The organism is Paraburkholderia sp. 22099 (assembly GCF_052045835.1).
GTDB lineage: Bacteria > Pseudomonadota > Gammaproteobacteria > Burkholderiales > Burkholderiaceae > Paraburkholderia > Paraburkholderia terricola.
The window spans coordinates 1-113,136 of the sequence record NZ_JBQEPU010000022.1; the positions used below are offsets into that span (position 1 = coordinate 1).

Below are 113,136 nucleotides of genomic sequence, written 5' to 3' on the forward strand. Positions count from 1 at the left end.
TGTTAGTTTTTAAAGATCGGTTACGCATTCACCACCGTCACGACGCCCACTTCAACCACCCGGCACCGCTTCGTTCTGCGTCGCTGCATCTGCAGCAGAGAAACGAGATTATGGAGAACTTCCGTCACGCCGTCAACAGGTTTTTCCAACTTTCTAACCCGTCCGACCCGCCGCAAACCCCCGCCATTGCTGGCTCTTCCGCTTCCCGCGCCCCGCTGTCCGGGGCACGAAAGAGCGAGATTCTAGCGACCCCGAACGGGCCTTGCAAGCGTTATCTGGAATTTCTTCAAGGCGCCTTTTCTATGCGGCCCGTCTCCTCTGCAACCGGTGCTTTTAAATCTGACGCCAAAGGCCGTGCAACCTGTGCGCCGATGGTCCAATCGTGCAGGACGGTATATGCGACCGCCAGCAAGGTCGGGCCGATGAAAACGCCGAGAAAGCCGAAAGCGAACGCCCCGCCAAGGATGCCGAGCATCACAAGGATCAGCGGCATATCGCTGTTCTTGCCAATCAGGATCGGCTTGATGACATTGTCGGACATGCCGACGACCAGCACGCCCCAAACGACCAGAAAGATCGCCCACCCCGTGGCGCCGCCGTGATACAGCCAGATCGCCGCAGGCAACCACACGACCACCGGGCCGCCCGGTATCACCGACAGGAAAAATGTTGCCAGGCCAAGCAGCGCCGGGGCCGGCACGCCGGCAATCCAGCAACCGAATCCAGCCAGAACCCCTTGCACGAGTGCGGTGCCGAGAATCCCATAGACCACGCCTTTCACTGTGCTGCCAGCGAGCGCCAGCAGATAATCGGCACGCTCGCCGGCGATACGCTGCATGCCGGCATTCAGCCAGGCCGCCGCGCCCTCTCCTCCGGTATAAAAGAAGAAAGCGAGCACGATACTCAGCGCCAACAGCCCCAACCCGTGCGTGACAGCAATCGCGGCCGCCAGGATCCATTTGCCGGCCGGCGCCGCCAGGGTACGCAATTGCGCGATCAGTTCCGAATTGCTACTTGTCAGGCGCTCCCAGAAGGTCTCGAGGCTCGAACCGACCACGGGGATTCGGCCCACCCATGGCGGCAAATCCGGCAAGCCGGCTTCAAAGAGCCGTTGCACCAGCGCGACGATGTCATGAACATGCGCGCCGAATGCAAAGCCCGCATAAACGAACGGCCCCAGCACAACGACCAGAATGATCAGCACGATCAACGTGGCGGCCCACCTGCGCCGCCCGCCGACCGCCACGGTCAGCCGCCGGTATAAGCCCCAGGAGCTATAACTGAGGATGGCGCCCCACAGCAGCGCGGTGGTAAAAGGCGCCAGCACCAGGAGCGAGCCGCCCACCAGAATGATGAGCGCGAAGACAGCGGCGAGACGCTCGATCAGTTGGTCCGATTTCACAATGAACACCTCCGGTTGTGCCAGACCACGGCGACGAATGAACATGCGCCTTGTCAGGCGCCCGCTAAAGCGTGCCAGTATAGAAGCGGGTCGCCCCCCCTCGGGACGGTCTTATATCATCCGGCCAAGCCGCCGCACAACGCATGTGGGAACACTCCCGACGGGCCGACTCTTTCATGTGAAAACGTCCTAATCCACCCGGCATCGCCGGTCAAACAATATGGCGGCATGGAAAAGAATAGAATATAAGGTTCTGTGCCTCCCAACTTCTGGATTTATGCGCTCGCGAATCGCCAAACGTCTCCCCCCCGATGCCGACAAACTCGTCGGTCTCTCGCTCGCGCTTTTCGCGTCGGGCAGCCGCACCGAGGACCGCTTCTGGGAAGCGAAGCTCGATGCGTTGCTGACCAAGATCGTCCGTAACGCCAATCAGACCACGCTGGACGCCGCGCTCGACCATCTGCAGCAAAATCATCCGGATGCGTACGGCGCGCTCGCCGACATGGCGGAAACCCACAGCGAGTCGTTCATCGTCGAACATGAAGGCGTGTCTTACGAAGCGCTGCTGATCGCCGCGCCGGTGCTCGCCTGGACCCGTTACATGATTCCGTCCGGCCCGCTCAAGACCGATGCGGCCGACGCCCTGCGCGCGCACCTGCAAGCACACGTGCTCGCGGCCAATACGCGCGTGGCCATGGCGCCGTTTCTGTACAGCATCGATCAGTTGCCGCGCCATCACGTGGAAACCTGGCGCATGGCGCAGCAACTTGCTCAAGCCGCCATGGCCGGCGGCAGCGTCAAGCTCAATTTCGGCGAACTGCCGGAAACGTCGCCGATTCTGGCCGACCCGCGCTTCCTGCTGGCCGTGGTTGCGGCACCTGTGGGCGAGCCGACGTTTCGCTGGCAGGAGGAAGAGCACGGCAGCCGGATCGAGCGTGGGCAATGTCTCGAGCAATGGGCCACGCAAGGCGGCGCCAATCTGTCGCTGGTGTTGCCGGGCTGCGAATTCGAATGCCTGCTGCCGGATGCCTATTATTCGGCCTGCCGCGACGCCGACGAGCGCGTGCGCCCCCACACGGTGCGCACCGCCGTGCGCTATCTGTTCGACACGATCGGCGCCGCGCCGCAGGACCTGCGCGCGGTTGTCGCGGGCTTCGGCGAACGCCGCATCGACGAATATCGCGTCGGCTTCACGCGCCGCGGCAGCAATGATGTGATCTACGGCGTCGTATGGCCGCTGTACGGCCGCGAAAACGGCGAGCCGGGCATTGACGAAGAGCCGCAAGAAAGCGCCGCATCGGACGATCCCCTCGAGGAAATCGTCGCGCTGCTCAAGGAGACCGGCGTGACGGACGTGCGCCGCCATGCCGGCCGCTTCGAGCCTGAATATTGCGATGATTGCGGTGTGCCGCTCTACGCGGACCCGCTCGGCGAAATCGTCCACGCCGAAATGCCGGAAGACGCGGAACCCGCGCAGCCGCATTTTCATTGAGCATCGGCGTCGGCGCCTGACCGGGCAGCCGTCGAGTCAGAAAGCCCCGCCGCGCGCGGGGCTTTTTTACGTCATTCCTCTTATGCCTTTTGGACAGGCCGTCAAGTTGAAGGGAATTTGTCATCATAGGGACGGCGACGCATCGCATGCGTCCGGCTCCTTGGCCGGGCGCATGCATCGCGCCACTTCGCCCGAATCACCTGGAGACATGGCATGCGATTCTCGATACTCAACTCAGACGCGGAACGCCGCGATGGGCTCAAAGCGCTACTGCGGCAAATCGACCGGCTGGCGCGCTTTCACGAAGCACAAGATTGGCGCCAGGTCGTACGCGCGTTCAAACGTCAGCGACCTGATTTGCTAGTGATCGACTGGCAGGACTGGATGTCGGTCGCGGACACCCGCCATCTACTCAGCCACTATCCGGACCTGCGGGTTGCAGTACTGACCGACCATATCTCACCGGACGTCGTGCGGGAACTCATGGACGAAGGCGTGCTCGGCGTCGTGCCCCGCGAAACCGACCCTTGCCTGATCGTGCGCGCGTTTGAAATGGTTTTGCTTGGCGGCCACTATGTGCCGCCCGGCGCGCTGGCATTGAATCCGCCGCTGCCGCCGGACGCCACGATCCGGCCGTTCGACGAAAAAAACCCGCCACCCCGTCGCACCAAACTTTCCAACGGACTATCGCCCCGTCAGCAACAAATCATGCGCTGTGTCCACATGGGCAGCACCAATAAGATGATCGCGCGCACGCTCGGCATCAGCGAGGGCACGGTCAAGATCCATCTGACGAGCATCTTCCAGCAACTCGGCGCTCCCAACCGCGCCGCCGCGGTCGCGTTGTACAACGGCTGGCTGTCCGCCCAATTGCAAGTACTGCGCAACTGTGGAGAAGCTTCTACTCGTCCGGTCATGGGGCAAACCGGTGTCGTGCCGTTACGGCGCCGTACGCAGCGGCGCTTCCGCTATCCGTTGCCCGCTAACGACACGCCCGGTTCGTTGCCGATGGCGGCCGAACCGGCCCTGCCGTATGGCAACGCGGCGGCTGGAGCGCCGGCACCGGAACTCGAACCGCTGGGCCAGGGCCCGGCATGACGCCGGCCGGCGCTCGCGCCTTCAACCGGCACGCGCATTTCTGGCGGCGTTGCGCCGGCTGGCATGGAATCCGCTCACACCTTTTCTTATCCAACGAGTAATATGAAGACATGGGTTTCCTCTACACACCGCTTCCGTTCTGGGTCGCTGTCGGTGGCTGGATCGCCACTGCGATAGTGGTCGCGCTCGCGCTGTGGAAAAATCCTTTCAAACGACTTCAGGACGGCACATTGCAGCATGTCTGGCTCGCGATCATCGTCGCGGTGTCCGTGCTGTGGGCAAGTAACGCCTGGCTCGATGACGGCACCGTCATGCATCTGCTCGGCGCTACCCTCGTCGTCACGCTGTTCGACTGGGCGCTCGCGCTCATCGCGATGGCCGTGGTCGTTGGTCTCGCCGCCGTTGTCTTCGACGCGCCCTGGCAAGGCATCGCGCTAACCTTCCTCGTGTTCGGCGCGTTGCCTGTCGGCATTTCGACCTTGGTCCAGCGCGCCAGCATCGCCTGGCTGCCGCGCAACCTCTTCATGTTCATCCTCGGTCAGGGTTTTGTTTCGCCAGCCATCGCGGTGTCGCTCACGGCAGCCGCGGCGCTCGGCATTCACATCGTGCTGGCCGATGGTTCAATGCTCGTGGTGCCGGCCGGCTATGCGTTCAGCGTGCTCTTGCTCGCGACCGGCGAAGCCTGGTTCACCGGCATGTCGACGGCACTGATCGCGGTTTACCGTCCCGCATGGGTTACTACTTATGATGTACGCCGATACCGATTGGGTGGGCCACGCATCTGACAAGTCCGGCACAGGCAACCTGCCTGAACGTGCGCGCCGCAATACCTCAGCCGAACACACGAAGCCGGCGAACGCGTGACACGATAGAACAAAATATTTATGTCACGATTGAACTCATCCCCGGCGCGGAGCATCTTACGTGCCTCTGATCTCATAAGCGCCTAACGAACTAGATGGATCGCACCAACGTACCGCGCCGGTTGCTGCGGGTGGTCGGCCGGTTGGCAACATTTGCAGCGGGTCTCTCGCTCTCATGCATTGCTCCCGCATTCGCCGATCAGCTCGAACAGCGCAACGAGCTCGTCAACAGATTTGTCAATGAAATGCATGCCGATCCGCTAGTCGCGGACTGCGCCGCTCATGGCAACTTTGTCGCAAGCACATCCACTGCTTTCGACCATGTCGAATTTTCACCCAGTTCCTTTGACAGCGCGCACGCTTCGGTGACGCCCTGGAACGATTCGTTCGACGAGGGCAAGCAGCGTGTCAAGGTGGATAACATCGTCACCGTCGAAGGGCTCGGCATCCGTTCGGGGGGCGGCGGCGATCCGGCCGATCTGAAGTTTCGCTGCGGCTATGTGGGCGCGCAGATGCTGGCGTTCAGCTGGAACGATCCGGTGCCGCCGGCCCGTGCGCGCAGCGCCGAGCCATCGGGCTCCCAAGTCTCGTCGGGCAAGCAGAAGAACGTGAAAGGCAAGCACACGGCAAGCGGCAAAACCGCGAAGAAAGCGAATTCGAAGTCCTCCAAGGCGACCGCGAGCAAGTCATCGCGAACGACATCGAACAAGTCGCCCAGCAAATCCACAGCGAAGAAAACGCCGGCGAAAAAGTCTCAGTAACGAGGCAAATAAACGCAGCCGAATCAACGGCCCCGCTCCACCGGTCGTTCAGGCACCGCAATAAAAAAGAGGCACACACTCTGCAGTGCGTGCCTCTTTTTCTTGCAACGCGCGGCTTAAACGAACGTCTCCACATGCCGCAGGATCGCCTGCAACATCGCGGCGCCGAGCGAGGCACTGCGCGCGCCGTTCCAGCCCACCCGCTCGTCGGGCAAATTGGCGTTGTCCTTGAACGGCATCTCCAGCGTCAACGACAGGCAACCGAATTCGTTGCCGATATATTTCGAAGCCAGCTTTAGCGCATCCTCGCGATATTTGCTCGCGGCATAGCCATATTTGTCCTGGAAATCAGGACTCGCCTGCTTGAACGCCTCGATGAACGCCTTCTGCTCCTGTCCCTGCCGCTCGGTGAAACCGGGCAGCATTTCGGAGCCTGCCACGAACACATAGGGCAGCGCCTCGTCGCCGTGAATATCGAAGAACAGTTCGCAGCCGGTTGCGTGAATCGCGTCGCGCACCACCAGCACTTCGGGGCTGCGCGCGGCGTCCGGTTCCATCCACTCGCGATTCAGATTCGCGCCGGCCGCATTGGTGCGCAGATTGCCGTGCACACTGCCGTCCGGGTTCATGTTCGGCACGATGTAGAACACGGCATGATCGTAGAGCTTGCGCGCGACCGGGTCGCCCGCCCAATCGCCCCAGCCCACGAGGCGCTTCACGAGACCCTCGATAAACCATTCGGCCATCGTCTCGCCTGGGTGCTGGCGTGCGATCAGCCAGACTTTCTTCTTGGGCACATCACCGGTTTGCGGCGTGCCGAGCGTGAGAAGCGACATTGGCCGACCTTCGACGGTCGCGCCCAGCTCCGTGAGCGTTGCCTGCGGCATCTGCTGCACCGCGCCGAGAAACTCCAGATGACGTTCTTCGCTGTACGGCTCGAAATACGCGTAATAGATGCGGTCGAAATCCGGCGTATGGTCGATCCTCAGCACACGGCCGTCATACGAGGTCGGCACGCGGAACCAGTTCACCCGGTCATAGCTCGCGACCGCCTGATAATCGCGCCAGCCTTCGGCAAAGGCGCACGCGGCGGCATTCTCGAAACTCATCACGCAGCGCTCGCCCGCCGCGCCGGACAAGCGGAAGTAAAACCACTGCGCAAACTCCGCGTGGCTGTCCGGCCGCACGCGCAGCCGTATATTGCCCGCGTCTTCGCAGGACAGCACTTCGATCGCGCCCGCGTCGAAATTGCTCGTAATCGATAACGTCATGATGTTCTTCCCGGCATGTGTGCGAGGCAGTCGCCTAGTCGGCGAGGCGGCGGCGGAATACATAAGTGGAATCGTTCGAGGCTTCGGCGTCGAATGCGTAGCCCTCGGCGTCGAAATCCTTCAGCTGTTCCGGCGTGTTCAGGCGATTCTCGACCGCGTAGCGCGCCATCAGACCGCGCGCGCGCTTCGCGTGAAAGCTGATGATCTTGTAGCGGCCGCCCTTCCAGTCCTCGAACACCGGCGTGATGACAGGTGCTTCCAGCAATTTCGGCTTGACCGACTTGAAGTACTCGCCCGATGCGCAATTCACCAGCACGCGCGACGCCGCGGCCTTCTTTCTTAGCTGCGCATTCAAAGCCTGCGTGATCCGTTCGCCCCAGAACGCGTATAGGTCCTTACCGCGCGGGTTGGCGAAGCGCGTGCCCATTTCGAGCCGGTACGGCTGCAGCAGATCGAGCGGACGCAGCAAGCCATACAGGCCGGACAGCACGCGCACGTGCTTCTGCGCGTAATCCAGATCGGCCGACGACAAGGTCTTCGCATTGAAGCCCTCATACACGTCGCCGTTGAATGCGAGCACCGCCTGCTTGGCGTTGTGCGTGCCGAACGTGGGCGACCATTGCGCGTAGCGCTGGAAATTGAGGTGCGCGAGCTGATCGGAAATGTCCATCAGCGATGCGATCTGCTGCGGCGACAAACGGCGCAATCCGCCGATCAATTCGGCTGCCTCGTCGACGAAATCGGGGATGGTGTGCTTCTTGACGTGCGGCGGGGTGTCGTAGTCGAGAGATTTCGCCGGCGACAGAACGATTATCATAGAGGCTTGCAGGCACGCCGTGCCTGGCGGTCAAAGACGAAAGCCAGATTGTAACGAATGCCCGGTTCCCATGCCTCACGCGGCGCCTTGCGCGTCGTCCTCGATTCCAACGTGTGGATCGATATTCTCGTGTTCGACGACCCGCACACGCGGCCGATTCGCGCCGCGCTCGAAAACGGTGCGCTGGCCGCGCTGATCGATGCGCGCTGCCTCGCCGAACTCACCTACGTGCTCGACTATCCGCAATTCGTGCATCGGAATGTGGACAAGGCCGCCGCGCTCGCGGTGGTGGCGCGGCTCGCGCAACTGGTCGAGCCCGCCGCGCCCGCGGAGAACGCGAAGCCCTTGCCCAAATGCAAGGACCGCGACGACCAGAAGTTCCTCGAACTCGCGCATGCCGCGCAGGCCGACTGGCTGGTTTCGAAAGATCGCGCGGTGTTGAGGCTCGCGAGGCGGATCGCGCGCGACTTCGGCTTTCAGATCGCTCAGCCGGCGCCGTTCGTGGCCTCGGTCTGCGTGTCAGCGGACGCCGTCGGCGAGGCTGCACCCGCATGAGCCTTGGCCGAATGGCCAACATGGATCGCCTGGCGCGCACAGCGCGCCGCGATTCCCTACAATCAGGCTTCGTCCGCTTCATACGACGCCTTTCGCTCGATTCGCCCACCCACTCGCCCACGCTTCGGACAGCGCCATGAATGCACCGCACGACACGCCCACGAGTCCCACGTTTCCGTCTCGCCTGCCCGACGTCGGCACGACGATTTTCACCGTGATGAGCGCGCTCGCCGCCGAAAAGGGCGCGGTGAATCTCGGCCAGGGCTTTCCTGACTTCGGCTGCGATCCGCGCATCGTCGACGCGGTCGCGAACGCAATGCGCGACGGCCACAATCAGTACCCGCCGATGGCCGGTGTCGCGCCGCTGCGTCAGGCAATCGCCGACAAGATCGCGAACCTGTACGGCCGCCGCTATGACGCCACCACGGAAATCACCGTCACCGCGGGCGCCACGCAAGCGTTGCTCACCGCGATTCTCTGCACGGTGCACCCCGGCGACGAAGTCGTCGTGATCGAGCCGACTTACGACAGCTATCTGCCGTCGATCGAACTGGCCGGCGGCAAGCCGGTTTTCGTCACGCTCGAGGCGCCCGATTACACGATTCCGTTCGACAAGCTCGCCGCCGCGATCACGCCGAAAACGCGGCTCCTGCTGATCAACACGCCGCACAATCCGACCGGCACGGTGTGGCGCGCCGAGGACATGCGCAAGCTCGAAGAGATCGTGCGCGGCACCAACGTGCTGATCCTCTCAGACGAAGTGTATGAACACATGGTCTACGACGGCGCGCCGCACGAGAGCGTCGCGCGCTACCCTGAACTGGCGCAGCGCAGCTTCGTGGTGTCGAGTTTCGGCAAGACGTATCACGTGACGGGCTGGAAGGTCGGCTACGTGGCCGCGCCGGCCGCCCTCACCGCGGAGTTCCGCAAGGTGCATCAGTTCAACGTGTTCACGGTCAACACGCCGATGCAGATCGGCCTCGCCGATTACATGAGAGATCCGGCGCCCTATCTGGAGCTACCCGCGTTCTATCAGAAGAAGCGCGACTTCTTCCGCGGCGGTCTCGCGAATTCGCGCTTCAAGCTGCTGCCGTGCACGGGCACGTACTTTCAGTGCGTCGATTATTCGGCGATCAGCGATCAGCCCGAAGCCGAATTCGCCCAATGGCTGACCGGCGAGATCGGCGTCGCGGCGATCCCGGTCTCGGCGTTCTATCACGAGGCGCATGAATCGGGCGTGGTGCGCTTCTGCTTTGCCAAGCAGGAGAGCACCCTCGCCACCGCGCTCGACCGGCTGGCGCGGCTCTAGGATGCCCCGCGCGATGCCGCGAACGAACCTGCGTTCCTCGCCATCGCGCGCAACGGCCAAGGCGTGCGCTGCATGCCGTGGCTCGTTTGATCGGCGCTCATTACATCAGCAGGCTCATGCGTCAGCCGGGACGCGACGCCGCGATGTACGCCTTGCGGTCCTCGGTCACACGCTGCGCGGCCGGCCTCGGGTTGATCGCCTTCACGTAGCTTTTCCAGTCCACGCCGGCGTCGAGCAGGAAATCGCGGCCGTAGACAGTCTGCGTCGCCATACCCACCAGCGGCAAACTCACATAGCCCGCCGCATCGGCGACACTGAACCGCTCGCCGCGCAAATACGGTCCGAACTTCGCAATCCGCTTGAAGCCCGCGAGGTGATGCACGAGCAGTTTTTCCACGCGCCCTTTGGTCGCCTCCGTCACCGTGCCGCCGAAGAACGCTTCCTTGTAGAGATTGCGCGCGGTAAGTTCGAGATGCACGTCGACGAACGTAATCAACTCGCGTTCCTTGGCCGCTTCCCATGGATCCGCGGAGAAAATCGCCTTGTCGGGAAAACGCGCCGCCAGATATTCGACGATGCATTGCGACTCGCACAGATCGCCGTCTTCGGTCTGAAGATAAGGCACCTTGCCGAGCGGCGAATGTTCGAGCATGGTCTCTTCCTGGCTGGGCAGCACGAAGACCTCCTCGAACGGAATGCCGTATTCGAGCAACACGAACTTCACTTTGTTGTAGTAGTTGGAAAGCGCGAAACCGCACAGCTTGATCATCGGGTGTCTCCTGTTCTTCGGGTGGTTTGAAGCCGCTCGTCAAAGTGAAAGCGGCGACCGTCGACCAATCATCCGGTAAATTGCACGAGCGTGCTAATCTAAAATAACCATGGAGTCGAGCATCACAATGACCTCTCGCAATTTCAGCATCGAAACCATCGGCATTGTCGGAACCGGCGCAATGGGCCGCGGCATTGCGCAGATTGCCGCGCTGGCCGGCCTGTCAGTGCGTCTCTACGACGCGAACCCCGTCGCGGCCGGCGCCGCGCGCGATTATCTCGCCGAGACTTTCGCCAGATTGACGGCCAAAGGCAAGCTCGATCAGGCACGCTCGGCCGCCGCGCTGGCGAAGGTCAGCGGCGCGCAGGCCGTCGGCGATCTGGCCGGTTGCGATCTCGTGATCGAGGCGATCGTTGAAAAGCTCGACGTGAAGCAGGCCTTGTTCCGCGAACTCGAAACCGTGGTGAGCGGCCGTTGCGTGCTCGCGTCCAATACCTCGTCGCTGTCGATCACGGCGATTGCGGCGGGCTGCATCGACCCGTCGCGCGTGGTCGGTTATCACTTCTTCAATCCGGTGCCGTTGATGAAGGTCGTCGAAGTGATCGACGGTCTGCGCGGCGACCCGGCGGCAGGCGACGCGCTGATGGATCTCGCGCGCCGCATGGGCCACACGCCGGTGCGCGCGAAAGACATGCCCGGCTTCATCGTGAATCATGCGGGCCGCGGCATGAACACCGAGGGCCTGCGCGTGGCCGGCGAAGGGGTGGCGAGCTTTGCCGACATCGACCGCATCATGCGCGAACAGGCGGGCTTTCGCCTCGGACCGTTCGAACTGCTCGATCTGACCGCGCTCGACGTGTCGCATCCGGTGATGGAGTCGATCTATCACCAGTTCTATGAAGAGCCGCGCTTCACGCCGTCGCCGATCACCGGCACGCGGCTCGCGGGCGGGCTGATCGGCCGCAAGACCGGCGAAGGTTTTTACCGCTACGAAGACGGCAAGCAGCAAGTCCCCGCCGAAGCGCCCGCGCCAACTGAACTGCCCCAAAGCGTGTGGATCAGCAAGCGCTATCCGCAAGCTTATGAAGCCGTCGCGCAACTCGTGAATCATGCCGGCGTGAAGCTCGACGACGGCGCCACGCCGGCGGCGGATTCCCTGATCGTCGTCACGCCGTTCGGTCACGACGCAACCACCGCCGCGGTCGACGAAGCGCTCGACGCCACCCGCGTCGTCGCGATCGACGCCCTCTTCCCGCTCGTCGGCGCGCAACGCCGCACGCTGATGACCACGCCCGCCACCCGCCGCGCCGCGCGTGACACCGCCCATGCGCTGTTCGCCGCCGACGGCATTCCCGTCACCGTGATCCGCGACTCGACCGGCTTCGTCACGCAACGCGTGGTGGCGACGATCGTCAATATCGGCTGCGACATCGCGCAAAAACAGATCGCCACGCCCGAAGATATCGACCTCGCCGTGATGCTCGGCCTCGGCTATCCGCGCGGACCGCTCGCTCTCGGCGACGCACTCGGCGCACCAACCATCCTCACGATCCTGCGCAACATCTTCAGCGTGCTCGGCGAGCCGCGCTACCGGCCGTCGCCCTGGCTCGCACGGCGCGCGCAACTCGGCATGCCGCTGACACAACGCGACGCCGCCGACAGCCCAACGGAGGCGCAACAATGAGCGCCGAACTGCTGACCTCGCGCCCGACCGAAAGCGAATCGACGCTCGTTCTCACGCTGTCGAATCCCGGCGCGCGCAACGCGCTGCATCCCGACATGTACGCGGCGGGCATCGAGGCGCTCGAATCCGTGGAGCGCGATCCGTCGATTCGCGCCGTCGTGATTACCGGCGCCGACAACTTTTTTTGCGCGGGCGGCAGTCTGAACCGCTTGCTGGAAAACCGCGCGAAAGATCCGTCCGTGCAAGCGCAAAGCATCGATCTTCTGGGCGAATGGATTTCGGCGCTGCGCCTGTCGTCCAAGCCGGTGATCGCCGCGGTCGACGGCGCCGCCGCCGGAGCGGGATTCTCGCTTGCGCTCGCGTGCGACCTGATCGTTGCCGCGGACGACGCCAAATTCGTGATGTCGTATGCGCGCGTCGGCCTCACACCCGATGGCGGCGGCTCGTGGTTTCTCGCCCGAGCCTTGCCGCGTCAGTTGGCAACCGAGGTGCTGATCGAAGGCAAGCCGATCGGCGCCGCGCGCCTGCACGAGCTCGGCGTGGTCAACAAGCTGGCGAAGACCGGCGCCGTGCGCGACGCCGCCGTCGCATGGGCCGACGAACTCGGCAAGATTTCGCCGAATTCGATTGCGCGCATCAAAGGGCTGATCGGCGCGGCCGGCGCGCAGCCGCTCGCCGAACATCTGGTCGCGGAGCGCGACAGTTTTGTCGCGTCGCTGCATCACCGGGATGGCCTTGAAGGAATTTCCGCGTTCCTGGAAAAGCGCGCGCCCGTGTACAAGTGAACGAAGTGTGAACCAAGGGTGAACGAAGACAATGCCTGACTATCAACTGCCCAAACGCCGCCGCATCTTTCTGATGCGTCATGGCGACGTCACCTACTTCGACGATTCCGGCCGCACCATCGATCCTGAAACCGTACCGTTGAATGCGAACGGCCGCGAGCAGGCGAGCGCCGCGGGCCGCGTGTTCGCGGAGCAGCAGGTCCGGTTCGATCGGGTGATCGTCAGCGGTTTGCCGCGTACCATCGAAACCGCCCAGCGCGTATTGGCCGAGACGGGCCAGCAGATCGAACTCGAAGTCGAGCCCGCATGGCAGGAGATTCGCGGCGGCAAGCTCGGCAGCGTTCCATTACAGGATATCGAAGCGGCTTTTCTCGGCGTGTTCGACGGCATCGTGCCGGAAAGCACGCGCTTTCTCGAAGGCGAGACGATCGGCGCGCTGTTCGATCGCGTCTTGCCCGCGGTGGCCGCGCTGCGCGAGGACACGTCGTGGGATACCGTGCTGCTCGTGCTGCATGGCGGCGTGAATCGCGCGATCCTGTCGCATGCGATCACTGCGGGCGGCCGGACGTTTTTCGGCCATCTCGCGCAGGCCACCGGCTGCATCAACGCGCTCGACGTCGGCGCCGCGCCGCGCGACTGGGTGCTGCGCACGATCAACTATTCACCGCCGTCGCCGCTGCATCGCGACATCCGCAATACGACGATGGAAATCCTCTACGCACAATTCATTCAATACAAGCGTAGCTGAATCCGAACCGGAGGAGACACATGGTGCAAGCCACACAGAGCGGCGAACCAGAGCGCAAACCGGATTACTCCGCCTTCGAGGGCACGCGCCCGGTCAATGAGCGGCAACGCTTCGACAGCGACGCGCTCGCAGCGTGGCTGTCGAAGCATGTGGACGGCTTTGCCGGGCCGCTCACCGTCGAGCAATTCGCCGGCGGCCAGTCCAATCCCACGTTCAAGCTGGTCACGCCGTCCCGTTCCTACGTGATGCGTGCGAAGCCCGGCCCCGCTGCGAAGCTGTTGCCGTCCGCGCACGCCGTCGAGCGTGAATACCGCGTGATGCATGCGCTCGCCGGCAGCGACGTGCCGGTCGCGGCAATGCTCGCCTTGTGCGAGGACGAAAGCGTGATCGGCCGCGCGTTCTACGTGATGGAGTTCGTCGCAGGCCGCGTGTTGTGGGATCAGTCCTTGCCCGGCATGACGCCGGCGGAGCGCGGGGCCATTTACGACGAAATGAATCGCGTGATCGCCGCGCTGCACAGCGTCGACGTCGCGGCCGTGGGTCTCGCCGATTACGGCAAACCCGGCAACTACTTCGCGCGCCAGATCGGCCGCTGGAGCAAGCAGTACGTCGCGTCGGAAACCGAGCCCATCGACGCGATGCAGCGCCTGATCGAATGGCTGCCGCAGCATATGCCGGCCGAAACCGGCGAGCGCGCGTCGATCGTGCATGGCGACTACCGGCTCGACAATCTGATCTTCCATCCTCATGAACCGCGCGTGCTCGCCGTGCTCGACTGGGAATTGTCGACGCTCGGCGATCCGCTCGCCGACTTCGCCTATCACTGCATGGCGTGGCACGTCGATCCGGCGCAATTCCGCGGCATTGCGGGCCTCGACTGGGCCGCTCTCGGCATTCCCGACGAAGCACGGTATGTCGAGCGCTATTGCCAGCGCACCGGCTTCGAGATTCACGGCGACTGGAATTTCTATCTGGCGTACAACATGTTCCGCATCGCCGCGATCCTGCAGGGGATCATGAAGCGCGTCGTCGACGGCACGGCGGCCAGCGCGCAGGCGCTCGACGCCGGCCGTCGCGCGAAGCCGATGGCCGAACTCGCCTGGCGCTATGCGCAGAAGGTGCGCTAAGCGTATCCGCGTACCGGTTGCACTGCATCTGCTGCCGAACACTGTCATCCGTTATCCGCGAGGTCATACATGAATTTCGATTACACCCCGAAGGTTCAGGCGCTGCGCGAGAAACTGCTCGCTTTCTTCGAGGAGCACATTTATCCGAACGAGCAGGCGTTCTACGCGGAGATCGCGCGTAATCGCGAGAACGGCAACGCATGGCTGCCGACCGAACTGATCGAGCAACTCAAACAGAAGGCGCGCGACGCCGGTTTGTGGAACCTGTTCCTGCCGGAATCGGTGCGCGGCGCCGGTCTCACGAATCTCGAATACGCGCCGCTATGCGAGATCATGGGCCGCGTGCCCTGGGCGCCGGAAGTGTTCAACTGCAACGCGCCCGACACCGGCAACATGGAAACGATCGAGCGCTACGGCAGCGAGGACAACAAGCGCGAATGGCTCGAACCGCTGCTGCAAGGCCAGATCCGTTCGGCGTTCCTGATGACGGAGCCCGAGGTGGCATCGTCGGACGCGACCAATATCCAGACGAGCATCGTGCGCGACGGCGATTACTACGTGATCAACGGCCACAAGTGGTGGTCGTCCGGTGCGGGCGATCCGCGCTGCAAGATCTACATCGTGATGGGAAAAACCGACCCCGAGGCGCCGCGCCATCAGCAGCAGTCAATGATTCTCGTACCCGCCGACGCCACCGGCGTCACCGTGCACCGCCCTCTCAGCGTGTTCGGCTACGACGACGCGCCGCACGGCCACATGGAAATCACGCTCGAAAACGTGCGCGTGCCGGCCACCAACCTGCTGCTCGGCGAGGGCCGCGGCTTCGAGATCGCGCAAGGCCGCCTCGGACCGGGACGCATCCATCACTGCATGCGTTTGATCGGTCTTGCCGAGCGGGCGCTCGAACTGATGTCGAAACGCTCGCTGCAACGCGTCGCATTCGGCAAGCCGGTCGCGGCGCAAGGCGTCACGCAGGAGCGCATCGCCGAGGCACGTTGCATGATCGAACAGGCGCGCCTCCTGACGCTGAAGACCGCGTACATGATGGACACCGTCGGCAACAAGGGCGCGCGCGGCGAGATCGCGATGATCAAGGTGGTCGCGCCGAACATGGCGTGCCAGGTGATCGACTGGGCGATTCAGGCGCACGGCGGCGGCGGCGTCAGCGATGACTTTCCGCTCGCGTATGCGTACGCATCGGCACGAACGCTGCGCTTCGCCGATGGTCCGGACGAAGTTCACCGCAACGCGATCGCCAAGCTCGAACTGGCGCGCTACCTGGATGCCGGCGCAACGGCTGCCGTGGAGACGCCGGTCACGCGCGTTTGAGGTTGAAGTCTCGCATCGGCGGCTAGGCTGTGCTCGCGGCGCGGCCAGCAGCATCGTGTGATCTATGCTCTAATTTTCGTCACCAGCGGCGCCCTTTGCGGCGCCGCTTTCACGATAGAAAGGAGCCACGATGATCGACGTCTATAGCTGGGCGACCCCGAACGGCCACAAGGTTCACATCATGCTCGAGGAGACGGGCCTCGCGTACACCGTGCACGGCGTGAATATCGGCGCGGGCGATCAGTTCAATCCCGAGTTTCTCGCGATCAGCCCCAACAACAAGATCCCGGCGATCACCGACTCCGAAGGGCCCAGAGGCGCCGACGGCAAGCCGTTCGCGCTGTTCGAATCGGGCGCGATTCTGATTTATCTCGCCGAGAAAACCGGCAAGTTTCTGCCGACCGACCCCGCTGCGCGCTATTCGGTGCTGCAATGGCTGATGTTTCAGATGGGCGGGCTCGGCCCGATGCTCGGACAAACGCACCACTTCCGCGTCTACGCGCCGGAGCCGATCGAATACGCGATCAATCGCTACACGAACGAGACGCGGCGCCTGTACGGCGTGATGGATACGCAACTCGGCAAGACGCAGTACCTCGCCGGCAACGACTATACGATCGCGGATATCGCCGCGTTTCCGTGGACACGCTCGTGGCAAAACCAGGGCATCGAACTGGATGCCTTTCCGAATGTGAAGCGCTGGCATGAAGCGATCGCCGCGCGTCCGGCAGTGGTGCGCGGCGTCGAAGTACTGGCGTCCGCCCGCAAGGCGCTGATGGACGACAAGGCCAAAGAGATTCTGTTCGGCGCGACGCAATACGCGAAACATTAGTTTCGTGCGCGGTGCTGGCGGCTCGTCAGTCCGCTGACAGCGTCAGTGAAAAGCGCGAGCCGGCATTCGTGCCGCTCGCGCTTTTTTGCGAATCTGTGCGGCGAGCCGAACGCCGGCTAGAAGTAATGCCGCGTGATGAATTCCGCGACGCAGACCGGCCGCTCGCTGCCCTGCCGTTCCAACGTCACATTCCACACGACTTGCACGCCGTCGCTGTCGATATCCGTGACCGATGCCACGGCGAAGTGAGCGCGCAACTGCGAGCCGACCGGCACCGGCGACGTGAATCGCACGCGGTTCAATCCACAATTGACGCCCATGCGCTGCTCGAGCGCCACCGTCTTTTCGAGCAGGACCGGAATCAGCGAGAGCGTCAGGAATCCATGCGCGACCGGACCGCCGAATGGCGACTCGCGCCGCGCCCGTTCGGAGTCGACGTGAATCCACTGATGATCGCCGGTAGCGTCGGCGAAACGATCGACGCTCGCCTGATCGACCGTCAACCATTCGCTCACGAGCGGCTCGGCGCCTACCAGCGCGCGTAAGGCCGCTGCCGTGCCGAACGTCGCGGCGGACGCCGCGCTGCCCGTCACGACGCGGCGCCCGGATTGCGCAGCCCGAACAACGCCTTCGAGCGCACGGTTATCACCGTTTCGCCATGCTGGTTGATCCCTTCCCACTGCGTCGACACGATGCCGCGATCCGGCTTGCTCGCCGAGACGCGCTTGTCGAGCACGGCGTTCATCATCGTGATGGTGTCGCCGACGCGCACCGGCTTTAACCAGCGGATCTCGTCGATGCCGGGCGAGCCCATCGACGTGGACCCCGCTATCGCGTTGCGCACCAGCATGCCCATCATGACCGAGCAGGTATGCCAGCCGCTTGCCACCAATCCGCCGAATGGCGACTCGGCGGCCGCGGCGTCGTCCAGGTGAAACGGCTGCGGATCGAACTTCTCCGCGAACGCGATGATCTCTTCACGCGTGAACGTGTGCTTGCCGATCTCCGTGGTCGTGCCGACAACCATGTCCTCGAAACTCAAACCCATCGTCGCACCTCTTTCTTATCCGATTCGACCGGCTGATCAGGCTTCGGCGGTGACAAACCCGGGCAGCGCGGCGAACCGCGCGAGATGGTGATCGACATCGCCCAATGTGGTTTCGATGATAGCAAGACGCTTGAACAGATGCGCCGCGGCCACCTCGTTCGTGACGCCCATGCCGCCGTGCAACTGAACCGCCTGCTGGCCGACGAAACGCGCGGCCTGGCCGACCCGCACCTTTGCCGCGGAGACGGCGCGGCGGCGTTCGTCGGCGTGTTCGCTGGTGTAACGCATGGCGGCGAGGTACGTGATCGAGCGCGCCTGCTCGGCGTGAATCAGCATCTCGACCATGCGGTGTTGCAAGGCCTGAAAACGCGCGATCGGCTGGCCGAACTGCTGGCGCGTTTTCGTGTAGTCGACGGTGGCGAGGTTCAGCGCGTCGAGCGCGCCGATAGCCTCCGCGCACAGCAGCACTGTGCCGTAGTCAGCGATATGTTCCAGCGCCGCCGCGCCGGCGTGCTTGCCGGCGAGCCGGCGCGCGGGCGTGCCGTTGAACTCGAGCGTCGCGGCGCGTTGGCCGTCGATCGTGCGGTAGTCGGTCAGCGTGACGCCGGCCGCCTCGCGCGCCACGACGAAGAGCGCGATTTCGCCATTCAGGCGCGCCGGCACGATCCAGTAATCGGCTTGTGCGCCATGCAGCACGACCGACTTCGTGCCGCTCAGCGTGTATTGCTCGCCTTGCCCGCCTTGCCCGCTTGCGGCCGTTGCAACCGTTCCGATCTCGCACAGATCGTAGCGTGCGTGCGGTTCATGAAAGGCGACTGCCAGCTTGATCTCGCCTTGGGCCACGCGCGCGAGCAGCGACGCGTCTTCGCCCCCGCCCGTGCCCGCGAGGCGCAACGCCTCGACGCCGACCGCCGTCGCCCAATACGGCTCGACCACCAACGCGCGGCCCAGCTCCTGCATGACCACCAGCATGTCGATCGGGCCGCCGTTGAAACCGCCCTGGGCTTCAGGTACCGGCAAGGCGGTCAGGCCCAGTTCGGTAAAGGCTGCCCAATGTGCCTCCGACACGCCGCACTCCGATCGCACGATCGCCTGACGCGCCTCGAAGCCGTAGTTTTTGTCCAGATAGCGGCGCAGCGCGTCGGCGAATTGCTGCTGTTCGTCGTTGAAGTTGAAGTCCATGCGCCGCTCCTCAAAGTCCGAGAATCATCTGCGCGATGATGTTCTTTTGAATTTCGTTCGAGCCGCCGTAGATCGACGTCTTGCGGAAGTTGAAGTAGTACGCGGCCAGCGGCGCGGCGTCCTCGTCGCCCGCCACGCTATGTTCGCGTTCGCCTTCGAGGAACGGCACGTCGAACGGTGCGGCGAGCGGCCCGATGGCTTCGAACATCAACTCGGTCAGCGCCTGCTGCACCTCCGTGCCCTTGATCTTCAGCATCGACGCTTCCGGGCCCGGCCCGCGCCCGCCGGTTTCATTGGCGACCACGCGTTGCACGGTGACTTCGAGCGCCATCAGTTCGATCTCGAGGCTCGCGACTTTCGCGGCGAACACCGGATCGTGCAGCAGCGGCTTGCCGTTCTTTTTCTGATTCAGCGCAAGACGCTTGAGGAACACGAGTTCGCGTTTCGATTGACCGACGCGCGCGATGCCGGTGCGCTCGTGGCCGAGCAGATACTTCGCGTAAGTCCAGCCGCGGTTCTCCTCACCGACCAGATTCGCGGCCGGTACTTCGACGTCTTCGAAAAACACTTCGTTGACTTCGTGGTCTTCGTCGAGCGTGATGATCGGACGCACCGTGATGCCGGGCGTTTTCATGTCGATCAGCAGGAATGAGATGCCCTCCTGCTTTTTCGCGCCGCTGTCGGTGCGCACGAGGCAGAACATCATGTCGGCATACTGACCGAGGGTGGTCCACGTTTTCTGACCGTTGACGACGTAATGGTCGCCGACGCGCTCGGCGCGTGTGCGCAGCGAAGCCAGATCTGAGCCTGAACCCGGCTCGGAATAGCCTTGGCACCACCAGTGCGTGCCGTCGAGAATGCGCGGCAAATAGCGACGCTTCTGCGCCTCGTTGCCATACTTCATCAGCACCGGCGCCACCATCGAGACGCCGAAAGGCAGCACGGTCGGCGCGCCGACGCGCGCGCACTCTTCGTCCCAGATGTGCCGCTGCGTTGCGTCCCAGCCAGGGCCGCCGTATTCCTTCGGCCATGCGACCGCCGACCAGCCGCGCGTGCCGAGCAGCTTGTGCCAGCCGGCGAAATCTTCGCGCGAGAGACGTTTATGGTTCAGTACTTTGTCGCTTAGCTCGCGAGGCAGATTCGCTTCGAGCCAGGCGCGGATGTCGGCGCGGAATGCGTCGTCAGCAGGGGAATAGTCCAGATTCATGCGCAGTGTCTCCAGGCCGCAACCGCCCGCCGCCAGTGAGCCACTGCACTATTGCAGCGGTTCCTTCAAGGCAGCCGGGACCGGCAGCGGCATCACTTGGATGCCTTCGTCGACCAAGGCTCGCGCGTCTTCGGGTGTCGTGACACCGCGAATATTGCGCGCAGGCGCTTCGTTGTAGTGAATGCGCCGTGCTTCCTCGGCGAAGCGGTCGCCCACGTTCTCGGTCTTTTCCAGTACCTCGCGCAACGCACGCATCACACGCGCCTGCATTTGCGCTTGCTCCAAGCCCGCAGGGTTTTTCGCCTCCGTCGCGCCCGACAGATTCAATCGCGGCGCCGAAGGCAAACGGCTCACTTCGTTCGCACCACAGATCGGACATTCGATCAGTTTGCGGGCTTGCTGCGATTCGAAGTCATCAGCCGAAGCAAACCAGCCTTCGAACCGATGGCCATGCGGACACTGTAAATCGAGGACCTTCATGTGGAATCAGGGCTTGAGTGCCAGTTTAGCGCAAAATGGTATTTTGTGAACGGTCGTTCGCAAACTATGACGGGGCGATGCGTTTACGCGTGGCGTCGCTATTAATTGGACGCGGTGCGCGATTTTAACGCCTTGCGCAAAGGGCTGCCGAAATCGGCCAAGCCGGCATGAACGGCACACGAATCGGAAGCTCGCGACGGCTCCGCGGATTGCATGAAATTTATGTCTAGTCACTGGCCAATGCCCAGCTTCTAAGCCACCAGGCATTCGAGTTGGCGGTTAAGCCGTGGCTCGAGTTCACGCGCCTCTTTGGCGAGGTTGATCTGCTTGGCCGATTTGGCGACATCAAGCACATCTGCCTTGATGTCGTACCCGCCGCGTGCGGTTAGCCAGTGAAGAATGTCCGACAGATGCCACACCGATGCGCTGCCCTCGTGCACCGGCGGCGGAAAGTCAATCGCGTGACTCAACATCAGCTTGCGCATGTTCTGCCGTGATACGCCGGCGAGCTCGGCTACGTCGGTGAGACCAACGAAATCAGGGCCCGCCTCGACAAGGCGCGCGGATGGCACCGCCTGCTTGACATCTTTCAGTGCGCTGACGAGCGCCTCGAACGCAGACGCGCCTTCGCGAGAAAAAACCAGCGCAATGCGCCCCGGTTGTCCCACGCCGATGGTGGCGTCGTCACATCCTGCTTCCCCGAGACGCTCGACGATCGCGTCGAGATCGCAATCTTCCGTGGTGAGGCGGTACTTCAAGGTGAACACATATTCCATAAATTACCTCCTGCCTTTATTCAGCGTCAAACTTGATCCTTGGAGCGCCTTGCATTGGCGGTGATGCCGTGCAGTTGTCGACGATACGCCGCAGATGCCTTGCGTGATTGCCAGGGTTCTTTGGCGTACTCCACACGCTCGATATGCAGAACTCTCCGCAGCGACACTCCGCGGCGTTGTACGGACAGTACATCTTTCCCCAAGCGTGACCTCTGCCACCGCCCCGAACGCGCCAACCGTTTCTTTCCGCGTAGGCCAATGCGGCCTCGATTTCCTTCTTAGAGTGGGTTCCACGAACCATCCATGCCCTCCAATTTAATGCGCTGACGTATGGTTGTCAAGCGACAACCATACGTCAGCGCAGTCATGACCGAACCGACGAGAGCCCTTCGTCATACCAGGTAAATGGGATAACAACTGGCGCTGTCAGTGTTCGATACTAGAGCGGCAACGGTCGTGAAGCGAGACTGTCGAATGGCATAAGACGAATGCACGTTTCTCAGGCACGAGACCGTGGTCGTAATGAAAAAGCCCCTGCTAGTCATCGACCAACAGGGGCTTCTCGCAATTCTTCAGCCGGCGCGCCTGGCGCGCCTCATGAACCCATAGCGCTATTGCGGCTCCGCCATCGGCCAGGCGCCCGACAAAATTTTCTCCAGCCAGAACGTGCCGATCACCGTCTTCACGTCGGTAATCTTGCCGGTGCGTACCCACTCGGACACATCGGCAACGCTTGCCGTGAACAGTTCGAGGAATTCCCCGTCGTCGAGCTTACGCTCGCCGGCGCTCAGGCCGCGAGCGAGGTAAATGTCGATGAACTCCGTCGAGTAGGAAATGATCGGGTGAATGCGCGTCAGATAAACATATTCGCGCGCCGTGTAGCCGGTTTCTTCCCGCAACTCACGAATCGCACAAGCGAGTGCGCCTTCGTTCGGGTCGAGCTTGCCGGCCGGATACTCGACCATGACCTTGCCCATCGGATAGCGATACTGGCTTTCCAGCAACACGCGGCCGTCGTCGAATAACGGAATGACCATGACGGCGCCCGGATGCTGAACATATTCGCGCGTGGCGTGCTTGCCATCCGGCAAGCGAACCGTGTCGCACTTGAGCGTCAGAAACGGCCCTTGATGCATCGTTTTGCTCTCGAGACACGTCTCGGTGAGCACGGCGTCGTGATCAGGAAGTTCAGCCATGGCGGACCTCGGGACAGCTTGGAGCGCGACGGCGAGGCGCCGTCAGCGGCGTTTGACGAGATACTGAAAGGTAAAGCCGGGGAATGCGAACACGACGAACAAGGCGAACGTGATGGCGTAGAACTGCCAGCCCTGCTCGAAGCGGTTACCCGCGCGTGCCTCAAGCAGGAAACCGAGCGCGCCGACCACGAAGTACAGCACGATCAACTCGGCAATCCTGATCCAGGCGCTCTTCCTCGCCGCTTTCAACGGCACGGCGGCGAAGAGGCGCTGATTCAGGAACGGCAGGTTGGCGCCGACCAGCGCCAACAACACGATGAACCAACCCGCAGCCGACATCAGAGCAGCAGCGTGTGCTGGATCGCCTGCAAGCAGGCCTTCAGCAACGGATCCGGCACGATGCCGAGCACCAGCACGGCAACGCCGTTGAACGCGAGCAACGCGCGCGTGCTGGCATCGGCGACGATCGGCGACTTGTCTTGCGGTTCGTCGAAATACATCAGCTTGACGATACGCAGGTAGTAGAACGCGCCGAACAGCGACGTGATCACGGCCAGCACCGTCAGCCAGGTCAAACCGGCGTTCATCGTTGCCTGCAGCACCGCAAGCTTGGCGTAGAAGCCGACCGCGGGCGGGATGCCGGCGAGCGAGAACATCATCACCATCATCACGAACGCGAACACCGGACTGCGCTGATTCAGACCCTTGAAGTCTTCGAGCGTATCCGCTTCGAAGTCGCGGCGCGCCAGCAGCATGATGACGCCGAAGGTGCCCATCGTCGTGATCAGGTAGACGATGCTGTAGTACATCGCCGAGCCGTACGCGTTGGCCGCGCCCGTGGTCTTTTGATCGACCACGCCGGCCAGCAGACCGAGCAGCACGAAGCCCATGTTCGAGATCGCCGAATACGCGAGCATCCGCTTGACGTTGCGTTGCACGATACCGGTAATGTTGCCGACGATCAGCGACAACGCCGCCAGGATCACCAGCATTTGCTGCCATTCGACAGCCAGCGGCAGCAGACCCATCACGAGGAAGCGCAAGCCCCAGGCGAACGCGGCGACCTTCGGACCGCCGCCTACCAGCAACGTCATCGCCGTCGGCGCGCCCTGATACACGTCGGGCACCCACATATGGAACGGCACCGCACCCATCTTGAACGCCACGCCGGCCACGATGAAGATCACGCCGAACAACAGCACGCTAGGATCGTAGTGGCTCGTGCCGATCGCCTTGAACACTTCGTTCAGGTCGAGCGAGCCGGTCGCGCCGTACAGCATGGAGATGCCGTACAGCAGGAAACCGGACGCCAGTGCGCCGAGCACGTAGTACTTCATCGCGGCTTCGTTCGACTGCGCCGCGTCGCGACGCAATGCGATCACGCCGTACAACGACAGCGACATCAGTTCCAGACCGAGATACAGCGTCAGGAAGTTGTTGCCGGAGATCATCACGAGTTGGCCGAGCAAGGAGAACATGCCCAGCAGGAAAAACTCGCCGCGGAACAGGCCGCGATCCTCGAGGTAGCGGCGCGAATACACGATCGACACCGCATAGCCGAGCGTCACGACGGCTTTCATCACGTTGGCGAACGAGTCCACCACGTACATGTGGCCGAAGAAGTAATGCACTTGCGGGTCGAACGCGTTCACCGCGAACCAGATCCCGCCGACCAGCGTCGAGAAGAACGCGATGAAATACGTGGTGCGGCGACCGGCCTGGCCGACGAACGTGTCGTTGAGCCACGCGACGACAACGGCGAGCATCACCAGCGCGTCGGGCAACAGAGCAGTCATAGGGGCGTTTTGCATGGTCTTTAAATTCCTCCGCTCTGCGTTACTGGGACAACGGCAGCTTTGACTGCGCAACGTGGGAGAGGAGGTTTTCCACGGATACGTGCATCACTTCGGTGAAGGGCTTCGGGTACAGGCCCATGAACAGCGTCAGTGCGGCGAGCACTGCCAGCATGAAAAACTCGCGACGGTTGATGTCGATGAGGCTCTTCACGTGATCGTTGGCGATCGCGCCGAAGTACACGCGCTTGTACATCCACAGCGTGTAGGCCGCGCCGAGAATCAGCGTGACCGCCGCACCACCCGCGATCCAGAAGTTGTACTGGACCGCCGCCAGAATCACCATGAATTCGCCGACGAAACCCGAGGTGCCCGGCAAGCCGCAATTGGCCATCGAGAACAGCATCACGAACGCGGCGAACTTCGGCATGACGTTGACGACACCGCCGTAGTCCGCGATCTGACGCGAGTGCATGCGGTCGTACAGCACGCCGATGCTCAGGAACATCGCGCCGGAGACAAAACCGTGCGAGATCATCTGCACGATCGCGCCTTCCACGCCGAGCTGGTTGAAGATAAAGAAGCCGAGCGTGACGAAGCCCATGTGCGCGATCGACGAATAGGCGACCAGCTTCTTCATGTCCGTCTGCACCATCGCGACCAGACCGATATAGATCACGGCGATCAGCGACAGCGCGATAACGACCGGCGCCAAGGAGTGGCTCGCGTCCGGCGTGATCGGCAGCGAGAAGCGCAGGAAACCGTACGCGCCCAGCTTCAGCATGATCGCGGCCAGCACGACCGAGCCGCCGGTCGGCGCTTCCACGTGCGCGTCGGGCAGCCATGTGTGCACCGGCCACATCGGCACCTTCACGGCGAACGCCAGGAAGAACGCGATGAACAGCAACACTTGCGGCGTCATCGCGATCTGCGCGTGCTGCCACGTGGCGAGATCGAACGTGCCGGTTTGAATGTACAGATACAGCAACGCGACCAGCATCAGCAGCGAGCCCATCAGCGTGTACAGGAAGAACTTGAACGCCGCGTACACGCGGTTCGCCCCACCCCACACGCCGATGATGATGTACATCGGAATCAGCGTGGCTTCGAAGAACACGTAGAACAGCATGCCGTCGGCCGAACTGAACACGCCGACCATGATGCCCGACAGGATCAGGAATGCGGCGAGATACTGCGCGACGTTCTTCGTGATGACTTCCCACGCGGAAATCACCACGATCACCGTAATCAAGGCGGTCAATACGACGAACCACATGGAGATGCCGTCGACACCCAGGTGGTAGGTGATGTTGAAGCGCTCGATCCAGTTCGCCTTTTCGACGAACTGCAGATCGGCGGTGCTCGAATCAAAACCGGTGATCAGCGGGATCGTCACGATGAAGCTGACGATCGAACCGATCAGCGCAATCCAGCGCGCGGGAGCCGGGTTCCGGTCGGAACCGATAGCCAGGACCAGGAGACCGACGAGGATCGGCAACCAGATCGCAATACTGAGAATCGGATAAGCGTGCATTAGTGTCCCTCGCCTTATTTGCCGCCGAGCGTTACAAACAGGGTCAGGAGCCCCAGCATGCCGATAATCATGGCGAACGCGTAGTGATAGATGTAGCCGGATTGGAGGAAGCGGATCACGCCGGCGAACCAGCCGATAAAGCGTGCGCTGCCGTTGACGATGCCGTCGATGACCACGACGTCGCCTTCCTTCCAGAGACCACGGCCAATTGCCACGGCGCCCCGCGCGAACACGACTTCGTTGATCTTGTCCATGTAGTACTTGTTGTCGAGCAACGTGTAGACCGGGCCGAACGCGCGCTTGATCGAAGCCGGCAGTTCGGGGCGGACCAGATACAGGAACCACGCGACCACCACACCCGCGAGCGCCAGCCAGACCGGCAGGCCCGAAACGGAGTGCAAGCCCATCGCCACCCAGCCGTGGAACTCCTCAGCCATCTCATGCAGCGCCGGATGGTTTTCGCCGATGAAGATCACCTTCTCGAACGCCACGCCGTGCTGGAAGAAGTCGCCGAACAGCATCGGGCCGACCGCGATTGCACCGATCACCACCGACGGAATCGCCAGCAGCACCAGCGGCACCCACACCACCCACGGCGTTTCATGCGGCTCGTGAGCGTGGCCGTGTTCGTGTTCGTGATGACCATTGCCATGACCGTGCGCCGCGGCTTCCGCGCCCATCGGCGAATCGGGATGCTTCGGATCGCGGAAGCGCTCCTCGCCGTGGAACACCATGAAGTACATACGGAACGAATAGAGCGCGGTAACGAACACGCTCGCCACTACCGCGAAGTACGCGAAGCCCGACCCCGGCAGATGCGACAGCTTCACCGCGTCGATGATCGAGTCTTTCGAGTAGAAGCCCGAGAAGAACGGCGTACCGATCAGCGCCAGCGAACCGACCAGCGACGTGATCCACGTGATCGGCATGTACTTGCGCAGGCCGCCCATGTTGCGCATGTCCTGATCGTGGTGCATGCCGATGATCACCGAACCCGCGCCGAGGAACAGCAGCGCCTTGAAGAACGCGTGCGTCATCAGGTGGAAGACGGCGACCGGATAGGCCGACACACCGAGCGCGACCGTCATGTAGCCGAGCTGTGACAGCGTGGAATACGCCACCACGCGCTTGATGTCGTTCTGGACGATCCCGAGGAAGCCCATGAACAGCGCGGTAATCGCGCCGATGACCGTCACGAACGACAGCGCGCTATCCGACAGTTCGAACAGCGGCGACATGCGCGTGACCATGAAGATACCGGCCGTCACCATGGTTGCCGCGTGAATCAGTGCGGAAATCGGCGTCGGGCCTTCCATCGAATCCGGCAGCCACACGTGCAGCGGGAATTGCGCCGACTTACCCATTGCGCCGATGAAGAGGCAAATGCAGGCAACCGTCAGCAGACCCCAGTCCGTGCCGGGGAACGACAATGCCGCGAGTTCGGTGCGCTTCGCGAACACGTCGCCGTAGTTCATCGAACCGGCAAACGCGAACAGCAGGCCAATGCCGAGCAGAAAACCGAAGTCGCCCACGCGGTTCACGAGGAACGCCTTCATGTTCGCGTAGATCGCCGACTCACGCGTGAAGTAGAAGCCGATCAGCAGGTACGACACCAGGCCCACCGCTTCCCAGCCGAAGAACAGTTGCAGGAAGTTGTTGCTCATGACGAGCATCAGCATCGAGAACGTGAACAGCGAGATGTACGAGAAGAAGCGCTGGTAGCCGTCGTCGTCGGCCATGTAGCCGATCGTGTAGATGTGCACCATCAGCGACACGAAGGTCACCACGCACATCATCATCGCCGTGAGCGAGTCGACGAGGAAGCCGATTTCGAACTTCGTCTTGCCGATCGTCATCCATTCATAAACGGTCGCGTTGAAGCTCGCGCCCTCCATGACCTGGAAGAAGACGATGGCCGAGAGAACAAACGAGATCGCGACGCCGAGGATCGTGACCGAGTGCGCGCCGGCTCGCCCTACCGCCTTCCCGAACAGCCCGGCAATCAGGCAACCGGCCAGCGGTGCCAGCGGAATCGCCAGCAGCAGGTTTTCATTGAGTATCGTGGACATAACCGCTTTTCCTGAAATTAACCTTTGAGCTGATCGAGATCCTCGACATTGATCGTGTCGAGACTACGGAACAGGGTCACCAGAATCGCGAGGCCGATCGCCGCTTCCGCCGCCGCGACGGTCAGCACGAAGAAGACGAAGATCTGGCCATGCACGTCGCCGAGGTAGTGCGAGAACGCGACGAAATTGGTGTTCACCGCGAGCAGCATCAATTCGATCGCCATCAGGATGATGATGACGTTGCGACGGTTCAGGAAAATGCCGACGACGCTGATCGCAAACAGGATCGCGCCGAGAACGAGGTAATGGGCAAGGGTCAACATGATTTCTATCTCCTGTCCGCTCAGCCGTTTTTCGCCGGGGCCGAGTCGGCCGCTGCCGCGGCTGCGGCGGCTTCTTCCGCCGCGACGGTCGCCGCGGTCTTTTCCGATGGCATTTTCACGACGCGCACGCGATCCTGGGCACGCACCTTGACCTGATCGCTGATCTTCTGGCGCTTGCTGTCCTTCTTATGGCTCGTGGTAAGCGCGACGGCCGCGATGATCGCCACCAGCAGCACGAGGCCGGCGACTTCGAACGCGAAGATGTAGTCGGTGTAGATGACCTTGCCGATGAGGCGCGTGTTCGACCAGTCGGCCATGCCGTTGGCGGCAGCGGTGGTGTCGCGCAACGCCGTGGCGGTAGCGCCATAGCCGTGCCACAGGATCAGCGCGGTTTCGATCACGATGATCGCGCCCACCAGCGTGGCCATCGGCACGAAGCGTTTGAAGTCGCGCCGCAGCACGTCGATATTGATGTCCAGCATCATCACGACGAACAGGAACAGCACCATCACCGCCCCGACGTAGACCAGCACCAGCAGGATCGCGAGGAACTCGGCCTCGAGCAGCATCCAGATCGCGGCTGCGTTGAAGAACGCCAGCACGAGAAACAGTGCGGACGACACCGGGTTGCGCGAGGTGATCACCTTCAGCCCTGAGACAACCAGGAGCAGCGCGAAGATGTAGAACAGTACGGTCGTGAATTCCATGATTACCGGTTCATCGTTAGGCCATCGTCAGGCATTGTTCTTTGGCACGTGGGGCTGGCAAAGCGGACAAGCCGCCAGTACAGCCGCACAGGTGCGCCGTGCCGCGGCGTTCAAGCCGCGACGCTCGGCCCGACAACAGGCCGTGTTACTGCTGCATTTACTGCTTCAAGCGAAGCCGCTTCAACGATACGGTGCGTCGGCCGCCTTGTTCGCGGCGATCTCCGCTTCGTAGCGATCGCCCACGGCCAGCAGCATGTCTTTCGTGAAGTACAGATCGCCGCGCTTTTCGCCGTGATATTCGAGGATGTGCGTTTCGACGATCGAGTCGACCGGGCAGCTCTCTTCACAGAAACCGCAGAAGATGCACTTGGTCAGGTCGATGTCGTAGCGCGTGGTGCGGCGGGTATTGTCCGCGCGGGTTTCCGATTCGATCGTGATGGCGAGCGCCGGGCACACCGCTTCGCACAGCTTGCAGGCGATGCAGCGCTCTTCGCCGTTTTCATAGCGGCGCAGCGCATGCAGGCCGCGAAAACGCGGCGAGATCGGGGTTTTCTCTTCCGGGAACTGCACGGTCACCTTGCGCTGGAACGTATAACGTCCGGTCAGCGCGAGGCCTTTGAGCAATTCCGTGAGGAAAAAGGTCTTGAAAAAGTTTTGGATTGCGGTCATGGGTTCATCCGCCCTTTATTTCCAGATGTTCAACGGCGACATGATCCAGAAGCCGACCACCACCAGCCACACCACGCAGACCGGAATGAAAATCTTCCAGCCCAGACGCATGATCTGGTCATAGCGATAGCGCGGAAACGTGGCGCGCGCCCAGATGAACACCGACAACAGGAAGAAAACCTTGGCGACGAGCCAAACGATGCCCGGGATAAACGACAGGAAACCGAACGGTGCGCTCCAGCCGCCGAGGAACAGTGTTGCAGCCAATGCCGAGATCACGATCATGTTGATGTACTCGGCGAGGAAGAACAGCGCGAACGCCATGCCCGAGTAATCGATCATGTGGCCCGCGACGATTTCCGACTCACCTTCCACCACGTCGAACGGGTGACGGTTCGTTTCGGCGATGCCCGAGATGAAATACACGACGAACATCGGCAGCAGCGGCAGCCAGTTCCACGACAGGAAGTTCAAGCCGTGCGAAGCGAAGAAGCCGTGCTCCTGCGAATTGACGATGCCCGACAGGTTCAGCGTGCCGGCCGTCATCAGCACGACGACGAGCGCGAAGCCCATCGAGATTTCGTACGAGACCATCTGGGCGGCGGCGCGCATGGCGCCGAGGAACGCGTACTTCGAGTTCGACGCCCAGCCGGCCAGGATCACGCCGTACACGCCGATCGACGAAATCGCCATCGCGTACAACAGACCCGCGTTGATGTCGCCGAGCACCGCGCCCGCCTGGAACGGAATCACCGCCCACACCGCGAACGCCGGCACCACCACCATGATCGGCGCGATCAGGTAGATCCAGCGGCTCGCCTGCGCCGGCTGAATGACTTCTTTCAGCAGCAGCTTCAGCACGTCGGCGATCGGCTGCAGCAAACCTGCGGGGCCGACGCGGTTCGGGCCGAGACGCACGTGCATCCAGCCGATCAGTTTACGCTCCCACAGAATCAGGTAAGCCACGCACAGCAGGATCACAACCGCCACCACCAGGATGCGCACCAGTGCCCACACCGTGGGCCATGCCACACCGAGAAGCTGGGTGCCGCCCGAGTTGATCGTATCGAACAAGCTCATTTACGCCTTCTCCACCACCAGTTCACCGAACAGGCTGCCCAGCGCCGCACCGGCAGGCGTAGCCGCCGATACGCGGACGACCGTCTCCGCAAGATTCGCGTCGCGCACGGCCGGCAACTGCACCGATTGCTCACCCTGGCGCACGCGCACTGCGTCGCCTTCCTTCAAACCCAGCTTGTCGAATAGCGCGGCCGGCAGACCGACCGAGTTCGCCGTGCGCGCGGCCGCCGTCAGATGCAGCGATTCGGCGCGACGCACCAGCGCGTCGGCGTGGTAGATCGGCACGTCGGCGATGCGCTCGAACTTGCCTTCCCCTGCCTTCGCCGACTTGCCGCGTGCAACCGCAACACCCGTCTTGTTCGACAGACGCGACTTCAATTCGCCGTCGCCGAGGGCTGCGGCGCGTACTTCTTCCGCGGTATCGAATTCGAAACCCGACGCGCCGAGCAGGCTGCCCAGCACGCGCAGCACCTTCCATGCGGGACGCGTGTCGCCCAGCGGCCGCACGACACCGTTGAACGTCTGCACCGTGCCTTCCGCGTTGACGAACGTACCGGCCGTTTCCGTGAACGGAGCGATCGGCAGCAGCACGTCGGCGTATTCGGCGCCCGTCTGGAACGGCGACATCACGACGACCATTTCCGCCTGCTTCAGCGCGGCCAATGCCTGCGCCGGATTGGCCGTATCGAATTCCGGCTCGACGTTCAGCAGCACGTAACCCTTGCGCGGTTGCTCGAACGCTTCACGAGCGTTCAAACCGCCCTCGCCCGGCAGCGCGTTCACGAGATGCGCGCCGACCGTGTTCGCGGCTTCCGTGAGAAAGCCCAGCGTCGCGCCGGTTGCGTCCGCGATCCATTGGGCCGCCGCGTGAATCGCCGCGAAATCCGGATGACGGACCGCGCCGTTGCCGAGCAGCACCAGACGGCGTTCGCCAGAGGCGAGCGACTTCGCGACCTGCTTGTCGGCGTCCGTCGGCTGCGTGCCGGCGAGGGCTTCCGGCAGGGTCGCGCCGTTGGCCTCGGAGACCGCGCCGGCGATACCGGCCAGTGCGTCGAGCCATGCCGACGGCGCTGCGACCACGCGTTGCGCTTGCGGAATCAGTGCGTCGTCGCGAGTAGCTTGCACGAGCGTGAGCTTCGCGCCGCCCTTCGCGGCCTGACGCAGACGCGCTGCAAACAGCGGGTGATCGCGACGCAGATCGGAGCCGATTACCAGCGCCGCGTCGACGTTGGACAGATCGGCGATTGCGGTGCCAAGCCACGGCGTACCGTTGAGCGGCGCGGAGAAATCAGACTGACGCAGACGGAAGTCGACGTTGGGCGTGCCGACCGCTTGCGCCAATTGCTTCAGAAGGAACAGTTCCTCGACGGTGCTGTGGGCGCTGCCGAGCGCGGCCAGCGCATCCGCGCCGTGGTCGCCCTTGATGCCCTTCAGCCCCTTGACCACGTATTCGAGCGCGGTTTGCCAGTCGGTCTCGACCCACTTGCCGCCCTGCTTGAGCATAGGCTGCGTGAGACGTTCCGGGCTGTTCAGGCCTTCATACGAGAAGCGGTCCTTGTCCGAAATCCAGCATTCGTTGATGGCTTCGTTTTCGAACGGCAGAACACGCATCACGCGGTTGTTCTTCACTTGCACCACGAGGTTCGCGCCGACGGAATCGTGCGGGCTCACCGACTTGCGGCGCGACAGTTCCCACGTGCGGGCGCTGTAGCGGAACGGCTTGCTGGTCAGCGCGCCGACCGGGCACAGATCGATCATGTTGCCCGACAGTTCGGAGTCGACCGTCTTGCCGACGAACGACGTGATTTCCGCGTGCTCGCCGCGGCCCAGCATGCCGAGTTCCATCACGCCGGCCACTTCCTGACCGAAACGCACGCACCGCGTGCAGTGAATGCAACGCGTCATTTCTTCCATCGAGATCAGCGGGCCGACGTTCTTGTGGAACACGACACGCTTTTCTTCGCTATAACGCGACGACGACTTGCCGTAGCCCACCGCCAGATCCTGCAACTGACACTCGCCGCCCTGATCGCAGATCGGGCAATCCAGCGGGTGATTGATCAGCAGGAATTCCATCACGGCTTGCTGGCCCTTCACCGCCTTCTCGGACTTGGTGCGCACGATCATGCCCGCCGACACCGGCGTGGCGCATGCGGGCACGGCCTTCGGCATTTTTTCGACATCGACCAGGCACATCCGGCAGTTGGCCGCAATCGACAGCTTCTTGTGATAGCAGAAGTGAGGAATGTACGTGTCGACCTTATGCGCAGCCTGGATCACCATGCTGCCTTCAGGCACCTCTACTTTCTTGCCGTCTATTTCAAGTTCAACCATGATGGTCAATCTTCCTTAACCTGTTACCGCTCAATCGTTCGCCCTGTTCATCGCCGTGTCAGGCGATGAATTCCGCGGATGACGTGCTCTGATGCGTACCTGTTGTTCAGCGTACTCAGGCAGCCACTGTTTCCGACGCCGATGCCGCGCCGGCATGACTGCCGACGAGACAATGCTTGTGAGCGACGTGATATTCGAATTCGTCCCAGTAGTGCTTGAGCATGCCGCGCACCGGCATGGCCGCCGCATCGCCGAGCGCGCAAATCGTGCGGCCCATGATGTTTTCAGCGACCGAGTTCAGCAGATCCAGATCTTCCGGACGGCCGAGCCCGTGCTCGATACGATGCACGACGCGGTACAGCCAGCCGGTGCCTTCGCGGCACGGCGTGCACTGACCGCACGACTCTTCGTAATAGAAGTACGACAGACGCAGCAGCGAGCGCACCATGCAGCGCGTCTCGTCCATCACGATGACCGCGCCCGAACCCAGCATCGAACCGGCCTTGGCGATCGAGTCGTAGTCCATGTCGGTCTGCATCATGATGTCGCCCGGAATTACCGGTGCCGACGAACCGCCAGGAATCACGGCCTTGATCTTCTTGCCGCCGCGCATGCCGCCGGCGAGTTCCATCAGCGTGGAGAACGGCGTGCCGAGCGGAATCTCATAGTTGCCCGGACGCTCGACGTCGCCTGCCACCGAGAAAATCTTCGTGCCGCCGTTGTTCGGCTTGCCGATCTCGAGGTAATTCTGCGGGCCGATTGCGAGCAGGAACGGCACCGCCGCGAACGTCTCGGTGTTGTTGATCGTGGTGGGCTTGCCGTACACGCCGAAGCTCGCCGGGAACGGCGGCTTGAAACGCGGCTGGCCTTTCTTGCCTTCCAGCGATTCGAGCAGCGCGGTTTCCTCGCCGCAGATGTAGGCGCCGTAACCGTGGTGCGCATGCAGTTCGAACGAGAAGCCCGAACCCATGATGTTCTCGCCGAGGAACCCGGCGCGGCGCGCTTCTTCTAACGCTTCTTCAAAGCGTTTGTAGACTTCCCAGATTTCGCCGTGAATATAGTTATAGCCGACCGTGATGCCCATCGCGTACGCGCCGATCGCCATGCCTTCGATCAGCGAGTGCGGATTGAAACGCAGGATGTCGCGGTCCTTGAAGGTGCCCGGTTCGCCTTCGTCCGAGTTGCAGACGAGATACTTCTGGCCGGGAAACTGGCGCGGCATGAAGCTCCACTTCAAGCCGGTCGGAAAGCCCGCACCGCCACGGCCGCGCAGACCCGACGCCTTGACGTCGGCGATCACCTGCTCGGGCGGGATCTTTTCTTCCAGAATGCGGCGCAGCTGGGCGTAACCGCCGCGCGCCACATAGTCTTCGAGATGCCAGTTGTCGCCGTTCAGGCCGGCGAGAATCAGCGGTTTGATGTGACGATCGTGTAAAGACGTCATTTCGAAAGTTCCTCGAGCAGCTGGTCGATCTTCTCGCGGCTCATGAAGCTGCACATGCGATGGTTGTTCACCAGCATCACCGGCGCGTCGCCGCACGACCCCATGCACTCACCTTCTTTCAAGGTGAATTTGCCGTCTGCCGTGGTTTCGCCGAAGTCGATGCCGAGCTTCTGCTTCAGATATTCAGCGGCGCTGTCGGAGCCGCCATCCGGGCCGAGCTGGCACGGCAGGTTCGTACAGAGCGTGATCTTGTATTTGCCGACCGGCGAGGTCTCGTACATCGTGTAGAAGGTAGCGACCTCCTGCACGGCGACTGCCGGCATGCCGAGATAGTCCGCGACGAACTGCATGAGTTCGGGCGACAGCCAGCCATGCTCTTCCTGAGCAGTGGCCAACGCCGACATCACGGCGGACTGTTTCTGATCGGCGGGGTACTTCGCGATCGCACGATCGATTTCTTTCAGGCCTTCAGCTGAGATCATTTTCAGACACGACTCTTTCAATTCCTACCGAACGAAAACCTGTCGCTTACGTCATGCTGCGACAGACCCGGCGTTCCTTTGCTTGACGCGCGCTTCGCTGCAACCGGAAGACGCGCACCGATGAATACGTCCTAGCGATCCACTTCGCCGAACACGATGTCCTGCGTGCCGATGATCGTCACGGCGTCGGCGATCATGTGACCGCGCGCCATTTCATCGAGCGCGGACAGATGCGCGTAACCCGGCGCGCGGATTTTCAGGCGGTACGGCTTGTTTGCACCATCCGAGATCAGATAGATGCCGAACTCGCCTTTCGGATGCTCGACGGCGGCGTACGCTTCGCCTTCCGGTACGTGGAAGCCTTCCGTGAAGAGCTTGAAGTGGTGAATCAACTCTTCCATGTTCGACTTCATGCCGACGCGCGACGGCGGCGCAACCTTGTGATTGTCGATCATCACCGGGCCCGGATTCTTACGCAGCCACTCAATGCACTGTTTCACGATCCGCGTGGACTGGCGCATTTCTTCGACGCGAACCAGATACCGGTCATAACAATCGCCATTCACGCCGACCGGAATGTCGAAATCGAGCTTGTCATAAACTTCGTACGGCTGCTTCTTGCGCAAATCCCACTCGATGCCCGAGCCGCGCAGCATCGCGCCGGTCATGCCGAGTTGCAGCGCGCGCTCCGGGCTGACCACGCCGATACCGACGAGGCGCTGCTTCCAGATCCGGTTGTCGGTGAGCAGCGTTTCGTACTCGTCGACGCAATGCGGGAAACGCGTGAAGAAATCGTCGATAAAATCGAGCAGCGAGCCTTGGCGGTTTTCGTTCATCTTCGACAATGCTTTTGCATTGCGAATCTTCGACGCCTTGTATTGCGGCATTGCGTCAGGCAGGTCGCGATACACGCCGCCCGGACGGTAATACGCCGCGTGCATGCGCGCGCCGGACACGGCTTCGTACACGTCCATCAGGTCTTCGCGTTCGCGGAACGCATAGAGAAACACCGCCATCGCGCCGACGTCGAGCGCGTGCGCGCCGATCCACATCAGGTGGTTCAGCACGCGCGTGACCTCGTCGAACATCACGCGGATGTATTGCGCGCGCACCGGCACTTCGACGCCGAGCAGCTTTTCGATCGCCATCACGTAGCCGTGCTCGTTGACCATCATCGACACATAGTCGAGACGGTCCATGTACGGCACTGACTGGATGAACGTTTTGGTTTCGGCGAGCTTTTCGGTCGCGCGATGCAGCAGGCCGATGTGCGGATCGGCGCGCTGGATGACTTCGCCGTCGAGCTCGAGCACGAGACGCAGCACACCGTGCGCTGCCGGATGCTGCGGACCGAAGTTGAGCGTGTAATTCTTGATCTCTGCCATGGCGTTCTCTTAATGTTTCAGACCGCCATAGCGATCCTCACGGATCACGCGCGGCGTGATTTCCCGCGGCTCGATCGTCACAGGCTGATAGACGACGCGCTTCTCTTCCGGGTCGTAACGCATTTCGACGTAGCCGGAGACAGGGAAATCCTTACGGAACGGGTGACCGATGAAACCGTAATCGGTCAGGATGCGGCGCAGGTCCGGATGGCCCTCGAAGACGATGCCGTACAGGTCGAACGCTTCACGCTCGTACCAGTTGGCCGAATTCCAGATTTCGACGACCGAAGGGATGATCGGCACTTCGTCGTCCGGCGCGAACACGCGCAAACGCAGACGCCAGTTGTTCTGCACCGACAACAAATGCAGAACGGCCGCGAAACGCGGACCGTCGTAAGCGCCATCGGCGTAGGTCTGATAGTCGACGCCGCACAGATCGATCAATTGCTCGAAGCCGAGCGAGCGGTCGTCGCGCAGACGCGTTGCCACATTGAGGTAATCGCTCGCCTTTACGACGATCGTCAACTCACCGATTGCCTCGGTGGTGCTCAACAGGAGGCCGCCAAAGGCCGCCTCGAGGTTCGCTTTCAGAGTCTCGAGTTTGCTTGCCATATTGTGGGGAGGCGTTGGCCTTATTGACGGGCGATTGTATTGGTGCGGCGAATCTTGGCTTGCAACTGGATCACGCCGTACACCAGCGCTTCCGCCGTTGGCGGGCAACCCGGCACATAGACGTCGACCGGCACGATCCGGTCGCAGCCGCGCACTACCGAATACGAGTAGTGGTAATAGCCGCCACCGTTCGCGCACGAGCCCATCGAAATCACCCAGCGTGGCTCGGCCATCTGGTCATAGACCTTGCGCAGGGCCGGCGCCATCTTGTTGCACAACGTGCCCGCGACGATCATTACGTCCGACTGACGCGGACTCGGACGAAACACCACGCCGAAACGGTCCAGGTCATAACGGGCGGCGCCCGCATGCATCATTTCGACCGCGCAGCATGCGAGACCGAACGTCATTGGCCACAAGGAGCCGGTGCGCGTCCAGTTGATCAGTTTGTCTGCCGTGGTGGTGACAAACCCTTCCTTCAAGACCCCTTCGATACTCATTTGCTTTCCACTCCAGACGGGGCGGCAAGCCTTGGCCACCCACGCAAACCGGCGATTAATCCATCATTCCCAGTCGAGGCCGCCCTTCTTCCAGATATAGGCGAAGCCCAGCAGGAATTCGAGCAGGAAAATCATCATCGCCATGAAGCCCGGCCAGCCGATGTCGCGCAGGGCCACGCCCCACGGGAACAGAAACGCGGTTTCAAGATCGAAAATGATGAAGAGAATGGCGACGAGGTAATAGCGCACGTCGAACTTCATGCGCGCATCTTCGAATGCCTCGAAGCCGCACTCGTACGGTGCGTTCTTCTCGGTATCGGGCTTGTTGGGACCGAGGATCTTGCCGATACTGACCAGTGCTACGCCTAAACCGGTGCCCACAATGAGGAACAACAAGACGGGGAAATAGGCTGCGAGGTTCAAGACTATCCTCAATCGGTTGGTTCTGAATGCCGTCAGGAGCATAGCACTCCTGACGCGAAATCACTTCTCAAACGCGCACACCGTAAGCCCAATACAAGCTGCGCGCCAGAAGTGAAAATGCCAGCCGAAGCGAAGCAAGTGGCTGGCATTTAGATAATATTTGGTGCCGACGGCGAGACTCGAACTCGCACAGCTTTCGCCACTACCCCCTCAAGATAGCGTGTCTACCAATTTCACCACGTCGGCACTAACTGCAATCCGGGAAAACAACTTATAAAACCCGCGAATCGCTTCAAGACTTGAATTGTAACGTGTCTAAACAGTTTGTTCAACGCACAAAAGCACTTCGAACGAAAAAATTATTTCGGCACTTCCGTGGCCGGAGCGGACGCAGCCGAGGCCGGCAATGTAGCCGAACCAACTGCCGGAGCCGACGCGGCGGACGCCGCGATCGGCGCGGTCACAGCCGCACCCAGCACGCCTGCGGAAGGTTTCGCGCGATACGCACCGAGGTAGGTGAGCGTCAATGTGGTGACAAAAAACACCGCTGCGAGCACCGCGGTTGTACGCGATAAAAAGTTCGCCGAACCGGTCGCGCCGAACAGGCTGCCTGACGCGCCGCTACCAAAAGCAGCGCCCATATCGGCGCCTTTGCCGTGCTGCAGCAAGACGAGGCCGATGACCCCGAGTGCCGACAACAGCTGAACGACGATAATCAATGTTTTCAAATACAGCATCACACTCACCTGAGTCTTTATTTAACCGCGCCACACAAAGTATGCCGCGCGGGATGGGTCATCCTCGCCGAGGCGCCCTGCTTAATCAGCGGTGCTGGTTGCAGCCGCCGCCTTGCAGATCGCCAGGAAATCCTCGTCTTTCAACGACGCGCCGCCGATCAGGCCGCCGTCGATATCCGATTGACGGAACAATTCCTCCGCGTTCTCCGGCTTCACGCTGCCGCCGTACAACAGCGGCACGTCCGCCACCGCCGCGCCCTTGGCCGCGAGACGCGAGCGCAGGAACGCATGAACCGCTTGCGCCTGTTCCGAGGTGGCGCTCTTGCCGGTGCCGATCGCCCAGACCGGCTCGTAGGCGACGACAATACGCGACGCCTCCTGCTCCGACAGTTTCGCCAGCACTTGATCCAACTGCTCGCCGACCACCTGCTCGGTCGCACCGGCTTCGCGCTGTTCCAGCGTTTCACCGACGCAGACGATCGGCGTCAAGCCTGCTTCCAGCGCGCGCTGCGTTTTCACCGCAACGAGTTCGGCGCTTTCCTGATGATAGGCACGGCGCTCCGAGTGCCCGACGATCGCGAGCGTCGCGCCGAAATCCGTCACCATTGTCGCGGCGACTTCGCCGGTATAGGCGCCGTGCGTGAACGCGGAAACGTCCTGCACGCCCCACACGACCCGGCTGCCTTCCAGCAACGATTGAGTCTGCGAAAGATACGGACACGGCACGCAAACGCCAACACGCACGCCAGCCGTCAATTCGCCGGCGCCCTGAGCCACCGCCTGCAACAGCGTTGCGTTGTCGGCAAGGCGCCCGTGCATCTTCCAGTTACCGACTACCAGCTTGGCTCGTTGTTTCGACATCGTCTCGTCCTGGCTTGGCGGCGAACTTTGCTTGCGTCATATTGCGCTTACAGTCCGCCTTCCGGTTTCATGCGGCGTGCGCAAAACGCGCAATTTTACTGCGTGGGGTGGATCGGGTCAAACCGACCGCGTCAAGCGTCCTGACCCCACGTCAGCATGATCTTGCCGACGTGCGTGCTGCTCTCCATCAACGCATGCGCCTCGGCCGCCTGGGCCGCCGGAAACACCCGATGCACCACGGGCTTGATGCGTCCTTCCTCGAGGTGCGGCCACACGCGCTCCTTGAGTTGCGCGGCGATCCGCGCCTTGAATTCGATCGGCCGCGGACGTAGTGTCGACCCGGTCACCGTCAAACGGCGGCGCAGCACCTCGTTCAGATTCAACTCCGCCTTCGCGCCGCCCAGCAATGCGATCAGCACGATGCGCCCGCCGTCGGCCAATGCCGTCAGCTCGCGCGACACGTAACTGCCCGCCACCATGTCGAGAATCACGTCGACGCCGCGGTCGTTCGTGAGCGACTTGATGACCTCGACGAAATCCTCGATCTTGTAGTTGATCGCGCGCTCGGCGCCGAGCGCTTCACACGCGCGGCACTTCTCGTCCGAGCCGGCGGTGGCGAACACGCGAAAACCGAGCGCATGCGCGATCTGGATCGCCGTCACGCCGATGCCGCTCGAGCCGCCCTGCACCAGCAGCGTTTCGTTCGCGCCGCCCTCGCCGTTGCCGAGCTGGGCGCGATCGAAAACATTGCTCCACACGGTGAAAAACGTCTCCGGCAGCGACGCCGCCTCGACATCCGACAAGCCCGCGGGCACCGGCAGACACTGGGGCAACGGAGCCGCGGCATATTCCGCATAGCCGCCGCCCGCGAGCAACGCACACACGCGATCGCCGATTTTCAGACCGAACGGGTTGTTCTTCTCATCGATCACGCCGCCGACGATCTCGCCCGCCACCTCCAGCCCCGGCAGATCCGAGGCGCCCGGCGGCGGCGCATAACCGCCCTTGCGCTGAAACACGTCCGGCCGGTTGATGCCCGAAGCCGCCACCTTGATCAGCACCTCGCCCGCCTTGAGCTGCGGCGTCGGCCGCTCTGCCAGCTTCAGGACTTCCGGCGCACCGAATTCGGTGATTTCGATCGCTTTCATCTGCGTCAACTCCAAGATTGGATTGCGTTGCACACCCGCTGCGTGCCAACTGCCCGCGCTACCGACCAATCGTCCGACCTGCGACGAACCGACCGGAGCAAACAGAGTACCCGCTTATGCCCCTTCGCATACGCTCGCACCAGCGCGCAACGCGATCCACCCTGCACCCTGCATGAAAAACGGCCGGCGCGCATTTCGCGCCGCCGGCCGTCGTCCCGCTACCGCATTACTGCGGTGTCGGCTCGCCTTGCGGCGCACCCGATGCGGGGTCGTTCAGCAACGCCTTGGCCGACAAACGCACGCGGCCCTTTTCGTCCGTCTGGATGACCTTGACCTTCACTTGCTGGCCGTCCTTCAGGTAGTCGTTGATGTCCTTGATACGCTCGTTGGCGATCTCGGAGATGTGCAGCAGACCGTCCTTGCCCGGCAGGATGTTCACGATCGCGCCGAAATCGAGCAGCTTGAGCACAGTGCCTTCGTACACCTGGCCCACTTCGACTTCCAGCGTGATGTTCTCGATACGCTTCTTCGCTTCGGCCATGCCTTCGCTGCTCGTGCTGGCGATGGTGACGACGCCGTCGTCCGAAATGTCGATCGTCGTGCCGGTTTCCTCGGTCAGCGCGCGGATCACCGAACCACCCTTGCCGATCACGTCGCGGATTTTTTCCGGATTGATCTTGATGGTGATCATGCGCGGTGCGAACTCCGACAGTTGCGTGTTCGCGCCCGAGACAGCCGAGGTCATCTTGCCGAGAATGTGCATGCGGCCTTCCTTCGCTTGCGCGAGGGCGACCTGCATGATTTCCTTGGTGATGCCCTGGATCTTGATGTCCATCTGCAGCGCGGTGACGCCTTGCTCGGTACCCGCCACCTTGAAGTCCATGTCACCGAGATGGTCTTCGTCGCCGAGGATGTCGGTCAGCACGGCAAACTTGTTGCCTTCGAGGATCAGACCCATCGCGATGCCCGCGACGTGCGCCTTCATCGGCACGCCGGCGTCCATCAGCGCGAGGCAGCCGCCGCACACCGAAGCCATCGACGAGGAACCGTTCGATTCCGTGATTTCCGACACCACGCGAATCGAGTAGCCGAATTCGTCGGCGCTCGGCAGGCACGCGGCCAGCGCGCGCTTGGCGAGACGGCCGTGACCGATTTCGCGGCGTTTCGGCGAACCGACGCGGCCCGTTTCGCCGGTCGCGAACGGAGGCATGTTGTAGTGAAGCATGAAGCGTTCGCGGTACTCGCCTTCGAGCGCGTCGATGTTCTGCTCGTCGCCCTTCGTGCCGAGCGTCGCGACCACCAGTGCCTGCGTTTCGCCGCGCGTGAACAGGGCCGAACCGTGCGTACGCGGCAGCACGCCGGTACGGATTTCGATCGGGCGCACCGTGCGCGTGTCGCGGCCGTCGATACGCGGCTCGCCGTTCAGGATCTGCGTACGGACGATCTTCGCTTCGATGTCGAACAGCACGTTGCCGACGCTCGCCTTGTCGGCTACCACGATGCCGCTTGCCGAGGCTTCTTCTTCCAGCCGGGCCGACGTCGCCGCGTAGATTTCCTTCAGCTTGGCCGAACGGGCCTGTTTGTCGCGGATCTGATAAGCGGCGAGCAGATCGGCTTGCGCCAGTTCCGTCACGCGTGCGATCAGCGGTTCGTTCTTTGCCGCCGGTTGCCAATCCCATTCCGGCTTGCCGCCTTCACGGACCAGGTCATGAATCGCGTCGATCGCGATCTGCATTTGCTCATGGCCGAACACCACGGCGCCGAGCATCACTTCTTCGGTCAGCTGCTGCGCTTCCGACTCCACCATCAGCACCGCGCGTTCCGTACCGGCGACGATCAGGTCGAGCGCCGATTCCTTCATTTGCGGACGCGTCGGATTCAACACGTATTCGTTGTTGATGTAGGCCACGCGTGCCGCGCCGACCGGGCCGTTGAACGGCAGACCGGAGACGGCGAGCGCCGCCGACGCGCCGATCAGCGCGGGGATGTCGGCGGGAATTTCGGGGTTCAGCGACAGGACGTGGATCACGACCTGGACTTCGTTGTAGAAGCCTTCCGGGAACAGCGGACGCAGCGGGCGGTCGATCAGGCGCGAAATCAGCGTTTCGCCTTCCGACGGACGGCCTTCGCGGCGGAAGAAGCCGCCCGGGATCTTGCCGGCGGCGTAGGTCTTTTCGAGGTAGTCGACGGTCAGCGGGAAGAAGTCCTGGCCCGGCTTGGCGGTCTTGGCACCGACCACGGTGGCCAGCACGACGGTGTCCTCGACATCGACGATCACCGCACCGCTCGCCTGGCGAGCGATTTCGCCCGTCTCGAGGCGAACGTTATGTTGTCCCCACTTAAACTCTTTGACGATCTTATTGAACATAGTCATTGCTTTTCCTCATCGTTACGCCGCGCGGACCAGAAGCGGCGCGGCAACGCCAGGACCGGCGCCGCATGGGAAGAGTAGTGTTATGCCATTCCAGAGAACCACGCCCTACTTCGAGTACGCGCGCGAACCGCTGGAATGACACAAAGCTCCGCCCTGAAGCCCGGCCATGTTTCTCTTTTGCTGCTTTTTTTACTACTTTTTTCCGCTCCCCGCCGCATGAATCAACACGCTGCCGCGGAAAACGGAGGGCGCGCGTCACATGAAGCGCACCGTGCAAAAACAAAATGCCTGCATCAGTGGAACTGACACAGGCATCTTGCTGAACGACCGGCCGATTACTTACGCAGACCCAGCTTTTCGATCAGTGCGCGGTAACGATCCGCGTCCTTACCTTTCAGGTAGTCGAGCAGCTTGCGACGGCGGCTCACCATGCGCAGCAGACCGCGGCGGCTGTGGTGATCTTTCGCGTGTGCCTTGAAGTGAACGGTCAGTTCGTTGATGCGGGTCGTGAGCAGCGCGACCTGAACTTCGGGGGAGCCGGTGTCGTTAGCTGCGCGTGCGAATTGCGCGACGACTTCGGACTTCTTGCTTGTTTCAACTGCGGACATATCGATTTCCTTGAGAACTAGACAGGCGGTCACGGAAGAAAGGCCGTGCCGTGGGTTACCCGTGTGCATTGAAGCCGCTATCACAACGGGACGCGTATTGTAGCACAGCCCCATCAGGCCGCGAACCCCGCTGTGCCGGGCCGGATCATGAACTTTTCGCCGTTGCCGACGAGGGGTTTCACGGACGTTTCATCCTGCAAACGGTCGGCGGCACGGTGCGCTCGGAGGACAACGCGAGCACCGTGCGGAAGCCATAACCGGACCCTTCGTTATCGAAACGCACCCCCGGCTTGCCGGCCTTGTCCATTTCCATCACGTAAAGGGGCTGGATGAGTTGATGGTCGTCCGCGCGCATCCACGATGGATGGAAGCCGTTGTCGAACCTGATCCCTTCGAGCGCGCGAGCGACGGCCGTCGGGTCGGCACTCCCGGCGCGCTTCATGGCGGCGGCCAGGGTTTCGATCATCGACGCCATGCGCAGCACCGGGTAATCGTCCTGCGCCGCCGGGAAACGGGTTCGAAACGCGGCGTACCAGGCGTCCGAGGCCGCGCCGCCAGCGTTCGGATGCCAGTCGGCGACCGCGATCACGTGCCCGACCCCGGCGTCGCCCAGCGCGGCGGGCGCGCCGAGACTATTGCCGTAGAACGTGTAGAACTTCGTATCGAGCCCCTGCTCCCTCGCCGCCTTGACGAGCAGCGTGAGATCGTTGCCCCAATTGCCCGTGACGACCGCGTCCGCCCCGCTCGCGCGGATCTTGGCGATGTACGGCGCGAAGTCCTTCACGCGTCCGATCGGATGGAATTCGTCGCCGACCACCGCGATGTCCGGACGCTTCACCGCCAGCGTCGAACGCGCGAGGCTGCTCACGTCGTGACCGAAGCTGTAATCCTGGTTCAGCAGATAAACCTTCTTCACCGCCTTGTCGCGCTGGATCACGTCGGCCAGCGCGTCCATGCGCATGCCCGCATGCGCGTCGAAGCGAAAGTGCCAGAAACTGCAATTGGCGTTGGTCAACGCGGGGTCGTCGGCGGAATAATTGAGGAACAGTTCGCGGTTGCCCGGCTCGCGGCTGTTGTGCTTGTCGATCGCGCCGATCAGCGCGGCGGCGACAGCCGAACTGTTGCCTTGCATGACGTAGCCGATGCGGCGGTCGGCGGCCGCGCGCAGTTGCGTGAGCGCCTCTTCGGCGCTGCCCTTGCTGTCGAACACCACCAGTTCGAACGGATGCGCGCCGTCGGCGAGCGTCACGCCGCCACGCGCGTTCACCTGTTCGACGCCGTATCGCAGGTTGCGCTCCACCGCGGCGCCCGCGTTCGCGAACGGGCCGGACATGCCTTCGATCAGCGCCAACTGGATCGGCGCCCCCGTGGCCTTGCTCGCCGGGTTGCCCACCGGCTTGCCTGCCGGATTGACCGCGGTTTCGCCCGCTGCATAAGCCGCGGCAGCCACCATCATCGCCGCCAGCGTTGCTGCCGCCCGTTGCCACTTCGCCATCGTGATTGCCCCGCTCGAAAACGTCGAAGCGCGGATCATAGGGCGGGCAAGATGGAATAAGCAAGCCGGCGAATCCGTTATCGTGCCTACCCGCCGGCGGCGAATGACGTGCCGGTCTTTCGCCGCGGCGCGTGTCAAAATAATGCGTCTCGATGATAAAAACCGCCACTAACACGCCATCGGAGGAATCCATGTTCAACCGCCACCACTTCACGGCGGACTCGATCGGAGCGACGGCCGCCGCACGCGTGCGCCGCGCGGCGCTCGTCTGCCTGAGCGCGCTGGCGCTCGCGGGCTGCGCGCAGCCGTGGCAGCAATTTCAGCAAGGAGCGGACGCATCGACCATCGTCGCCCGTCTCGGTCCGCCGCGCGAGAGCTACGACTTGCCGAACGGCGGCAAACGGCTCATGTGGCCCACGCAGCCGATGGGCGAAACCACCACCGCCGCCGACATCGACGCCACGGGCAAGATCGTCAGCGTGCGCCAGGTGCTGCAGCCCAACGAGTTCTATCGCGCGGAAATCGGCAAGTGGACCAAGAGCGACGTGCTGGTGAACTTCGGCCGCCCGGTCGAAACCGCCTACTTCCCGCTCATGAAGCGCGAGGTCTGGACCTACCGCTATCTGGAAGACAATGTCTGGTACATGATGTACAGCTTTTATTTCGACGACCAGGGCATCGTGCGGCTCACGCAGAAAACGCCGGATCCGTTGCACGATCCTAATCGCCGCAATCTTTTTTGAACCTGCGTTTCAAGCCACTTTGACGCGCTGCGCATCTTTGTGCGAATGCCGCCTCCCCAGGCGGCATTTTTTTATTCGCCGCGCATCGCAACGAATTTTTTTCGCGCACAGAGGATTATTTTTTTGATAGAAAGGCTTTCGTAAGCATTGAATCGGTGGCAGTCCAGTCCCGGCATTGCCCGGGCGCAACCGCGGACTCGCCCTCGAATCGATGCGCCCCACTTACGGAGCCGCTAACCGATGAACCGTCCCAAACGCCTGCTGGTCGCCAACGTCGCATGGGCGCATGAAACCGCCGCGCGCAACCCTCAGTTTTTCCGTGATCTGGTGCAAGGCCAGAATCCGCACGTGCTGTGGATCGGCTGCTCGGACAGCCGCGTGCCCGCCGAAACCATCACCCACTGCGAACCGGGCGACCTGTTCGTCCACCGCAACATCGCCAATCTCTTCGATCCCGACGACGACAACTCCGGAAGCGTCCTCGAATACGCCGTGCGCGTCCTCAAGGTCGGCCACGTGATCGTCTGCGGACACTACGGATGCGGCGGCGTGCGCGCCTCGCTGCTGCCGCCGGAGCCGAGCCTGCCGCATGTGAACCGGCGCATCGCGCCGCTGTGCGCGCTCGCGAGGACGCATCGCGAGGAACTGGATGCGCACCCCAGCGAGCGCGAGCGTGTCGACCGCCTCGCGGAACTGAACGTGCTCGAACAGGTACGCCAGTTGCGCGCGAGCCCGATCGTGCAGCAAGCCGACCCCGCGCCGCTCGTGCACGGCTGGATCTTCGCGCTGGAGGACGGCCGCATCAAGGTGCTCACATCCGGCTACGAAGCCGACGATGCGATGACCTGCACGACAGCCGCGCATAGCGCCGCGTAATCCGCGGAGTTCACCGCCTTTTCCGCACCGGTGCCGCCCCCGATCCAAGGGGCGCGCCGGGCTCTACCCCATTACCGCACGGACACCATGAACCTTCGAGCTTTCTTCTCTACGTTTCAGCGCGACCTGCTTGCGGGCATCGTCGTATTTTTCGTGGCGCTGCCGCTGTGCCTCGGCATCGCCAATGCGTCGGGCGTCGAGCCGTTCGCCGGGCTCGTATCGGGCATCGTCGGCGGGCTGGTGGTCGCCGTACTGAGCGGCTCGCGCCTGAGCGTGAGCGGACCGGCTGCGGGCCTCGTCGTGATCGTCGTCGACGGCATCGCGCAGCTCGGCAGCTTCCCCGCTTTCCTCGCCGCGGTGCTGCTCTCCGGCATGATCCAGTTCGGCTTCGGCATGCTCAAGGCCGGCCGGTTTGCCGCGTATGTGCCGTCGCCGGTCATCAAGGGCATGCTCGCGGCGATCGGCATATTGCTGATCATCAAGCAGTTTCCGCTTGCGCTCGGCCTCTTCGGCACCTCCGCTGCTGCCGGCTCCCCAGCGGCGGCAGCGGTGGCCCCCGGCACGATGATGACGCCGTTCGGCACGATCTCGCTCGCGGCGTGCTTCATCACGTTGCTGTCGCTGGCGATTCTGGTCGGCTGGGAAACGCGTGCAATGCGCCGCTTCGCCGTGGTGCGCCTCGTGCCCGCGCCGCTCGCGGTGGTGCTGCTCGGCATCGGCGCGACCTTGCTGCTCGGCCTGCTGGCGCCGTCGCTCGCGCCGCCCGCCGAACATCGCGTCGCGCTGCCGCCGCTGGAATCGTTCGCCGCATTGCAGGTCGCGCTCGAATGGGCGGACTTCGGCCCGCATTTCGCGCAACTCGTCAATCCCGATGTTTGGCGTGTCGCCATCACGTTGGCGATCGTCGCGAGTCTCGAAACCCTGTTGAGCCTCGAAGCCGTCGAACAGATCGATCCCGAGCGACAGCCGGCCGCGCCGGATCGCGAACTGAAGGCGCAAGGCGTGGGCAATCTGATCGCCGGCGCAATCGGCGGCTTGCCGATCACCGCGGTGATCGTGCGCAGTTCGGCCAACGTGTATGCGGGTGCGCAAAGCCGGCTTTCGGCGATCATCCACGGCGTGTTGCTGCTCGTCAGCGTGTTTGCGCTCACCAGCGTCATCAACCTGATTCCGCTGGCCTGCCTCGCGGCGATCCTGATCTTCACGGGACTGAAGCTCGCCAAGCCGTCGCTGTTCGTCGCCATCGCGAAGCAAGGCTTTGCGCCGTTCGTGCCGTTCATCGTGACGCTGGCCGGCGTGCTCATGACCGATCTGCTGATCGGTATCGTGCTCGGCGTGCTGTGCAGCGTGCTGCTCGCGCTGTACGCGAACCTGCGCAGCCCGATCGTGCTCGCGCAGCACGGCGATCACTATTTGCTGACCTTCCGCAAGGACGTGTCGTTTCTCGCCAAGGTGCCGCTCAAGCACTATCTGCAGCAGATTCCCGATGGCGCGACCCTGATCGTCGACGCGACGCGCGCTGACTTCGTCGATCACGATGTGCGCGAGTTGCTCGACACGTTCGCTGAAGAAGCGCCGCCGCGCGGAATCGCCGTGGAAGTGCGGCATCAGGTGCGGACGCAGGCACGCGCGGCGCGCGGGTGGTCGATGCGGCGAGCAGCGACGGAGTAACGCGCGCGACGTCCGCCTTCAAGTGAAAAAGCCCCGCGCCTGTTTGACGGCGCGGGGCTTTGACTAATACGGATCGGAAACCACGCGATCCACACGCGGCCCTCAGATCACTCCGAGCGTTGCGGATTCAGTTTATCCACGTTCGAATACAGTTTGTTGAGTGCCGAGATATACGCCTTCGCGGAAGCCGCGACGATATCCGGATCCGTACCCACGCCGTTGACGATGCGTCCGCTCTTCGACAGGCGCACGGTCACTTCGCCTTGCGCCTGCGTGCCGGTGGTGATCGCGTTCACCGAGTACAGCAGCAACTCGGAACCGCTGCCCACTTCCGTTTCGATCGCATTGAGCGTGGCGTCCACCGGACCGTTGCCGCGCGCCTCGCCGGTGACTTCCTTGCCTTCCACCGAAAAGACGATCTTCGCGTGCGGCTGCTCACCAGTTTCCGAATGCTGCGACAGCGACAGGAACTTGTAGTGCTCCTTTTCCTGTGCTTCGGCGGACTCTTCGGTCACGATCGCGATGATGTCCTCGTCGAAGATTTCCGACTTGCGGTCGGCCAGTTCCTTGAAACGCGCGAACGCCGTGTTCAATTCGCCTTCGCTGTCGAGCGCGATGCCCAGTTCCTGCAAGCGCTGCTTGAACGCATTGCGGCCCGACAGCTTGCCGAGCACGATCTTGTTCGCGCTCCAGCCCACGTCTTCGGCACGCATGATTTCGTACGTGTCGCGCGCCTTCAGCACGCCGTCCTGATGGATGCCCGAAGCATGCGCGAACGCATTCGCTCCGACCACGGCCTTGTTCGGCTGCACGACGAAACCCGTGATCTGCGACACCAGCTTCGAGGCCGGCACGATCTGCGTCGTATCGAGACCGAGTTCGAGGCCGAAATAATCCTTGCGCGTTTTCACCGCCATCACGATTTCCTCGAGCGACGTGTTGCCCGCGCGCTCGCCGAGACCGTTGATCGTGCATTCCACCTGACGCGCGCCGCCGATCTTCACGCCGGCCAGCGAGTTCGCCACCGCCATGCCGAGGTCGTTATGGCAATGCACCGAGAACACAGCCTTATGCGAGTTCGGAATGCGTTCGCGCAGCGTCTTGACGAGCTGGCCGTACAGTTCCGGCACGCCATAGCCGACCGTATCCGCGATGTTGATGGTGGTTGCGCCTTCGGCGATCACCGCTTCTAGCACCCGGCACAGGAAGTCCATGTCGGAGCGGCTGCCGTCTTCCGGCGAGAACTCGACGTCGTCCGTGAACTTGCGGGCGAAACGCACCGCCAGCTTCGCCTGTTCGAACACCTGGTCCGGCGTCATGCGCAGCTTCTTTTCCATGTGCAGCGGCGACGTTGCGATGAACGTGTGGATGCGGAAACGATCGGCGGGCTTGAGCGCGTCGGCGGCGCGCTGAATGTCCTTGTCGTTCGCCCGTGCGAGCGAACAGATCGTGCTGTCCTTGATGAGGCCGGCGATCGTGTGGATCGAATCGAAGTCGCCGTTCGAACTGGCCGCGAAGCCCGCTTCGATCACGTCCACTTTCATCCGTTCCAGTTGCTTCGCGATCCGGATTTTTTCTTCCTTCGTCATCGACGCGCCGGGCGATTGTTCGCCGTCGCGCAAGGTCGTGTCGAATATGATCAGTTTGTCGGACATCTCTGGGCTCCTCGGGAGTCGTTCAATTGTGGGAATGGAAGAGTGGAATCTGGCGTTTGCGCCACCGCTGGCGACGCTTGTATCGCGGACGAGGCGGACGGAAGGCGAAAAACGATCAGCGTGAAAAACGCGCCGGCTTTAGCGCGCCTCGCCGGGGGTCGCCGCCGTTCAGTGCGGTTGGCATTGCAGGACTCGCGTTTCGATCGAGCGGGGAGCGTGAACGCATCATCCAACGACTATAGCGGCATTCCAACCACCGTGCAATTGGCGTCATACCCGCGTCCAGACGGCGCTGGAGGCGGACTCGGAGGCAGGCTCGAACCAACGAAAACGGCGGCTCGAAGGCCGCCGTTGTTTCATCTGCCGATCAGCTTGCCGACACGCGCAAGACCGCGCGCGCCGACCTGACCTCACCTAATCCCCCGTTACCGAGCGGGCGGGATTCCCTCTGCCGCGCAGCGCCTGATAGCCCCAAAACACATAGCCCGACAGACCGTACAGCACGAACAGGCCGAACAGCATCAGCGGCGGGTCGGACGACACCAGCACGAACGCGACCACCACCAGCAGGATCACGCCGAACGGCACGCGATGCCGCACGTCGAGCGCCTTGCCGCTGTAGAACGGCGCGTTCGACACCATCGTCACGCCGGCATAAATGGTGAGCACGAACGCCACCCACGGCAGCCACACGAGCTTGAGCGGCACGCGGTTATCGGTGGCGAGCCACACGAAACCGGCGATCAGCGCGGCGGCCGCCGGGCTCGGCATGCCCTGGAAGAAACGCTTGTCGACCACGCCGATGTTCGTGTTGAAGCGCGCGAGACGCAGCGCCGCGCCCGCGCAATAAACGAACGCCGCGAGCCAGCCCCAGCGGCCCAGATCCTTCAGCACCCACTCGTACATCACGAGCGCGGGCGCGACACCGAACGACACCATGTCCGACAGGCTGTCGAACTGCTCGCCAAAGGCGCTTTGCGTATGCGTCATGCGGGCAACGCGCCCGTCCATGCCGTCGAGCACCATCGCCACGAAGATCGCGATGGCCGCGACTTCGAAGCGCACGTTCATTGCCTGCACCACGGCAAAGAAACCGCAGAAAAGCGCCGCCGTGGTAAACGCGTTCGGCAGCAGATAAATGCCGCGCTTTCTCAGGAACTGCTGACGCTGCGCGCGCCGGCTTTCGACCACCGGCGACTCCGCCACGATCGGCTTGTTGCGGCGAAACGGGCGCGGCAGCGGTCCACTGCTGCGCGGGCGACGCGGTTTGAATGCGGCCATTCGGAAACCTCCTGGGTGCCGCTTAGAGTTCAGCGAGAATCGTGGACGACGCCGAAACCTTCTCGCCGATCGACACTCGCGGGCGGCTGCCGACCGGCAGATACACGTCGACACGCGAGCCGAAACGGATGAACCCGTACCGTTGACCACGCGTGAGCGGCTCACCCGCCCGTACGTAGCAAAGAATGCGCCGCGCGATCAACCCGGCGATCTGCACCGATGTAACCGTCTGGCCGCCGGCCATTTCGATCACCACCGCGTTGCGCTCGTTTTCGACCGACGCCTTATCTACCGCGGCATTCAGATACGCGCCGGGGAAATATTCGACCTTGGAGATCGCGCCGTCCACCGGCGAGCGTTGCGAGTGAACGTTGAAAACGTTCATGAACACGCTGATCTTCAGCGCTTCGCGGTTCGCATAGGGATCGTGCGCGGTTTCCACCGCGACGATGCGGCCGTCCGCCGGGCACAGCACGGCATTCGCCTGGGTGGGGATCGGACGCGCCGGATCGCGGAAGAACTGCACGACGAAGATCAGAATCAGCCAGAAGAGCCACGCAATGCCGAACCCCGCGAACGCGTGAACCAGTAAGGCGACAACGGCCGCGATGGCGATGAACGGCCAGCCTTCTCGCGCGATGATCGGATGAGGGTAATTCATGGATGGCTTCTGTGTTTTTGGAGGGTAGCCCCCCTTCCTCACGGAAGAGGAGCCCCCTAAGAACCGTACGTGCGAGTTTCCCCGCATACGGCTCAAATCTACAAACAAAGCCCGGGGTTAGTCCCGGGCCGGCTTAGTTACTGCAATTTTACCTGCGTGCACTTGCCGGTGGCAGTCCGGGTGAAGCAAAACCCTGTTCGAAAGAGCATCCGATCCACCATGCATCCGATACTCCAGATGATGGTCATGCCAACCGGTTTCCTTCGTCAGAGCGCATCCACAGTGCGCACACAACCCGCGCTGTGACATGTACAACGAGACCCATTGTCGCCGGTGTCGCATCGAATGTTCCATGCGTGCCTCGCGCAACTGCTCGCCGTATTGCTCCCACTCTGGATCAAATGGGTTGAACGCCCCTTTGACCTTTCTGTGTCGCCTGATTTCAGTACCGCTGATCTGGTACAGCTCAAGTAACCCCTTTCCCGCCTCACGAACCACTGGAACAGCAAACACCCAGTGTCGGCTGCCCTCTGAGTGAAAGTACTTCTTTCTCACCCAGTCGGCACTCTTGCTCGGATGCCGCCTCTTCGACCACCGCCAGAGTCTTCGGAAAATCAAAGACTCCATGCGGCTGTACGCCTCTTTGGCTACTACGGGACTGTGATACCGCGCCCAGCCTCGTAGCATCGGGTTCAGCAACCGAATCAGACTCGCCTGCTTCACCGTCTTGTTACCGCTGATCGTTTCCGCCACCTTGCGATAGAACGCTTGCGCGCTCTTTTTGCTCGGCTTGATGAGTAGCGTTCCCGAGTACCTTCGGAAATTCCACCCAAGGAAATCAAAGCCTGTGTCAATGTGCGTGATCCGTGTTTTCTCCTCGGAGAGTTGCAATCCTCTAACGGCAAGGAATGCTTCCACCCAAGGCCGAACTTCCTGCTCCAGCACCTCTTGCGAGTCACCGGTAATCACGAAGTCATCCGCGTACCGCACCACATTCACTTTCAGCTTCTTCGCCTTTGCGATCCCGAATTTCGCACCGAGGTGCGCGATCAGTTCACGCTCCAGCCCGTTCAACGTCACGTTCGCCAGCGTCGGGGAGATGATCCCTCCCTGCGGCGTACCAGCCTCAGTCGCCTGTAGCTGACCTTCATAAATCAGGCCAGCCTTCAGCCACTTCCGGAGGATCTCCTTGTCCATAGGGACATGGTTCTCCAGCCATTCATGGTTGATGTGGTCAAAGCAGCCTTTGATATCCGCCTCCAGTACCCATCGGGCTGAGCCCTTTTGGGACATGGCGACGAAAATCTGCGACATGGCGTCAGCCGTCGAGCGGTTCAACCTGAACCCATACGAGTTCAGGTCGCTCGTCGATTCCGACACCGGCTCCAGAGCCAGCAGATACAGAGCTTGCATCGCCCTGTCTCGCATGGTTGGAATGCCCAGAGGGCGTTCTTTTCCATTGGCCTTGGGGATAAAGACTCTCCGTAATGGCAGAGGCTTATATCCGCGCCGCTTCAACCGGCCGATGGCTTCCCATCGGCTCTCAGGCGAATCCCACAGTTCACGATCGACTCCCGCCGTTCGCGCACCCTGGTTCTGCGTAACACGTCGTACCGCATACAGCTTCGCGGACAACGTGCGGGTCAGCATCCGTTGCAGGGCTTTCACCCTGCGCCAGTCACTTTCCCGCGTCGCCTTCGCAATTCGTATCTGCATCCCTCTCACGTTCCGTTCAACCCGTCGCCAATCTACGGCGTACCAGTTGTCCGGCGCGTGGGAAAGCGCAGATCCAGTCTTTCGGCCAGATACTTTCATGCTGCTCTCCTACTCGAAGAAGTGAATTCCGAGCGAAGAACAGATCATCCCTTGCGGGAGCGATCTGCTCCCGCAAGGGGGTAAACAACAAGCACTGACGACTAAGAAGCCGCCAGCAATCACCAGTTCCAGCTAAAGGTCAGTCAGCCGTCTTGCGACGGTAGACCAGACGGAAGTCTGCCCGCTTTCGCGTGAGGTGATGTCTCAACCCCTATCCGGACCATTACAGCCCGGCCTTCGCTTTTTCCGTCGTCCTCTACCTGCACAATTAACAGCGTTCCTCACGGTCCGCCTGCCAGCCTTACTGCGCCGGCAACCATACAGGCTTACCACGTTCCCGGCATGTCACACGACCGACTTAGGTTCTGCCTATTCCCCGGCGGTCCGAAGACGACGTAGCCCGAATTTACAGCGAGCTATCCGACCGCACACCTTTTTGGTTGATGCCTACCAGCAGCTTTGGCACCGTCCTACTTACGAGGTTTATCAGCAGTTCACTTACGTTAACCGTATCAGCCAGCCTAGCCCCTCAACCCCGTTGCTGCTGGGAGTCTCCAGATGGTCGTTTCACAACCACCATCCGCCCGAACTTCCGGGGGGTACATTGTTAGAAGAGCTTCACACCTCACCGTTGCCAGTGACGCATGTCTTCCTAGGCTACTGCTGGTCGTACAGCAGGTTCACTACCCTCGCCATGCAGCCAGCGAGGCCGAACAATGACACGCCGAGCTTTCGCTCGTATCGTTTAGCGACTCCGTTGCCCGAAGGCGCGGGAATTGCAAACATCACCCCGCCCGGTCGGCGGAGATGAAGCCGCTGACTGGGCGGGACCTGACGGTAATCAGGTCAATGCAATACGGTTGACGACAGACTGCACCGTGTCCCGTGTTCACTACCAAGGTGTGCCCATAAGGACACATCTACGCTTAAAGTGCAGCTCACAAGGGAGCCGCCTGCGGAGGGCATGGTGAGTCCAGCCAAGACCTTCCTCAATAACCCTCTAGTCGATGCCCCGTAACGTGGGGCTGACGGACACGAGCGTGCGTGTCGCACGTAAAACCGTAGGATAGCAAAAGCCGTCCAGGGTTCAGCACCCTTGGACGGCTTTTTGATGTGTCCGGCTTGCGGCGCTGCGCCGCAACGGACAAAAGCGACAACCGGCTTAGTTCTTCGACTGATCGACCAGCTTGTTCTTCGCGATCCACGGCATCATCGCGCGCAGCTTCGAACCGACCTGCTCGATCTGATGCTCGGCCGTCAGACGGCGGCGCGATTGCAGCGTCGGCGCGCCGGCCTTGTTTTCGAGGATGAAGCTCTTGGCATATTCGCCGGTCTGGATGTCGGTCAGCACGGCCTTCATCGCCTTCTTCGTTTCAGCCGTCACGATACGCGGACCCGTCACGTATTCGCCATATTCGGCGTTGTTCGAGATCGAGTAGTTCATGTTGGCGATGCCGCCTTCGTAGATCAGGTCGACGATCAGCTTCAGTTCGTGCAGGCACTCGAAGTACGCCATTTCCGGCGCATAGCCCGCTTCAACCAGCGTTTCGAAGCCGGCCTTGATCAGGTCGACCGTACCGCCGCACAGCACGGCTTGCTCGCCGAACAGATCGGTTTCCGTTTCTTCGCGGAAATTCGTTTCGATGATGCCGGCACGGCCGCCGCCGTTCGCCGCTGCGTACGACAATGCGATGTCACGTGCCGCGCCCGACTTGTCTTGCGCAACCGCGATCAGGTGGGGCACGCCGCCGCCTTGCGAGTAGGTGCCGCGAACCGTGTGGCCCGGCGCCTTCGGCGCGATCATGATCACGTCGAGGTCGGCACGCGGAATCACTTGACCGTAGTGCACGTTGAAGCCGTGCGCGAAAGCCAGCGCAGCGCCCTGCTTGATGTTGGCGTGCACTTCCTTCGCATAGACTTCGGCGATCTGCTCGTCCGGCAGCAGCATCATGACGACGTCCGCGCCCTTGACGGCTTCCGCCACTTCCTTCACTTGCAGGCCGGCGTTCTCCGCCTTGCTCCACGATGCGCCGCCCTTGCGCAGACCGACCGTCACCTTGACGCCGCTTTCGCTCAGGTTCAGCGCGTGCGCATGGCCTTGCGAGCCATAGCCGATGATGGTGACTTGCTTGCCCTTGATGAGGGAGAGGTCGGCGTCCTTGTCGTAGAAAACTTTCATGTCGGTTCCTTGGCTAGATTCGATGATTCAGTGAAATTCAAATACCGCGAATGTTGTGTTGCTTTGGCCGGGTTCATGCAGGCACGGCCCGGCCTGTGGATCGAGACGGTATGAACGCTCGCGCGTCATACCTTCAGAATGCGCTCGCCGCGGCCAATGCCCGAACTGCCCGTGCGGACCGTTTCGAGAATCGCCGTGGAGTCGAGCCCTTCGATGAAGGCATCGAGCTTGTCGCTCGCGCCCGTCAGTTCGATCGTGTAGGTCTTTTCGGTGACGTCGATAATGCGGCCGCGGAAAATATCCGACATCCGCTTCATCTCCTCACGCTCCTTGCCGACCGCCCTCACCTTGATCAACATCAGCTCGCGCTCGATGTGGGCGCCCTCGGTAAGGTCGACCACTTTCACCACCTCGATCAGGCGGTTCAGATGCTTCGTGATCTGTTCGATCACGTCGTCCGAGCCAATGGAGACGATGGTCATGCGCGACAGCGAATGGTCTTCAGTCGGAGCCACCGTCAAGGTTTCAATGTTGTAGCCGCGTGCCGAGAAGAGACCGACCACGCGTGACAACGCGCCCGGTTCGTTTTCCAGCAGGACGGAAATGATGTGTCTCATGTTTCGCTTCTTCCAGATGTTTTGTCGATGTATGCGAGCCGTTCGCGCCGCTTCGTCCGCGTTTGCCTTTCGTGAAGGCGGGCATGACGAAGCCGGCGTCGGAAACGCTCGTTATAGATCTTCCGAACCCATGAGCATCTCGGTGATGCCCTTGCCGGCCTGAACCATCGGCCAGACGTTTTCGGTCGGATCGGTCTGGAAGTCGAGAAACACCGTGCGATCTTTCAGGCGCAGCGCTTCCTTCAGCGCCGGTTCCACGTCCGCCGTGCGTTCGATACGCATGCCGACGTGGCCGTAAGCCTCGGCGAGCTTGACGAAATCCGGCAGCGCATCCATGTACGAATGCGAGTAGCGCTTGCTGTATTCGATCTGCTGCCACTGGCGCACCATGCCCAGATAGCGGTTGTTCAGCGAAATGATCTTCACAGGCGTCTCGTACTGCTTGCAGGTCGAGAGCTCCTGAATGCACATCTGGATCGAGCCTTCGCCCGTGATGCAGAGCACGTCGTCGTCCGGGTGCGCCATCTTCACGCCCATCGCCGCCGGCAGGCCGAAGCCCATCGTGCCGAGACCACCGGAATTGATCCAGCGGCGCGGCTTGTTGAAGCGATAGAACTGCGCGGCCCACATCTGGTGCTGGCCGACGTCGGAACACACGAAGGCATTGCCGTCGGTCAGCTCCCAAGCCTTTTCCACCACGTACTGCGGCTTGATGATGTCGCTCTTGCGGTCGAACTTCAGGCAGTCTTTTGCGCGCCAGGCTTCGATGTCCTTCCACCAGTCGGCGAGCGCCGCGGTGTCGGGGCCGTGCTCGGCCGTTTGCAACTGCTCGATCAGCTCCTTCAGCACTTCCTTCACGTCGCCGACGATCGGAATGTCGACCTTGACGCGCTTGGAGATGGAGGAAGGATCGATGTCGATATGGATGATCTTGCGCGGACGCGAAGCGAAGTGCGCCGGGTCGCCGATCACGCGGTCGTCGAAGCGCGCGCCGATCGCGATCAGCACGTCGCAGTGCTGCATCGCCATGTTGGCTTCGTAGGTGCCGTGCATGCCGAGCATGCCGAGGAACTTCTTGTCGCTCGCGCGGTAGCCGCCCAAGCCCATCAGCGTGTTCGTGACGGGGTAGCCGAGCAGATCGGCGAACTGGTTCAGCTCACGCGACGCGTCCGCGAGGATGATGCCGCCGCCGGTGTAGATGTACGGGCGCTTCGCCGACAGCAGCAAGGCGACCGCCTTGCGGATCTGGCCGGAATGGCCCTTCGTGACCGGGTTGTAGGAACGCAGCGACACGCTCTTGAGCGGCTCGTATTGGCAAGGCGTTTTCGACACGTCTTTCGGAATGTCGATCAGCACCGGGCCGGGCCGGCCGGTACGGGCAATGAAGAAAGCTTTCTTGACGGTGGCCGCGAGATCGCGCACGTCCTTCACGAGGAAGTTGTGCTTCACGCAGGGACGCGTGATGCCGACCGTATCGCACTCCTGGAACGCGTCCTGGCCGATCGCCCCAGTCGGCACCTGGCCGCTGATCACGACCATCGGGATCGAATCCATGTAGGCGGTGGCGATGCCGGTCACCGCATTGGTGACGCCGGGGCCGGAGGTCACGAGGCACACACCGACCTTGCCGGTGGAACGCGCATAAGCGTCGGCGGCGTGAACCGCGGCCTGCTCGTGACGCACGAGAACGTGCTGGAACTTGTCCTGCTTGTAGAGCTCGTCGTAAATGTAGAGTACCGAGCCGCCGGGATAGCCCCAGATGAATTCGACGTCTTCGTCGGCCAGTGCCTTCATGAGCACGGTGGCGCCGATAGAGCCGGCTTCGGGATGGGGGGTCGTATCCGACGTGGAGAATTCCGCGCTGGGCATATTCATTTATTCACCTTTCGAATTTTCGGCAAAAAATTGATCGGGTGCTCTCTGCCGGGCTTGTGGCTCGGGTTCAAGCGGCGCGTCCAGTTGACAGGTGAGCTTCTTGGGCCACACCTCAATTGAGACAAGTCACTTATGTTGCGAACCAGCGAAGATATCTGCTGACGCCCGCGCGGTCAAGCAAATATTGCCGCAGCGTCCTGTCCCCAGTCCCGATATTGACCGGCGCGCTGTTATAGAGATGCAAGGTCGATCACGTTTCGCCCCGGCCGGCGCAAAAATTTGTTAGCATCCGCGAGTTTTACGACATTTTTCGACCGATTACGCGCACGCTCGCTGCGCCGACCCCCAACGGATGGCATCAGACAAGGAACTCGCCGATTTTCTGGCGGGCGTCGAAAGGCGCGCATTCAAGCAGACGGTCTACGCCGTGCGGGACGACGACGCCTCGCTCGATATCGTGCAAGACGCGATGATCAAGCTCGCCGAAAAATACGGCGACCGCCCGGCCGCCGAATTGCCGCTTCTGTTTCAGCGTATTCTGCAGAATGCGATGCACGACTATTTCCGTCGTGCCAAAGTGCGCAATACTTGGGTTAGTCTGTTTTCCTCGCTCGGCAACGCCGACGACGACGAATTCGACCCGCTCGAAACCTTCGAGGCCCAGCAAGGTTCGGCGGGCGCCGAGAGCAACGAACAGAAACTCGAACGCGAACAGGTCTTGCAGTCGATCGACGACGAGATCCAAAAGTTACCGGCACGTCAACGGGAGGCGTTTCTCATGCGTTATTGGGAAGATATGGATGTCGCCGAGACTGCCGCCGCGATGGGCTGCTCCGAAGGCAGTGTGAAAACGCACTGCTCGCGGGCCACCCACACGCTGGCGCAAGCGCTCAAGGCCAAAGGAATCACGCTATGAGCTCCCTCGAAACCAAAGAACTCGAGTTCGCCCGCCAGGTGCGCCGCGCGCTCGACGAAAACGCCGCCCGCATTCCGTCCGCCACCGTCGATCGACTCGCCGCGGCGCGCCATGCCGCGCTCGCCCGCAAGAAGCCCGAAACCGTGAGCGCGCCGGTGCTCGTGCCCGCCTTCGCCGGCGCGGGCATGCCGCAGCTCGACACCCCGCAGCGCCGCCGTTCGCCGCTGCGCCGCTTCGCGCTCGCGTGGCCGCTCGCCGCGCTGGTGGCGAGCCTCATCGGCATCGCCTACTGGGAAGACCAGCAGCGCACCGCCGAACTCGCCGATATCGATGCCGCCATGCTTAGCGACGACCTGCCGCTCAATGCCTATCTCGACCACGGCTTCAACGCGTACCTTTCACGCGCCCACTGAGCGGGAGATTTTTCGGGTGAGTTACAAGCGCGGCCTGGCCGTTGTTTTCGGATGCGCGATCGCGGCCCTGGTGTCGTTTGCCGCGACGTATCCGCGCTTTTACCCGGCCCCGTCGACCGCCAGCGCGCCTGCCGCCGCCGGCGGCAACGCCACCGCCAAGACCCGCGCGCCCACGCTCGCCGTCGAATTGCCCAGCCTGCCGGGCAGCAATAGCCCGATGGCGTGGACGCGCCTCAGTTCCGCCGAACATATCGCACTGGCGCCGTTCGAGTCCCAATGGGATTCCTTCAGCGACGAACGCAAGCGCAAATGGCTCAAGATCGCGTCGCGTTACCCAAAAATGTCGCCGGAAGCGCAAAAACGCCTGCATGAGCGCATGGCCGAATGGGTCCGCATGACGCCCGATCAGCGGCGCGTCGCTCGCGAGAATTACCAGGTGTCGAAGGAATTGCCGCGCGAAGCTCGTCAGAACGCGTGGAAGACCTATCAGGAACTGTCCGAGGACCAGAAGGCCCGCCTCGCCGCCAGCGAGCGCAGGCGCCGGCCCAGCGTGGTCAGCGCGCCGCCTTCGGGCAAGAGCGAGATCAAGGGGCTCGACCGGCTCGTGATCGCCCGCGAGCATGGCGCGAGCGGCGCGGCGGCAGCGAGCGCCGCGGCCGCCGCGTCGTTGCCGAGTCCGACCCTCACGCCGGCGATTCCGGCCGCGGGCAGTTTCGTGCCCGCCACGCCGCTGCCGGTTTCGCCGGCCGAAGCGCCGTCGATCTTCAACGGCTCCTGAGCCGCGCCCGACCGTGTCGCAGCCGCTCGCGAGTTCGTCCTTGCCCGCCGGGTCGTCCGGCACCGTTCCCACCGTTCGCCGGCGCCTCGCGGCGCTCCTCTACGAAGCAATGCTCCTGTTCGGCGTGGTGTTCATCGCCGGCTATCTGTTCAGCACGCTGACGCAGCAGCGCAACGGCTTGGCCCACCACAATCTTCTCGCGGCATGGATCGGGCTCGTGGTCGGGCTGTACTTCGTCTGGTTCTGGACCCACAGCGGTCAGACGCTGCCGATGAAAACCTGGCGCCTGCGCGTCGTCGCCGCTAACGGCGCACCGCTTTCCACCGCACGCGCGATCGTCCGCTACCTGCTGGCGTGGCTGTGGTTCCTGCCGCCGCTCGCGCTGCATCCGCTGCTCGGGCTCCGCGTGCCGCAAACGCTGGCGGTCGCCGCGGTGTGGTTCGTCCTGTGGGCCGCCACCGGCCGCTTCGGCGCGCAGCGTCAATTCCTGCACGATCGCCTCGCCGGCACGCGTGTGGTCAGCGTCGCGCGCTGAGCACGCGCCTCGCCTCGCTCCACCATTCACACCACCTCCCCGCTCTCAGCGCGGTAATAAGAACTTCTCGTGACTGTCACGGCAGGGTCACGCGCAACTGGCGCAATACGGGCACCGCAACTCGACGCGTGAGCCATGGACCCCAAAACGTCCGCGACGTCCCTGTTCCGCCAGACCGGCCCGAGCGTCGACCCCGTCGCGTTCCGCCCGGAACCCAATGTCGGTCACGGCTTGCCGCTGCCCGTGGCGTCGCTGCCGCACGACGCGCATGCCGGCCATCACGATGAAGAGCACGCCGAGCCGCATCGTTACCGCACCATCTGGCTCTCCGACATCCACCTCGGCTCGAGCGGCTGCCAGGCGCCCTATCTGCTCGACTTTCTGCGCCATAACGAGTCGGAGTATCTGTACCTCGTCGGCGACATCATCGACGGCTGGCAGTTGAAGAAAGGCTGGTACTGGCCGCAGGCGCACAACGACGTCGTGCAGAAGGTGCTGCGCAAGGCGCGCAAGGGCACCCAGGTCATCTACGTGCCCGGCAACCACGACGAAGCCGCGCGCCAGTTCTGCGACCTCGCGTTCGGCGACATCCACGTGCGCGGCGAGGCGTTTCACACCACGCTCGCCGGCAAGCGCCTGTGGATCGTGCACGGCGATCTGTTCGACGGCGTGATCCAGCACGCCAAGTGGCTCGCGTATCTCGGCGACACGCTCTACACGATGATCCTGATCCTGAACCGCTGGTTCAACCGGATCCGCAGCCGGCTCGGTTTTCCGTACTGGTCGCTGTCGCAGTACCTGAAGCATCAGGTGAAGAACGCGGTGAATTTCATCTCGTCGTTCGAGCGGGTCATGACCGACGAAGCACGCCGCCGCGGCTGCGACGGCGTGGTCTGCGGACACATTCACAAGGCCGAGATACGCGACATCGACGGCGTGCTGTATTGCAACGACGGCGACTGGGTCGAAAGTCTGTCGGCGCTCGTCGAGACGTATGAAGGCGAACTCAAGGTGATCTACTGGACCGTGATGCGCGCGCCGGAAGTGCGCGCGCAAAAGGCCCAGGCGACCGCGTAGTCCCTCTTAACTTCCAAGGGCGCAAACCGATGAAGATCATGATCGTCACCGACGCATGGGAACCGCAGGTCAATGGCGTCGTGCGCACGCTGAAGAACACCACGCGCGAACTCAGCGCGCTCGGGCACCGCGTCGATCTGCTCACGCCGCTCGAATTCCGGACGATTCCGTGCCCGACCTATCCTGAGATTCGCCTCTCGCTGCTGCCGCGCCGCAAGATTCGCCAGCGTATCGACGAATTCGCGCCCGACGCGCTGCACATCGCCACCGAAGGTCCGCTCGGCATGGCCGCACGCGCGTATGCGATCCAGCACAAGCTGCCGTTCACGACCGCCTATCACACGCGCTTTCCCGAGTACGTGCAGGCGCGCTTCGGCATTCCGCTCGCCGCGACCTACAAGTTCCTGCACTGGTTTCACAAGCCCTCGCTCGCCGTGATGGCGCCCACGCCCGTCGTGAAGCAGGACCTCGAGAAATTCGGCTTCACGAATGTCGTGCTGTGGACGCGCGGCGTCGATCTCGACATCTTTCACCCGATGGACTCGAAGGTGCTCAACACCGCTCGGCCGATCTTTCTGTATGTGGGACGCGTGGCGGTCGAGAAAAACGTCGAGGCGTTTCTGAAGCTCGATCTGCCCGGCTCGAAGTGGGTCGCCGGCGAAGGCCCCGCGCTCGCCGAACTGAAGTCGCGCTATCCGCAAGCGAATTATCTGGGCGTGCTCACGCAAGCCGAACTGGCCAAGGTGTACGCGGCCGCCGACGTGTTCGTGTTCCCGAGCCGCACCGACACCTTCGGGCTCGTGCTGCTCGAAGCGCTTGCGTGCGGCACGCCGGTCGCGGCCTATCCGGTGACCGGTCCGATCGACGTGCTCGGCGACGGCGGCGCGGGCGCGATGCATCAAGACCTGCGCGAAGCCTGCCTCGAAGCGTTGAGGATCGACCGCAACCATGCGCGCGGGTGGGCCGAGCGCTTCTCGTGGGCGGCGGCGTCCGAGCAATTCGCGGCGCATCTCAAACCGCTGCCGCACGCGTCGTATCGCGAGGAAAGCGCCGCCGCGTGACGCGGCGCGCCGAACCGCTCATGCGAGAAAGAAACGCTACCGTGACGCACGCGACGAACGGCGCGGCGCGCACCCCGCGCACCTCGCGCACTACCCGCTCCCTTCGCGCCACCGAGGCCGACGCCGCCAGCGTCGAACCGTTCGACGACGTGCGCGAGCCCGAGATGCCGCATCATGCGGGCGATGCGAACCATGCGCATGGCATGAACGGGATGAACTCGTCGAATGACAACCACGGCGACCCTCGCCACGAACCCCTCAGCCCCGACGATCCGCTCGCGCCGCTACCCTTCAACCCGTACAAGGGCAATCGTGGACTCACCCGCGCCTGGCATGCGATGAAAAACTCGCTGGCGGGATTCCGCGTCGCCATCCGCGAGGAAAGCGCGTTTCGCCAGGAACTCACGCTTGCCGCGATCCTGATTCCATGCGGCGTGCTGGTTCCGGTGGAGCCGGTGGCGCGCGTCCTGCTGCTCGGCTCGGTGCTGCTGGTGCTGATCGTCGAGTTGCTGAATTCGAGCGTCGAGGCGGCCATCGACCGCATCTCGCTGGAGCGCCACGAACTGTCGCGGCGCGCGAAGGATCTCGGCAGCGCCGCGGTGATGGTCGCGCTCGGCATGTGTCTGATGACCTGGCTGCTGATCGTCGGGCCGCTCGTCGTCGCGTGGGTCAAGGCGTGGCTGGCGGCATCGCCATGAAAACCGCGGCATCCCTCGTGAAAGCACGCTGAAAACGCCCGAGGGAATGAAAACCCTGAGTGTCCGTTCGAGATAAGAACGGTCGGTTTATAATCGTCCGACAGTCCCACAAGAAAACGCTGGGCCGCTCCCTGGTTTTCTTGTCCCTTCGGGGAACCTGCCGCGCAGCGGCAAGTTTCGGGGCGCTCAACGATACCAACCGCGTCCGGGTGGATCACGCAGCGGCGACATGCCGCCGCGCGCCTAGCCCGGCGTTACCAGGGCCGGACGATATGGAAGCCAAACCTCCCCGCCGCACCCGCGAACGGATTCTCGAACTGTCGTTGAAGCTGTTCAACGAAATCGGCGAACCGAACGTCACGACAACGACGATCGCCGAGGAAATGGAGATCAGCCCAGGCAACCTGTACTACCACTTCCGCAACAAAGACGACATCATCAACAGCATCTTCAGCCAGTTCGAGCAGGAGATCGAAAAGCGTCTGCGCTTTCCCGAAGACCATCGCGCGACCATCGACGAGATGTGGTCGTACTTGCAGTACATGGTCGATTTCACGTGGCGCTACCGCTTTTTGTATCGCGATCTGAACGACCTGCTGGCGCGCAACCGCACGCTCGAAACGCACTTCAAGCAGATCATCAGTCACAAGGTGCGCTTTGCGAGCCAGTTCTGCGAGCAGCTCGTGGCCGACGGCGAAATGGTCGCCACGCCGCAAGAGCTGCACGTCATCGCCACGAACATCGGCGTGATCGCCACGTACTGGCTGTCGTACCAGTTCGTGATGAACCCGCGCAAATACAACGAGCAGGAAACGATTCGCGCGGAACTGCATCAGGTGAGCGTGCAGATCGTGTCGCTGATGGCGCCTTACCTGCGTGGCCGCTCGCGGCAGATTTTCGACGACCTCGTGTCGGGCAAGCTGCCCAAGCGCGAGTTTTACGACTACCTGCCGCCCAAGGAAGGCGCCGCGCCCCGCAACGAACCGAAGGACGTTTAAGCATGAAGTCGGTGTGTGTGTATTGCGGCTCCGCCAATGGAGCCAAACCGTTGTATGCCCAAGCCGCGCGCGCATTCGGCCGCGCGCTGGTGCAAGCCGATCTGGCGCTGGTCTACGGCGGCGGCAAGGTCGGCCTGATGGGCGTGATCGCCGACACGGTGATGGCCGAAGGCGGCCGCGCGATCGGCGTGATTCCCGAACTGCTGGTCAACAAGGAAGTCGGCCATGACGGCCTGACCGAACTGCATGTCGTGCCGGACATGCATCAGCGCAAGAAGATGATGGCCGACCTGTCCGATGCGTTCGTCGCGATGCCGGGCGGCGCGGGCACGCTCGAAGAACTGTTCGAGGTCTACACGTGGGCGCAGCTCGGCTATCACCAGAAGCCGGTCGCGCTGCTGAATATCGACGGCTTCTACGATCCGTTGATCAATCTGCTCCAGCACACGGTCGACGAAGGCTTCATGCGGCAGACCTACTTCGACATCCTGCAAATGGATGCCGATCCCGCCGCGCTGATCGGCAAGCTGCAACGCTATCAGCCGCCCGCCAGCGACAAATGGGCGATCAACCGCGACGCGGTTTGAGGCGCGCGCGCCACGCTCGTCGAGCGCGGGCGCACGGAATCTTCACCGCGCTTTCCGCGCGGACCCGAGAACGATGAGGTTGCAATGACGAAAGCCGTCCTGATCACTGGTGGCAGCCGCGGCATTGGCCGCGCGAGCGCGCGCTTGCTGGGTGCGCGCGGCTGGTCCGTTGGCGTGAACTACGCGCAAAATCTCGCGGCCGCGCGGGAAACCGTCGCCGAAGTCGAACGCGCCGGCGGCCGCGCGTTGGCGATCGCCGGCGACGTCGCCAACGAAGCCGACGTGATCGCGATGTTCGACGCGCTCCAGCAGAAGTTCGGCCGGCTCGACGCGCTCGTCAACAACGCGGGCATCGTCGCGCCTTCGATGCCGCTCGCGGACATGGACCTCGCGCGCCTGAAGCGCATGTTCGACGTCAACGTGCTCGGCGCCTATCTTTGCGCGCGCGAAGCCGCGCGGCGCATGTCGACGAATCGCGGCGGCGCGGGCGGCGTGATCGTCAATGTGTCGTCGGCGGCGTCGCGTTTGGGCTCGCCGAACGAATACGTCGATTACGCCGGTTCAAAAGGCGCCGTCGACACGATGACGATCGGCCTCGCCAAGGAACTCGGCCCGCAAGGCGTGCGCGTGAACGCGGTGCGCCCAGGCCTGATCGACACCGAGATTCACGCGAGCGGCGGCAAGCCCGAGCGCGCCGCGCAGCTCGGCGCCACGACACCCTTGGGTCGCCCCGGCACGGCTGATGAAGTGGCCGAGACCATCGTCTGGTTGCTGAGCGACGCCGCCTCCTACGTAACCGGCGCGTTGCTCGACGTCTCCGGCGGACGCTGAGCGCGGCACGCCTTTTTTCCTCGCGCGGCACGCGATCGCACGCGGCCGCCTTTCTCTCCACGCGCCCCTTTCCCTTGATCCGACAGGGAAGCGGCACGATGCGTTCACTTCGCCCAATCCCTCGGTCTTGCTGTAATCGGTCGTAAGGATCGGAGACTACAATCGCAGCGAATCTCCGCGAATCGCCTGCAACCGCACGCGACGCGGAGCGAGAACATAAGTACGCGGCCCATGCCGTCGCGTGCGGCGACCAGAGACTTCCATGCGAGAAAACCCGTCCGCGCCGGCGAACGCCGTCACGCCCGCCGATCCGGCACATCCAGCCGACCGCTCCACCCGTGGCATCAGGCGCATGCGCGCGCTCGCCGCCGTCCGTCCGCTGATGTGGCTCGCCGCCCTCGCGATCCTGGGTACATGGCTTTTGCCGGGCACCTTGGGGCACGAGCCGTGGAAGCAGGACGAGACCTACACATTCGGCATCGTCCAGCACATGCTCGAGACCGGCGATCTGGTCGTGCCGACCAACGCCGGTCAACCCTTCGTCGAAAAGCCGCCGATCTACGATTGGGTCGCCGCCGGGCTCGCGTGGATGTTTGGCCGCTACCTGCCCTTGCACGATGCGGCGCGCCTCGCGAGCGCGCTGTTCGCCGGACTGACCGTCTACTACACGGCGCGCGTCGCCCGCCGCGCGGTGGCGGCTTCGAGTTGGCTCGACGTGCGCGTGATCGGCACGCTCGCGCTGTTCGCGGGCACGCTCGTCGTCGTCAAGCACGTGCACGACATGATGACCGACGTCGCGTTGATGGCCGGCGCCGCGCTCGGTTTTTGCGGACTATTCGAACTGGTGCTCGTCTATTTGCGCGACGATGCGCGTGCGCCGCCGCTCGACCTAGGCCGCCGGCGCCACGCGATACTCAGCGGCGCCGCGATGTTCGGCGCGGGTGTAGGCGTCTCTTTTCTGGCCAAAGGTCTGTTCGTGCCGCTCGTGTTCGGGGCGACCATCCTCGCGGTACTGGCCTTGTATCCGGGCTGCCGCACGCGCGGCTTCGCAGGGGCGCTCGGACTCGCCGCGCTAGTGTGCGCGCCGTTCGCGCTGATCTGGCCGATCTGCTTCTACCTGCGCTCCGACACGCTCTTCAAGCTCTGGCTGTGGGACAACAACATCGGCCGCTTCTTCGGCTTTTCGGTCGCCGAACTCGGCTCCGAAAACGAAAGCCGTCTGTTCGTGCTGCGCACCGTGCTGAGCGTCGGCTTTCCCGTGGTGCCGCTTGCGCTCGCCGCGCTTGCGGGCGGCGCGTGGCGGCGCTGGCGCGATCCGCGCGTGGCGCTGCCGGTGATCTTCGCGGGCACCGGCTTTGCGGTGCTGCAAAGCTCGGCGACGGTTCGCGAACTGTACATTCTGCCGTTCATCGCGCCGCTCGCGCTGCTGGCGATGCAGGGCGTCGAACGGCTTCCGCGCCGTCTGCATGCAAGCTGGGATATGGCGAGCCGCGTACTGTTCGGCAGCACGGCCGCGCTGGCTTGGATCATCTGGTCGATCATGAGCAACCCGGCGAGCACGCATGCGTCGCTACATCTGCTTGGCCGCTGGTTGCCGCTCGATTGGGTGCTGCCGGCCAAAGCGGGGTTGATCGCGGCCGCGTTGCTGATGACGTTCGGCTGGCTGTGGCTGCTGCCGGTTTTCAAATACACCGGCAAATGGCGCGGCGTGCTGAGTTGGTGCGCGGGCGCGATGCTCGCGTGGGGGCTGGTGAGCACGCTGCTGCTGCCGTGGCTGGACTACGCGAAGAGCTATCGCTCGGTGTTCGAAAGCCTCGGCGCGAAGATCAAGGTCGAATGGAACAATGGCGACTGCATGGCCAGCACGGGGCTGGGCGAATCAGAGGCGCCGATGCTGTACTACTACACCGGCATCGAGCATCAACCGACCGCGAACGCCGCAACCACCGAGTGCACATGGCTGATCGACCAGAGCCGCCGTGACCGCACGCGCGCGCCGGCGGGCGAGTGGCGACTGTTCTGGTCGGGCGCGCGTCCGGGCGACACGGATGAATCATTGCGGGTGTTCGTGCGGGCGCCGGCCGGCGCCGCAAACGCGCGCAGCGAATAAAGCGTCGCGGCGTCTAGAACGACGAGCCGGGTTCGCGCAGAAAGGCGTTTTCTTCATCCGTCGAAGCACGCCCCAGCAATGCGTTGCGATGCGGAAAGCGCCCGAACCGCTTGATGACCTTCGCGTGCCGCACCGCGAACGAGTAGTAGGACGCGCCGCCGGGCTCGGCTTCCAGCGCCTTGAACAGACGCAGCGATTCCTGCTGGCTGGCGAGTGTTTCGTCGTGTTCGAACGGCAAATAGGCGAACGCCCGATGATGCGCGGTGGGCAATAACCGATCGGCTCCGCTTGCGACCATCTGCTGCGCCGTGTGCAAGGCCTTTTGATCGGCGGCGAATGCGCGCGGCGTGTTGCGATGACAATTGCGCGAGAACTGATCGAGCACGACGATGAGCGCCAACGCACCGAGCGGCGTTTCCTTCCAGTGGTCGAGCGAACCTTCGCGCGCCGCGTCGATGAGCGTGCCGAAGCGTTCCAGCAGCATCGCGTCGAAGGCCTTGTCGCGTGAGAACCAGAGCTTGCGCGCCACCCCGAAATCCGGCGCATCCGGCGTACCGAACCAGCAATCGAGCACGGCGCGCGCCTCGGGAGCCAGCGCGGCGTAGTCCGCCGAAGCCGTGTAAGGCGGCTGGTTCAAATCCAACTCCAACCGGTTAGCCATTGCGATTGCGCATCCAGTCGGCGGTCTCGAAGAACGACGCAAGCAGACGCTCCCGCAGCGGCTCGGCGAGCCCGACGTCTTCCATCGCCCAGGCCATGCACCGCAACCATTGATCGCGCTCGCTCGAAGCAATCGCGAACGGCAAGTGCCGCGCGCGCAAACGCGGATGACCGAAGCGGCTGATGTAATGATCAGGCCCGCCCATCCAGCCGCACAAAAACCAGAACAGCTTGTCGCGCGAGCCGTCGAGCGACTCGGGATGCAAGGCCCGAATCCCGGCGAACTCCGCTTCGAGATCCATCAAGTCGTAAAACCGGTCGACCAGTTCGCGCACGCGCGCTTCGCCGCCGACCAACTCGAAGGCCGTCGGCTGCGCCGCGGACACTTCATCCAGATCGCTCATACCTGCTCACATCAAAAAGAAAAATCACGCGTCCCGCAGCGATTGCAACGCGGGCCGCGCCAGCACATGCCGCAAGCTCAGCCAGCCGCCGAGACCCGCGCACGCGACGCCGGCCACGATGCCCGCCGGCAGCAGCCACGGATTGAAGCTCAGATAAAACTCGAACACGCGGGTCGCCAACACCCAGCCGATCGCCTGTGCGCCGAGCGCCGCCATCAACCCGGCAAGCGTCCCCACCGCGACGAATTCCGCGACCTGCACCGCGCGCACCTGGCGATGCGACGCCCCCAGCGCGCGCAGCAGCGCGGATTCTCGCATGCGCTCATCGCGCGTGCCGGCGAGCGCGGCGTAGAGCACCAGCACGCCCGCCGCGAGCGTGAACGCGAACAGGAACTGCACCGCGCCGATCACCTGCTGCAACACGCGCTGCACCTGCGCGAGAATCGGCGCGGTGTCGATCGCCGTGAGGTTCGGATAGGCGGCGATCAGGCCGTCGATGGTCGACTGTTTGTCACGCGGCAGATGGAAGCTCGTAATGAACGTCGCGGGGAAATCCTGCAAGGCGACGGGCGGCATCAATACGAAGAAGTTGACCTTGAACGAACCCCAGTCGAGCTTGCGCACGCTCGTCACCGGCGCGTCGATCTGCAAGCCCGTCACGTCGAAGCGCAGCACGTCGCCGGGCTTCACGTCGATCACCTTCGCGAGCCCCTGCTCGATCGAGATCTGTGGGGTTGTGCTGTCGCCATACCACGTGCCCGCCGCGAGCCGGTTGTCGTCGGGCAATTCGGTCGTGTACGACAGATTGAACTCGCGATCGACCAGGCGCCTCGCGTCCTCGGTCTTGAACGAATCGGGATTCACCGGCTTGCCGTTGATCGCGATCAGCCGCCCGCGCACCATCGGCGAGAGCACCGTGCCGGGCAGGCCATGCGTGTCCAGGTATTGCGTGACGGCTTCGCGCTGATCGGGCTGGATGTCGATGATGAATTCGTTCGGCGCATCGGGCGGCGTCGATTTGCGCCAGCCGGCCACCAGATCGTCGCGCGTCATCGCAATCAGCAACAGGCACATCAGGCCGATGCCGAGCGCCGTGATCTGCAGCGCGCTCGCGCCGCTGCGCCGCTCCAGCGACGCCAGCGCATAGCGCCAGCCGATCCCCGCATTCACGCGCTCGCTGCGCACGATACGCGCGGCGCCCCACAGCGCGACTCGCGCGATGCACGCGAACACCAGCAGACCGCCCGCGAAGCCGCCCGCGACGATCCCGCCGAGCTTCAACTCGCCCGCCGCGACGATCAGCAACGCGGCGAACAGCACGATGCCGAGCGCGTAGGCGGCCCATGCGGTGCGGCCCGCCTCGCCCCATTCGCGGCGCAACACGCGCACCGGCGGCACGCGCGTGAGCGGCAACAGCGGCGGCAGCGCGAAGCCGAGCAGCAGCACGAGGCCAGTGGCGATGCCTTGCAGCGCGGGCCACGCAGTCGGATAAGGCAAGGCGACGTCGATCAGACTGCCGAGCCATGTCAGCAACGCGAGATGCCCGAGGTAGCCGAGCGCCACGCCGAGCGCGCCGCCGATCAGGCCGATGCCGACGAATTCGAGCGTGAAGAGCGCGCGCAGCGTGGCCTGGCTCGCGCCGAGGCAGCGCATCGCCGCGCAGCCGTCCAGATGCCGGCGCATGTACCGATGCGCGGCCATCGCGATCGCCACCGCCGCGAGCAACGCGGTGAGCAGCGACACGAGCGTGAGGAAGTGGCCCGCGCGGTCGAGCGTCTGACGCACTTGCGGCTGGCCGTCCTGCAACGATTCCAGCGCGACGCCGCGCATCTTGCCGCCGTCCACGCGGCCATGCGCGAACTGCGCGAAACGCGCGACCGCATCGTCCGCGCCCGCCACCAGCAGTCTGTGCGTCACGCGGCTGCCGAAGGCGATGAGTCCCGTCGATTGAAGTTCGTCGGCGCGCAGCATCAAGCGCGGCGAGAAGTTGACGAACGAAAAGCCGCGGTCGAGTTCGCGGGTGATCAGCGCGCCGATCGTGAAGCCGCGCTTGCCGACCTTCACCGTGTCGCCGACCCGCAGCTTGAGCGCATCGAGCAGCGCCTGATCGACCCACACGGTGCCCGGCGGCGGAATCGATTGCGCCGGATGGTCAGCCGCACCCGGCGCCGAGGCGATCCGCAATGCGCCGCGCAGCGGATAACCGGGCGACACCGCCTTGACGGCGGCGAGCCGCGAGGCCGGCTGCGCGCCGGTCGAATTGATCATGCTGGGAAAGATCGCCGTGGTGGCGGTGTTCAGGCCGAGCGCCCTGGCTTTTTCGGCGAATTGCGGATCGACCGGATGATCGGCGCGCACGATGAAATCGGCGGCGATCATGCGCCGCGCGTCGCGCTCGAGTCCCTGATGCAGACGGTCAGCCAGAAAGCCGACACTCGACAACGCCGCGACGGCCAGCACCAGCGCCAGCAGCAGCATCGTCAGTTCGCCCGCGCGCCAGTCGCGCGCCGTCATGCGGATGGCCTGGCGCAACAGATGCATGCCGCCGAAGCGGCGCGCCGTGTCCGCGGTCCCCGTCGCTGCAGACGCGGCGCGCGCCGCCGCGGTCCTTACCGTATCGCTCAATCGTGCCTGCTCCTCGCCAAACGCGACACCATATGCGTCGCCATGCCGCGAAAACCGCCCTGCACGCCGCGCCAAAGGCGCGGCAACGCCCAGCCGGCCAGGATGATGAAGCCCACCATCAACACCAGAAACACGAGCGGCACGAACAGCGCGAGCAGCATGCCGCCGAACACGAGCCCGTCTTCAGCGGTGGAGGTCACGATATTCGACACCGGTTCCGGCGACAGATTGATCAGCGCGCGCGTGCCCGCTTTCGCCAGATGCGCGCTGCCGGCCAGCGTGCCGCCGGCGAGCGCGGCGACCGTCAGCAGCGCAGGATCGGCATGACCGAGCGCGCCGGCCGCCAGCATGGCGCCGGCCGGAATGCGGATAAACGTATGGATCGCGTCCCACAACGAATCGAACGCGGGAATCTTGTCGGCGAGAAATTCGGTGAGCGTCAGCACGCCGGCCACGCCGATCACCCACGGCGAGGACAGCGCGGACAGCGTATCGGGTAGATGGATGAGGCCGAGGCGGGCGAACACGCCGGCCAGCAGGACCGTCAGATAGAGGCGCAGGCCGCTGCCCCACGAGAGGCCCGCCGCAAGCGAAAGTGATTCAAGCATGGCCGCCTCCGGGCGCGCTGTGCGTGCCGGGCGCTTCGGCGAGCATGGCGGAACGAGCCGCCGCGCCGAAGTCGTCAGACCCGCGCCAAGCCGGCCGCGCCCCGTAGGCCGCGGGCAACATTCAGTTTGGATTCAGTCTCATTATAGCCACGTTAATTCGCAGAACGCAGAGCGGCGAACAAATGGCGCAATCCGGCGGGACACAGGCGGCGCGGGCACGGGTGCGCCGCACGAATCGGGGAATGAAGCGGGCAACGAAGCGAGGCGGCCAATGAGCGGGCAATGAGGCTCAATGCCCTGACGACAGCTTCAACCCGATCAGTCCGACCACGATCAGCGCCGCGCTGGCCACGCGCGCGACGCTCAACGCCTCGCCCATCATCACGATGCCGAAGATGAATGCGCCGACCGCGCCGATGCCCGTCCAGACGGCGTAGGCCGTGCCGAGCGGCAACTGGCGCATTGCCAGGGCGAGCAGCACGAAGCTGCCGAGCGCGGTCACGATCGTGAACACGGACGGCCAGAGCCGGGTGAAACCTTCGGAACTCTTGAGGCCGGCCGCCCAGGCGACTTCAAGCAAACCGGCGATCAACAGAAGAATCCAGGACATGAGACAGCTCGTTGGTCAGATGGGGCCGTCCCCGTTTGTGAATGTGCGTAAGGTCGTCCTTACGGTCCGTAATTCTAGCAAACGGGGCGCGATGCCGTCGCGACCCGCGTCCGTCGGTCAGACCGTGCCGACCAGCCGGTAGCCAACCCCCGTTTCCGTGACGATATGCTCCGGCTGCGCCGGGTCGCGCTCCAGCTTGCCGCGCAGATGCGCCATGTAGATGCGCAAATAGTGATGGCTCTCCACATGCGACGGCCCCCACACGTCGCGCAGCAGTTGCCGGTGCGTGAGCACGCGGCCGGCGTGGCGCACCAGCGTCGCGAGCAGGCGGTATTCGATCGGCGTGAGATGAACGGCGACGCCGTCGCGGCTCACTTGCCGCAAGGCCAGATCGACGGTGACCGCGCCGAAGCGCACCAGCGGCGACTCGTTCGCGCCGCCGTGATTGCGCCGCCGCATCTGCGCCCGAATCCGCGCCAGCAATTCGGACACGCCGAACGGCTTGGTGAGGTAGTCGTCCGCGCCGGCGTCGAGCGCGGCGACTTTTTCGCTCTCCTGGGTGCGCGCCGACAGCACGATCACCGGCAGTTCGCTCCAGCCGCGCAGTTCGCGGATCACGTCGAGGCCGTCCGTGTCGGGCAGGCCGAGATCGACGATCACCAGATCGGGCTTGCGCGTCGCGGCCTCCACGAGACCCTGCTTGCCGGTTTCGGCGTCGTGCACGACGATGCCCTCGCCTTCCAGCGCGCTGCGCACGAAACGGCGAATCTGCTTTTCGTCTTCGATCAGGACGACGGTGATGCCGGGGTCACTCATGGGTAGGCTTGGGATGCGGGTGAAGTGTCGGGTCGTCGTGGCCAAGCGGATCGGCGAGAGGACCGGCGAAGCGATCGGCTCTTTCGTCATTCAGCGGATCGGCGCCCTCATCGTCCAGCACGTCCAGCACGTCGGGCGCGTCGGGCGGCGTTTCCACCGGCAGCGTGAACCAGAAGCGCGCGCCTTCCACGCGCCCCTCCGCCGACATCCGGTTGAGCGCGCCGATTGTACCGCCGTGCGCTTCGACGATCGCGCGGCAGATCGCGAGGCCGAGGCCGATGCCCGGCTTGGCCGACTCCTTCTCGCCGCGCGTAAACTTCTCGAACACGCGCGCTTCCATGCCGGCGGGCAGGCCCGGTCCGTTATCGTCGACGGTGACGCGCACGAACGATTGGCCGTCCGCGTCGAGACGCTGCGCGCCGATCGTCAACGGCGTGTGCGGCGGGGTGTATTTCGCCGCGTTCTCGAACAGGTTCGAGAACAGCCGCTCCATCAGCACGGCGTCGAGATGCAGCAGCGGCAAGTCCGCGGCCAGTTTGACCTGCACGGGATGCTCGGCCAGCACGCGTTTGCACGCCCGCAGCGCGGCGCCCACGGTTTCCTCGAGCAGCGTCCACTGCTGATTCAATTGCAGGCTGCCGGCCTGCAAGCGGGCCATGTCGAGCAGATTCGTGACGATGCCGGTCATGCGCAGCGCTTCCTCGTGGATCGCTTCGACGAGATCGTCGTCGGGCCGGGCGTCGGCCCTGGTGTCGGCGCCGGTGTCGGCGTGGGCGTCAGCACGCGTATCGCGCGACTGAGCGAGCATCGACGAGAACCCGACGATGGTCGTCAACGGCGTGCGCAGATCGTGCGAGATCGCCGACAGCAGCGAATTGCGCAAGCGCTCCGATTCCATGTTGACGAGCGCGTCGCGCGCGATATCCACGTAATGCACGCGTTCCAGCGCCAGCGCGATCTGCGCGGCGAACGCGTCGAGCATGCGCTGCTGCTCGGGCACGTTCAGCTCGCGCTCGTCGCGCAACGCGACCGCGAGCACGCCGCGCGTGCGCATCGGCGCCTTCAGCGGCAGGTACAGCGCGGCGGCGGCCGGCAGCGTGTCGGTGCCATGCCCGGCCGGCTTCTGCTGATCGTAGACCCATTGGCCGACGTCGCTATCGAGCATCTCGCCGTCGAGCAGCATCGCCGCGTCGGGGTCCTCGATCTTCTGCTTCACTTTATCGGCGCTGTCCGGCAACAGCATCGCGACGCGCGCGCCGAACACCTCGCTCACATGCCGGCTGCCGATCTCGACGATCTGCTCGGTGGTGAGCGCCGCGGCCAGTTCGCGCGCCATCGCGTACATCGCGCCGGTGCGCTGCTCGCGGCGGCGCGCGACGCTCGCCTCGCGGCGCAGGCTCGACGTGAGATGGCTGATGACGAGCGAGGTGAGCAGCATGCCGAAGAACGTCAGCAGATACTGCGTATCGGAAACCGACAGCGACATGCGCGGCGGCACGAAGAAGAAATCGAACGCGGCCACGCTCATGAACGACTGCATCACGCCCGGCCCGCGTCCGAGCTTCACCGCCGTGAAGATCACGCCGAGCAGGTACAGCATGACGAGGTTCGTCAGATCGATATGGCCGCTCAACTGGCTCGACAGGAGCGTGATGGCCGCGCAGATCGCCAGCGCGAAACCATAGGCGCGCGGCGGCGAGCGGCGTTCGCGCGCCACGCTCAACGCATCGCGCCACGCGTTCGCGGTGGTGGTGAGCAGGCGGCGCTGCTCGCCGCCGTCGCGTTCGGACGACGCGCGGATCAGCGTGAGATCGAGTTCGCCCGCGTGCTCGGCGATGCGCTCGCCGAACGGCCGGCGCAATCGGCGCAGCCAGCCCGCGCGGACCGACGCGCCCGCCACCAGCTTCGACACGTTGCGAGCCTGCGCATAGCCGATCAGCGCGGTGGCCGCGTCGGCGGCCGCGAGCGTCGCGGTTTCGGCGCCGAGTTCGGCCGCGAGCTTGAGCGCGTTGAGCGTGCGTTCGCGGCGCGCGTCGGGCAGGCGCTGCAGCGCGGGCGTTTCCACATAGACCGCGATCCAGTCGGCCTTGAGACTGGCGGCGAGGCGCGCCGCCGCCCGCACCAGCATCGGCGCTTCGGGGCCCGGCCCGACGCAAACCAGCAAGCGCTCGCGCGCCTGCCAGATGCGCTCGATCGACCGGTCGGCGCGATATTCCCGCATCTGCGCGTCCACGCGATCCGCGGTGCGGCGCAGCGCCAGCTCGCGCAGCGCGATCAGATTGCCCTTGCGAAAGAAGTTGCGCACCGCGCGCTCGGCCTGCTGCGGCAAATACACCTTGCCGTCGCGCATGCGGTCGAGCAGTTCCTCGGCGGGCAAGTCGACCAGCGTGACTTCGTCGGCGCGATCGAACACGCGGTCGGGCACCGTCTCCCAGACACGGATGCCGGTGATCTGGCCGATCACGTCGTTCAGGCTTTCGAGGTGCTGCACGTTGACCGTCGTGTAGACGTCGATGCCCGCATCGAGCAGTTCGTACACGTCCTGCCAACGCTTCAGATGCCGCGCGCCCCGCACGTTCGAATGCGCGAGTTCGTCGACGAGTATCAGTTGCGGCTTGCGCGCAAGCGCGGCGTCGAGATCGAACTCGCCGAGCGTGCGGCCGCGATAGTCGATCTGCGCGAGCGGCAGCACGTCGAGCCCCGCGAGCAGCGCGGCGGTTTCGCCACGGCCATGCGTTTCGGCGATGCCCACCACCACGTCCGCGCCTTCATCGTGACGGCGGCGCGCGGCCTGCAACATCGCATAGGTCTTGCCGACGCCCGCCGACGCGCCGAAAAAAATCTTCAGCTTGCCGCGCTGACGTTTTTCTTCGTCGCGTTGCAGCTTGTCGAGCAGTTCGTCAGGATCGGGGCGGTTCATGCTCAATGGTTTTCATAGTTGGGCGAGCGGCGGTGTGTGCATGGTGGCACGGCGGCGAGCCGGCCGCAAATGGCGATACACGGCGATACACGGCGACACCCGGCGGCATGACAACGTCGCGATGCGGGCGATGCAAAAAACAAAGGCGGGCGCGTGAGCCGCCGCCTTCGGGCATCGCTTGCGTTCAACCGCGCTTCATCTCGTCCAACGCCAGGTTCAGTTGCAGCACGTTCACGCGCGGCTCGCCAAAAATGCCGAACTGACGACCGCTCGTATAACGATCCACTAGCGCCTGCACGTCGTTCGCCGCGAGCTTGCGCGCCTTCGCCACGCGCTCGATCTGGTAAGCCGCCGCAGCCGGGCTGATCTCGGGATCGAGACCGCTGCCCGAGGACGTCACCAGATCGACCGGCACCGGCCTGGACAGATCGGTGCCGGCGGCCTGCAACGCGTCGATGCGGCCTTTCACTTCATCGATCAGCGCCGGGTTGGTCGGCCCGAGGTTGGAGCCGCCCGAGCCTTGCGCGTTGTAAGGCATCGGGCTGGTGGCCGAGAGCCGGCCCCAGAAGTATTGCGGCGCGTCGAACTGCTGGCCGATCAGCTTCGAGCCGACCACCTTGCCGTCCTGTTCGAGCAGGCTGCCGTTGGCCTGCGCGTGGAAGAACGTCTGACCGACGGCGGTGATCAACGCGGGATAAGCGAGTCCGGTGAGCGCGGCGAGCACCGCGAAGATCACGATCAGCGGACGGAACAGATTTTTCATGATTGGCAATTCCTCTTAAACCCAGCCGAACGCGGCCAGCACCATATCGATCAGCTTGATGCCGATGAACGGCACGATGATCCCGCCCAGACCGTAAATCAGCAGATTGCGGCGCAGCAGGATCGCCGCGCCGAGCGCGCGGTAACGCACGCCCTTGAGCGCCAGCGGAATCAGCAGCACGATGATCAGCGCGTTGAAAATCACCGCCGACATGATCGCCGAGGCGGGCGTCGCCAGATGCATCACGTTCAGCGCGTTGAGCGCCGGATAGGTCGTGGCGAACGCGGCCGGAATGATGGCGAAGTACTTGGCGATGTCGTTGGCGATCGAGAACGTGGTGAGCGAGCCGCGCGTCATCAGCATCTGCTTGCCGATCTCGACGATCTCGATCAGCTTGGTCGGATTCGAATCGAGGTCGACCATGTTGCCGGCTTCCTTCGCAGCCTGCGTGCCGGTGTTCATCGCCACCGCGACGTCGGCTTGCGCGAGCGCCGGAGCGTCGTTGGTGCCGTCGCCGGTCATCGCCACGAGGCGCCCTTCGGCCTGGTGCCCGCGGATCGTCGCGAGCTTCGCTTCCGGCGTGGCTTCGGCCAGGAAATCGTCGACGCCCGCTTCGGCGGCGATCGCCGCCGCGGTCAGGCGGTTGTCGCCCGTCACCATGATGGTCTTGATGCCCATCTTGCGCAGTTCGGCGAAGCGCTCCTTGATGCCGCCCTTCACCACGTCCTTCAGTTCGATCACGCCGAGCACGCGCGCGCCCTGCTCGCCTTTCTCGGCGACCACGAGCGGCGTGCTGCCGCGGCGCGCGACGTCGGCCACCGCGTTGCCGACTTCGTTCGGGAAACGGCCGCCGTTCGCCTCGACGTAGAGCTTCACGGCATCGGCCGCGCCCTTGCGGATTTCGCGGTCAACGAGATCGACGCCGCTCATCCGCGTTTGCGCGGTGAACGCGAGAAACACCGCGTGCAGCGAAGCCATGTCGCGTTGGCGGATGTTGAAACGCTGCTTCGCCAACACGACGATGCTGCGGCCCTCCGGCGTTTCATCCGCGAGCGACGAAAGCTGCGCGGCGTCCGCGAGCGCTTCCTCGGTGAAACCGGGCGCGGGCACGAACTGCGAGGCCTGGCGATTGCCGAGCGTGATCGTGCCGGTCTTGTCGAGCAGCAGCACGTCGACGTCGCCGGCCGCTTCCACCGCGCGGCCCGAGGTGGCGATCACGTTCGCCTGCATCATCCGGCTCATGCCGGCCACGCCGATCGCCGACAACAGTCCGCCGATGGTGGTCGGAATCAGACACACGAGCAGCGCGACGAGCGCCGTGATCGTCACCACGTGACCCGAGGAGTTGCCCAGATGCGCAGCCTCGACGGAGAACATCGAGAACGGCAGCAGCGTGGCGGTGGCGAGCAGCATCACGATCGTCAGCGCGACCAGCAGGATGGTCAGCGCGATTTCGTTCGGCGTCTTCTGACGCTTCGCGCCCTCGACCATCGCGATCATGCGGTCGAGGAACGCCTCGCCCGGATTCGCGGTGACGCGCACCACGATCCAGTCCGACAGCACCCGCGTGCCGCCCGTCACCGACGAAAAATCGCCGCCCGACTCGCGGATCACCGGCGCGGATTCGCCCGTGATCGCCGATTCGTCCACCGACGCGACGCCGTCCACCACTTCGCCGTCGGCCGGAATCACGTCGCCGGTCTCGACCAGCACGACGTCGCCCTTGCGCAGATCGGAGGCGGTCACGATGCGGATCGGCGACTTGGGATGCGGCTCGTTGAGCTTCTTCGCCATCACGTCTTTCTTCGCGCTGCGCAGCGACGCGGCCTGGGCCTTCGAACGGCCTTCGGCGAGCGCCTCCGCGAAGTTGGCGAACAGCACCGTGAACCACAGCCACAACGTGACCGCGAGAATGAAGCCCGCGGGCGCCTCGGCCTGGCCGCCGAGCGCGGCGAGCCACAGAATGGTCGTCAGAATGCTGCCGACGTACACGCAGAACATCACCGGATTGCGGAACTGCGTGCGCGGCGTGAGCTTCCTGAAGGAGTCCACGATCGCCGGGCGCAACAGCGCCGGGTCGAACATGGACCGCGTTGAGTTATGTTCAGTCATTGAATCCTCGAATTTCCCGTTGGCGCGTCGCTTTTCGATCACTTGTCGTCATCACCGGGCTCAATGCGCGCCCATCATCATCAGATGTTCGACGCCAGGTCCGAGCGCGAGCGCGGGCACATAGGTCAGCGCGCCGACCAGCAGCACCGTGCCGAGCAACAGCACGACGAAGAGCGGACCATGCGTGGGCAAGGTGCCGCCCGTCACGCCGATGCGCTTCTTCGCGGCGAGCGAGCCGGCGATCGCCAGCACCGGCACGATCGTGCCGAAGCGGCCGAACCACATCGCGATGGCGGTGAGCCAGTTGTAGAACGGCGTGCCCACGGTGAGGCCCGCGAACGCGCTGCCGTTGTTGTTGGCGGCCGAGCTGAACGCGTAGAGGATCTCGGAGAAACCATGCGCGCCGGGGTTCAGAATGCCCGCCTTGCCCGCGTCGCTCAGCACCGCGATCGAGGTGCCGACGAGCACCAGCAGCGGCGTGAGCAGCACGACGATCGACACCATCTTCATCTCGTAGGCCTCGATCTTCTTGCCGACGTATTCGGGCGTGCGGCCGATCATCAGGCCCGCCACGAACACCGCCAGCAGCGCGAACACGAGCATCCCGTACATGCCGGAACCCACGCCGCCGAAGATCACTTCGCCGAGTTGCATCAGCAGCATCGGATAGAGGCCGCCGATCGGCGTCAGCGAGTCGTGTGTATTGGCGACCGCGCCGCACGAAGCCGCGGTCGTCGCCACCGTGAAGATGCCCGATTGCGCGATGCCGAAACGCGTTTCCTTGCCTTCGGCGTTACCGCCCGACTGCAACGCGCTCGCCGACTGATCGACGTGCAACGCGGCGAGCGCCGGATTGCCGCTCTGCTCCGCGCCGATCTCGCCGAACACGCAGACGCCGAAACCGATCGCCATCGCCGCGAGCACGGCCACACCCTGTCTGCGGTCGCCGATCATGCGGCCGAACAGCAGCGCCAGGCCGGCGGGGATGATCAGGATCGAGAAGATCTGCAGGAAGTTCGAGAACGGCGTGGGGTTTTCGAACGGATGCGCGGAGTTGCCGTTGAAGAAGCCGCCGCCGTTGGTGCCGATCATCTTGATCGCTTCCTGCGAGGCGACCGGACCCATCGCGATGGTCTGCGTCTTGACCGGCGTATCGACGGTGAGCGGGTTGCCCTTCGCGTCCTTCATCGGGTTGCCCTGGGCGTCGAGGCGGGGCGCGGCGTAGCTCGTGGTTTGCAGCGTCGGCACGTCCTCGTAGGCCTTGAAGTTCTGGATCACGCCCTGGCTCATCAGCAGCGTCGCGAGGATCAGCGACATCGGCAGCAACACGTAAAGCGTCACGCGTGTCAGGTCGACCCAGAAGTTGCCGATGGTTTGCGCGCTGTGACGCGCGAAGCCGCGAATCAGCGCGATCACCACCACGATGCCGGTGGCCGCGGAGAAAAAGTTCTGCACGGTCAGGCCGAGCATCTGCGTCAGATAGCCGACGGTTTGTTCCGGCGTGTAGTCCTGCCAGTTCGTGTTGGTGACGAAGCTGATCGCGGTGTTGAACGCGCCGTCGACCGTCATCGGGCCGAACTGCTGCGGGTTGCCCGGCAGCCAGGCTGGCACGCGCAGCAGCGCGTACAGGAACGCGACGCCGAGCACGTTGAACGCGATCGTGGCGATCGCGTAGTGCTTCCAGCTCATTTCCGTCGACGGATCGACGCCCGCGAGGCGATACAGCAGGCGCTCGATCGGCGCGCCGATGCGAAGCACACGCGAGATGCCGTTGGGCTTGCCGTTGGAATTGCCGTCCGGGTTCGCGTTCGGGTTTGCGTTCATCACGGCGCTCAGATAGCGCGACATCGGCACCGCGGCCGCCAGCAGCACGACGATGAAAAACCCGGCCTGCAGGACATTGTTCGAGTTCATTCAATGTCCTCCGCGCGCAGAAGCGCATAGACCAGGTAAATAAACAGCAGCGCGGTGGCCGCGCCCGACAACCAGAGCATCCAGTTCATGACCGCGCTCCCTGTCCACGACGGAACTGCATCAACTTCTCGCAGCCCGCGATCAATGCAAAGGTCAGCGCGGCGAACAGCGCCAGGCCCCCGACATACAGCACATCCATTTTTGTTCCCCATTCACGGACTTCGGATGGACGCAACGTTATGCCGAAGCGCGTAAAGGGCCGGTCAAAGATGGCGTGGCGCGTATAAAAATCGCGTAAACGGAAAAGGCCGTTCCATCGTGGATGGAACGGCCTTTCAAACGCTGGACTTGGTTTCGCGCGTGTTACGGCAGCAGAATAGTCGAACCCGTGGTGCGGCGCCCTTCGAGATCGGCGTGCGCACGGCCGACGTCCGTCAGCGCGTAACGCTGATTGATGCTCGTCTTGACCTTGCCCGACACCAGCACGTCGAACAGCTCGGCTGACATCGCCTCGTAATCGCTGCGCTTCGCGATATAGGAAAAGAGCGTCGGGCGCGTGAAGAACAGCGAGCCGCGTCCGGCGAATTCCGATGAATCGATCGGCGGCAACGGTCCCGAGGCATTGCCGAAGCTCACGAACATGCCGAGCGGCGCGAGGCAGTCGAGCGAAGCCGTAAACGTATCCTTGCCGATGGAGTCGTACACCACCGGCACGCCCGCGCCGTTGGTGATCTCGCGCACCCGCTTCGTGAAGTTCTCGCGCGTGTAGACGATCGCGTGATCGCAGCCGTGCGCCTTCGCGATCTCGGCTTTTTCGTCGGAGCCGACCGTGCCGATCACCGTCGCGCCGAGCGCCTTCGCCCACTGGCAAACCAGCAGGCCGACGCCGCCCGCCGCGGCCTGGATCAGGATCGTGTCGCCGGCTTTCACCGGATAGGTCCGGCGCAGCAGATATTGTGCGGTCAAGCCTTGCAGCATCACCGAGGCCGCCTGCTCGTCGCTCAATGCGTCGGGCAGCTTGATCACCTGCGCCGCCGACAGCACGCGCTCCTGCGCGTAGGCGCCGGGCGGCCGCGCGACATAGGCGACGCGATCGCCCGCTTTCAGACCGCTCACGCCCGAGCCGACCGCGGTCACTTCACCGGCCGCCTCCATGCCGAGACCGCCGGGCAGCGGCAACGGATACAGACCCGTGCGGAAATACACGTCGATGTAGTTCAGCCCGACCGCCGTCTGCCTGATGCGGATCTCGCCCGCGCCCGGCTCGCCTACTTCCACGTCGACCCATTTCATCACCTCGGGGCCGCCGGTTTTATCGAATCGGATTGCTTTGCTCATCATGTCTCCTGGATGTCTGGTCTGGTTCGGCCTGGATCGGGATTGCGCAAGCGCGCGTTCTCATACCTGCTGCGTCAGGCGCAAGGTCAGCACGTCGAGAATCATGCGCGCGGTCGAAATATTGGTCGCGCAGGGAATGTTGTGCACGTCGCACGCGCGCACCAGCGCGTTGATGTCGGGCTCGTGCGGTTGCGGCGTCATCGGATCGCGCAGAAAGATCACCATGTTCACGCGCCCTTCCGCGAGTTGCGCGCCGATCTGCAGATCGCCGCCATGCGGGCCCGACAACATGCGCTCGACCGTCAGGCCGTGCGCCTCGGCGATGCGCGAGCCGGTCGTGCCGGTCGCGATGATGTCGCAGCGCCCGAGCGTATCGACGTATTCGCCGGCCAGCTTGACGATGTCGTCCTTCTTGTGATCGTGCGCGATCAGCGCAATGCGGGTGGTCATGACGTAAGACTCCTGAAACCGTGGTGGTTGTCGTTGTTGTAGTGAGCGTGAGGGTGAGGGTGAGGGTGAGGGTGAGCGTAAGGCCGCCGCCGCGGAACGTGCCGGTTAGAACGTGCCCGGATACGCGCCGCCGTCGATCAGCCAGTTTTGCCCGGTGATGTAGCCGGCATGCACGCTGCACAGGAACGCGCAGGCGCGGCCGAATTCATCGCGATTGCCGAAACGGCCGGCGGGGATCGTTTTCATGCGCTGCCGGCGCGCTTCCTCGACGGAGATGTTTTGCGCTCTGGCTTGCGCATCGAACGTGACGGCGATGCGGTCGGTGTCGAACAGACCGGGCAGCAGGTTGTTGATCGTGACGCCGGTGGGCGCCACCTTGCGCGCGAGTCCGGCGACGAAGCCGGTCAGCCCCGAACGCGCGCCGTTCGACAAACCCAGCACGTCGATCGGCGCCTTCACCGCCGAACTCGTGATGTTGACGATGCGCCCATAACCGCGCGCGCTCATCGAGTCGATGGTCGCGCGGATCAGTTCGATCGGCGTGAGCATGTTGCTCTCCAGCGCGCGGATCCAGTCCTCGTGCGAGAAGTCGCGGAAGTCGCCCGGCGGCGGCCCGCCCGCATTATTGACGAGGATGTCCGGTTGCGGACAGGCGGCGAGCGCCGCGGCGCGGCCTTCGGGCGTGGTGATGTCGCACGCCACCGTGTGCACTTCCACGCCGCTTTGCCGGCGAATCTCGGCGGCGGTCGCCTCCAGCGTCTCGGCGGTGCGCGCGACGATCGTCAGGTTGACGCCTTCGGCGGCGAGCGCTTCCGCGCAGCCGCGCCCGAGTCCCTTGCTGGCCGCGCAAACCAGCGCGGTGCGTCCTGCGATTCCCATGTCCATGTGTGTTTCCTTGTGGCGAAGTTCTGGCGCGACGGCGGGGCTGCGCGAGCCTGGCGCGGCGAAGTCTCCCCCGATTCTAGAAGAATCGGTGCCCGATTGCGCCGGGCCGCTGCAATCTCCGGTATCTTCGGGCGGCACTCTTTCGGTAAACTTGCGCCGTGGCGCGCGCATCTCGCCGGTTTCCGGCCGTGCTGACGCGCCGAACCGATCCCTCTAGCCGCCGCTCGCGCCCCCGCCATGACTCAGGACAGCCGTTTCCCCAATCTTTTCATCCTCGATCACCCGCTGATCCAGCACAAGCTGTCACACATGCGCGACCGGGACACCTCCACCCGCACGTTCCGCGAACTGCTGCGCGAGATCACGCTGTTGATGGGCTACGAGATCACCCGCAACCTGCCGATGACCACGCGGCGCCTGACCACGCCGCTCGTCGAGATCGACGCCCCGGTGATCGCCGGCAAGAAACTGGCGATCGTGCCGGTGCTGCGGGCCGGCATCGGCATGTCGGACGGCTTGCTGGAACTGGTGCCGTCGGCGCGCGTGGGGCACATCGGCGTATATCGCGCCGCGGATCACCGGCCGGTCGAATATCTGGTGCGCCTGCCGGATCTCGAAGACCGCGTGTTCATTCTGTGCGATCCGATGGTCGCGACCGGCTACTCGGCCGTGCACGCGGTGGACGTGCTCAAGCGCCGCAACGTGGCCGGCGAGAACATTCTGTTCCTCGCGCTGGTAGCCGCGCCCGAAGGCGTGCAGGTGTTCCAGAACGCGCACCCGGACGTCAAGCTGTATGTGGCTTCGCTCGATTCGCATCTGAACGAGCACGCGTATATCGTGCCGGGTCTCGGCGATGCGGGGGACCGGCTGTTCGGGACGAAGAACTGAAGGCGGGTTGAAAGAAGGGGCGGCGGCGGGCGGCAATCGCCGTTGCCGCCGGGCATGTGCGTGTCAGGCCGGAACGATCGACAACTCGAGTCGCTTTCCCAGTGCGGCGAGCGCCGCCGCGATCGTGTCGATCTTGGTCGCGTGACCGAGGTCGATCACACGCTGGATGTCCTGCGAACGCGTGTGAAGGCGCCTGGCGAGTTCGGCAGGCGACACTTTTTGCGCCAGCATCTCGTTGAGCAGCAGCACCTTTGCGGCCAGGCTGGCAGGCAATTCGATCAGCGTTTCGCCGCGCCGCGCCTTTGACGGCAACGGCACCGGGCGTTTGTCTTCGAAGTAGAAATCCATCGCGGTCGCCAGCGCGTCGGCCGCCATTTCACGCGCTTCCTCAAGTGTGCCGCCGCTGGTCAGCGCCTCGGGAATGTCACGAAAAGACACGGTAAAACCGCCTTCATCCGGTTCGATGCGTGCGGGATAGCGAAACATAGGTCAATCTCCGGTGGTGCGTAAGGGAAAGGCTCGGGTGGTGACGAAGCCCCTCGCGGGGCTTGCCTCTATTTGCATTTCAGTTGTTTGAGAATTGCTTGACGAAGCGGCTCCGATATCTCATGAGCGGGATGCCTCGGCAGCGTGGTCTGCCGACCGTTCAGATACACCTTCAAATGCTTGCTGCCTTGCTGGAAAGTCGCTCCCTGGTCAGCGAGCCAACGTCTGAACTCGCTTTGCTTCACCGGCCCTCCTGTGTCCGTGAACACAGCGCCAATTACAAGCATAAATGTTTATAAACGAAGCGCCTGCGGCCGCCTGAAAAACCCGCTTGGCCAGGTCCATGTGCGCCGACGAGCCGCTGCCGCCTGCTTTCCGCGCACTTTCCCGCCACGCGCCCCTCTGCCACGCCCCATCGGCGTGATAAAATTCGAATCCGCTCAAGGAGCGGCTCAACTTGCACCGCCCGCTTGCACCATTGGCACCCGCGCCTCGCGCGTCGCGCCTTTACGCGGAGCCTGTGGTAACCGGCGCGGTTGGAGCGGCACTCAGCCGTGCGCTGGCCGCACGCCTCGTCCCAACCCCAACCGCGCTGCCGACTTTCTGTCCCGTGAGCCGGGGCCGGCCGGGCGTGATCAAGCTGACAGGTCTAAAACCAGACTGACATCGGGCAGCCAGGCGGTCCGGCATGGGGCGGGTCCGACCTCGAGGCGCAAGACCGCGATTCGCACGCGCAAGCGGCCGGCATCGCAACGACAATTGCACAATGCGTGCGCCCCGCTGGCGCGCGCGACGGAGAAAGGTATGGCGGGTCATTCGAAGTGGGCCAACATCAAGCATAAAAAAGCAGCGGCCGATGCCAAGCGCGGCAAGGTCTGGACGCGGCTCATCAAGGAAATTCAGGTCGCGGCGCGCATGGGCGGCGGCGACATCGACTCGAACCCGCGTCTGCGGCTCGCCGTCGAAAAGGCGTACGACGCCAACATGCCCAAAGACAACGTCAACCGCGCGATCCAGCGCGGCGTGGGCGGCGTGGACGGCGCAAGCTACGAGGAAATCCGCTACGAAGGCTACGGCATCGGCGGCGCGGCGGTCATCGTCGATACGATGACCGATAACCGCACGCGCACGGTGGCCGAAGTGCGTCACGCGTTCTCGAAGAACGGCGGCAACATGGGCACGGACGGCTCGGTGTCGTTCATGTTCGATCACGTCGGCCAGTTCCTGTTCGCGCCCGGCACGGCTGAAGACAAGCTGATGGAAGCCGCGCTCGAAGCCGGCGCCGACGACGTCGTCACGAACGACGACGGCAGTATCGAAGTGCTGTGCCCGCCGAACGATTTCCCGAAGGTGAAGACCGCGCTCGAAGCCGCGGGCTTCAAGGCCGAGCTGGCCGAGGTCACGATGAAACCTCAAACGGAAGTCGAATTCACCGGCGACGACGCAGTGAAAATGCAGAAGCTGCTCGACGCGCTGGAGAATCTGGACGACGTGCAGGAAGTCTATACAAACGCCGCCATCGCCGACGAATGAGCGCGCCCCCGCGGCGCGCGGCGCGAGTTCGCACCGAACACCGCGCCACGCCGCCGGCCGGCCCTCGCGTCGTCGCTGAACGGGCGTTGGCGGACGCTAGCGGGCCTTCGCGCCCGCTGCCCGCCACGGCCACTCCGGTTCGCTTATGTGCCCTGCGCCACTTCCCGGCTGCGAGCGCTGTGCGAATCTTGCTGATATCCACGGCTGAGCGCGCGCTGCGTCGGCCGTTCATGGTTTTTAAGTCTCGGGGATTCTCATGAAGTTACTCGTCGTCGGTTCCGGCGGTCGCGAACATGCGCTCGCATGGAAGCTCGCGCAATCGCCGCGGGTCCAGCTCGTCTACGTGGCGCCAGGCAACGGCGGCACCGTCCAGGACGAGCGTCTGCGCAACATCGACATGAGCGAGCCCGCCGCGCTCGCCGATTTCGCCGAGAAAGAGCAGATCGCCTTCACGCTGGTCGGGCCGGAAGCGCCGCTCGCCGCCGGCATCGTGAATCTGTTCCGCTCGCGCGGTCTGAAGATTTTCGGGCCGACCAAGGAGGCCGCTCAACTCGAAAGCTCGAAGGATTTCGCCAAGGCGTTCATGAAGCGTCACGCGATCCCGACCGCAGAATACGAAACCTTCGCCGACGTCGCCGCCGCGCACGCGTATCTGGACGCCAGGGGCGCGCCGATCGTCATCAAGGCCGACGGCCTCGCCGCCGGCAAGGGCGTGGTGGTCGCGCAAACGCTGGAAGAAGCGCACGCGGCGGTCGACATGATGCTGTCGGACAACAAGCTCGGCGACGCCGGCGCGCGTGTCGTGATCGAGGAATTCCTCACGGGCGAGGAAGCGAGCTTCATCGTGATGGTGGACGGCAAACACGTGCTGCCGCTCGCGTCGAGCCAGGACCACAAGCGCCTGCTCGACGGCGACCAGGGCCCGAACACCGGCGGCATGGGCGCGTATTCGCCCGCGCCGATCGTCACGCCGCAACTGCATGCGCGCGTGATGCGCGAAATCATTCTGCCGACCGTGCGCGGCATGGAGAGGGAAGGCATCCGCTATACGGGCTTCCTGTACGCCGGTTTGATGATCGACGCGCAAGGCAATCCGAAGACGCTCGAATTCAACTGCCGCATGGGCGACCCCGAAACGCAGCCGATCATGGCGCGTCTGAAGGGCGACTATTCGAAGGTGGTCGAGCAGGCAATCGCCGGCACGCTCGATACGGTCGAACTGGAATGGGACCGCCGTACCGCGCTGGGCGTCGTGCTCGCCGCGTACAACTATCCTGACACGCCGCGCAAGGGCGACCGTATCAGCGACATTCCCGCTGAAACCTCGGATTCGGTCACGTTCCACGCCGGCACCACGCTCGCGGACGGCAAGCTCACCACCTCGGGCGGCCGCGTGCTGTGCGTGGTGGGCCTGGCGGACTCGGTGCGCAGCGCCCAGTCGGTCGCGTATGAAACGATCAACCAGATTTCGTTCGACGGCATGCAGTATCGGCGCGACATCGGCTACCGGGCGCTGAACCGCAAGCACGACGCCAGGACCGAAGGCAAGCAGTAGGCCATGCCCCACTCGCCCGCGTGCGGCGCCAACGGCGCTACACTGCGGGTTTTCGCGACCGGTTTCGCGGCCGTTTCCGTGCTCATTGCATCAGGCGATGCCGATATCGGCTCATGCGGGCCAATAGCCCGACTGCCCGGCGCGAATCACCGTACCGCCGCGCCTTCGCAGGTTCATCCTGCCGATGGCCCGGCCGTCGCCCTTCACGTAGAACCCGCGGCACGACGAGCGTGCCGCCCTCAGCACCTGCATTCATGAACGATTCGAGCTTCGACGCACAGGCCGTGCGCAGCTGGCTGCAAGGCCTGCAAACGCAGATCGCGGACACGCTGGGCGCGTTCGACGGCACGCCGTTCGCAACCGACGCATGGCAGCGCGCCCCCGGCGAGAAGCTGCGCGGCGGCGGCTGCACGCGGATCCTGGAAGGCGGCAACTTCTTCGAGCGCGCCGGCATCGGCTTCTCCGACGTCGCGGGCGACGCGTTGCCCGGTTCGGCGAGCGCGGCGCGCCCGCAGTTGGCCGGGCGCGGCTTCGAGGCGATGGGCGTGTCGCTCGTGCTGCATCCGCACAATCCGCATTGCCCGACCGTGCATATGAACGTGCGCTTGCTGGTCGCCACCAAGGCCGGCGAGGAGCCGGTGTTCTGGTTCGGCGGCGGCATGGATCTCACGCCCTACTATGGCTACGAGGAAGACGCACGGCATTTTCACCGCGTCTGCCGCGACGCGCTGCAGCCTTATGGCGCGGAGCTTTACCCGAGTTTCAAGCGCTGGTGCGACGAGTATTTCTTCCTCAAGCACCGCAACGAACCGCGCGGCATCGGCGGGATTTTCTTCGACGATTTCTCCGCGCCGGGCTTCGCTCAATCGTTCGCGATGGTGAAGAGCGTCGGCGAGGGATTCCTCGAGGCGTATCTGCCGATCATCGAAAAGCGCCGCAACATTCCATATGGCCAGGCCGAGCGCGATTTCCAGGCTTACCGGCGCGGGCGCTACGTCGAGTTCAATCTGGTGTTCGACCGTGGCACACTGTTTGGGCTGCAAAGCGGCGGACGCACCGAATCGATTCTGATGTCGATGCCGCCTGTGGTGAACTGGCGCTACAACTGGCAGCCCGAGCCGGGCACGCCGGAAGCGCGCCTTTACAGCGATTTTCTCGTGCCGCGCGAATGGGTGTGAGGCCGGGCCGGCCCGCACGCCCCTTCACGTGGACACGACAAAAGGATCCTCACCTGAAGCCGAACGCTCATCCTGTCGCCCTGCCTCGCCGGATCGGACTGCTCGGCGGCACGTTCGATCCGATTCACGACGGCCACCTCGCGCTCGCGCGGCGTTTCGCCGAGGTGCTGCGCCTGACCGAACTGGTGCTGCTGCCGGCCGGTCAGCCGTGGCAGAAGTCGGACGTGTCGCCGGCCGTGCATCGACTCGCGATGACACGCGCCGCGGCAAGCGAACTGGTGCTGCCCGGCGTGGCCGTGCGGGTCGCGACCGACGAAATCGAACACGACGGCCCCACCTATACGGTCGACACGCTGCAACGCTGGCGCGAACGCGAAGGCGGGCAAGCGTCGATCGCGCTGCTGATCGGCGCGGATCAACTCGTGCACCTCGACACATGGCGCGACTGGCGGCGCCTGTTCGACTACGCGCACATTTGCGCGGCCACGCGGCCGGGCTTCGACCTCGCGTCGATTCCAGCGGCGCTGGCGCGGGAAATCGACGCGCGCCGCGCCCGCGCCGAGGTGCTGCAAGCCACGCCCAGCGGCCACTTGCTGATCGATACGACGCTGGCGTTCAACGTCTCGGCCACCGACATTCGCGCGCATCTGCGCGAACAGGTGAGCCGGCGGCTCGCCCAGCACGCGAGCGGCGAACCGCAAGACCAGAAACAGCGCGAGCGCGCGCAAGCAAGCCAGGACCAGGCCAAGGCCGTGAGCCATGTCCCCACCGCGGTGTGGGACTATATTCTTCAACATCATCTGTACCACCGGTAATCTCATGGATATTCGCAAACTGCAACGCGTGATCGTCGACGCTCTCGAAGACGTCAAGGCGCAAGACATCAAGGTGTTCAACACCAGCCACCTGACCGCGCTGTTCGATCGCGTGATCGTCGCGAGCGGCACCTCCAACCGACAGACCAAGGCGCTCGCTTCGAGCGTGCGGGAAGGCGTGAAGGAAGCCGGCGGCGACATCATCAGCACCGAGGGCGAGGACATCGGCGAATGGGTGCTGGTCGATTGCGGCGACGCGGTCGTGCACATCCTGCAACCGGCGCTGCGCCAGTACTACAACCTCGAGGAAATCTGGGGCGACAAGCCGGTGCGCATCAAGCTGTCGACGCCCGATCCGTTCGGCGGCGCGCGCTCGAGCGAGCCCGACGACGAGGACGAGGAAGACGAAGCGCCCGCCGCGAAGCCCGCGCGCAAGGCGACGGCGCGCCGCAAGTAAGCGCGCGTTGCCGGCCCGCCGCGTCGTCCGCAAGACAAGTTCGCGACCGCATTCGTGATGAAACTGCATATCCTCGCCGTCGGCCACAAGATGCCGGACTGGATCGCCACCGGCTTCGACGAATACGCGAAGCGCATGCCGCCCGAGCTGCGCATCGAGCCGCGCGAGATCAAGCCCGAGCAGCGTTCGTCGGGACGGCCGGCGGAAAGCGTGATGGCCGCCGAGCGGCAGAAGATCGAAGCCGCGTTGCCGAAGAACGCGCGCATCGTCGCGCTCGACGAACGCGGCAAGGACTGGACCACCATGCAGCTTGCGGGCGCCCTGCCCGGCTGGCAGCAGGACGGCCGCGACGTGGCGTTTCTGATCGGCGGCGCCGACGGGCTCGATCCCGATCTGAAGGCGCGCGCCGATATGCTGCTGCGCGTGTCGAGCCTCACCTTGCCGCACGCGATGGTCCGCGTGCTGCTCGCCGAGCAGCTTTACCGTGCGTGGACCATCACGCAAAATCACCCCTATCATCGCGCGTGAGCGAAACGGCTGGCGCCGCGCGGCAGGGCGATCGGCTCGTTGCCTCGTTGCCTCGTTGCCTCGTTGACTTGCGTTGCCGCGCATCTGTGCAAATGCTTATCCCTGCATCAAGCCGTGCGATTACGCACGCGGGTAAGCAGGCAAGCGCGCACGCCTCGCTGAGCGCGCATGCGCCCGCGCGTCGGACTGCGAGCAAGGCTCGCGCGACGCCGCGAGCAACGCGCTCACTCGCAGCTTGACGCCATCCGTTTCATCGAGACCTGTTCATGCCCATGCCCGCCGACTCGCTGCATCCGTTCGTTTATCTCGCCTCCCAAAGTCCGCGCCGCCAGGAGTTGCTGCAACAACTCGGCGTGCGCTTCGAACTGCTGCTGCCGCGTCCCGATGAAGATGCCGAGGCGCTTGAAGTGGAACTGCCCGGCGAGCACGCGCGCGACTACGTGCAGCGCGTGTGCGTCGCCAAGGCGCACGCGGCCCGGGCGCGCCTCGTAGCGGGAGGACATGCCGCACGGCCGATCCTGGTTGCGGATACAACCGTCACGATCGACGACGCGATTCTCGGCAAGCCGGTCGACGCGGACGACGCCGTCACGATGCTCGCGCGCCTCGCCGGACGCGCTCACGAAGTGCTGACGGCCGTTGCCGTGGTGGACGCGCAAGGCGCGCTGCTGCCCGCCGCGCTATCGGTGTCGAAGGTGCGTTTTGCTGCAATGCACGCAGACGCGATCCGTCGCTATGCGGCGAGCGGCGAGCCGCTCGGCAAGGCGGGCGCCTACGGCGTGCAGGGACGCGCCGCCGAGTTCATCGAGCATATCGACGGGTCCTATTCAGGTATCATGGGTTTGCCGCTTTTTGAAACCGCTGCGCTCCTGCGCGCAGCGCGCATCGACTTCTAAAACAACACCATGAATGAAGAAATCCTGATCAATGTCACGCCGCAGGAAACGCGCGTCGCGCTCGTTCAGCAAGGCGCCGTCCAGGAACTTCACGTCGAGCGAACGCTGTCGCGCGGGCGCGTCGGCAACGTCTATCTGGGCAAGGTCGTGCGCGTGTTGCCGGGCATGCAATCGGCTTTCATCGACATCGGTCTCGAACGCGCCGCGTTTTTGCACGTAGCCGATATCTGGCATCCGCGCATTGCCGGCGAACCGCAGCATCAGGCGCCGCATCAGCCGATCGAGAAGATCGTGTTCGAAGGGCAAACGCTGATGGTGCAGGTCGTCAAGGACCCGATCGGCACCAAGGGTGCGCGGCTCTCCACGCAAGTGAGCATTGCCGGGCGCACGCTGGTGTATCTGCCGCAGGAACCGCACATCGGCATCTCGCAGAAGATCGAAAGCGAGGCCGAACGCGAAGCGGTGCGCGCGCGCTTGACCGCAGTGCTGCCCGCCGATGAAAAAGGCGGCTACATCGTACGCACGATCGCCGAAGATGCAAGCAGCGAGGAACTCGCCGGCGACGTCGCGTATCTGCGCAAGACGTGGGCGACGATCATTTCGCAAGGCCAGCGCATGCCGCCCACCAGCCTGCTGTATCAGGATCTGAATCTCGCGCAACGCGTGCTGCGCGATTTCGTCAACGACGAAACGTCGCGCATTCAGGTCGACTCGCGCGAGACGTATCAAATGCTCGCCGACTTCGCCGCGGAATTCACGCCGGCGGTGTCGTCGAAGCTGCATCACTACACCGGCGAGCGGCCGCTCTTCGATCTGTACAACATCGAGGCGGAAATTCAGCGCGCGCTGTCGCGCCGGGTGGAGCTGAAGTCGGGCGGCTATCTCGTGATCGACCAGACCGAAGCGATGACCACCATCGACGTGAACACCGGCGGCTACGTCGGCGCGCGCAACTTCGACGACACGATCTTCAAGACCAATCTCGAAGCCGCGCACACCATCGCGCGGCAATTGCGGCTGCGTAACCTCGGCGGCGTGATCATCATCGACTTCATCGATATGGAAAACGTCGAGCATCGCGACCAGGTGCTGGGCGAATTGAAGAAGGCGTTGTCGCGCGATCGCACGCGCGTGACCGTGAATGGTTTTTCGCAGCTCGGGCTGGTGGAGATGACGCGCAAGCGAACGCGCGAATCGCTCGCGCATGTGCTGTGCGAGCCTTGCCCCGTGTGCCAGGGCAAGGGGCAAGTCAAGACGCCGCGCACCGTGTGCTATGACGTGCTGCGCGAGATCCTGCGCGAATCGCGGCAGTTCAATCCGCGCGAGTTTCGCGTGGTGGCGTCGCAGCAGGTGATCGATCTGTTTCTCGAGGAAGAGTCGCAGCATCTGGCGATGCTGATGGATTTCATCGGCAAGACGGTGTCGTTGCAGGTGGAGTCGAATTTGAGCCAGGAGCAGTACGACATCGTGTTGATGTGAACCGCCATGCATGATCGACCGGCCTGGAATGCGCCAAGGGTGGCCACCGGATTCTCGATCGGCGATGTAATTGCCGCAGTCCTTTTATTCCGTTCGAAAGCGCATGCAATTGGCATTCGGGTCGCCCTGGCGATTGACAACAGGGCGCAACAAACGCCTAACAATTTGGCATAAAAGGTCGCGGCCAACCGTCCGCGCGCCGCTTTTTAAGCCCCGCTCAGCGGGGCTTAATTGTTCTGCGAACCGGATCAGTGTCGATGTTTCATCAAATCACGAAGATGATGCTCCCTGAACCACTGGCTTAGCCGCTCCTCATTGCTGGATGCGGCCCAAATCGCAGCGCCACATGCAACGACGACAATCCCCAACAAAATCGCCAACATTGAATCCGACATGGCGGCCTCCTTATCAGGTTGCGACCATGCTTACATTTTAGGCGATGATCAATCGGCAATTTGACGTTGGCAGTTCGCGGAAAATTAACCTAGTCTATTCGTTAGACGCAAATAAATAGAGCCTTCGGCCGAACACGAGGAATGACACGGGAGATATATGAATATCCTTATCGACCAGGATATTGCGCATATCAGTCGCGTGATGCGGCTGTCGTCGTATGGTGAGTTGGGTGATCCTCATCTCTCAACCCATTACTGGCGACAGCGGCTCAACGCGCTCCTCGATTACGACCACCTCACGCAAGCTCAGCTTCGCGCAGTGGATGGCCTGCTATTGGAACTCGACGAACTCACCGACGACAGTCCGTATTAGATCGGTTCGCTCAAACCGATTGCCAGGCAACGACGAGGAGGGATGTGCCATGCACGCCGATCAAGTTCAATACAAGACGTCGACCATCATGCCGCTGGCGCCCATTTCGATACCGGGCTATGCGGCGATGGCCGTGGTGACGCATCGAAACGGCAAGCGGGAGACGTTCGGCATTCTGGGGTACTTTGCGTCCGAGAAGGCGGCCTGTCAGTTCGCTATCGAGTACGCGAAAGCCCGTATCGATGGACGTCGTCGGCCCGTGCCGGGACGCGAAGGCCAACAAGCCGCTACCCCCGCGGCAACGCCGCCTCGATAAACACCGCGCACAACGCTTCCATCCCCTTCGCGTCTTCTTCGTCGAAACGCGCGACGACCGGACTATCCACATCCCATACGCCGATCAGCGTGCCGTCGGGCGCGACGAGCGGCACGACGATTTCCGACTGCGATGCCGAATCGCACGCAATGTGCCCCGGAAACGCGTGCACGTCGCGCACCACTTGCGTCTGCCGGGTTTGCGCGGCCGTGCCGCAGACGCCCTTGCCGAGCGCGATGCGCACGCAGGCCGGCTTGCCCTGGAACGGGCCGACCACCAGTTCCCGGCCGTCGTGAAAGTAGAAGCCGGCCCAGTTCAGATCGCTCAGCGAATGGAACACGAACGCGGAAAAATTCGCGGCGTTGGCGATCCAGTCGGTTTCGCCGGCGAGCAGTGCACGCGCCTGCCCGACCAGTTCTTCGTATTGCGCGGCCTTGGGCAGATGCGTGGTGGAGGAGACTTCGAACATGGCGACGTCCGTGATGAAAGCGAAAAGAGGAACAGCAAGGCCGTGCAGTTTAAATCAAGCGGCCATTTCGTTCAGCACGGGTGCCGATCCTCATTCGACACCGAGAATCACGCTCGATGCCTTGAAAATCGCCGTTGCCGACTGGCCGCTCGCGAGACCCAGGCGTTCCACGCTTTCGTTGGTAATGATCGCCGCGATGCTTGCGCCGCTCGTCCCGCCCGCGCTGATCGTCACTTCGGAATTCACCGCGCCCTTCGTCACCGCGGACACCGTGCCGGCGATGCAATTGCGCGCCGACACCTGGCGCTTCTCCACGTCGACCATCACGATCACCGACGATGCCTTGACCAGCGCGAACGCCTTCTTTCCTGGCGCAAGTCCGAGCGACGTGGCGCTACCGTGTGTGACGATCGAGACGATCTCGAGACCGTCGTCGGTGCGCAGCGTGACTTCGTCGTTCACCGCGCCGCGTTTGACTGCGGTCACTTCGCCGGCGAATTGATTGCGGGCGCTGGTTTGCATGCCGTTCTCCTGGTTTCGTGGTTACCTGGTTGAAGCAGCCTCGCAAAACGCGTTTCGAGGCAAGGGGTCGAACAAGCAAGGCGAGTGTAGCGGACCACTCGCCGCGCGTGGCGGGATCGTGCGAGGCGCGCTATCGCCTCAGTCAACGCCAGTCAGCAGTCAGCCCCGGCCCGTTTCGATCCGCATCGACCACCCCGCCGCGCCGCGCGACACCGTATCATCGTGCCCTGGACCTTCCACGCCGAACCCTATGCCTGTCGCCGTTTTTTCCCGCCTTGCCGCCGCGTTGCCGAGCGCCTGCCGCGCCGCCGCGCTGTGCACCGCCTTCACCGCTCTGGCGACGATCGCCGCCTGCAGCAACCCCTCGTCGCCACGCGACGCGCATGCGCCGCTCGACACCGTCGCGCTCTACCCGATCGCCAATTACGACCAGAACGTCGACCACTGGCTGGAGCCGGATAGCCCGAGCTACGACCGGCCGTTCCTGAGCCCCGCCGAACAGCGGGCGCACTTCAAGGCGCTCCACGCGCGCTACTTCGGCACCGGCACGAGCTCGCCCTCGCCGTGGAATTCCGCTTACGTGACGATGCGCGTGTACCGCCAGCAAGGGGCGGACATCGCCGCGTTGCAAGAGCGCCGCATCGCCAAGTTCGACAACTCCGGCAAGCGCGGCGCGGCCGTCGGCTACGGCGAAAATTTCCGGCCGCACGACAAGGCGTGGATCGACGCCATCGCGCAAAACATGGACGTCGGGCAGTTCACGCAGGAACCCGTCTACCAGCCGGAGCGCCGCGCGATCGCCACGAACAACCTGATGGTGCGCGAGCTGCCGACGACGGACCCGTCGTTCTACGACCACCGTCTGGCCGGCGAAGGCTATCCGTTCGACAATCTGCAAATCTCGGCCGTGCGGCCGGGCACGCCGCTGTACGTATTGGGCGGCAGCGCCGACGGCGCATGGCGCTACGTGCAAACGCCCGACGTGCAAGGCTGGGTGCGCAGCGACGGGCTCGGCATGGCCGACGAGCGCTTCGTCGACAGCTGGCGCGCCGCCGCGGCAAAGTCGCTGGGCGCGGTGACGGTGGCGTCGGCGCCGGTGCGTGACAGCCGCGGCGTATTCCGCTTCGATGCGCCGGCGGGCACGCTGCTGCCGCTCGCACCAATCGCGATCGCCGATTCCCGAGCGGGCAAGGCACCCAGCCCCGACGCCCCCATCGCCCGCAAAGTCCTCGTGCCTGCCCGCGATGCGGACGGCCACGCGCTCATTCGCAGCGCCGAACTCAGCGACGCGCAAATCGCTCCGATGCCGCTCGCCGCCACCCCGCGTCATCTGGCGACGCTGCTCAAAGCGCTGATCGGCCGGCCTTACGGCTGGGGCAACAGCGGGCTCTACAACGACTGCTCGTCGGAATTGCAAAGCATCTTCGCGGCCTTCGGCGTATGGCTGCCGCGCCATTCGTCGACGCAGATGAGCGCCGGGCGCATGACCGATCTATCGGCGTCCACGCCCGCGCAGCGGCTCGATTATCTGGCCGGGCACGGCGAACCGATGCGCACGCTGATCTACATCGGCGGCCACGTGATGCTTTATCTCGGCAACACGACCCGCAACGGCGTCGCGGTGCCGGTGGTCTATCAGGACGTGTGGGGGCTGCGGCCCGCCGACAACAGCCGGCGCGCGGTGATCGGCGGCTCGGTGATCCTGCCGCTGCTGGAACACATCCCCGAGGACGCCGCGCTGCAATCGCTCGCGGCGACGCCGATTTTCCAGATCAGCATCCTCGGTGCGCCGGACGGCGGCGCGGCAACGCCGCCTGACGACGACAATCCGGCCGGCTGAACGCCTCGCCGGTCCTGGACCATGCATGCGGCCAGCCAGGCGCTGCGTCCGCGGCAGGCGGAGACACACGGAACCGCACACCCGTACTCAAAAATATTTTTCCCGGAGTGTCGATTCCACGGCGCGGTGCTCGTCGTAACGTTGAAGACCCGGCTCGCGCAGCCGGTCTTTCACCTCACGAACCTGTTACTTCAAGGAGTCGCCGTCATGTCCAGCCCCGCTGTCAAACCGATCCCCGAAGGCATGCATTCGCTCACGCCCTATCTGGTCTGCGCGAATGCCGCGAACGCCATCGCGTTCTACGTGAAAGCCTTCAATGCCGTCGAACAGTTCCGCCTGCCCGCGCCGGACGGCCGGGTCATGCACGCGTGCCTGAAGATCGGCGACTCCATGCTGATGCTGACCGACGAATGGCCGGAGCATCAAACGTTCGGTCCGAATTCACTGAAAGGCACGCCGGTCACGATTCATCACTATGTGCAGGATGTCGACGCCAGTTTCAGGCAGGCGGTCGAAGCGGGCGCCACGGTGACCCTGCCCGTGACCGACATGTTCTGGGGCGACCGCTACGGTCAGGTGAAAGACCCGTTCGGCCATAGCTGGTCGCTGGCCACGCACAAGCGCGATCTGAGCATGGAAGAGATTCAGGCCGGCATGCGCGACATGCAGTGCGGTCAGCCGTGAACCGCACGCGCCATCCATAAACAGGAGACTCGTCATGCAAAAGATTGCGCCGTGCCTGTGGTGCGACGGCAATGCGGAAGAAGTCGCGCGCTTCTATACGTCGGTGTTTTCCAATTCCCGCATCGCCACCACCCTGCACTACACGGAAGCCGGCCCCGGCCCGGAGGGCGGCGCGCTGGCCGTGACGTTCGAGATCGACGGCCAGGAGTTCATGGCGATGAACGGCGGCCCGGATTACCCGTTCACGCCGGCCATTTCGCTGTTCGTGCACTGCGGCTCGCAACAGGAGGTCGACCACTACTGGGCGAAACTCGGCGAGGGCGGCGCGCCCTGGCAATGCGGCTGGCTTCGGGACAAGTTCGGCGTCTCGTGGCAGATCGCGCCTGACGCCCTCCTCCGCATGCTGCAAGATCCGGACAGGGTGAAAGCGAATCGCGTGATGCAGGCCATGATGACAATGATCAAGCTGGACATCGCGACGCTCGAAGAGGCTTATCGCGGAGGCTGATGCGCCGTTGCGAAACGGCCGTGAAGGCCGGACCGTCATGAAGCGCCATCAGGGCGGCCGGCCACGAGACCGCGATGTTTGATACGATCGGTCTCGACCCATGAACGGCGGGATATGAACGGTGCGCGTCAACCATCAGGCTTTCTTCTACTCGCTGTTCGTCGCGCGCCTCGCCGATCAGATCCTGCTGTTTCTCGTGCCGCTCGTCGTATTTCAAACGACGCACCAGGTCTCGTGGTCGGGCCTCGCGTTCTTTATCGAAACGCTGCCGCGCTACCTGGTGTTTCCCTTCTTCGGCGCTTTATGCGACCGCATTTCGCCGCTCAGGCTGATGCGGGTCAGTCAGACCATACGGGCGCTGGTGTGTTTCGGCGGCGTGCTGGCCTATGCGCTGTTTGGCGGCATCGGCTGGCTGATCGCGCTATCGGCTTTATGCGGCGTGTTGACGAGCCAGGGCCTCGTCGCGCGCGAAGTGATGTTGCCGCGGATCTTCAGCACGCAGCAGTTTCAGCGCGTGCTCGCCTACTCGCAGTTGGCCGATCAATTGGGTTTCGTGCTCGGCCCGATGCTGGCCGCGCTGCTGCTCGGCCTGTGGCGCTGGGAATGGGTGGTCGCCGCAACGGGCGTGCTGTTCCTGCTCGCCGACGGCGCGCTGCTACTGTGGCAACACATGAGCGGCTTTCGCGCCGACGCCCCGCCTTCCGCCGCACCGGGCCACTGGACGTTGCCGTTACGCATCGCGCTGCGCCACGTGCTGGTCCTGCCCGGCCTGAAAAAAATCGTGCTGCTCGCCGCCGCCGAAAATCTGGTGATCGGCGTCACGCTCGCCACCTCGGCGGCGATGGTCACCGGCTTTCACGCGCAATCGGACCGCTACTATGCCGGGCTGCAAACGGCCGGCGCCGTCGCCACTGTGGTGATTCTCCTGGCGATCGCGCGCAACGCGTGGCGGGCCGCGATGTTGGGCCGGGTCGCGTTCGTCTCGATCTGCGCGGGCGGCGTGATCGCCGGCGCGAGCGCGGCGCCGTGGGGCTATGCGCTCGGCTTCTTGCTGATCGTCGGCTTCGACAAGATGTTCAACGTCTACATTCGCAGCGCGCGGCAGAAAATCATTCCGCCGCAGGACTACGGCAAGACCACCGGCGTGATCATCCTGCTGAACAACATGACGCAGCCGCTTGCCGGTCTGCTGGTGGGTGTGTTCTCGGCGCGCACGCAAACCGGTCCGCTGATCGTGGCGCTCACGGTGGCGATGGGCGGCATCGGCGCGGCGGTCTCGGTCGGCTCGGCGTTGCTTCGGCGCAAACGCGCGTTGGTGCTCGGCGAATAGCGCGCATCCGGTTTATTCGAAAGCCGGGCGCTTCACTTCCCTACTCGCTCGCAACGCAGCTAGATCGCCTCGCAGACGACGGCAAACTTCACCAGTTGCGTCGGCCCGAACGCATTGCTAATGGCGACGTCGGCGGCGTCGCGCCCGCGCGCCATCAAGACCCGCCCCGTGCGTGGTGCGTTGTTGCGCGGGTCGAACGTCTGCCAGCATCCGCCGATATACGCCTCGAACCACGCGGCGAAATCCATCGGCGCATAAGGCGGCGGCAGGTTGACATCGCTGATATAGCCGGTGCAATACCGCGCCGGTATGTTCATCGCCCGACATAGCGTGACCGCCAGATGCGCGAAGTCGCGACACACGCCCTTTCTTTCCTGCCAGGCCTGCCATGCTGTCTTGGTGGGCCGCGCGAAGTCGTAGCCGAACACGATATGGTTGTGCGTGTAATCGCAGATCGCATCCACGCGCTCACGGCCGAGCGGCAACTTGCCGAACGTCTGCCATGCGAATTCGGACAACAGGTCGGTCTCGCAGTAGCGGCTGCCCAGCAGAAACACCAGCGTATCGTCAGGGAGTGCTTCGACCGGATGCTGATGCGTAAATGGCGGCCGCGTCTCGGGCACCGACGAGACTTCGAGCACCGCGCTCGTGGAGAGCGCTATCGTGCCCGGCGGCGCCACCAGCCGGCTGCATAGATTGCCGAAGCCGTCCCGATACTGCGTGATCGGCACCGGAGGATGGACCGTCAGCACGTCCGGGCTCAGCACCTCGTGCGCATGCGAGTAGTGCGTGTTCAACATCAACATCATCGGCGTGGGTTGCTCGCAACCATAGACCAGCTCGTAGCCAACGTGCAATTTCATTGCGGCGTCCTCTTCCAGTTGAAACGTGCTCTCAACGAGAGGCTTCCGCTTTCAGCATACACCCGCCATATTGGCTCAGATCATTCATTTGGCGGTGACGTCGCGCGTGTGGAAGTTATCAACAGAAACTGGGAACAAATCTGTGCATAACTGTCCGACAAAATCCGCAACCTGTTGATGCGATTGCCGTTTTTACAGTGACGCCGGAAGTTGGGCACGTCACGCGTGCTGCCACGAACGCCGGAAGGCGCCAGCGTGCGTCATTCGCGCAGCGCGCCTGCCGCGGCATCGTCCGCGCCTTGCTGGCCCGCCTGTGCATGGCGGGCTTCCTCGCGCCATTGCTGGCGCGAGCGAACCATTCTGCGCACCGCGAGGCGCGCCATTCTGGTCCAGCCCGATGGCCGCGGGTCCGCGAGCATGCTGAGCGCGCGGGCGTAATCGAGCGTGAGGCCGGGCGTCCACGCCATCGTCGCGGCGCGTTTGCGCAGTTGCGCGGCCACCCACAATTCCGGCGTCGTGACCACGCGCAAAAACGGCCGCCAGCCGCCGAGGCCACCCCACACGCGCGCCGACGCGCCCTCGATCGCCGCCTCGAGCGCACGCGACACGCTGCTCGAACAATTGCGATACGTGAGGTTGTAGGTCGTGTCCTGCCGATAGCTGTCCCAGAAGCGGCGCAGGCGCGCGGGATCGTAATTGCGGATGCGCACCTGAACCGTCGACGGACACCACGCCTTCGCTTCCGTGCGGTAATCGGGCTGGAATACGCCGGGCACGTCGTTCTCGCGCGTGGCGCGCAACAGCCGCGCGAAGTCGTCGGGCGAACGATCGATTTCGACGCCCGGATACAGGCTGATATAGATGCCCTCGGGCGATTCGAGCGCCGCGTGTCCGGTCGAAATCACGCCGTTGCGATCCACGGCCGCGATATAGCGATCGACGATCGGCTGCCGCCGCGCCTCGCCTTTCGCCGAACCCACCGGCGTCCATACGTGCACGGTCAGCGCGGCTTCGTCGGGGGCGGGCGGACCGTCCCATTCGACTGCGGCCAGCCGGCCGGGAGCCGCCGCGCCTGCCGCGGAACTCGCGACATCGGCTTCGGCATCACCGGACGCCACCGCCGGATTCGACGCGAGACGCCGCACGCGCGTGCTCAGCAAGAGCAGATTCCAGCCGCCGAACATCAGGCCGAGCCCGAGGCAGTAGGGCACGGTGCCGACATAGTGAGTCGGATACGGCTGATAGAAGAAAATCGCCAGCGCGATTTCGACGACGCCGCCGATCACCGCGAGCTTCCACGTGCGGTAACGCACCACTCTGGCGGAGACGATTTGCAGCAGTCCGTCGGCGAGAAACAGCGTGCCGAAGATCATCGACAGAATGAAGTGGCCGTGATGATGGCCGGCGAGTATCAGCGCCGCCGCGAAGCAGAACGCGAGTCCCTTCACGTAGCGCAGCGTGCGTTGCCCGCCCATGCCCGTCCAGGCGACCGCCAGCGTGGCGAGCCCTTCGAGCAGCAGTAAAAATGCAAACGGCATGATGGGGAAATAGAGCGCGCCGTCGAGCGCGTCGATGAACACCACCATGCCGAGCAGCAGGCTCACGCAGCCGATGCGCTGCAACGAGCGCCAGCGCGTGCGCAGATAATCGACGCCGAGCAGAATCATGACCAGACGAACCATCGCAAAGCCTCCTCGGGCAACGCGTTGTCCCGACCGCAATCTTCACACATTCACGATAACGTCGCTCAACGCACCGGCGCGTCGAGGACAGTCGCGGCTCAGGCCGCCGCGGCTTGCGGCATCGCCTCGCCCTGTTCGCCGCCCAACGCGTCGAGCAGATCACCGAGCATGCGGTCGAGTTCGGCGGTCATCAGCGTGAGGTCGGAATCGAAGCGCTCGTCGTCGTTCTGCGCGGTGGAGTCGCCCGCTTCCTTCAACACGTCGAGCGGCGCGATGCGCTTGATCGTGAGCGACGGCGTCAGCACGAACGACACGCGGTCGTTCCACGTCATCGCGAGCCGCATGCATTGCTTGCCGGCTTCGATATGACGGCGCATATCCTCGGCGTCGAGAGCGTGTCCCACGTAACGCACGGTCGCGTTGCCCTCGGCGGGCGAACGCAACTCGGTGTCCTGGTCGAGCGTGAAGCCCGCGGGACCTTCGCCGGCGACGAGCCACCCGGTCATCGCCGCGACCGGCGATTGCGTGACGCGCACCGTGCCGAGCGGCAACTGATCGATCGATTTGACGAGCAGGCCGCGCACTTCGTCGGCGACGGCTTGCGAGGCCGCGTCGATCACGAGCCAGCCGCTTTTCGTGTCGATCCACACGCGCGTGTCGCGGCGAATGCTGAAGGCGCGCGGCAGCAGTTCGTCCGTGACCTGCTCCTTGAGTTCGCGCATCTGCTTGCGGCCGGGTTTGAAGCCTTGCTGCTCTTCGAGATCGGCGGCGCGCGCCTTGGTCACCTGCGTGACGACCGAGGCAGGCAGCAGTTTCTTTTCGGTGCGAAACGTCAGCAGCATCTGGCCATTGAGCGAGTACACCAGCGATTCGTTATCGCGCGGCGAGGCCCAGCCGTGGCTTTGCATTTCGACGCTGTTGCCGGGTGCGAACGCGTGCGGCGCGAGCCATTTCTCCATTTGTGCGGGGGTGACGGACCACGGAGCGGGAAGACGGTGCAACTGAAGGTTTTTGAACCACATGGCGGGGTTGTTTATGGGCAAGGCGGGCCATTTTATATGACGGCGGGCGGGGCGGCGTCGATGGGGTGTGGTGGGCGACGAGTCCCGCGTTGGCATCGCCGTTAGCCCCCCTCTCGCCGGCATCCGCGCGCTCGGCCGTCGACGGTTCGTCGGCCCTGAATCCCGTGCGGTTGAGCAGCATCAGCGTGGCCACCAGCGAAACGGCCGCATACAGCGCGGACGACACGGCCACGCCGACGATGCTGCCGGTCGTGTTCAGCAACCATTGCGCGCACGGCGGCGTTGCGCCGCCGACGAGCAGCGAACACATCTGATAAGCGAGCGACAGCCCGGTATAGCGCACGTTGGCGGGAAACGCGCGCGAGGATGCCGGCGATCGCGCCGTAGAACATCGCGTGCGGGATCGTGGCGAGGCACATGCCGAGCAACGCGAGCCATTTTCAAACCAAACCCGAAAATCCTTCAAACACCAGCCCGATTATCAAACCTTGCCGTTCACCAGAGAATGCGCGTCGTCCCAACCCACTTCTCTGGAACACGTCATGCCCCCTCTCCTCTCCACCCGGTTGGCCCATCTCGCGCTGATCGCTGCAAGCCTCGCTGGCGCGATGAACGCCCACGCCGCGAGCGACGACGCACTGCCCGCGCCACGCCATCTCGCCATGCATGCCGCTTCGGAAAAGAGCGCCGCGGTCGCACTGGCCGCGCGCCGCTACGCCGCGTTCTGGAACACCGGCGACGAGGCCTATGCGAAGCTCGCGCTGTCGCCCGCGTTCATCGACCGCACCTTGCCTGACGGACGGCCGCAAGGTCCCGAGGGTCCGTTGCAGGCGTCGAAGGGATTTCGCGCGGCCGTGCCCGACCTGCGCGCCGACATCGACGACCTCGTGGTGGCCGGCGACCGCGCGTCGGTTCATCTGCATTTTCGCGGACACTTCACCGGCCGGTTCCAGAACCTCGAAGGCCACGGCGAAACCATCGACTTCCAGGCTTTCGACCTCTATCGCGTGAAAGACGGCCGCATCGTCGAGAACTGGCACCTCGAGGACAACCTGACGCTGCTAAAGCAACTGGGCGCGATCAAGCCATAGTGGTTTCGCCGCATCGGACCTGGGGCGCGCTTCGCGCTGAAATCGCCTAGACTTTTTGACAGGCGTGCCGCGGAAATCGATCGCCAGCACCGTGACGGACCGACGATGATGTCCATCGGCCACGCGCTAGCAGCGCACACGTCATCCGCACGGCTCGCACGGAGATAAGCCATGTCCGATAACCCAGCCACCTGGCAGATGGTCGAGTACGAAGGATTCGAAATCCACGTATCGCCCCGGCCGAAGCAACCCGATGACGGCCGCTTCACCTACATCGGCTATGTGTGCCACCCCGGCGCGGACCCGGCGATTCCGGGTCACGCGGTGCCGTTTCATGCCGACGGCGAAGAGTCGTTCGCCAGCATCGAGGACGCGTGCTACGAAGCCGTGCATGCGGGGCGCAGCATCGTCGACGGCACGCACCCGGACCTGTCGGTGCTCTCGCTGGTGACCGGCGGCGTGTAGCGGGCGAACGCGCCGCCCGTCGCGGAACCGGAAGGCGTTCAGTCGGCGGCAGCCGGCACGGGTGGCCGGCCGCGAGGGGAAATCCGCCGCGCCAGCGTCAGCATGCGCTGGTTCGCGCTCTCGGGCGCGAAGGTCGCCACTTTCCTGTGTGCACGACGCACCAGCGTTTGACGCAATTCGGTATCCGTTTGCAGGCGCTCGATCGCGCGAGCCAGTGCGTCCACGTCGCCCGGCGGCACCAGCAAGCCGGCCTTGCCCCCTTCGAGCAGGTCGCGCGGACCGGTCGGGCAATCGGTCGAAATCACCGGCGTGCCGAGCGCCATCGCCTCGCCCAGCACCATGCCGAAGCCCTCGTAGCGGCTGCTCAGGATCAGCATTTCCGCCGCGCGGATATAGGGAAACGGATTCGCGCGGAAACCCAGAAAGTGCACCGACTCGCGTATGCCGAGTTCTCGCGCGAGTTCCTCCAGCGCGGCGCGGTCGCGGCCCTCGCCGATCAGCACGAGGTCGACCGGACGCAGCCGCTTGGCGCGATGCTGCGCGAACGCGCGCAGCAGGGTCTTGTGGTCTTTTTGCCCTTCGTCGAGCCGGGCCACCGAGACGATGAACGACTCCGCCGGCCGCTCGATCGACGGACGCGCCTTCAGCCGCAGCGATTCCACGTCGATCACATTGGGGAGTTCCGCCACATGCGAACGCTGGCCGGCGAACAGGTCGCGCGCCTCGCGCAACATGTCGGGCGTGAGAACCGCAATCGCGTCGTAGCGCGCATAGTGTCTGACACGGCGAGCGACATAGCGCCTGCTCTTGCCGCCAAGGCGCGTGGCAAGACTGAAGTGACTGACGCCGAACCACGGCACGCCGTACTTGCCCGCAAGATGCCGCAACGAAAAGTCGAAGTCGCAGACCATCTCATGGCCGCCCGCCAGGCGGCGAAAGCGGTTCGCGGCGAGCGGCCGGATCAGACAGTAGGTCAGCGCCTTGTGCAACAGCTTGAGCGGCACACTCAGTTTCCGTTGGCGCTGGGCGCCGTGCAACGCGTACATCCACCGCGACGACGCCAGCACGTGAACAGGCACGTCGTCGGGAATGCCCTGCGCGCGCCAGAACGCCAGTTCCTCGGTCGGATAAGTGACCGAAAGGCTCGGCGCAAAGAGCCGCCGGTCGAGCACCTTGAGCCAGGCGAGCAAGGATGTCTCCGTGCCGCCCTTGCCGAAGTCGTTGATGTGAAACAGGATGCGGCGCGGCGGATCGATCTGATCCGGGCCATCGTCTTCACTCTCGTATTTCATGCTGTGCCCCGCATCCTGACCGGATGAATTCAACGGTGATGAACCGGGTCGCGCGCCCGGCCGCTATCGGGACGCCCCGCGAAATACGTCGCGCGACGCGGGCCCCGCCGCGGTGCCCTGGCCGCCGCGCCGCTGCGCGCTGCCCAGCAACAGACCGGCGAACGACCAGAACGCCAGCATGGTGGTTTGCCACATGAAGTCGTCGGTCGTGTTCTTGGCGATCATGCCGGCCACCAGCGCGATGCCGGCCGCGCACAACCAGGGGTCGCCGCCTCGCGTGCGCCAGAACGCGCCCACGAGCCACAGCAGCAACACCGTCTCGAGGACGACGCCCACCACGCCCGTCTGCAGCCAGGTGTTCATGAACAGGTTATGGGCATGCGTGAGGGCCTGCGGTTCGATCGCCAGCAGGTTCTGCGGCATCTCGTTGCGGTACACCATGCCCGGCAACGGTTTGCCGAAGCCGACGCCGATCCACTTGTGACGCTTCGCTTCCGAGGTGTAGAACGCCCACAGCTTCGGGCGCGTATCGGCAGACACCGTGTCGCCGATACTCGAAAACGCCTGGGGAAGCGGAACCTGATGGCCCTCGATGGCGATATCGCGTGTGGCCGCCGCGCCCTGCGCGTCGCTCAAACGCAGCCGCGCGCTGTACTCGAGCGTGCCGACGGTCGCCACCCCGACCACCACGAACGCAAGCAGCGCAAGCACGATATGCCGCCGATACAGCGGAAACAGCGCCACCAGCAGCGTGGCCGCCGCGGCCGGCCAGAAGAAGCGATTGAGCGTGGCGAGTCCGATGAACAGGCAAAACACGAGACCGGCCACGCCCACGGGCCACCACCGCGGACGCAACAGGACACCGCAGAACAAGGCGATCGCGAACACCGCGAGCGTGCTGGTGTGACCGACGCGATTATAAAAATGCAGCGGAAACGTACTCGGCGTGGGCGGCTGCAAATGCCCCCAGTAGACCGCGCTGATCCCGACGAGCAGCACGCATGCGATCCAGTTGATCATGACGAAGCGGTTGACGTGCGGGGTCTTCGTGCCGAGTAGCCAGAAACCCCAGAACGACACCAGCGGATAGAGCACTTCATCGCACCATGCGTGGATGCTGACCGCCGGATAAGCGGACCACGCGACGGACGCAAGTCCCCATGAGGCCCAGCCGGCGATCGGCAGGAACAGCGGCCAACGCCACATGGGCGGACGCTCGGACGAGCACGCCGCCGCGAGCGTACCGAGCGCCAGCAGGGCGAGTGCGTTGAACACGATAGCCGTCATATGGCCGAACATCACCGCGAACAGGATGACCGGACACGCAATCCACAAAACGCGCTCGACGCGCGCGAACGTGTTAGTCATTAAGCTCCCATCAAAACATTGTGTAATGCGCGGTACACCGATTCCACCGAAATGCGGCCCATGCAGTCCGCGTGGTCGCCGTTCCATGCGACGCAGGTGGTCGAATCGCGGTCGCACCGCCGAACCCATGCAATCTCGCGCCGAAAGATAAACGGCTGATCGCGGCATGGCATCTCCGCAATCGTAACCGGCTGGAACGGCACTTCGCTCCAGTAATCGCCCGCGCCGTGAATCCGTGCGTTGCCGGGACCGAACAGCGCAACCGTCGGCACGCCGACGAGGCGGCCTAGATGCGCGACGCCGGTGTCGGGACACACGACCGCTTTCGCCCCGGCGAACAGATGCCAGAGTTCGCCGAGGCCGAGCCGTCCCGCGAGATTGGGATGACCGGGATCGGGGTCGATGTCGCGGATCAATTCGGCCTCCCCGGGACCGCCGCTCCAGACCGGCATGCAGCCGAGCGCCGCGATGCGCTCAGCAAGCTCGCGCCAGCGCGCGTCGGGCCAGCGCTTCACCGCGGTGCTCGCGCCCGGATGCAGGACGACGTAAGGCCGCGTAAGCAGATCGGCATCGGGCAATGCCGCGTGCCGGGGCGCGGGCCAATCGGACGGCCGATAACGCGCCGGCGGCGGCCCGTCCACCAGTTCGGCCGCAAGATCGGCCCACGCGGCCGGCGTTGCCGGATACGCGACCGGCTCATCGACCGGCCAGTTTTTCCACGCGGGCGCGTCGCCGGCGTGAGCGACGATCCAGCGGCAACCGGCGCCCATGGCAAGCCAGCTGTGCCGATTGTCCCCCAGCACGAAGCCGAGGTCGTACGGTCCTGAATCGAGCATCCCCTTGACCGTCGCGACGTCGCGCGGGTCGAACGGCAAAGCGATCACACCGAAAGGGCGCCCCGCATAAAGCGGCACGATCGCCTTCGGACAGGCGAGCACGAGTTCGGCATTCGGATAGCGGACGCGCAGCTTGGCAAGCAGCGGTGTTAGCAGCAACGTATCGCCGAGCAGGAGATGGTGCGCAACGAGAATACGCTGCACGGAAGCCGGCTTGCGACGCCACGGTTTCAGCGCGAAGCGCGGAAGCGCACGCCCGAAGATGCGAATACGCCCGGATAGTCGGCTCATCGCGTGACCGGCGCGTTTATTCCGTTTATTCCGTTTGTTCCGACCGCAAACGGGCTATGCGCCGGCCGACTCGAGGTCGTGTTCCCCATGAAGAATCTCCAACGGTATTCTTGTCGTTGACTTCCGCTCCCATGCCTTCGAACCGCACACGGCACCACCGGAGCAGTCAGACGCTGCGCGCCTTGCGGCACCCGCCGAATCACCCCGACATTGGAAGCGCAGTGAAGACAATTGAGTAGTCGGTCAGGGCTGAGACCCATGCTTTTATAACCCGAAACTATATCATGCACGATGGCTGGAACGTAGAACCGGCGCGGCTTGGCGCGACCATGACGGGTGCGCGCCAAGCCCGCGCCGCCGCGCGCATGCGCTGTCAATTTGCGCCGCGGATATACGTTGCCAGCGCAAGTAAGGCGTCGGCGTGGCCGGCGACGCTCGTGTCGTAAAGCACGGCGTCGCGAGCCAGTTCCGACTGCCATCGCGGTTGGGATTGCTGAATCGTGAGCCGCCCTCGCACCGCGCGCTCGAGCGTCGCGCGCAAGTCGGCGACATCGCCCGCAGCGAACACGAACTTGGCGTGCGGCGCGATCGCATCGCAGCACCCGACGCTCGCCGGCAGAATCACCGGCGTCCCGCACATGGCCGACTCCACACCGACCAGCCCGAACGGCTCGTATTTCGACGCGAGAATCGTGAAATCGGCGGCGCGGTAGCCGTCCTCGATATCTTTCACGTAGCCGATGTAGCGCACCCGCGCGGAGGTGTGCTCGGGCGGCCGTCCCGCGACCGCGAGCACCACCGGCAAGGCGGTGTCGCGCAAGGCGGCTTCGATCAGCGGCAAGCCCTTGCGCTCATGACTGCTGGACGGAAAGAGCAGCACGATCTCATGGTCGGCGAATCCGAACCTGCGGCGCAGCGCCATGCGTTGGGCCGCGTCGATCGGGGCGAAGCGCGCGCCGTCGACCGGCGGGTACAGCACGCGGATTTTCTGCTCATCCACGCCATACAGTTCGCGCAACTCATCGTGCATCAACTGGGAGTGCGCGACGATCACGCTCGCCCGTTCGTACTGGCGCCGCTCCAGCGCGATCTGCCAGCGGTCCGAACGCTTTGGCGCACGTCCGGTGGCGCGCAGAAAGCCGAGGTGCGTGCCGCCGCAAATCGCAATCTCGGACGAGTCGACGCGGTTGCAGCCGATCAGCACGTCGACGCCGGCCGCGCGGCGCGCCCGGCGCAGCCGCCACGAAAACCAGCGCTCGCGCAGCTTGCCCGGCAGAAACGACACGCGGATACGATGCGGCTCGACCATGCGCGCCTCCGGCAACGACATGTCGAAGCGGCGCGCAAAGAACGCCAGTTCGATGCCGGCAGCGGCAAAGCCCCGCACCAGGTCCATTGCATACCGCTCGAGGCCGCCGCTGTGTTTCAGCGCATTACTGGACACTCCGATTTTCATCATGCAAAGAAACGCGCGAGGGGCGCCGGGGAAATGTGGATTGAATGCCGCGAGCCCGAAGCGAGGCTGGCTTTATCCCGCGACACGCCGCATGTCGGCCGCGCGGGTCGATAGTGGCCCGACACGCTCACGCCGCGTTCTGCTGGAACTGGATGCGGTGCAGATGCGCATAGAGCCCGTCTTTTGCCAGCAGTTCACGATGACTGCCGCTCTCGACGATGCGCCCCGCCTCCATCACCAGAATGCGGTTGGCGCGCTCGATGGTCGACAAGCGGTGCGCGATGACGAGCGTCGTGCGCCCTTTCATCAGCGTTTCCAGCGCCGCCTGCACGTGGCGTTCGGACTCGGAATCCAGCGCCGAGGTGGCTTCGTCGAGGATCAGGATCGGCGCGTCCTTGTAGATCGCGCGCGCGATCGCCAGGCGCTGCCGCTGACCGCCCGAGAGCATCATGCCGTTGTCGCCGACCAGCGTCTCGATACCGCTGGGCATCGCCTCGACGGTGTCCCACAGGTTGGCCGCGCGCAACGCCGCCTCGACCTTTGCCGGATCGGCTGTCTGGCCATACGCGACGTTGTTGGCGACGGTGTCGTTGAACAGCACGACGTCCTGGCTCACCATCGCGATCTGGCTGCGCAGCGCGTGCAGGCCGTATTCCGGCAGCGCCACGCCGTCGACCAGAATCTCGCCGCCGGTCGGATCGAAAAAGCGCGGCAGCAGATTGACCAGCGTGGTCTTGCCGCTGCCGGACGGGCCCGCGAGCGCCACCATCTCGCCCGGCGCGACCTTGAACGACACCTTGTCGAGCGTGTGGCGCTTGTGCGTGGCATTGCTGCCGTAGCTGAACGACACCTCGCGGAATTCGACCTCGCCGCGCGCGCGTTCGAGCGTCTTGCCGCCGCCGGCCGGTTCCGAGGGTTCGTCGATCAGGCCGAAGATCAGCTCGCACGCCGTCATGCCGCGTTGCAGCGGCTGGTTCACGTCCATCAGATGCTTCAGCGGCGAGATGATCAGCAGCATCGACGTGACGAACGCGACAAAGCCGCCGACCGTGGTCTGGTCCGACGACGACTGCACCACCGCGATCGTGATCACGACGGCAAGCGCGATCGACGCGAGGAACTGCGTCAACGGTTGCGCGAGGCCGCCCGAGACCGTCATGCGCATCGCGTAGCCGCGCAGGCGCTTGCTCATCGACGTGAAGCGGTCGATCTCGTACTGCTCGCCGTTGTGCACCTTGACGACCTTGTAGCCGCCCACCGTCTCCTCGACGATGTACGACAGCTCGTTGGTGAGCATTTGATGCTCGCGGTTCAGGCGCCGCAAGCGGCGGTTGATCTTGCTCACCAGCCAGCCGATGCCCGGCAGCAGCACCGCGACGATCAGCGTCAGACGCCAGTTCAGATAGAACAGATAGCCGAGCAGGAACAGCACCGTCAGCGAATCGCGCACCAGCGTGACGAGCACGCTCAGCAGCACGTTGAGGATCTGATTGACCTCGAAGACGATCGCATTGATGACCGTGCTCGCGGTTTCGCGCTGGAAGAACGAGACGCCGGTGTGAATCATCCGGTCGAACATCTTCAGGCGCAGTTCGAGCAGGATCTTGTTCGACACGTAGGCGAGCAGATAGCCGGATGCGTATTGGGACAGGCCGCGTATCAGCGCGAGGCCGACCACCGCGATCGGCACGAGCCACTTGGCGTTGTCGTTGGCGTGCGCGCCGAAA

110 protein-coding genes, 1 tRNA gene and 1 pseudogene (1 of these 112 only partly in view) are annotated in these 113,136 nt (G+C 63.8%); 43 read left to right on the forward strand and 69 right to left on the reverse strand.

Features of this window, described 5'->3' with window-relative positions; all coding sequences use genetic code 11:
* Positions 1-286: 286 nt before the first annotated feature.
* Positions 287-1,402, reverse strand: coding sequence for an AI-2E family transporter (locus tag ACTJLC_RS20740; RefSeq protein WP_073432445.1), 1,116 nt, complete (start codon positions 1,400-1,402; stop codon positions 287-289).
* A 277-nt stretch (positions 1,403-1,679) separates the two neighbouring features.
* Here ACTJLC_RS20740 and ACTJLC_RS20745 point away from each other — a divergent pair, with 277 nt between their 5' ends.
* The 4 genes from ACTJLC_RS20745 to ACTJLC_RS20760 all read left to right on the forward strand — a co-directional run bounded on the left by ACTJLC_RS20745 (position 1,680) and on the right by ACTJLC_RS20760 (position 5,616).
* Positions 1,680-2,894, forward strand: coding sequence for a DUF2863 family protein (locus ACTJLC_RS20745; RefSeq protein ID WP_073432416.1), 1,215 nt, complete (start codon positions 1,680-1,682; stop codon positions 2,892-2,894).
* A gap of 213 nt (positions 2,895-3,107) precedes the next feature.
* Positions 3,108-3,992, forward strand: coding sequence for a response regulator transcription factor (locus tag ACTJLC_RS20750; RefSeq protein ID WP_073432417.1), 885 nt, complete (start codon positions 3,108-3,110; stop codon positions 3,990-3,992).
* A 110-nt stretch (positions 3,993-4,102) separates the two neighbouring features.
* Entirely contained in the window at positions 4,103-4,777 is a 675-nt protein-coding gene (locus ACTJLC_RS20755) for an energy-coupling factor ABC transporter permease (protein WP_073432418.1), read from the forward strand.
* A 173-nt stretch (positions 4,778-4,950) separates the two neighbouring features.
* Positions 4,951-5,616, forward strand: a complete 666-nt coding sequence (locus ACTJLC_RS20760) for a BspC domain-containing protein (protein ID WP_073432419.1) — start codon at positions 4,951-4,953, stop codon at positions 5,614-5,616.
* Between the two features lie 116 nt (positions 5,617-5,732).
* On the opposite strand, the gene ACTJLC_RS20765 is transcribed toward ACTJLC_RS20760, so the two are convergent.
* Positions 5,733-6,887 (reverse strand): M14 family metallopeptidase, encoded by a 1,155-nt coding sequence (locus ACTJLC_RS20765; RefSeq protein ID WP_244744433.1) that lies wholly within the window; start codon positions 6,885-6,887, stop codon positions 5,733-5,735.
* Between the two features lie 34 nt (positions 6,888-6,921).
* The gene (gene yaaA, locus ACTJLC_RS20770; protein WP_073432421.1) at positions 6,922-7,704 is read right to left on the reverse strand and encodes a peroxide stress protein YaaA; all 783 of its coding nucleotides are present in this window, start codon (positions 7,702-7,704) and stop codon (positions 6,922-6,924) included.
* Positions 7,705-7,761: 57 nt separating this feature from the next.
* Between yaaA and ACTJLC_RS20775 the strand changes: the two genes are divergently transcribed.
* Together ACTJLC_RS20775 and ACTJLC_RS20780 are read left to right on the forward strand one after the other, a co-directional pair.
* On the forward strand, positions 7,762-8,259 hold the full coding sequence (locus ACTJLC_RS20775; protein WP_073432422.1) for a putative toxin-antitoxin system toxin component, PIN family: 498 nt from the start codon (positions 7,762-7,764) through the stop codon (positions 8,257-8,259).
* Between the two features lie 136 nt (positions 8,260-8,395).
* The gene (locus tag ACTJLC_RS20780) at positions 8,396-9,568 is read left to right on the forward strand and encodes a pyridoxal phosphate-dependent aminotransferase (protein WP_073432423.1); all 1,173 of its coding nucleotides are present in this window, start codon (positions 8,396-8,398) and stop codon (positions 9,566-9,568) included.
* Between the two features lie 121 nt (positions 9,569-9,689).
* Here the strand turns inward: ACTJLC_RS20780 and ACTJLC_RS20785 are convergent, their stop codons facing one another.
* The gene (locus ACTJLC_RS20785) at positions 9,690-10,337 is read right to left on the reverse strand and encodes a glutathione S-transferase family protein (RefSeq protein WP_073432424.1); all 648 of its coding nucleotides are present in this window, start codon (positions 10,335-10,337) and stop codon (positions 9,690-9,692) included.
* 127 nt (positions 10,338-10,464) lie between these two features.
* Between ACTJLC_RS20785 and ACTJLC_RS20790 the strand changes: the two genes are divergently transcribed.
* The 6 genes from ACTJLC_RS20790 to ACTJLC_RS20815 all read left to right on the forward strand — a co-directional run bounded on the left by ACTJLC_RS20790 (position 10,465) and on the right by ACTJLC_RS20815 (position 16,842).
* The gene (locus tag ACTJLC_RS20790) at positions 10,465-12,021 is read left to right on the forward strand and encodes a 3-hydroxyacyl-CoA dehydrogenase (protein WP_073432446.1); all 1,557 of its coding nucleotides are present in this window, start codon (positions 10,465-10,467) and stop codon (positions 12,019-12,021) included.
* Complete coding sequence (locus ACTJLC_RS20795; protein ID WP_440845001.1) at positions 12,018-12,806, forward strand: oxepin-CoA hydrolase, alternative type; 789 nt, start codon at positions 12,018-12,020, stop codon at positions 12,804-12,806. The genes ACTJLC_RS20790 and ACTJLC_RS20795 overlap by 4 nt, the downstream gene beginning before the upstream one ends.
* 31 nt (positions 12,807-12,837) lie before the next feature.
* Positions 12,838-13,554 carry a histidine phosphatase family protein gene (locus tag ACTJLC_RS20800; protein WP_073432426.1) on the forward strand — a complete coding sequence of 239 codons (717 nt, stop codon included), beginning with the start codon at positions 12,838-12,840 and terminating at the stop codon, positions 13,552-13,554.
* A gap of 20 nt (positions 13,555-13,574) precedes the next feature.
* The gene (locus ACTJLC_RS20805; RefSeq protein ID WP_073432427.1) at positions 13,575-14,681 is read left to right on the forward strand and encodes a phosphotransferase; all 1,107 of its coding nucleotides are present in this window, start codon (positions 13,575-13,577) and stop codon (positions 14,679-14,681) included.
* Between the two features lie 69 nt (positions 14,682-14,750).
* A complete protein-coding gene (locus ACTJLC_RS20810; protein ID WP_073432428.1) occupies positions 14,751-16,010 on the forward strand; it encodes an acyl-CoA dehydrogenase family protein in 1,260 nt (419 codons plus the stop codon).
* A gap of 130 nt (positions 16,011-16,140) precedes the next feature.
* Complete coding sequence (locus tag ACTJLC_RS20815) at positions 16,141-16,842, forward strand: glutathione binding-like protein (RefSeq protein WP_073432429.1); 702 nt, start codon at positions 16,141-16,143, stop codon at positions 16,840-16,842.
* 116 nt (positions 16,843-16,958) lie between these two features.
* Here ACTJLC_RS20815 and ACTJLC_RS20820 read toward each other — a convergent pair whose 3' ends face one another.
* The 30 genes from ACTJLC_RS20820 to ACTJLC_RS20965 form a co-directional block, all read right to left on the reverse strand.
* Positions 16,959-17,435, reverse strand: a complete 477-nt coding sequence (locus ACTJLC_RS20820; RefSeq protein ID WP_073432430.1) for a MaoC family dehydratase — start codon at positions 17,433-17,435, stop codon at positions 16,959-16,961.
* Entirely contained in the window at positions 17,432-17,890 is a 459-nt protein-coding gene (locus tag ACTJLC_RS20825; RefSeq protein ID WP_073432431.1) for a MaoC family dehydratase, read from the reverse strand. Before ACTJLC_RS20825 ends, ACTJLC_RS20820 begins: the two co-directional genes overlap by 4 nt.
* 36 nt (positions 17,891-17,926) lie before the next feature.
* A complete protein-coding gene (locus tag ACTJLC_RS20830) occupies positions 17,927-19,072 on the reverse strand; it encodes an acyl-CoA dehydrogenase family protein (RefSeq protein ID WP_073432432.1) in 1,146 nt (381 codons plus the stop codon).
* 10 nt (positions 19,073-19,082) lie between these two features.
* The gene (locus ACTJLC_RS20835; protein ID WP_440845006.1) at positions 19,083-20,279 is read right to left on the reverse strand and encodes an acyl-CoA dehydrogenase family protein; all 1,197 of its coding nucleotides are present in this window, start codon (positions 20,277-20,279) and stop codon (positions 19,083-19,085) included.
* A 48-nt stretch (positions 20,280-20,327) separates the two neighbouring features.
* A complete protein-coding gene (locus ACTJLC_RS20840; protein ID WP_073432434.1) occupies positions 20,328-20,759 on the reverse strand; it encodes a DUF1178 family protein in 432 nt (143 codons plus the stop codon).
* Between the two features lie 251 nt (positions 20,760-21,010).
* Positions 21,011-21,535: a helix-turn-helix transcriptional regulator gene (locus ACTJLC_RS20845; protein ID WP_073432435.1), complete on the reverse strand. Its 525-nt coding sequence runs from the start codon at positions 21,533-21,535 to the stop codon at positions 21,011-21,013.
* A 16-nt stretch (positions 21,536-21,551) separates the two neighbouring features.
* Positions 21,552-21,836: a hypothetical protein gene (locus ACTJLC_RS20850; RefSeq protein WP_073432436.1), complete on the reverse strand. Its 285-nt coding sequence runs from the start codon at positions 21,834-21,836 to the stop codon at positions 21,552-21,554.
* Between the two features lie 310 nt (positions 21,837-22,146).
* Complete coding sequence (locus ACTJLC_RS20855) at positions 22,147-22,731, reverse strand: NUDIX domain-containing protein (RefSeq protein WP_073432437.1); 585 nt, start codon at positions 22,729-22,731, stop codon at positions 22,147-22,149.
* Between the two features lie 42 nt (positions 22,732-22,773).
* Entirely contained in the window at positions 22,774-23,070 is a 297-nt protein-coding gene (locus ACTJLC_RS20860; RefSeq protein ID WP_073432438.1) for a DUF2818 family protein, read from the reverse strand.
* Positions 23,070-24,542, reverse strand: a complete 1,473-nt coding sequence (gene nuoN / locus ACTJLC_RS20865; RefSeq protein WP_073432439.1) for an NADH-quinone oxidoreductase subunit NuoN — start codon at positions 24,540-24,542, stop codon at positions 23,070-23,072. Before nuoN ends, ACTJLC_RS20860 begins: the two co-directional genes overlap by 1 nt.
* A 25-nt stretch (positions 24,543-24,567) precedes the next feature.
* Positions 24,568-26,058, reverse strand: a complete 1,491-nt coding sequence (locus ACTJLC_RS20870; RefSeq protein ID WP_073432440.1) for an NADH-quinone oxidoreductase subunit M — start codon at positions 26,056-26,058, stop codon at positions 24,568-24,570.
* A 14-nt stretch (positions 26,059-26,072) separates the two neighbouring features.
* Positions 26,073-28,127, reverse strand: a complete 2,055-nt coding sequence (nuoL, locus tag ACTJLC_RS20875; RefSeq protein WP_073432441.1) for an NADH-quinone oxidoreductase subunit L — start codon at positions 28,125-28,127, stop codon at positions 26,073-26,075.
* A 17-nt stretch (positions 28,128-28,144) separates the two neighbouring features.
* On the reverse strand, positions 28,145-28,450 hold the full coding sequence (gene nuoK, locus ACTJLC_RS20880) for an NADH-quinone oxidoreductase subunit NuoK (RefSeq protein ID WP_013339863.1): 306 nt from the start codon (positions 28,448-28,450) through the stop codon (positions 28,145-28,147).
* Positions 28,451-28,470: 20 nt separating this feature from the next.
* Complete coding sequence (locus tag ACTJLC_RS20885) at positions 28,471-29,157, reverse strand: NADH-quinone oxidoreductase subunit J (RefSeq protein WP_073432442.1); 687 nt, start codon at positions 29,155-29,157, stop codon at positions 28,471-28,473.
* Positions 29,158-29,337: 180 nt separating this feature from the next.
* Positions 29,338-29,826: an NADH-quinone oxidoreductase subunit NuoI gene (gene nuoI / locus ACTJLC_RS20890; protein ID WP_012432383.1), complete on the reverse strand. Its 489-nt coding sequence runs from the start codon at positions 29,824-29,826 to the stop codon at positions 29,338-29,340.
* Positions 29,827-29,841: 15 nt separating this feature from the next.
* On the reverse strand, positions 29,842-30,906 hold the full coding sequence (nuoH, locus tag ACTJLC_RS20895; RefSeq protein WP_073432443.1) for an NADH-quinone oxidoreductase subunit NuoH: 1,065 nt from the start codon (positions 30,904-30,906) through the stop codon (positions 29,842-29,844).
* Complete coding sequence (gene nuoG, locus ACTJLC_RS20900; protein WP_073432444.1) at positions 30,907-33,240, reverse strand: NADH-quinone oxidoreductase subunit NuoG; 2,334 nt, start codon at positions 33,238-33,240, stop codon at positions 30,907-30,909.
* Between the two features lie 115 nt (positions 33,241-33,355).
* Positions 33,356-34,684 (reverse strand): NADH-quinone oxidoreductase subunit NuoF, encoded by a 1,329-nt coding sequence (nuoF, locus tag ACTJLC_RS20905; protein WP_083085172.1) that lies wholly within the window; start codon positions 34,682-34,684, stop codon positions 33,356-33,358.
* Positions 34,681-35,166, reverse strand: a complete 486-nt coding sequence (nuoE, locus tag ACTJLC_RS20910) for an NADH-quinone oxidoreductase subunit NuoE (protein ID WP_013587776.1) — start codon at positions 35,164-35,166, stop codon at positions 34,681-34,683. Before nuoE ends, nuoF begins: the two co-directional genes overlap by 4 nt.
* Positions 35,167-35,297: 131 nt before the next feature.
* A complete protein-coding gene (locus tag ACTJLC_RS20915; RefSeq protein ID WP_073429577.1) occupies positions 35,298-36,551 on the reverse strand; it encodes an NADH-quinone oxidoreductase subunit D in 1,254 nt (417 codons plus the stop codon).
* Positions 36,552-36,560: 9 nt separating this feature from the next.
* Positions 36,561-37,163 (reverse strand): NADH-quinone oxidoreductase subunit C, encoded by a 603-nt coding sequence (locus tag ACTJLC_RS20920; protein ID WP_073429576.1) that lies wholly within the window; start codon positions 37,161-37,163, stop codon positions 36,561-36,563.
* 20 nt (positions 37,164-37,183) lie between these two features.
* Positions 37,184-37,663, reverse strand: coding sequence for a NuoB/complex I 20 kDa subunit family protein (locus tag ACTJLC_RS20925; protein ID WP_006052903.1), 480 nt, complete (start codon positions 37,661-37,663; stop codon positions 37,184-37,186).
* 63 nt (positions 37,664-37,726) lie between these two features.
* A complete protein-coding gene (locus ACTJLC_RS20930) occupies positions 37,727-38,086 on the reverse strand; it encodes an NADH-quinone oxidoreductase subunit A (protein WP_007175615.1) in 360 nt (119 codons plus the stop codon).
* Between the two features lie 161 nt (positions 38,087-38,247).
* A tRNA-Leu gene (locus ACTJLC_RS20935) sits at positions 38,248-38,332 on the reverse strand.
* Positions 38,333-38,445: 113 nt separating this feature from the next.
* The gene (gene secG, locus ACTJLC_RS20940) at positions 38,446-38,823 is read right to left on the reverse strand and encodes a preprotein translocase subunit SecG (RefSeq protein ID WP_073429575.1); all 378 of its coding nucleotides are present in this window, start codon (positions 38,821-38,823) and stop codon (positions 38,446-38,448) included.
* 81 nt (positions 38,824-38,904) lie between these two features.
* Positions 38,905-39,684, reverse strand: a complete 780-nt coding sequence (gene tpiA, locus ACTJLC_RS20945) for a triose-phosphate isomerase (protein ID WP_073429574.1) — start codon at positions 39,682-39,684, stop codon at positions 38,905-38,907.
* Positions 39,685-39,815: 131 nt separating this feature from the next.
* Positions 39,816-40,832 (reverse strand): NAD(P)H-quinone oxidoreductase, encoded by a 1,017-nt coding sequence (locus ACTJLC_RS20950; RefSeq protein WP_073429573.1) that lies wholly within the window; start codon positions 40,830-40,832, stop codon positions 39,816-39,818.
* 226 nt (positions 40,833-41,058) lie between these two features.
* Positions 41,059-43,206, reverse strand: coding sequence for a polyribonucleotide nucleotidyltransferase (gene pnp, locus ACTJLC_RS20955; protein ID WP_176035767.1), 2,148 nt, complete (start codon positions 43,204-43,206; stop codon positions 41,059-41,061).
* A gap of 335 nt (positions 43,207-43,541) precedes the next feature.
* Positions 43,542-43,814 (reverse strand): 30S ribosomal protein S15, encoded by a 273-nt coding sequence (gene rpsO, locus ACTJLC_RS20960; RefSeq protein WP_073429571.1) that lies wholly within the window; start codon positions 43,812-43,814, stop codon positions 43,542-43,544.
* Between the two features lie 178 nt (positions 43,815-43,992).
* Positions 43,993-45,309, reverse strand: coding sequence for a branched-chain amino acid ABC transporter substrate-binding protein (locus tag ACTJLC_RS20965; RefSeq protein WP_073429595.1), 1,317 nt, complete (start codon positions 45,307-45,309; stop codon positions 43,993-43,995).
* A gap of 191 nt (positions 45,310-45,500) precedes the next feature.
* On the opposite strand from ACTJLC_RS20965, the gene ACTJLC_RS20970 reads away from it, so the two are divergent.
* The 3 genes from ACTJLC_RS20970 (at position 45,501) to ACTJLC_RS20980 (ending at position 48,599) form a co-directional block, all read left to right on the forward strand.
* Positions 45,501-46,052, forward strand: a complete 552-nt coding sequence (locus ACTJLC_RS20970) for a hypothetical protein (RefSeq protein ID WP_073429570.1) — start codon at positions 45,501-45,503, stop codon at positions 46,050-46,052.
* Positions 46,053-46,292: 240 nt separating this feature from the next.
* Complete coding sequence (locus ACTJLC_RS20975) at positions 46,293-46,928, forward strand: carbonic anhydrase (RefSeq protein ID WP_073429569.1); 636 nt, start codon at positions 46,293-46,295, stop codon at positions 46,926-46,928.
* Between the two features lie 87 nt (positions 46,929-47,015).
* Positions 47,016-48,599 carry a SulP family inorganic anion transporter gene (locus ACTJLC_RS20980; protein ID WP_073429568.1) on the forward strand — a complete coding sequence of 528 codons (1,584 nt, stop codon included), beginning with the start codon at positions 47,016-47,018 and terminating at the stop codon, positions 48,597-48,599.
* A gap of 107 nt (positions 48,600-48,706) precedes the next feature.
* Here the strand turns inward: ACTJLC_RS20980 and ACTJLC_RS20985 are convergent, their stop codons facing one another.
* The 7 genes from ACTJLC_RS20985 to ACTJLC_RS21015 form a co-directional block, all read right to left on the reverse strand.
* Positions 48,707-50,254 carry a 2-isopropylmalate synthase gene (locus tag ACTJLC_RS20985; RefSeq protein WP_083085180.1) on the reverse strand — a complete coding sequence of 516 codons (1,548 nt, stop codon included), beginning with the start codon at positions 50,252-50,254 and terminating at the stop codon, positions 48,707-48,709.
* 414 nt (positions 50,255-50,668) lie between these two features.
* Positions 50,669-51,535, reverse strand: a complete 867-nt coding sequence (gene pssA / locus ACTJLC_RS20990) for a CDP-diacylglycerol--serine O-phosphatidyltransferase (protein ID WP_073429566.1) — start codon at positions 51,533-51,535, stop codon at positions 50,669-50,671.
* 22 nt (positions 51,536-51,557) lie between these two features.
* A complete protein-coding gene (locus tag ACTJLC_RS20995; protein WP_073429565.1) occupies positions 51,558-52,196 on the reverse strand; it encodes a phosphatidylserine decarboxylase in 639 nt (212 codons plus the stop codon).
* A gap of 117 nt (positions 52,197-52,313) precedes the next feature.
* Positions 52,314-54,011 carry a group II intron reverse transcriptase/maturase gene (gene ltrA, locus ACTJLC_RS21000; protein ID WP_440845018.1) on the reverse strand — a complete coding sequence of 566 codons (1,698 nt, stop codon included), beginning with the start codon at positions 54,009-54,011 and terminating at the stop codon, positions 52,314-52,316.
* Between the two features lie 1,162 nt (positions 54,012-55,173).
* Entirely contained in the window at positions 55,174-56,190 is a 1,017-nt protein-coding gene (gene ilvC, locus ACTJLC_RS21005) for a ketol-acid reductoisomerase (RefSeq protein ID WP_073429564.1), read from the reverse strand.
* 125 nt (positions 56,191-56,315) lie between these two features.
* On the reverse strand, positions 56,316-56,807 hold the full coding sequence (gene ilvN / locus ACTJLC_RS21010) for an acetolactate synthase small subunit (RefSeq protein ID WP_073429563.1): 492 nt from the start codon (positions 56,805-56,807) through the stop codon (positions 56,316-56,318).
* A gap of 111 nt (positions 56,808-56,918) precedes the next feature.
* Entirely contained in the window at positions 56,919-58,682 is a 1,764-nt protein-coding gene (locus ACTJLC_RS21015; RefSeq protein ID WP_073429562.1) for an acetolactate synthase 3 catalytic subunit, read from the reverse strand.
* Positions 58,683-59,034: 352 nt separating this feature from the next.
* On the opposite strand from ACTJLC_RS21015, the gene ACTJLC_RS21020 reads away from it, so the two are divergent.
* From ACTJLC_RS21020 to ACTJLC_RS21070, 11 genes are all read left to right on the forward strand, one after another.
* Complete coding sequence (locus tag ACTJLC_RS21020) at positions 59,035-59,598, forward strand: RNA polymerase sigma factor (protein WP_073429561.1); 564 nt, start codon at positions 59,035-59,037, stop codon at positions 59,596-59,598.
* Positions 59,595-60,011, forward strand: coding sequence for a DUF3619 family protein (locus ACTJLC_RS21025; RefSeq protein WP_073429560.1), 417 nt, complete (start codon positions 59,595-59,597; stop codon positions 60,009-60,011). Before ACTJLC_RS21020 ends, ACTJLC_RS21025 begins: the two co-directional genes overlap by 4 nt.
* A 16-nt stretch (positions 60,012-60,027) precedes the next feature.
* Complete coding sequence (locus ACTJLC_RS21030; protein WP_073429559.1) at positions 60,028-60,789, forward strand: DUF3106 domain-containing protein; 762 nt, start codon at positions 60,028-60,030, stop codon at positions 60,787-60,789.
* Between the two features lie 13 nt (positions 60,790-60,802).
* Entirely contained in the window at positions 60,803-61,324 is a 522-nt protein-coding gene (locus ACTJLC_RS21035; protein WP_073429558.1) for an RDD family protein, read from the forward strand.
* A 135-nt stretch (positions 61,325-61,459) separates the two neighbouring features.
* Positions 61,460-62,401, forward strand: a complete 942-nt coding sequence (locus ACTJLC_RS21040) for a UDP-2,3-diacylglucosamine diphosphatase (RefSeq protein WP_073429557.1) — start codon at positions 61,460-61,462, stop codon at positions 62,399-62,401.
* A gap of 29 nt (positions 62,402-62,430) precedes the next feature.
* Positions 62,431-63,462 (forward strand): glycosyltransferase family 4 protein, encoded by a 1,032-nt coding sequence (locus ACTJLC_RS21045; RefSeq protein ID WP_073429556.1) that lies wholly within the window; start codon positions 62,431-62,433, stop codon positions 63,460-63,462.
* 20 nt (positions 63,463-63,482) lie between these two features.
* Positions 63,483-64,160 (forward strand): diacylglycerol kinase, encoded by a 678-nt coding sequence (locus ACTJLC_RS21050; protein ID WP_073429594.1) that lies wholly within the window; start codon positions 63,483-63,485, stop codon positions 64,158-64,160.
* A 272-nt stretch (positions 64,161-64,432) separates the two neighbouring features.
* The gene (locus ACTJLC_RS21055; protein ID WP_073429555.1) at positions 64,433-65,158 is read left to right on the forward strand and encodes a TetR/AcrR family transcriptional regulator; all 726 of its coding nucleotides are present in this window, start codon (positions 64,433-64,435) and stop codon (positions 65,156-65,158) included.
* A gap of 2 nt (positions 65,159-65,160) precedes the next feature.
* Positions 65,161-65,745 carry a TIGR00730 family Rossman fold protein gene (locus tag ACTJLC_RS21060; protein ID WP_073429554.1) on the forward strand — a complete coding sequence of 195 codons (585 nt, stop codon included), beginning with the start codon at positions 65,161-65,163 and terminating at the stop codon, positions 65,743-65,745.
* An 84-nt stretch (positions 65,746-65,829) separates the two neighbouring features.
* Positions 65,830-66,576 carry an SDR family oxidoreductase gene (locus ACTJLC_RS21065; protein WP_073429553.1) on the forward strand — a complete coding sequence of 249 codons (747 nt, stop codon included), beginning with the start codon at positions 65,830-65,832 and terminating at the stop codon, positions 66,574-66,576.
* Positions 66,577-66,838: 262 nt separating this feature from the next.
* Entirely contained in the window at positions 66,839-68,686 is a 1,848-nt protein-coding gene (locus ACTJLC_RS21070) for an ArnT family glycosyltransferase (protein ID WP_073429552.1), read from the forward strand.
* A gap of 13 nt (positions 68,687-68,699) precedes the next feature.
* Here ACTJLC_RS21070 and ACTJLC_RS21075 read toward each other — a convergent pair whose 3' ends face one another.
* From ACTJLC_RS21075 to ACTJLC_RS21145, 15 genes are all read right to left on the reverse strand, one after another.
* Positions 68,700-69,323: a DUF924 family protein gene (locus ACTJLC_RS21075; RefSeq protein ID WP_235004883.1), complete on the reverse strand. Its 624-nt coding sequence runs from the start codon at positions 69,321-69,323 to the stop codon at positions 68,700-68,702.
* A gap of 16 nt (positions 69,324-69,339) precedes the next feature.
* The gene (locus tag ACTJLC_RS21080; protein WP_073429550.1) at positions 69,340-69,750 is read right to left on the reverse strand and encodes a group II truncated hemoglobin; all 411 of its coding nucleotides are present in this window, start codon (positions 69,748-69,750) and stop codon (positions 69,340-69,342) included.
* A 24-nt stretch (positions 69,751-69,774) separates the two neighbouring features.
* A complete protein-coding gene (locus tag ACTJLC_RS21085; protein ID WP_090518745.1) occupies positions 69,775-72,264 on the reverse strand; it encodes an ABC transporter permease in 2,490 nt (829 codons plus the stop codon).
* Between the two features lie 107 nt (positions 72,265-72,371).
* Positions 72,372-72,983 (reverse strand): DUF4126 domain-containing protein, encoded by a 612-nt coding sequence (locus ACTJLC_RS21090; protein ID WP_073429548.1) that lies wholly within the window; start codon positions 72,981-72,983, stop codon positions 72,372-72,374.
* A 289-nt stretch (positions 72,984-73,272) separates the two neighbouring features.
* Complete coding sequence (gene sugE / locus ACTJLC_RS21095) at positions 73,273-73,593, reverse strand: quaternary ammonium compound efflux SMR transporter SugE (RefSeq protein WP_073429547.1); 321 nt, start codon at positions 73,591-73,593, stop codon at positions 73,273-73,275.
* A 117-nt stretch (positions 73,594-73,710) separates the two neighbouring features.
* Complete coding sequence (kdpE, locus tag ACTJLC_RS21100) at positions 73,711-74,409, reverse strand: two-component system response regulator KdpE (protein WP_073429546.1); 699 nt, start codon at positions 74,407-74,409, stop codon at positions 73,711-73,713.
* Entirely contained in the window at positions 74,402-77,329 is a 2,928-nt protein-coding gene (locus tag ACTJLC_RS21105; RefSeq protein WP_440845026.1) for a DUF4118 domain-containing protein, read from the reverse strand. The genes kdpE and ACTJLC_RS21105 overlap by 8 nt, the downstream gene beginning before the upstream one ends.
* Positions 77,330-77,513: 184 nt before the next feature.
* Complete coding sequence (gene kdpC / locus ACTJLC_RS21110) at positions 77,514-78,092, reverse strand: potassium-transporting ATPase subunit KdpC (protein ID WP_073429544.1); 579 nt, start codon at positions 78,090-78,092, stop codon at positions 77,514-77,516.
* A 15-nt stretch (positions 78,093-78,107) separates the two neighbouring features.
* The gene (gene kdpB / locus ACTJLC_RS21115; protein WP_073429593.1) at positions 78,108-80,204 is read right to left on the reverse strand and encodes a potassium-transporting ATPase subunit KdpB; all 2,097 of its coding nucleotides are present in this window, start codon (positions 80,202-80,204) and stop codon (positions 78,108-78,110) included.
* A gap of 60 nt (positions 80,205-80,264) precedes the next feature.
* Positions 80,265-82,118, reverse strand: a complete 1,854-nt coding sequence (gene kdpA, locus ACTJLC_RS21120) for a potassium-transporting ATPase subunit KdpA (RefSeq protein WP_073429543.1) — start codon at positions 82,116-82,118, stop codon at positions 80,265-80,267.
* A complete protein-coding gene (kdpF, locus tag ACTJLC_RS21125) occupies positions 82,115-82,207 on the reverse strand; it encodes a K(+)-transporting ATPase subunit F (protein ID WP_073429542.1) in 93 nt (30 codons plus the stop codon). The genes kdpA and kdpF overlap by 4 nt, the downstream gene beginning before the upstream one ends.
* The gene (locus ACTJLC_RS21130) at positions 82,204-82,317 is read right to left on the reverse strand and encodes a potassium ABC transporter ATPase (RefSeq protein WP_073429541.1); all 114 of its coding nucleotides are present in this window, start codon (positions 82,315-82,317) and stop codon (positions 82,204-82,206) included. Before ACTJLC_RS21130 ends, kdpF begins: the two co-directional genes overlap by 4 nt.
* Positions 82,318-82,481: 164 nt before the next feature.
* Entirely contained in the window at positions 82,482-83,456 is a 975-nt protein-coding gene (locus ACTJLC_RS21135) for a quinone oxidoreductase family protein (protein WP_073429592.1), read from the reverse strand.
* 60 nt (positions 83,457-83,516) lie between these two features.
* A complete protein-coding gene (locus ACTJLC_RS21140) occupies positions 83,517-83,906 on the reverse strand; it encodes a methylglyoxal synthase (RefSeq protein ID WP_073429540.1) in 390 nt (129 codons plus the stop codon).
* Between the two features lie 105 nt (positions 83,907-84,011).
* Positions 84,012-84,791 (reverse strand): SDR family oxidoreductase, encoded by a 780-nt coding sequence (locus ACTJLC_RS21145; protein ID WP_073429539.1) that lies wholly within the window; start codon positions 84,789-84,791, stop codon positions 84,012-84,014.
* A gap of 237 nt (positions 84,792-85,028) precedes the next feature.
* On the opposite strand from ACTJLC_RS21145, the gene upp reads away from it, so the two are divergent.
* The gene (gene upp, locus ACTJLC_RS21150) at positions 85,029-85,679 is read left to right on the forward strand and encodes a uracil phosphoribosyltransferase (protein ID WP_073429538.1); all 651 of its coding nucleotides are present in this window, start codon (positions 85,029-85,031) and stop codon (positions 85,677-85,679) included.
* A gap of 63 nt (positions 85,680-85,742) precedes the next feature.
* On the opposite strand, the gene ACTJLC_RS21155 is transcribed toward upp, so the two are convergent.
* Both ACTJLC_RS21155 and ACTJLC_RS21160 read right to left on the reverse strand, forming a co-directional pair.
* Positions 85,743-86,165: a type II toxin-antitoxin system HicB family antitoxin gene (locus tag ACTJLC_RS21155; RefSeq protein ID WP_073429537.1), complete on the reverse strand. Its 423-nt coding sequence runs from the start codon at positions 86,163-86,165 to the stop codon at positions 85,743-85,745.
* Between the two features lie 68 nt (positions 86,166-86,233).
* On the reverse strand, positions 86,234-86,452 hold the full coding sequence (locus ACTJLC_RS21160; RefSeq protein WP_327083066.1) for a type II toxin-antitoxin system HicA family toxin: 219 nt from the start codon (positions 86,450-86,452) through the stop codon (positions 86,234-86,236).
* A gap of 517 nt (positions 86,453-86,969) precedes the next feature.
* Between ACTJLC_RS21160 and ACTJLC_RS21165 the strand changes: the two genes are divergently transcribed.
* The 10 genes from ACTJLC_RS21165 (at position 86,970) to ACTJLC_RS21210 (ending at position 95,690) form a co-directional block, all read left to right on the forward strand.
* Entirely contained in the window at positions 86,970-87,698 is a 729-nt protein-coding gene (locus tag ACTJLC_RS21165; RefSeq protein WP_073429535.1) for a YebC/PmpR family DNA-binding transcriptional regulator, read from the forward strand.
* Positions 87,699-87,954: 256 nt separating this feature from the next.
* The gene (purD, locus tag ACTJLC_RS21170; protein ID WP_440845032.1) at positions 87,955-89,253 is read left to right on the forward strand and encodes a phosphoribosylamine--glycine ligase; all 1,299 of its coding nucleotides are present in this window, start codon (positions 87,955-87,957) and stop codon (positions 89,251-89,253) included.
* Positions 89,254-89,507: 254 nt separating this feature from the next.
* Positions 89,508-90,431, forward strand: coding sequence for an oxygen-dependent coproporphyrinogen oxidase (gene hemF, locus ACTJLC_RS21175; RefSeq protein ID WP_073429533.1), 924 nt, complete (start codon positions 89,508-89,510; stop codon positions 90,429-90,431).
* A complete protein-coding gene (locus ACTJLC_RS21180) occupies positions 90,422-91,246 on the forward strand; it encodes a nicotinate-nucleotide adenylyltransferase (protein ID WP_440845034.1) in 825 nt (274 codons plus the stop codon). The genes hemF and ACTJLC_RS21180 overlap by 10 nt, the downstream gene beginning before the upstream one ends.
* Positions 91,247-91,250: 4 nt before the next feature.
* Entirely contained in the window at positions 91,251-91,703 is a 453-nt protein-coding gene (gene rsfS / locus ACTJLC_RS21185) for a ribosome silencing factor (protein ID WP_073429532.1), read from the forward strand.
* A gap of 57 nt (positions 91,704-91,760) precedes the next feature.
* Positions 91,761-92,231, forward strand: coding sequence for a 23S rRNA (pseudouridine(1915)-N(3))-methyltransferase RlmH (gene rlmH / locus ACTJLC_RS21190; RefSeq protein ID WP_440845037.1), 471 nt, complete (start codon positions 91,761-91,763; stop codon positions 92,229-92,231).
* Between the two features lie 266 nt (positions 92,232-92,497).
* Positions 92,498-93,127: a Maf family protein gene (locus tag ACTJLC_RS21195; protein ID WP_073429531.1), complete on the forward strand. Its 630-nt coding sequence runs from the start codon at positions 92,498-92,500 to the stop codon at positions 93,125-93,127.
* A gap of 9 nt (positions 93,128-93,136) precedes the next feature.
* Positions 93,137-94,606, forward strand: coding sequence for a ribonuclease G (gene rng, locus ACTJLC_RS21200; RefSeq protein WP_073429530.1), 1,470 nt, complete (start codon positions 93,137-93,139; stop codon positions 94,604-94,606).
* A 552-nt stretch (positions 94,607-95,158) separates the two neighbouring features.
* The gene (locus ACTJLC_RS21205; RefSeq protein WP_073429529.1) at positions 95,159-95,374 is read left to right on the forward strand and encodes a hypothetical protein; all 216 of its coding nucleotides are present in this window, start codon (positions 95,159-95,161) and stop codon (positions 95,372-95,374) included.
* Positions 95,375-95,423: 49 nt separating this feature from the next.
* Positions 95,424-95,690, forward strand: coding sequence for a hypothetical protein (locus tag ACTJLC_RS21210; RefSeq protein WP_073429528.1), 267 nt, complete (start codon positions 95,424-95,426; stop codon positions 95,688-95,690).
* On the opposite strand, the gene ACTJLC_RS21215 is transcribed toward ACTJLC_RS21210, so the two are convergent.
* Entirely contained in the window at positions 95,662-96,159 is a 498-nt protein-coding gene (locus ACTJLC_RS21215; RefSeq protein ID WP_073429527.1) for a GAF domain-containing protein, read from the reverse strand. The two genes, ACTJLC_RS21210 and ACTJLC_RS21215, sit on opposite strands and share 29 nt — an antisense overlap.
* A 90-nt stretch (positions 96,160-96,249) precedes the next feature.
* Positions 96,250-96,681: a TOBE domain-containing protein gene (locus tag ACTJLC_RS21220; protein WP_073429526.1), complete on the reverse strand. Its 432-nt coding sequence runs from the start codon at positions 96,679-96,681 to the stop codon at positions 96,250-96,252.
* A gap of 250 nt (positions 96,682-96,931) precedes the next feature.
* Here ACTJLC_RS21220 and ACTJLC_RS21225 point away from each other — a divergent pair, with 250 nt between their 5' ends.
* The 4 genes from ACTJLC_RS21225 to ACTJLC_RS21240 all read left to right on the forward strand — a co-directional run bounded on the left by ACTJLC_RS21225 (position 96,932) and on the right by ACTJLC_RS21240 (position 101,043).
* A complete protein-coding gene (locus ACTJLC_RS21225; RefSeq protein WP_073429525.1) occupies positions 96,932-98,521 on the forward strand; it encodes an SH3 domain-containing C40 family peptidase in 1,590 nt (529 codons plus the stop codon).
* Between the two features lie 207 nt (positions 98,522-98,728).
* On the forward strand, positions 98,729-99,205 hold the full coding sequence (locus ACTJLC_RS21230) for a VOC family protein (RefSeq protein WP_073429524.1): 477 nt from the start codon (positions 98,729-98,731) through the stop codon (positions 99,203-99,205).
* Between the two features lie 34 nt (positions 99,206-99,239).
* A complete protein-coding gene (locus tag ACTJLC_RS21235; protein WP_440845041.1) occupies positions 99,240-99,713 on the forward strand; it encodes a VOC family protein in 474 nt (157 codons plus the stop codon).
* Positions 99,714-99,834: 121 nt separating this feature from the next.
* A complete protein-coding gene (locus ACTJLC_RS21240) occupies positions 99,835-101,043 on the forward strand; it encodes an MFS transporter (protein ID WP_073429522.1) in 1,209 nt (402 codons plus the stop codon).
* A gap of 59 nt (positions 101,044-101,102) precedes the next feature.
* Here ACTJLC_RS21240 and ACTJLC_RS21245 read toward each other — a convergent pair whose 3' ends face one another.
* The 4 genes and pseudogenes from ACTJLC_RS21245 to ACTJLC_RS21260 form a co-directional block, all read right to left on the reverse strand.
* Positions 101,103-101,906: a transglutaminase-like domain-containing protein gene (locus tag ACTJLC_RS21245; RefSeq protein ID WP_073429521.1), complete on the reverse strand. Its 804-nt coding sequence runs from the start codon at positions 101,904-101,906 to the stop codon at positions 101,103-101,105.
* Between the two features lie 260 nt (positions 101,907-102,166).
* Complete coding sequence (locus ACTJLC_RS21250; protein WP_073429520.1) at positions 102,167-103,588, reverse strand: HdeD family acid-resistance protein; 1,422 nt, start codon at positions 103,586-103,588, stop codon at positions 102,167-102,169.
* 98 nt (positions 103,589-103,686) lie between these two features.
* A complete protein-coding gene (locus ACTJLC_RS21255) occupies positions 103,687-104,610 on the reverse strand; it encodes a recombination-associated protein RdgC (RefSeq protein WP_073429519.1) in 924 nt (307 codons plus the stop codon).
* Between the two features lie 88 nt (positions 104,611-104,698).
* Positions 104,699-105,047: pseudogene (locus tag ACTJLC_RS21260) on the reverse strand (MFS transporter); the annotation flags it as partial.
* A gap of 105 nt (positions 105,048-105,152) precedes the next feature.
* On the opposite strand from ACTJLC_RS21260, the gene ACTJLC_RS21265 reads away from it, so the two are divergent.
* Complete coding sequence (locus tag ACTJLC_RS21265) at positions 105,153-105,701, forward strand: ester cyclase (RefSeq protein WP_073429518.1); 549 nt, start codon at positions 105,153-105,155, stop codon at positions 105,699-105,701.
* A 171-nt stretch (positions 105,702-105,872) separates the two neighbouring features.
* The gene (locus tag ACTJLC_RS21270; RefSeq protein ID WP_073429517.1) at positions 105,873-106,166 is read left to right on the forward strand and encodes a hypothetical protein; all 294 of its coding nucleotides are present in this window, start codon (positions 105,873-105,875) and stop codon (positions 106,164-106,166) included.
* A 38-nt stretch (positions 106,167-106,204) separates the two neighbouring features.
* On the opposite strand, the gene ACTJLC_RS21275 is transcribed toward ACTJLC_RS21270, so the two are convergent.
* From ACTJLC_RS21275 to msbA, 5 genes are all read right to left on the reverse strand, one after another.
* A complete protein-coding gene (locus ACTJLC_RS21275) occupies positions 106,205-107,458 on the reverse strand; it encodes a glycosyltransferase (RefSeq protein WP_073429516.1) in 1,254 nt (417 codons plus the stop codon).
* A gap of 63 nt (positions 107,459-107,521) precedes the next feature.
* Complete coding sequence (locus ACTJLC_RS21280; RefSeq protein WP_073429515.1) at positions 107,522-108,826, reverse strand: O-antigen ligase family protein; 1,305 nt, start codon at positions 108,824-108,826, stop codon at positions 107,522-107,524.
* The gene (locus ACTJLC_RS21285; protein ID WP_073429514.1) at positions 108,826-109,953 is read right to left on the reverse strand and encodes a glycosyltransferase family 9 protein; all 1,128 of its coding nucleotides are present in this window, start codon (positions 109,951-109,953) and stop codon (positions 108,826-108,828) included. The genes ACTJLC_RS21280 and ACTJLC_RS21285 overlap by 1 nt, the downstream gene beginning before the upstream one ends.
* 373 nt (positions 109,954-110,326) lie before the next feature.
* Positions 110,327-111,409 carry a glycosyltransferase family 4 protein gene (locus ACTJLC_RS21290; RefSeq protein WP_073429590.1) on the reverse strand — a complete coding sequence of 361 codons (1,083 nt, stop codon included), beginning with the start codon at positions 111,407-111,409 and terminating at the stop codon, positions 110,327-110,329.
* A gap of 127 nt (positions 111,410-111,536) precedes the next feature.
* Positions 111,537-113,136 carry the 3' portion of a lipid A export permease/ATP-binding protein MsbA gene (gene msbA / locus ACTJLC_RS21295; RefSeq protein WP_073429513.1) on the reverse strand. 194 nt of this gene lie beyond the right edge of the window, so the window shows 1,600 of its 1,794 coding nt (coding positions 195-1,794); its start codon lies beyond the right edge, outside the window; its stop codon occupies positions 111,537-111,539.

What these genes read in the sequence shown, in the direction of transcription:
- ACTJLC_RS21135 (WP_073429592.1), bottom strand. Translation starts at nt 83,456, where the DNA reads ATGAGCAAAGCAATCCGATTCGATAAAACCGGCGGCCCCGAGGTGATG.
- nuoI (WP_012432383.1), bottom strand. Translation starts at nt 29,826, where the DNA reads ATGACCGCAATCCAAAACTTTTTCAAGACCTTTTTCCTCACGGAATTG.
- ACTJLC_RS20950 (WP_073429573.1), bottom strand. Translation starts at nt 40,832, where the DNA reads ATGAAAGCGATCGAAATCACCGAATTCGGTGCGCCGGAAGTCCTGAAG.
- ACTJLC_RS20855 (WP_073432437.1), bottom strand. Translation starts at nt 22,731, where the DNA reads ATGGCTGAACTTCCTGATCACGACGCCGTGCTCACCGAGACGTGTCTC.
- ACTJLC_RS20860 (WP_073432438.1), bottom strand. Translation starts at nt 23,070, where the DNA reads ATGTCGGCTGCGGGTTGGTTCATCGTGTTGTTGGCGCTGGTCGGCGCC.
- ltrA (WP_440845018.1), bottom strand. Translation starts at nt 54,011, where the DNA reads ATGAAAGTATCTGGCCGAAAGACTGGATCTGCGCTTTCCCACGCGCCG.
- ACTJLC_RS21155 (WP_073429537.1), bottom strand. Translation starts at nt 86,165, where the DNA reads ATGTTTCGCTATCCCGCACGCATCGAACCGGATGAAGGCGGTTTTACC.
- ACTJLC_RS21050 (WP_073429594.1), top strand. Translation starts at nt 63,483, where the DNA reads ATGCGAGAAAGAAACGCTACCGTGACGCACGCGACGAACGGCGCGGCG.
- ACTJLC_RS20980 (WP_073429568.1), top strand. Translation starts at nt 47,016, where the DNA reads ATGAACCTTCGAGCTTTCTTCTCTACGTTTCAGCGCGACCTGCTTGCG.
- ACTJLC_RS20850 (WP_073432436.1), bottom strand. Translation starts at nt 21,836, where the DNA reads ATGGTTCGTGGAACCCACTCTAAGAAGGAAATCGAGGCCGCATTGGCC.
- pnp (WP_176035767.1), bottom strand. Translation starts at nt 43,206, where the DNA reads ATGACTATGTTCAATAAGATCGTCAAAGAGTTTAAGTGGGGACAACAT.
- ACTJLC_RS21255 (WP_073429519.1), bottom strand. Translation starts at nt 104,610, where the DNA reads ATGTGGTTCAAAAACCTTCAGTTGCACCGTCTTCCCGCTCCGTGGTCC.
- ACTJLC_RS20790 (WP_073432446.1), top strand. Translation starts at nt 10,465, where the DNA reads ATGACCTCTCGCAATTTCAGCATCGAAACCATCGGCATTGTCGGAACC.
- ACTJLC_RS21015 (WP_073429562.1), bottom strand. Translation starts at nt 58,682, where the DNA reads ATGAATATGCCCAGCGCGGAATTCTCCACGTCGGATACGACCCCCCAT.
- ACTJLC_RS21040 (WP_073429557.1), top strand. Translation starts at nt 61,460, where the DNA reads ATGGACCCCAAAACGTCCGCGACGTCCCTGTTCCGCCAGACCGGCCCG.
- purD (WP_440845032.1), top strand. Translation starts at nt 87,955, where the DNA reads ATGAAGTTACTCGTCGTCGGTTCCGGCGGTCGCGAACATGCGCTCGCA.
- rlmH (WP_440845037.1), top strand. Translation starts at nt 91,761, where the DNA reads ATGAAACTGCATATCCTCGCCGTCGGCCACAAGATGCCGGACTGGATC.
- ACTJLC_RS20745 (WP_073432416.1), top strand. Translation starts at nt 1,680, where the DNA reads ATGCGCTCGCGAATCGCCAAACGTCTCCCCCCCGATGCCGACAAACTC.
- ACTJLC_RS21145 (WP_073429539.1), bottom strand. Translation starts at nt 84,791, where the DNA reads ATGGACATGGGAATCGCAGGACGCACCGCGCTGGTTTGCGCGGCCAGC.
- ACTJLC_RS21025 (WP_073429560.1), top strand. Translation starts at nt 59,595, where the DNA reads ATGAGCTCCCTCGAAACCAAAGAACTCGAGTTCGCCCGCCAGGTGCGC.
- ACTJLC_RS21105 (WP_440845026.1), bottom strand. Translation starts at nt 77,329, where the DNA reads ATGAACCGCCCCGATCCTGACGAACTGCTCGACAAGCTGCAACGCGAC.
- ACTJLC_RS20925 (WP_006052903.1), bottom strand. Translation starts at nt 37,663, where the DNA reads ATGAGTATCGAAGGGGTCTTGAAGGAAGGGTTTGTCACCACCACGGCA.
- kdpE (WP_073429546.1), bottom strand. Translation starts at nt 74,409, where the DNA reads ATGAGTGACCCCGGCATCACCGTCGTCCTGATCGAAGACGAAAAGCAG.
- ACTJLC_RS21280 (WP_073429515.1), bottom strand. Translation starts at nt 108,826, where the DNA reads ATGACTAACACGTTCGCGCGCGTCGAGCGCGTTTTGTGGATTGCGTGT.
- ACTJLC_RS21290 (WP_073429590.1), bottom strand. Translation starts at nt 111,409, where the DNA reads ATGAAAATCGGAGTGTCCAGTAATGCGCTGAAACACAGCGGCGGCCTC.
- nuoN (WP_073432439.1), bottom strand. Translation starts at nt 24,542, where the DNA reads ATGCAAAACGCCCCTATGACTGCTCTGTTGCCCGACGCGCTGGTGATG.
- ACTJLC_RS21140 (WP_073429540.1), bottom strand. Translation starts at nt 83,906, where the DNA reads ATGACCACCCGCATTGCGCTGATCGCGCACGATCACAAGAAGGACGAC.
- ACTJLC_RS20840 (WP_073432434.1), bottom strand. Translation starts at nt 20,759, where the DNA reads ATGAAGGTCCTCGATTTACAGTGTCCGCATGGCCATCGGTTCGAAGGC.
- ACTJLC_RS21210 (WP_073429528.1), top strand. Translation starts at nt 95,424, where the DNA reads ATGCACGCCGATCAAGTTCAATACAAGACGTCGACCATCATGCCGCTG.
- ACTJLC_RS21270 (WP_073429517.1), top strand. Translation starts at nt 105,873, where the DNA reads ATGTCCGATAACCCAGCCACCTGGCAGATGGTCGAGTACGAAGGATTC.
- ACTJLC_RS21235 (WP_440845041.1), top strand. Translation starts at nt 99,240, where the DNA reads ATGCAAAAGATTGCGCCGTGCCTGTGGTGCGACGGCAATGCGGAAGAA.
- ACTJLC_RS20870 (WP_073432440.1), bottom strand. Translation starts at nt 26,058, where the DNA reads ATGCACGCTTATCCGATTCTCAGTATTGCGATCTGGTTGCCGATCCTC.
- ACTJLC_RS21045 (WP_073429556.1), top strand. Translation starts at nt 62,431, where the DNA reads ATGAAGATCATGATCGTCACCGACGCATGGGAACCGCAGGTCAATGGC.
- ACTJLC_RS20765 (WP_244744433.1), bottom strand. Translation starts at nt 6,887, where the DNA reads ATGACGTTATCGATTACGAGCAATTTCGACGCGGGCGCGATCGAAGTG.
- nuoF (WP_083085172.1), bottom strand. Translation starts at nt 34,684, where the DNA reads ATGACGTCTTTACACGATCGTCACATCAAACCGCTGATTCTCGCCGGC.
- ACTJLC_RS21275 (WP_073429516.1), bottom strand. Translation starts at nt 107,458, where the DNA reads ATGAAATACGAGAGTGAAGACGATGGCCCGGATCAGATCGATCCGCCG.
- kdpC (WP_073429544.1), bottom strand. Translation starts at nt 78,092, where the DNA reads ATGAAAAATCTGTTCCGTCCGCTGATCGTGATCTTCGCGGTGCTCGCC.
- ACTJLC_RS21130 (WP_073429541.1), bottom strand. Translation starts at nt 82,317, where the DNA reads ATGGATGTGCTGTATGTCGGGGGCCTGGCGCTGTTCGCCGCGCTGACC.
- ACTJLC_RS20810 (WP_073432428.1), top strand. Translation starts at nt 14,751, where the DNA reads ATGAATTTCGATTACACCCCGAAGGTTCAGGCGCTGCGCGAGAAACTG.
- ACTJLC_RS21070 (WP_073429552.1), top strand. Translation starts at nt 66,839, where the DNA reads ATGCGAGAAAACCCGTCCGCGCCGGCGAACGCCGTCACGCCCGCCGAT.
- nuoG (WP_073432444.1), bottom strand. Translation starts at nt 33,240, where the DNA reads ATGGTTGAACTTGAAATAGACGGCAAGAAAGTAGAGGTGCCTGAAGGC.
- ACTJLC_RS21160 (WP_327083066.1), bottom strand. Translation starts at nt 86,452, where the DNA reads ATGCTTGTAATTGGCGCTGTGTTCACGGACACAGGAGGGCCGGTGAAG.
- nuoE (WP_013587776.1), bottom strand. Translation starts at nt 35,166, where the DNA reads ATGATCTCAGCTGAAGGCCTGAAAGAAATCGATCGTGCGATCGCGAAG.
- ACTJLC_RS21220 (WP_073429526.1), bottom strand. Translation starts at nt 96,681, where the DNA reads ATGCAAACCAGCGCCCGCAATCAATTCGCCGGCGAAGTGACCGCAGTC.
- nuoK (WP_013339863.1), bottom strand. Translation starts at nt 28,450, where the DNA reads ATGTTGACCCTTGCCCATTACCTCGTTCTCGGCGCGATCCTGTTTGCG.
- rng (WP_073429530.1), top strand. Translation starts at nt 93,137, where the DNA reads ATGAATGAAGAAATCCTGATCAATGTCACGCCGCAGGAAACGCGCGTC.
- ACTJLC_RS20760 (WP_073432419.1), top strand. Translation starts at nt 4,951, where the DNA reads ATGGATCGCACCAACGTACCGCGCCGGTTGCTGCGGGTGGTCGGCCGG.
- ilvC (WP_073429564.1), bottom strand. Translation starts at nt 56,190, where the DNA reads ATGAAAGTTTTCTACGACAAGGACGCCGACCTCTCCCTCATCAAGGGC.
- ACTJLC_RS20780 (WP_073432423.1), top strand. Translation starts at nt 8,396, where the DNA reads ATGAATGCACCGCACGACACGCCCACGAGTCCCACGTTTCCGTCTCGC.
- yaaA (WP_073432421.1), bottom strand. Translation starts at nt 7,704, where the DNA reads ATGATAATCGTTCTGTCGCCGGCGAAATCTCTCGACTACGACACCCCG.
- ACTJLC_RS21165 (WP_073429535.1), top strand. Translation starts at nt 86,970, where the DNA reads ATGGCGGGTCATTCGAAGTGGGCCAACATCAAGCATAAAAAAGCAGCG.
- ACTJLC_RS21080 (WP_073429550.1), bottom strand. Translation starts at nt 69,750, where the DNA reads ATGAGCGATCTGGATGAAGTGTCCGCGGCGCAGCCGACGGCCTTCGAG.
- kdpA (WP_073429543.1), bottom strand. Translation starts at nt 82,118, where the DNA reads ATGAACTCGAACAATGTCCTGCAGGCCGGGTTTTTCATCGTCGTGCTG.
- ACTJLC_RS21245 (WP_073429521.1), bottom strand. Translation starts at nt 101,906, where the DNA reads ATGAAATTGCACGTTGGCTACGAGCTGGTCTATGGTTGCGAGCAACCC.
- ACTJLC_RS20835 (WP_440845006.1), bottom strand. Translation starts at nt 20,279, where the DNA reads ATGAATCTGGACTATTCCCCTGCTGACGACGCATTCCGCGCCGACATC.
- ACTJLC_RS20995 (WP_073429565.1), bottom strand. Translation starts at nt 52,196, where the DNA reads ATGAATTACCCTCATCCGATCATCGCGCGAGAAGGCTGGCCGTTCATC.
- upp (WP_073429538.1), top strand. Translation starts at nt 85,029, where the DNA reads ATGACTCAGGACAGCCGTTTCCCCAATCTTTTCATCCTCGATCACCCG.
- ACTJLC_RS21225 (WP_073429525.1), top strand. Translation starts at nt 96,932, where the DNA reads ATGCCTGTCGCCGTTTTTTCCCGCCTTGCCGCCGCGTTGCCGAGCGCC.
- ACTJLC_RS20885 (WP_073432442.1), bottom strand. Translation starts at nt 29,157, where the DNA reads ATGGAATTCACGACCGTACTGTTCTACATCTTCGCGCTGCTCCTGGTT.
- ACTJLC_RS21265 (WP_073429518.1), top strand. Translation starts at nt 105,153, where the DNA reads ATGCCCCCTCTCCTCTCCACCCGGTTGGCCCATCTCGCGCTGATCGCT.
- ACTJLC_RS21285 (WP_073429514.1), bottom strand. Translation starts at nt 109,953, where the DNA reads ATGAGCCGACTATCCGGGCGTATTCGCATCTTCGGGCGTGCGCTTCCG.
- ACTJLC_RS20975 (WP_073429569.1), top strand. Translation starts at nt 46,293, where the DNA reads ATGAACCGTCCCAAACGCCTGCTGGTCGCCAACGTCGCATGGGCGCAT.
- ACTJLC_RS20750 (WP_073432417.1), top strand. Translation starts at nt 3,108, where the DNA reads ATGCGATTCTCGATACTCAACTCAGACGCGGAACGCCGCGATGGGCTC.
- ACTJLC_RS20985 (WP_083085180.1), bottom strand. Translation starts at nt 50,254, where the DNA reads ATGTCCGACAAACTGATCATATTCGACACGACCTTGCGCGACGGCGAA.
- ACTJLC_RS20800 (WP_073432426.1), top strand. Translation starts at nt 12,838, where the DNA reads ATGCCTGACTATCAACTGCCCAAACGCCGCCGCATCTTTCTGATGCGT.
- hemF (WP_073429533.1), top strand. Translation starts at nt 89,508, where the DNA reads ATGAACGATTCGAGCTTCGACGCACAGGCCGTGCGCAGCTGGCTGCAA.
- ACTJLC_RS20915 (WP_073429577.1), bottom strand. Translation starts at nt 36,551, where the DNA reads ATGGCAGAGATCAAGAATTACACGCTCAACTTCGGTCCGCAGCATCCG.
- ACTJLC_RS21215 (WP_073429527.1), bottom strand. Translation starts at nt 96,159, where the DNA reads ATGTTCGAAGTCTCCTCCACCACGCATCTGCCCAAGGCCGCGCAATAC.
- pssA (WP_073429566.1), bottom strand. Translation starts at nt 51,535, where the DNA reads ATGGCCGCATTCAAACCGCGTCGCCCGCGCAGCAGTGGACCGCTGCCG.
- ACTJLC_RS20755 (WP_073432418.1), top strand. Translation starts at nt 4,103, where the DNA reads ATGGGTTTCCTCTACACACCGCTTCCGTTCTGGGTCGCTGTCGGTGGC.
- ACTJLC_RS21020 (WP_073429561.1), top strand. Translation starts at nt 59,035, where the DNA reads ATGGCATCAGACAAGGAACTCGCCGATTTTCTGGCGGGCGTCGAAAGG.
- kdpF (WP_073429542.1), bottom strand. Translation starts at nt 82,207, where the DNA reads ATGAACTGGATGCTCTGGTTGTCGGGCGCGGCCACCGCGCTGCTGTTT.
- ACTJLC_RS21195 (WP_073429531.1), top strand. Translation starts at nt 92,498, where the DNA reads ATGCCCATGCCCGCCGACTCGCTGCATCCGTTCGTTTATCTCGCCTCC.
- kdpB (WP_073429593.1), bottom strand. Translation starts at nt 80,204, where the DNA reads ATGACTGAACATAACTCAACGCGGTCCATGTTCGACCCGGCGCTGTTG.
- ACTJLC_RS20785 (WP_073432424.1), bottom strand. Translation starts at nt 10,337, where the DNA reads ATGATCAAGCTGTGCGGTTTCGCGCTTTCCAACTACTACAACAAAGTG.
- tpiA (WP_073429574.1), bottom strand. Translation starts at nt 39,684, where the DNA reads ATGTCGAAACAACGAGCCAAGCTGGTAGTCGGTAACTGGAAGATGCAC.
- ACTJLC_RS21250 (WP_073429520.1), bottom strand. Translation starts at nt 103,588, where the DNA reads ATGGTTCGTCTGGTCATGATTCTGCTCGGCGTCGATTATCTGCGCACG.
- ACTJLC_RS21060 (WP_073429554.1), top strand. Translation starts at nt 65,161, where the DNA reads ATGAAGTCGGTGTGTGTGTATTGCGGCTCCGCCAATGGAGCCAAACCG.
- ACTJLC_RS20775 (WP_073432422.1), top strand. Translation starts at nt 7,762, where the DNA reads ATGCCCGGTTCCCATGCCTCACGCGGCGCCTTGCGCGTCGTCCTCGAT.
- nuoH (WP_073432443.1), bottom strand. Translation starts at nt 30,906, where the DNA reads ATGAGCTTGTTCGATACGATCAACTCGGGCGGCACCCAGCTTCTCGGT.
- ACTJLC_RS21090 (WP_073429548.1), bottom strand. Translation starts at nt 72,983, where the DNA reads ATGCTTGAATCACTTTCGCTTGCGGCGGGCCTCTCGTGGGGCAGCGGC.
- ACTJLC_RS20920 (WP_073429576.1), bottom strand. Translation starts at nt 37,163, where the DNA reads ATGGCAAGCAAACTCGAGACTCTGAAAGCGAACCTCGAGGCGGCCTTT.
- ACTJLC_RS20965 (WP_073429595.1), bottom strand. Translation starts at nt 45,309, where the DNA reads ATGGCGAAGTGGCAACGGGCGGCAGCAACGCTGGCGGCGATGATGGTG.
- rpsO (WP_073429571.1), bottom strand. Translation starts at nt 43,814, where the DNA reads ATGTCCGCAGTTGAAACAAGCAAGAAGTCCGAAGTCGTCGCGCAATTC.
- ACTJLC_RS20825 (WP_073432431.1), bottom strand. Translation starts at nt 17,890, where the DNA reads ATGGGTTTGAGTTTCGAGGACATGGTTGTCGGCACGACCACGGAGATC.
- ACTJLC_RS21180 (WP_440845034.1), top strand. Translation starts at nt 90,422, where the DNA reads ATGGGTGTGAGGCCGGGCCGGCCCGCACGCCCCTTCACGTGGACACGA.
- ACTJLC_RS21055 (WP_073429555.1), top strand. Translation starts at nt 64,433, where the DNA reads ATGGAAGCCAAACCTCCCCGCCGCACCCGCGAACGGATTCTCGAACTG.
- ACTJLC_RS21065 (WP_073429553.1), top strand. Translation starts at nt 65,830, where the DNA reads ATGACGAAAGCCGTCCTGATCACTGGTGGCAGCCGCGGCATTGGCCGC.
- ACTJLC_RS20805 (WP_073432427.1), top strand. Translation starts at nt 13,575, where the DNA reads ATGGTGCAAGCCACACAGAGCGGCGAACCAGAGCGCAAACCGGATTAC.
- ilvN (WP_073429563.1), bottom strand. Translation starts at nt 56,807, where the DNA reads ATGAGACACATCATTTCCGTCCTGCTGGAAAACGAACCGGGCGCGTTG.
- ACTJLC_RS21230 (WP_073429524.1), top strand. Translation starts at nt 98,729, where the DNA reads ATGTCCAGCCCCGCTGTCAAACCGATCCCCGAAGGCATGCATTCGCTC.
- ACTJLC_RS21205 (WP_073429529.1), top strand. Translation starts at nt 95,159, where the DNA reads ATGAATATCCTTATCGACCAGGATATTGCGCATATCAGTCGCGTGATG.
- sugE (WP_073429547.1), bottom strand. Translation starts at nt 73,593, where the DNA reads ATGTCCTGGATTCTTCTGTTGATCGCCGGTTTGCTTGAAGTCGCCTGG.
- nuoL (WP_073432441.1), bottom strand. Translation starts at nt 28,127, where the DNA reads ATGTCCACGATACTCAATGAAAACCTGCTGCTGGCGATTCCGCTGGCA.
- secG (WP_073429575.1), bottom strand. Translation starts at nt 38,823, where the DNA reads ATGCTGTATTTGAAAACATTGATTATCGTCGTTCAGCTGTTGTCGGCA.
- ACTJLC_RS21085 (WP_090518745.1), bottom strand. Translation starts at nt 72,264, where the DNA reads ATGACGGCGCGCGACTGGCGCGCGGGCGAACTGACGATGCTGCTGCTG.
- ACTJLC_RS20830 (WP_073432432.1), bottom strand. Translation starts at nt 19,072, where the DNA reads ATGGACTTCAACTTCAACGACGAACAGCAGCAATTCGCCGACGCGCTG.
- ACTJLC_RS20795 (WP_440845001.1), top strand. Translation starts at nt 12,018, where the DNA reads ATGAGCGCCGAACTGCTGACCTCGCGCCCGACCGAAAGCGAATCGACG.
- rsfS (WP_073429532.1), top strand. Translation starts at nt 91,251, where the DNA reads ATGGATATTCGCAAACTGCAACGCGTGATCGTCGACGCTCTCGAAGAC.
- ACTJLC_RS20970 (WP_073429570.1), top strand. Translation starts at nt 45,501, where the DNA reads ATGTTCAACCGCCACCACTTCACGGCGGACTCGATCGGAGCGACGGCC.
- ACTJLC_RS20815 (WP_073432429.1), top strand. Translation starts at nt 16,141, where the DNA reads ATGATCGACGTCTATAGCTGGGCGACCCCGAACGGCCACAAGGTTCAC.
- ACTJLC_RS20845 (WP_073432435.1), bottom strand. Translation starts at nt 21,535, where the DNA reads ATGGAATATGTGTTCACCTTGAAGTACCGCCTCACCACGGAAGATTGC.